Annotated in this window: 95 protein-coding genes and 3 pseudogenes (1 of these 98 running past the window's edge); 23 read left to right on the plus strand and 75 right to left on the minus strand. The window is 50.9% G+C overall.

The features are described 5' to 3' along the window. From QOX26_RS09045 to QOX26_RS09085, 9 genes are all read right to left on the minus strand, one after another. A partial coding sequence (locus tag QOX26_RS09045) for a type II glyceraldehyde-3-phosphate dehydrogenase (protein WP_283674650.1) occupies nt 1-508 on the minus strand: 508 nt, incomplete at its 3' end. Nucleotides 509-521: 13 nt separating this feature from the next. Then, nucleotides 522-1,544, minus strand: coding sequence for an NAD(P)-dependent oxidoreductase (locus tag QOX26_RS09050; RefSeq protein ID WP_283674651.1), 1,023 nt, complete (start codon nt 1,542-1,544; stop codon nt 522-524). A gap of 74 nt (nt 1,545-1,618) precedes the next feature. Beyond that, on the minus strand, nt 1,619-2,773 hold the full coding sequence (locus QOX26_RS09055; protein ID WP_283674652.1) for an iron-containing alcohol dehydrogenase: 1,155 nt from the start codon (nt 2,771-2,773) through the stop codon (nt 1,619-1,621). Between the two features lie 94 nt (nt 2,774-2,867). Further along, the gene (locus tag QOX26_RS09060) at nt 2,868-3,815 is read right to left on the minus strand and encodes a transketolase family protein (RefSeq protein ID WP_283674653.1); all 948 of its coding nucleotides are present in this window, start codon (nt 3,813-3,815) and stop codon (nt 2,868-2,870) included. Further along, nucleotides 3,816-4,679, minus strand: a complete 864-nt coding sequence (locus tag QOX26_RS09065; RefSeq protein ID WP_283674654.1) for a transketolase — start codon at nt 4,677-4,679, stop codon at nt 3,816-3,818. 21 nt (nt 4,680-4,700) lie between these two features. Beyond that, nucleotides 4,701-5,732, minus strand: coding sequence for a zinc-dependent alcohol dehydrogenase (locus tag QOX26_RS09070; RefSeq protein WP_283674655.1), 1,032 nt, complete (start codon nt 5,730-5,732; stop codon nt 4,701-4,703). Nucleotides 5,733-5,807: 75 nt separating this feature from the next. Then, nucleotides 5,808-6,944: a Gfo/Idh/MocA family protein gene (locus QOX26_RS09075; RefSeq protein ID WP_283674656.1), complete on the minus strand. Its 1,137-nt coding sequence runs from the start codon at nt 6,942-6,944 to the stop codon at nt 5,808-5,810. A 46-nt stretch (nt 6,945-6,990) separates the two neighbouring features. Then, nucleotides 6,991-7,785: a TIM barrel protein gene (locus tag QOX26_RS09080; RefSeq protein WP_283674657.1), complete on the minus strand. Its 795-nt coding sequence runs from the start codon at nt 7,783-7,785 to the stop codon at nt 6,991-6,993. A 57-nt stretch (nt 7,786-7,842) separates the two neighbouring features. Beyond that, entirely contained in the window at nt 7,843-9,228 is a 1,386-nt protein-coding gene (locus tag QOX26_RS09085; RefSeq protein ID WP_283674658.1) for an MFS transporter, read from the minus strand. 657 nt (nt 9,229-9,885) lie between these two features. Here QOX26_RS09085 and QOX26_RS09090 point away from each other — a divergent pair. Then, a complete protein-coding gene (locus tag QOX26_RS09090) occupies nt 9,886-10,773 on the plus strand; it encodes an AraC family transcriptional regulator (RefSeq protein ID WP_283674659.1) in 888 nt (295 codons plus the stop codon). Between the two features lie 121 nt (nt 10,774-10,894). On the opposite strand, the gene QOX26_RS09095 is transcribed toward QOX26_RS09090, so the two are convergent. The 17 genes and pseudogenes from QOX26_RS09095 to QOX26_RS09170 form a co-directional block, all read right to left on the minus strand. Continuing rightward, nucleotides 10,895-14,185, minus strand: a complete 3,291-nt coding sequence (locus tag QOX26_RS09095) for a response regulator (protein ID WP_283674660.1) — start codon at nt 14,183-14,185, stop codon at nt 10,895-10,897. Between the two features lie 316 nt (nt 14,186-14,501). After that, the gene (locus tag QOX26_RS09100) at nt 14,502-14,858 is read right to left on the minus strand and encodes a hypothetical protein (protein ID WP_283674661.1); all 357 of its coding nucleotides are present in this window, start codon (nt 14,856-14,858) and stop codon (nt 14,502-14,504) included. Between the two features lie 262 nt (nt 14,859-15,120). Continuing rightward, nucleotides 15,121-15,384, minus strand: a pseudogene (locus QOX26_RS14390) (PAS domain-containing protein); the annotation flags it as partial. Nucleotides 15,385-15,503: 119 nt separating this feature from the next. Continuing rightward, complete coding sequence (locus QOX26_RS09105) at nt 15,504-15,920, minus strand: Hpt domain-containing protein (protein WP_283674662.1); 417 nt, start codon at nt 15,918-15,920, stop codon at nt 15,504-15,506. A gap of 64 nt (nt 15,921-15,984) precedes the next feature. Continuing rightward, entirely contained in the window at nt 15,985-16,278 is a 294-nt protein-coding gene (locus QOX26_RS09110) for a helix-turn-helix domain-containing protein (protein WP_283674663.1), read from the minus strand. Nucleotides 16,279-16,508: 230 nt separating this feature from the next. Beyond that, a complete protein-coding gene (locus tag QOX26_RS09115; protein WP_283674664.1) occupies nt 16,509-17,747 on the minus strand; it encodes a peptidoglycan-binding protein in 1,239 nt (412 codons plus the stop codon). Nucleotides 17,748-17,763: 16 nt separating this feature from the next. Beyond that, nucleotides 17,764-19,503: a S8 family peptidase gene (locus QOX26_RS09120; protein ID WP_283674665.1), complete on the minus strand. Its 1,740-nt coding sequence runs from the start codon at nt 19,501-19,503 to the stop codon at nt 17,764-17,766. Then, entirely contained in the window at nt 19,488-21,248 is a 1,761-nt protein-coding gene (locus tag QOX26_RS09125; protein ID WP_283674666.1) for a S8 family peptidase, read from the minus strand. The genes QOX26_RS09120 and QOX26_RS09125 overlap by 16 nt, the downstream gene beginning before the upstream one ends. Nucleotides 21,249-21,919: 671 nt before the next feature. Continuing rightward, nucleotides 21,920-23,062: an acyl-CoA dehydrogenase gene (locus tag QOX26_RS09130; RefSeq protein WP_283674667.1), complete on the minus strand. Its 1,143-nt coding sequence runs from the start codon at nt 23,060-23,062 to the stop codon at nt 21,920-21,922. A 52-nt stretch (nt 23,063-23,114) separates the two neighbouring features. Next, complete coding sequence (locus QOX26_RS09135) at nt 23,115-24,119, minus strand: electron transfer flavoprotein subunit alpha/FixB family protein (protein WP_283674668.1); 1,005 nt, start codon at nt 24,117-24,119, stop codon at nt 23,115-23,117. A gap of 16 nt (nt 24,120-24,135) precedes the next feature. After that, entirely contained in the window at nt 24,136-24,939 is an 804-nt protein-coding gene (locus QOX26_RS09140) for an electron transfer flavoprotein subunit beta/FixA family protein (protein ID WP_283674669.1), read from the minus strand. Nucleotides 24,940-25,049: 110 nt separating this feature from the next. Continuing rightward, nucleotides 25,050-26,174, minus strand: coding sequence for a 2-hydroxyacyl-CoA dehydratase subunit D (locus QOX26_RS09145; protein ID WP_283674670.1), 1,125 nt, complete (start codon nt 26,172-26,174; stop codon nt 25,050-25,052). After that, nucleotides 26,174-27,448, minus strand: coding sequence for a 2-hydroxyacyl-CoA dehydratase subunit D (locus QOX26_RS09150; RefSeq protein ID WP_283674671.1), 1,275 nt, complete (start codon nt 27,446-27,448; stop codon nt 26,174-26,176). Before QOX26_RS09150 ends, QOX26_RS09145 begins: the two co-directional genes overlap by 1 nt. Nucleotides 27,449-27,478: 30 nt before the next feature. Further along, a complete protein-coding gene (locus QOX26_RS09155) occupies nt 27,479-28,267 on the minus strand; it encodes an acyl-CoA dehydratase activase (protein WP_283674672.1) in 789 nt (262 codons plus the stop codon). Further along, nucleotides 28,267-29,454 (minus strand): CaiB/BaiF CoA transferase family protein, encoded by a 1,188-nt coding sequence (locus tag QOX26_RS09160; RefSeq protein ID WP_283674673.1) that lies wholly within the window; start codon nt 29,452-29,454, stop codon nt 28,267-28,269. Before QOX26_RS09160 ends, QOX26_RS09155 begins: the two co-directional genes overlap by 1 nt. Before the next feature lie 132 nt (nt 29,455-29,586). Beyond that, entirely contained in the window at nt 29,587-30,729 is a 1,143-nt protein-coding gene (locus tag QOX26_RS09165; RefSeq protein WP_283674674.1) for an acyl-CoA dehydrogenase family protein, read from the minus strand. Between the two features lie 92 nt (nt 30,730-30,821). Next, nucleotides 30,822-32,096, minus strand: a complete 1,275-nt coding sequence (locus QOX26_RS09170) for an SLC13 family permease (protein WP_283674675.1) — start codon at nt 32,094-32,096, stop codon at nt 30,822-30,824. A 583-nt stretch (nt 32,097-32,679) separates the two neighbouring features. Between QOX26_RS09170 and QOX26_RS09175 the strand changes: the two genes are divergently transcribed. After that, on the plus strand, nt 32,680-34,014 hold the full coding sequence (locus QOX26_RS09175) for an SLC13 family permease (protein ID WP_283674676.1): 1,335 nt from the start codon (nt 32,680-32,682) through the stop codon (nt 34,012-34,014). Between the two features lie 71 nt (nt 34,015-34,085). On the opposite strand, the gene QOX26_RS09180 is transcribed toward QOX26_RS09175, so the two are convergent. From QOX26_RS09180 to QOX26_RS09195, 4 genes are all read right to left on the minus strand, one after another. Then, on the minus strand, nt 34,086-34,979 hold the full coding sequence (locus tag QOX26_RS09180; RefSeq protein ID WP_283674677.1) for a LysR family transcriptional regulator: 894 nt from the start codon (nt 34,977-34,979) through the stop codon (nt 34,086-34,088). Nucleotides 34,980-35,158: 179 nt separating this feature from the next. Next, nucleotides 35,159-36,286, minus strand: a complete 1,128-nt coding sequence (locus QOX26_RS09185; protein WP_283674678.1) for an anaerobic sulfatase maturase — start codon at nt 36,284-36,286, stop codon at nt 35,159-35,161. 180 nt (nt 36,287-36,466) lie between these two features. Beyond that, entirely contained in the window at nt 36,467-36,613 is a 147-nt protein-coding gene (locus tag QOX26_RS09190; RefSeq protein ID WP_283674679.1) for a hypothetical protein, read from the minus strand. A 1,620-nt stretch (nt 36,614-38,233) separates the two neighbouring features. Further along, nucleotides 38,234-38,692 (minus strand): LysR family transcriptional regulator, encoded by a 459-nt coding sequence (locus tag QOX26_RS09195; protein WP_442870221.1) that lies wholly within the window; start codon nt 38,690-38,692, stop codon nt 38,234-38,236. Between the two features lie 36 nt (nt 38,693-38,728). Here QOX26_RS09195 and QOX26_RS09200 point away from each other — a divergent pair. Further along, nucleotides 38,729-39,580 (plus strand): annotated as a pseudogene (locus tag QOX26_RS09200) (aldo/keto reductase). Between the two features lie 187 nt (nt 39,581-39,767). On the opposite strand, the gene QOX26_RS09205 reads toward QOX26_RS09200, so the two are convergent. The 12 genes from QOX26_RS09205 to QOX26_RS09260 form a co-directional block, all read right to left on the minus strand. Then, complete coding sequence (locus tag QOX26_RS09205) at nt 39,768-43,322, minus strand: S-layer homology domain-containing protein (RefSeq protein ID WP_283674680.1); 3,555 nt, start codon at nt 43,320-43,322, stop codon at nt 39,768-39,770. Between the two features lie 58 nt (nt 43,323-43,380). After that, nucleotides 43,381-44,460, minus strand: coding sequence for an ABC transporter substrate-binding protein (locus tag QOX26_RS09210; RefSeq protein WP_283674681.1), 1,080 nt, complete (start codon nt 44,458-44,460; stop codon nt 43,381-43,383). Between the two features lie 155 nt (nt 44,461-44,615). Continuing rightward, nucleotides 44,616-46,184 carry a response regulator gene (locus tag QOX26_RS09215; RefSeq protein WP_283674682.1) on the minus strand — a complete coding sequence of 523 codons (1,569 nt, stop codon included), beginning with the start codon at nt 46,182-46,184 and terminating at the stop codon, nt 44,616-44,618. 2 nt (nt 46,185-46,186) lie between these two features. Continuing rightward, nucleotides 46,187-47,620: a sensor histidine kinase gene (locus QOX26_RS09220; RefSeq protein WP_283674683.1), complete on the minus strand. Its 1,434-nt coding sequence runs from the start codon at nt 47,618-47,620 to the stop codon at nt 46,187-46,189. Beyond that, nucleotides 47,620-48,573: a substrate-binding domain-containing protein gene (locus tag QOX26_RS09225; protein WP_283674684.1), complete on the minus strand. Its 954-nt coding sequence runs from the start codon at nt 48,571-48,573 to the stop codon at nt 47,620-47,622. The genes QOX26_RS09220 and QOX26_RS09225 overlap by 1 nt, the downstream gene beginning before the upstream one ends. A 672-nt stretch (nt 48,574-49,245) precedes the next feature. Continuing rightward, the gene (locus QOX26_RS09230; protein ID WP_283674685.1) at nt 49,246-58,737 is read right to left on the minus strand and encodes an S-layer homology domain-containing protein; all 9,492 of its coding nucleotides are present in this window, start codon (nt 58,735-58,737) and stop codon (nt 49,246-49,248) included. A 64-nt stretch (nt 58,738-58,801) separates the two neighbouring features. Further along, nucleotides 58,802-59,059: a hypothetical protein gene (locus tag QOX26_RS09235; RefSeq protein ID WP_283674686.1), complete on the minus strand. Its 258-nt coding sequence runs from the start codon at nt 59,057-59,059 to the stop codon at nt 58,802-58,804. After that, nucleotides 59,056-59,448 (minus strand): hypothetical protein, encoded by a 393-nt coding sequence (locus QOX26_RS09240; RefSeq protein ID WP_283674687.1) that lies wholly within the window; start codon nt 59,446-59,448, stop codon nt 59,056-59,058. The genes QOX26_RS09235 and QOX26_RS09240 overlap by 4 nt, the downstream gene beginning before the upstream one ends. A gap of 3 nt (nt 59,449-59,451) precedes the next feature. Then, complete coding sequence (locus QOX26_RS09245; protein WP_283674688.1) at nt 59,452-60,756, minus strand: WG repeat-containing protein; 1,305 nt, start codon at nt 60,754-60,756, stop codon at nt 59,452-59,454. After that, nucleotides 60,734-61,438 carry a hypothetical protein gene (locus tag QOX26_RS09250; RefSeq protein ID WP_283674689.1) on the minus strand — a complete coding sequence of 235 codons (705 nt, stop codon included), beginning with the start codon at nt 61,436-61,438 and terminating at the stop codon, nt 60,734-60,736. Before QOX26_RS09250 ends, QOX26_RS09245 begins: the two co-directional genes overlap by 23 nt. Beyond that, nucleotides 61,363-62,130 (minus strand): WG repeat-containing protein, encoded by a 768-nt coding sequence (locus QOX26_RS09255; protein WP_283674690.1) that lies wholly within the window; start codon nt 62,128-62,130, stop codon nt 61,363-61,365. The genes QOX26_RS09250 and QOX26_RS09255 overlap by 76 nt, the downstream gene beginning before the upstream one ends. A 136-nt stretch (nt 62,131-62,266) precedes the next feature. Further along, complete coding sequence (locus QOX26_RS09260; RefSeq protein ID WP_283674691.1) at nt 62,267-62,635, minus strand: hypothetical protein; 369 nt, start codon at nt 62,633-62,635, stop codon at nt 62,267-62,269. A gap of 190 nt (nt 62,636-62,825) precedes the next feature. On the opposite strand from QOX26_RS09260, the gene QOX26_RS09265 reads away from it, so the two are divergent. Both QOX26_RS09265 and QOX26_RS09270 read left to right on the plus strand, forming a co-directional pair. Then, nucleotides 62,826-64,247 carry a response regulator gene (locus QOX26_RS09265; RefSeq protein WP_283674692.1) on the plus strand — a complete coding sequence of 474 codons (1,422 nt, stop codon included), beginning with the start codon at nt 62,826-62,828 and terminating at the stop codon, nt 64,245-64,247. Nucleotides 64,248-64,278: 31 nt separating this feature from the next. Then, nucleotides 64,279-66,186 (plus strand): sensor histidine kinase, encoded by a 1,908-nt coding sequence (locus tag QOX26_RS09270; protein WP_283674693.1) that lies wholly within the window; start codon nt 64,279-64,281, stop codon nt 66,184-66,186. A gap of 57 nt (nt 66,187-66,243) precedes the next feature. Here QOX26_RS09270 and QOX26_RS09275 read toward each other — a convergent pair whose 3' ends face one another. Next, nucleotides 66,244-66,621, minus strand: coding sequence for a hypothetical protein (locus tag QOX26_RS09275; protein ID WP_283674694.1), 378 nt, complete (start codon nt 66,619-66,621; stop codon nt 66,244-66,246). Nucleotides 66,622-66,747: 126 nt separating this feature from the next. Then, nucleotides 66,748-68,505: a hypothetical protein gene (locus QOX26_RS09280; RefSeq protein WP_283674695.1), complete on the minus strand. Its 1,758-nt coding sequence runs from the start codon at nt 68,503-68,505 to the stop codon at nt 66,748-66,750. 727 nt (nt 68,506-69,232) lie between these two features. On the opposite strand from QOX26_RS09280, the gene QOX26_RS09285 reads away from it, so the two are divergent. Both QOX26_RS09285 and QOX26_RS09290 read left to right on the plus strand, forming a co-directional pair. Beyond that, nucleotides 69,233-69,949, plus strand: coding sequence for a hypothetical protein (locus QOX26_RS09285; RefSeq protein ID WP_283674760.1), 717 nt, complete (start codon nt 69,233-69,235; stop codon nt 69,947-69,949). Between the two features lie 260 nt (nt 69,950-70,209). After that, the gene (locus QOX26_RS09290; protein WP_283674761.1) at nt 70,210-70,338 is read left to right on the plus strand and encodes a hypothetical protein; all 129 of its coding nucleotides are present in this window, start codon (nt 70,210-70,212) and stop codon (nt 70,336-70,338) included. Between the two features lie 136 nt (nt 70,339-70,474). Here the strand turns inward: QOX26_RS09290 and QOX26_RS09295 are convergent, their stop codons facing one another. The 12 genes from QOX26_RS09295 to QOX26_RS09350 form a co-directional block, all read right to left on the minus strand. Further along, entirely contained in the window at nt 70,475-70,615 is a 141-nt protein-coding gene (locus QOX26_RS09295; RefSeq protein WP_283674696.1) for a hypothetical protein, read from the minus strand. Between the two features lie 329 nt (nt 70,616-70,944). Continuing rightward, a complete protein-coding gene (locus tag QOX26_RS09300; protein WP_283674697.1) occupies nt 70,945-72,471 on the minus strand; it encodes a sulfatase in 1,527 nt (508 codons plus the stop codon). A 35-nt stretch (nt 72,472-72,506) separates the two neighbouring features. Next, nucleotides 72,507-73,304, minus strand: a complete 798-nt coding sequence (locus tag QOX26_RS09305) for a sulfite exporter TauE/SafE family protein (RefSeq protein WP_283674698.1) — start codon at nt 73,302-73,304, stop codon at nt 72,507-72,509. Further along, entirely contained in the window at nt 73,304-74,839 is a 1,536-nt protein-coding gene (locus QOX26_RS09310) for a sulfatase (protein WP_283674699.1), read from the minus strand. The genes QOX26_RS09305 and QOX26_RS09310 overlap by 1 nt, the downstream gene beginning before the upstream one ends. A 51-nt stretch (nt 74,840-74,890) precedes the next feature. Then, nucleotides 74,891-75,634 (minus strand): ABC transporter ATP-binding protein, encoded by a 744-nt coding sequence (locus QOX26_RS09315; RefSeq protein WP_283674700.1) that lies wholly within the window; start codon nt 75,632-75,634, stop codon nt 74,891-74,893. Nucleotides 75,635-75,646: 12 nt separating this feature from the next. After that, a complete protein-coding gene (locus tag QOX26_RS09320; RefSeq protein WP_442870222.1) occupies nt 75,647-76,402 on the minus strand; it encodes an ABC transporter ATP-binding protein in 756 nt (251 codons plus the stop codon). Then, complete coding sequence (locus QOX26_RS09325; protein ID WP_283674702.1) at nt 76,399-77,187, minus strand: ABC transporter permease; 789 nt, start codon at nt 77,185-77,187, stop codon at nt 76,399-76,401. Before QOX26_RS09325 ends, QOX26_RS09320 begins: the two co-directional genes overlap by 4 nt. Continuing rightward, entirely contained in the window at nt 77,188-77,970 is a 783-nt protein-coding gene (locus tag QOX26_RS09330) for an ABC transporter permease (protein ID WP_283674703.1), read from the minus strand. Nucleotides 77,971-78,098: 128 nt separating this feature from the next. Then, entirely contained in the window at nt 78,099-79,187 is a 1,089-nt protein-coding gene (locus QOX26_RS09335) for an ABC transporter substrate-binding protein (protein WP_283674704.1), read from the minus strand. Nucleotides 79,188-79,393: 206 nt separating this feature from the next. Beyond that, entirely contained in the window at nt 79,394-80,851 is a 1,458-nt protein-coding gene (locus QOX26_RS09340) for a response regulator (protein ID WP_283674705.1), read from the minus strand. Continuing rightward, on the minus strand, nt 80,848-82,608 hold the full coding sequence (locus QOX26_RS09345; RefSeq protein ID WP_283674706.1) for a cache domain-containing sensor histidine kinase: 1,761 nt from the start codon (nt 82,606-82,608) through the stop codon (nt 80,848-80,850). The genes QOX26_RS09340 and QOX26_RS09345 overlap by 4 nt, the downstream gene beginning before the upstream one ends. A gap of 148 nt (nt 82,609-82,756) precedes the next feature. Then, the gene (locus tag QOX26_RS09350) at nt 82,757-82,906 is read right to left on the minus strand and encodes a hypothetical protein (RefSeq protein WP_283674707.1); all 150 of its coding nucleotides are present in this window, start codon (nt 82,904-82,906) and stop codon (nt 82,757-82,759) included. Between the two features lie 158 nt (nt 82,907-83,064). Here QOX26_RS09350 and QOX26_RS09355 point away from each other — a divergent pair, with 158 nt between their 5' ends. Further along, nucleotides 83,065-83,226, plus strand: coding sequence for a hypothetical protein (locus tag QOX26_RS09355; RefSeq protein WP_283674708.1), 162 nt, complete (start codon nt 83,065-83,067; stop codon nt 83,224-83,226). Between the two features lie 506 nt (nt 83,227-83,732). Here QOX26_RS09355 and QOX26_RS09360 read toward each other — a convergent pair. Genes QOX26_RS09360 through QOX26_RS09385 form a run of 6 tightly spaced genes read right to left on the minus strand, consistent with a single transcriptional unit; the run spans nt 83,733 to nt 90,407 of the window. After that, nucleotides 83,733-85,316 carry a mannitol dehydrogenase family protein gene (locus tag QOX26_RS09360; protein ID WP_283674709.1) on the minus strand — a complete coding sequence of 528 codons (1,584 nt, stop codon included), beginning with the start codon at nt 85,314-85,316 and terminating at the stop codon, nt 83,733-83,735. Next, the gene (uxuA, locus tag QOX26_RS09365) at nt 85,313-86,383 is read right to left on the minus strand and encodes a mannonate dehydratase (RefSeq protein ID WP_283674710.1); all 1,071 of its coding nucleotides are present in this window, start codon (nt 86,381-86,383) and stop codon (nt 85,313-85,315) included. The genes QOX26_RS09360 and uxuA overlap by 4 nt, the downstream gene beginning before the upstream one ends. 23 nt (nt 86,384-86,406) lie before the next feature. Beyond that, nucleotides 86,407-87,429, minus strand: a complete 1,023-nt coding sequence (locus QOX26_RS09370) for a zinc-binding alcohol dehydrogenase family protein (RefSeq protein WP_283674711.1) — start codon at nt 87,427-87,429, stop codon at nt 86,407-86,409. A gap of 35 nt (nt 87,430-87,464) precedes the next feature. Then, nucleotides 87,465-88,766, minus strand: a complete 1,302-nt coding sequence (locus QOX26_RS09375) for a TRAP transporter large permease (RefSeq protein WP_283674758.1) — start codon at nt 88,764-88,766, stop codon at nt 87,465-87,467. Continuing rightward, on the minus strand, nt 88,766-89,335 hold the full coding sequence (locus tag QOX26_RS09380) for a TRAP transporter small permease (protein ID WP_283674712.1): 570 nt from the start codon (nt 89,333-89,335) through the stop codon (nt 88,766-88,768). The genes QOX26_RS09375 and QOX26_RS09380 overlap by 1 nt, the downstream gene beginning before the upstream one ends. Nucleotides 89,336-89,366: 31 nt before the next feature. Then, nucleotides 89,367-90,407, minus strand: a complete 1,041-nt coding sequence (locus QOX26_RS09385) for a TRAP transporter substrate-binding protein (RefSeq protein WP_283674713.1) — start codon at nt 90,405-90,407, stop codon at nt 89,367-89,369. 287 nt (nt 90,408-90,694) lie between these two features. Here QOX26_RS09385 and QOX26_RS09390 point away from each other — a divergent pair, with 287 nt between their 5' ends. Next, the gene (locus QOX26_RS09390; RefSeq protein ID WP_283674714.1) at nt 90,695-91,444 is read left to right on the plus strand and encodes a GntR family transcriptional regulator; all 750 of its coding nucleotides are present in this window, start codon (nt 90,695-90,697) and stop codon (nt 91,442-91,444) included. 486 nt (nt 91,445-91,930) lie between these two features. Then, nucleotides 91,931-92,362, plus strand: a complete 432-nt coding sequence (locus QOX26_RS09395; protein WP_283674715.1) for a hypothetical protein — start codon at nt 91,931-91,933, stop codon at nt 92,360-92,362. Between the two features lie 347 nt (nt 92,363-92,709). Here QOX26_RS09395 and QOX26_RS09400 read toward each other — a convergent pair whose 3' ends face one another. From QOX26_RS09400 to QOX26_RS09410, 3 genes are read right to left on the minus strand one after another with little or no spacing between them, the layout of a single operon-like run. Continuing rightward, on the minus strand, nt 92,710-92,940 hold the full coding sequence (locus QOX26_RS09400) for a hypothetical protein (protein ID WP_283674716.1): 231 nt from the start codon (nt 92,938-92,940) through the stop codon (nt 92,710-92,712). 8 nt (nt 92,941-92,948) lie between these two features. After that, nucleotides 92,949-93,515 (minus strand): hypothetical protein, encoded by a 567-nt coding sequence (locus QOX26_RS09405; RefSeq protein ID WP_283674717.1) that lies wholly within the window; start codon nt 93,513-93,515, stop codon nt 92,949-92,951. Between the two features lie 37 nt (nt 93,516-93,552). Beyond that, a complete protein-coding gene (locus QOX26_RS09410) occupies nt 93,553-93,759 on the minus strand; it encodes an RNA-binding domain-containing protein (protein ID WP_283674718.1) in 207 nt (68 codons plus the stop codon). Nucleotides 93,760-94,008: 249 nt separating this feature from the next. Between QOX26_RS09410 and QOX26_RS09415 the strand changes: the two genes are divergently transcribed. The 4 genes from QOX26_RS09415 (at nt 94,009) to QOX26_RS09430 (ending at nt 97,214) form a co-directional block, all read left to right on the plus strand. Next, complete coding sequence (locus tag QOX26_RS09415) at nt 94,009-95,244, plus strand: RecQ family ATP-dependent DNA helicase (RefSeq protein ID WP_283674719.1); 1,236 nt, start codon at nt 94,009-94,011, stop codon at nt 95,242-95,244. Further along, nucleotides 95,241-96,305: a hypothetical protein gene (locus QOX26_RS09420; protein ID WP_283674720.1), complete on the plus strand. Its 1,065-nt coding sequence runs from the start codon at nt 95,241-95,243 to the stop codon at nt 96,303-96,305. Before QOX26_RS09415 ends, QOX26_RS09420 begins: the two co-directional genes overlap by 4 nt. Nucleotides 96,306-96,795: 490 nt before the next feature. Beyond that, the gene (locus QOX26_RS09425) at nt 96,796-97,047 is read left to right on the plus strand and encodes a hypothetical protein (protein WP_283674721.1); all 252 of its coding nucleotides are present in this window, start codon (nt 96,796-96,798) and stop codon (nt 97,045-97,047) included. After that, a complete protein-coding gene (locus QOX26_RS09430; protein WP_283674722.1) occupies nt 97,044-97,214 on the plus strand; it encodes a helix-turn-helix domain-containing protein in 171 nt (56 codons plus the stop codon). The genes QOX26_RS09425 and QOX26_RS09430 overlap by 4 nt, the downstream gene beginning before the upstream one ends. An 87-nt stretch (nt 97,215-97,301) precedes the next feature. On the opposite strand, the pseudogene QOX26_RS09435 reads toward QOX26_RS09430, so the two are convergent. Next, nucleotides 97,302-97,514, minus strand: a pseudogene (locus QOX26_RS09435) (IS3 family transposase); the annotation flags it as partial. Between the two features lie 70 nt (nt 97,515-97,584). Between QOX26_RS09435 and QOX26_RS09440 the strand changes: the two are divergent. Further along, complete coding sequence (locus QOX26_RS09440) at nt 97,585-98,619, plus strand: IS256 family transposase (RefSeq protein ID WP_283674723.1); 1,035 nt, start codon at nt 97,585-97,587, stop codon at nt 98,617-98,619. 241 nt (nt 98,620-98,860) lie between these two features. Here QOX26_RS09440 and QOX26_RS09445 read toward each other — a convergent pair whose 3' ends face one another. The 7 genes from QOX26_RS09445 to QOX26_RS09475 form a co-directional block, all read right to left on the minus strand. Then, nucleotides 98,861-99,655 (minus strand): hypothetical protein, encoded by a 795-nt coding sequence (locus QOX26_RS09445; protein ID WP_283674724.1) that lies wholly within the window; start codon nt 99,653-99,655, stop codon nt 98,861-98,863. Nucleotides 99,656-99,682: 27 nt separating this feature from the next. Next, nucleotides 99,683-100,960: an FAD-dependent oxidoreductase gene (locus tag QOX26_RS09450; RefSeq protein WP_283674725.1), complete on the minus strand. Its 1,278-nt coding sequence runs from the start codon at nt 100,958-100,960 to the stop codon at nt 99,683-99,685. Nucleotides 100,961-100,973: 13 nt separating this feature from the next. Next, nucleotides 100,974-102,473: a tripartite tricarboxylate transporter permease gene (locus tag QOX26_RS09455; protein WP_283674726.1), complete on the minus strand. Its 1,500-nt coding sequence runs from the start codon at nt 102,471-102,473 to the stop codon at nt 100,974-100,976. Nucleotides 102,474-102,489: 16 nt separating this feature from the next. Beyond that, nucleotides 102,490-102,948 (minus strand): tripartite tricarboxylate transporter TctB family protein, encoded by a 459-nt coding sequence (locus QOX26_RS09460; RefSeq protein WP_283674727.1) that lies wholly within the window; start codon nt 102,946-102,948, stop codon nt 102,490-102,492. 39 nt (nt 102,949-102,987) lie between these two features. Next, the gene (locus QOX26_RS09465) at nt 102,988-103,983 is read right to left on the minus strand and encodes a tripartite tricarboxylate transporter substrate binding protein (RefSeq protein WP_283674728.1); all 996 of its coding nucleotides are present in this window, start codon (nt 103,981-103,983) and stop codon (nt 102,988-102,990) included. A gap of 242 nt (nt 103,984-104,225) precedes the next feature. Beyond that, entirely contained in the window at nt 104,226-105,257 is a 1,032-nt protein-coding gene (locus QOX26_RS09470; RefSeq protein ID WP_283674729.1) for a LacI family DNA-binding transcriptional regulator, read from the minus strand. A gap of 426 nt (nt 105,258-105,683) precedes the next feature. Next, nucleotides 105,684-105,866 (minus strand): hypothetical protein, encoded by a 183-nt coding sequence (locus tag QOX26_RS09475; protein ID WP_283674730.1) that lies wholly within the window; start codon nt 105,864-105,866, stop codon nt 105,684-105,686. A gap of 33 nt (nt 105,867-105,899) precedes the next feature. On the opposite strand from QOX26_RS09475, the gene QOX26_RS09480 reads away from it, so the two are divergent. From QOX26_RS09480 to QOX26_RS09495, 4 genes are all read left to right on the plus strand, one after another. Next, entirely contained in the window at nt 105,900-106,868 is a 969-nt protein-coding gene (locus tag QOX26_RS09480) for a substrate-binding domain-containing protein (RefSeq protein ID WP_283674731.1), read from the plus strand. Between the two features lie 508 nt (nt 106,869-107,376). After that, nucleotides 107,377-107,664, plus strand: coding sequence for a DUF960 family protein (locus QOX26_RS09485; RefSeq protein ID WP_283674732.1), 288 nt, complete (start codon nt 107,377-107,379; stop codon nt 107,662-107,664). 16 nt (nt 107,665-107,680) lie between these two features. Next, nucleotides 107,681-108,787, plus strand: coding sequence for an amidoligase family protein (locus tag QOX26_RS09490; protein WP_283674733.1), 1,107 nt, complete (start codon nt 107,681-107,683; stop codon nt 108,785-108,787). Continuing rightward, entirely contained in the window at nt 108,787-109,728 is a 942-nt protein-coding gene (locus QOX26_RS09495) for a class II glutamine amidotransferase (protein ID WP_283674734.1), read from the plus strand. The genes QOX26_RS09490 and QOX26_RS09495 overlap by 1 nt, the downstream gene beginning before the upstream one ends. 204 nt (nt 109,729-109,932) lie before the next feature. Here QOX26_RS09495 and QOX26_RS09500 read toward each other — a convergent pair whose 3' ends face one another. Next, nucleotides 109,933-110,457 carry a Fic/DOC family protein gene (locus QOX26_RS09500; protein ID WP_283674735.1) on the minus strand — a complete coding sequence of 175 codons (525 nt, stop codon included), beginning with the start codon at nt 110,455-110,457 and terminating at the stop codon, nt 109,933-109,935. 82 nt (nt 110,458-110,539) lie between these two features. Next, entirely contained in the window at nt 110,540-110,716 is a 177-nt protein-coding gene (locus QOX26_RS09505; protein ID WP_283674736.1) for a hypothetical protein, read from the minus strand. Nucleotides 110,717-110,791: 75 nt separating this feature from the next. Between QOX26_RS09505 and QOX26_RS09510 the strand changes: the two genes are divergently transcribed. From QOX26_RS09510 to QOX26_RS09525, 4 genes are all read left to right on the plus strand, one after another. Further along, the gene (locus QOX26_RS09510) at nt 110,792-111,391 is read left to right on the plus strand and encodes a recombinase family protein (RefSeq protein ID WP_283674737.1); all 600 of its coding nucleotides are present in this window, start codon (nt 110,792-110,794) and stop codon (nt 111,389-111,391) included. A gap of 220 nt (nt 111,392-111,611) precedes the next feature. After that, a complete protein-coding gene (locus QOX26_RS09515; RefSeq protein ID WP_283674738.1) occupies nt 111,612-113,465 on the plus strand; it encodes a PIN domain-containing protein in 1,854 nt (617 codons plus the stop codon). Between the two features lie 692 nt (nt 113,466-114,157). Beyond that, the gene (locus tag QOX26_RS09520) at nt 114,158-115,090 is read left to right on the plus strand and encodes a GIY-YIG nuclease family protein (protein ID WP_283674739.1); all 933 of its coding nucleotides are present in this window, start codon (nt 114,158-114,160) and stop codon (nt 115,088-115,090) included. Nucleotides 115,091-115,153: 63 nt separating this feature from the next. Then, nucleotides 115,154-115,343, plus strand: the beginning of a protein-coding gene (locus QOX26_RS09525) for a hypothetical protein (protein ID WP_283674740.1). The gene runs 371 nt beyond the window's last position; 190 of the gene's 561 nt are visible here — the first part of the coding sequence; the start codon lies at nt 115,154-115,156; the stop codon falls past the right edge of the window.

Genomic DNA, 115,343 nt, shown 5'->3' on the forward strand with positions numbered 1-115,343 from the left:
TGGTGATGGCAACACGCTCCACGCCGCCGCACTCGCGGTCGAGGCAGTCAACGGCACGAATCAGGCCGGTGGTGTTGCACGAGGTCAGCTTGAGAAAGTGCTTGCCCAGACCCTTTTCGTAGTTGGCGCAGCCATGGAAGAACACATCGGCAACGTCGTTCTTTTCGCCGCCCTGAAAGATGCAGGGCTTGCCGAGCTTTTCGCAGAGCTTCTTGTTCTCCGCACCGACGCCTGCGGGCGTGGCATCGAGGAGAATATCACACTTGTTGATGAGGTCTTCCATCGTGCCGGAAACCGGAACGCCGGCTTCGGCGAATGCGTCCGCATACTGCGGGTCGGCCATGTACAGATCATACGGCATGCCGCGCTCCTTGAGCGCGCGGATGCTCAGGTTCGGGGTGCGGTTGGCCACGCCAACCAGTTCCATATCGCCCATCAGGGTTACGCCGTCACACAGACGCTGTCCGATGATGCCGTAGCCGAGTACGCCTACTTTTACCTTGTTCATAACTCCCCCTGTATCACTGGCATACCGCAGTATCCTGCACTAAGTCATGGATTTGTTCATTTCTGAAATACCAATACGTCGGATTCAGAATGGCCGGTGCTTTCTCATTCTTCAAAAAATGCTCCAAGGTGCTTGCGCAGCTTTCAAATACACCGCGCACGCCCTGGGTGCTGACCGCTGCCGAATGCGGTGTCAGCACGACGTTTGAAATCTGCTTCAGTTCTGAGTTCTGATCAAACGGTTCCACTTTAAAGGTATCAAGGCCTGCGCCCGCAACCTTACCGCTGCGCAGCGCCTCTGCCAAGTCATGCTCATTTACAACCGCGCCGCGGCTTGTATTAATAATGTAAACGCCGTCTTTCATCTTTGCAAGATTCTCTTTGCGCACAAAATCCAGCATTTCCACGCAGGCAGGCAGATGCAGGCTGATAATATCCGCCCTTGCCAGTGCTTCGTCCGCACTCACCATTTCTACGCCGAGCTGCGCCGCACGTGCCAGATTGGGATATGCGTCATACGCAATCACCTTGACCGGAAAGACGCTCAGAAGGCGGGCTAACTCTTGCCCGATGTTGCCAAAGCCTAAAATTGCAACCGTCCCTTCCAACGTCTGTGACATCGACGCCGCGATGCCGCCCTGCCGCAATTCGCGGTCATACCGCGTGACCTTGCGCAATACCGCCATCATCAGCGCCAGTGTGTGCTCCGCAACGGCTTTTGCATTGGCTCCCGGTGCATTGGCAACCGCAATGCCCATATGGGTTGCACTTTCGAGGTCGACTGTGTCATACCCTGCCCCAAATCGCAGAATGAGCTTCAGATTGTCCGCGCATCCGACAAGCGTCTCAAAATCCCATGGTTCACGACCTGCCACCACATAGTCATACCCCTTGGCCGCAGCAATCACAGCACGCGGATCCTGCGTGTGATGCAGCGGGATATGGTCTATTTGCACACCGGATGCGATTGCCGCCCCAAAAATTTGATCGAAATCAAGTTCCAGTTCGTTATCGACCAAAACAGCTAGCTTCTTCACAATGCAGCCTCCCCCTTTCATGCTTTTTGAGCGTTCCATCTCTGCTGTCTTAACAGAAGAAGGATTGTCCACATTTAATATACTGTATAGGTATACTCAATATAGTCTCGAATCTCCTTCATTCCGGGAGCGCCGGGCGAATTGCCGAACGCACCATCGTGTGCAAATCGATCCGCCGCCAGCATGCAGTCTTCCAGTGAAAATCCGGAATCCCGAATGGACTTAATCTTCAGTTCTTTCATCAAATCGACCATTCGCGCAATCAAGACCTGCGCCAACTGCATCGTATCTGGGTATGCGGCAGATGCGATGTCCATTGCGTCCGCCACCGCCTCCAGATTTTTTCGTTCCCCATACTGCGCGGTGTACTGTATCACGCCCGGCAATCCCCACGCGCAGCCAAGGCCGTGCGGAATATGGTTTTGGGCTCCAAACGTCTGACTAAAGCTATGCCCAATCTGACAGCCGCAGGCCGAAATTGCCATGCCACCCAGGTTGGCCGCTAACGACATATTCTCTCTTGCCTCTGCATTTTGAGGCTCGTTCACCGCGATTGGCAGCCATTTCAGCGTCAGGCGGATGCCTTCTTTTCCAAAAATATAGCCATACGGATTATAGTTTTTATTGGCGATGGCCTCCACGCAGTGGGCAAGCACGTCCATACCGGTTGCCGCGGTAGGGCCCGCTGGCAGCGAATAGGTGAGCACCGGATCGACAATCGCCATATCAGGCTTATACACCGGCATCTCTTTTGCACCGGTCTCCACATCGCCAATGACCGCCCATTGTGAAATTTCACTGCCCGTGCCGGAGGTCGTGCTCAGCGTAATCAGCTTCATCTTATGTTCTGCTTCGCCAATCCCATAGTAATCGCGGATTGTCAACCCGTTTTGACTGATAATAATGCCGATTGCTTTCGCCGTGTCCAACGTACTGCCGCCGCCAACTGCAACAATACCGTCGATTGCGTGCTCCCTTACATAGGCTGCACCTTCGTCGCAGATGTTGCTTGGCGCGTCCGCCTTGCACTTATCAAAGACGAAAACATCCAGTCCGGTCTCCTTCAGGACATCGATGACCTGCGTCGCAACTCCGAATTCACACAAGGCCTGCTCTGTACAGACCATAATGCGGTTCATGCCGAGTTCTTTCGCCTTGTTTCCAACCTCTTTCAACGCGCCGGTTCCAAAGAGTGTCGGACAAAATGTATTCCACATATAAACTCCCATTTTACAGCCTCCCATATGCATTCATCCAGTCGGCCCGCGGAATGTGGCGCTTCAAAACGGCAGATTTACGGGCCGGCTACATTGTGTTTTATCTTTAAAACAGAGTTTTCAGATACGCCAAAACCGCCTCAAGGTCATATTGATACAGATGATACAAGTCTTCTGCACCGCCAAAACCCGGATAGACCTGCGGAATGCCGAACCGCTTAAACGATTTCAGGCTGATACCGTTGTCACACAGGACATCCGACACCGCGCTGGCCAGACCATTCTTCATCAGATGATCCTCCCAGACAATGATTCTGCCCGTTTCCGACGCGGCCTTGAGCACAATCTCCTCGTCCAGCGGCTTCACGGTAAACATGTCAATGACGCGGACTTCAATCCCCAGCTCCCGCGCCGCATCATGCAGTCTCAGCGCGTAATCGACCATTTCGCCGCAGGCAATGACGGTAATATCCTTACCGTCTCGTGCCATGTAGCCCTTTCCGATGGTAAATTCCGCATTCTGGTCGTACAGTACACGGTTTTCCTTACCCGGATCGATACGGATAGAAATCGGGCCGTCATACGAAATACTTTTTTCAATAATCTGCCGCAGCTGCACCGGATCGGAAGCCGCGCAAACCGTCATATTGACCAGCGAGGAGTAAAGCGCCATATCCTCCATTGCATAGTGGGTAGAACCGCCGTTTCCGGTGAGCCCGGAGTAATTCGCAATGATTCGCACCGGAAGATTGGGGTAGCACACATCGGTACGCACCTGCTCCAGTGCACGCATGCTCATAAAGGGCATCATACCGATGATGAACGGCATATTGCCATCGTATGCAAGCCCCGCCGCAACGCCGACCACGTCCTGCTCTGCGATGCCCGTGTCAATAAAGCGGTCCGGATAATTCACTTGGAAGTCCTTGCATCCAAAACCGATATCGGGGGTCAGCAACCATACGCGCTCGTCCTGTTCACCCAGTGCCGCGATGGTATCGCCCACCACCGAACGCGCCGAATTATATTCGTCAAGTGTATAAGACTGCTTCATTTAGAGCTCCTTTCTCTGTTTTTCCATGGCTGCGTCAAGGTCAGACAGGGCAATTGCCAAATCTGTCTCATTCAGGCTGCCGGCGTGCCACTTAATCTGGCGCTCCATGAAGGAGATGCCCTTGCCCTTGACCGTGTTTGCAATAACAGCCGTCGGCTTGCTGCCGCTGCTCGCCGGCAGCTTATCCAGCGCCTCCACAATCTGATTCATATCATTTCCGTCCGGAATTTCGATGACGTTCCAACCAAAGGCACGCCACTTATCCGCATACGGATCGAGCTTGATGGAGCCTTCGGAAAAGCTTGTCATCAGCTGCCTGTTGCGATCCACGACGGCGACCAGATTGCCCAATCCAAGGGCATGGCCCGTCATTGCGGCTTCCCATACAGAGCCTTCACAGGTTTCTCCGTCCCCCATCATGCAGAACACACGGTGCGTCTGTCCTCTCTGCCGACCGGAAGCTGCCAAACCAACGCTGATTGGCAAACCGTGGCCGAGAGAACCGGTAGAGGCATCGAGCATGGGCAGGCGGGTCTTGCACGGATGCTGTCCGAACTTACTTCCCACCTTGCCGTATGTATCACAGATCTCCTGATATTCAAAGAAACCCTTTTGTGCCATCACGACATACATGCACGCGGCACCATGTCCCTTGCTGAGGATAAAGCGGTCGCGCTCCGGGTTCTGCGCCAATTCGGGCGACACACGCATCGTATGCTGGAACAAGCAGGTCAGTACATCGATCATCGACATATCGCCTCCCATATGGATGCTGCCGCTGTACAGGCCGCACAGCTTGCAGAGATCATATTTGGCCTGATAAGCCAGTTCCTGCAAACGCATAACTTCTTTTTTATCTGTCATGTTTTGCTGTCCTTTCTCGGATCAAATATCCATCGATACGAAAACCTTACCGCACTGGCGGCTGGCTGCCAGATCGAGCGCCTCCTGATATCGGGAAGCCGGAATCACGTCCGTCACAATCTTATCCAGTGGTAAAACACCCGATTCGATGATTTGCGCGACCTTTCTCATGTAGTACTTTCCAAGGTAGCCGCCATACACTTCGATTTCATTTTTCAAAAGCTCTGCGACGGGGAATTCGGGGCGGGCGAGTTCATCATGTCCAAACTGAAGAACCTTGCCATGCGGCCGAACCAGGTACACACAATCCGCCATCATAGCAGCCACTGCTTCCACGCAGTGATCTACGCCAAGTCCATCGGTTTCTTCCTTCACGATCTTCTGAAGGTCTTCCTCATCCGGGTTCACAACACGGGTCGCTCCAATCGTTTCCGCCAGATCGCGGCGATGCGCAATCGGCTCGGAAACGATAATTTTGCGGCAGCCGCTCGCCTTCAGCAGAGCAATGAACATCAGGCCAATCGGGCCTGCGCCCAGCACGCACGCGGTGTCTCCTACATGAACATTCAGCTTTTCCAGCGCGCAGCCGCAGCCCGCGAGAGGCTCTGCTACACCCATCCACTCCGGTTTTGTCGCCGGCGACACCTTATAGCAGTACTGCTTTGGCAGCACAATATAATTCGTCAGGCCGCCGTCCGCGAAAACACCGCGCGAGCTTACATTTTGGCATGCCTCAGGCAAACCGGCGAGACAATTGCCGCACTCGCCGCACGGACCGTGCGGGTCGATGACCACCTTATCGCCCGGCTTGAGGTTCGTCACGCCCTCGCCGACCTCCGCGACCTCGCCGCAGAACTCGTGACCGAAGATGATGTCCTCTTTGCACGGATGCCGCTGCGGGGTTGCAAAAATATTCACATCCGTGCCGCAAATGGAGCAGCCGTAGCTCTTGACCTTGACGTCGTTCTTATCTTGAATTTCCGGAATCGGGCGATCTTCATAAGCAAAAGCGCCCGGCCCTTTGTAAATAATTGCTTTTTGCATCTTTGCCATCGATATAGCCTCCTGCTTCCTACTTTAGTGGAGACAGAGCCTCCTTGCCCGGCGGCTCTGTCCTCCCCGTCATTTTCAGTCTACATCAACCCACTTGGAGTTGTTTTGTGCGCTCTCGACGACCGCATAATAGAACTTTACACCGCTGACGCCGGTATCCACATCCGGGAAATCCAAGTCTTCCTCAGTGGGCACCTCACCGTTGTTGCGCTTCAAAATCGTAGTAATGATGTTGCGGTACAGGTTTGCGATGGCGATATAGTAGCCCTCCGGATGGCCGAACGGAACTCGCAGCAGTGCACCTGCCGGCACATCGATTCCGTCGCCTGCACGGCAAAGAATCTGCGCCGCTTCGCCCACGCGTGCAAAGCGCACCTCATCCGGCTTTGTCTGATGCCATTCCAGCGAACCCTTTGTGCCATAAACGCGAAGGTTGATTTCGTTCGGCGAACCGCAGGCAACCTGCGTGAACCAGTATGCGCCATGAGCGCCGTTATCGTATTCGAGGATGATATTGTCGTTCAGGTCAAGCTTCTTTCCAAACGTATCCGCCGTTGCAAGGAGTTTTTTAATCTTCAGACCGGTAACGTAGTTGACCAGATGCTCCACGTGCGTGCCGTCATCCGCGCAGGTATTGGAAATGCCGCTGTACTTGGGATCGGTGCGCCAAATTCGCGAATTAATCTGCTCCTTCTCTGAAAGCAGATCGAGGAAGCAGCCTTCCATATAATCCGCATTGACCGAAATGATATCGCCAATGTCGCCGCGCGCAATCATCTGCTTCATGACCTTGCACATGACATAGCCGGAGTAGCAGTAATCCACCGCGAAAATCAGATTCTTTTCCTTCGCAATTTTGGCCAGCTCCTCTGCTTCCTCCACCTTCAGGGTCAGCGGCTTCTCGCAGACCACGTTGATGCCGTGTTCGAGGAACGTCTTTGCAACGGAATAATGTACAAAGTTCGGCGTGCAGATGGAGACGAAGTCAATCTTGCCGGCCTCTGCCTCCGCCATTTTTTCCGCGTCGTAATACACCCGGGACGGATCGACGTGATACGCCTCCGCGCACTCGTCGTTTAATTCGTTGACGGCCGAAAAGCAGCCGCATACCAGCTTTGCGCGAGGGTCCAGTGCCAGCGCCTTGCGATGGCACTCACCGATTAGCGCTTTGAGGTCGCCGCCTACCATACCGTAAGTCAATTCCTTGGTCATTTTATAGTCCTCCTTAATAATGAATGTTGATTGATAAATTGAAACTTCACTTGATTGCTTCGCAGAGTCGCTTGATTGCCGGGAATCCGGCTTCCGTCGCTCCGGCCGGGAAATACTCGAAGCAGATTGTGCCTGCGTATCCGCTTTCCTTGAGCTTCTGAAACAGGAAATCAAAATTGATTTCTCCCGTACCGGGCTCATGCCGGTCCGGCGCATCCGCGATGTGTATGTACGGTACGATATCCATCTGCTCCGTTATATTGGAGAGCAGATTCCCGTGCATCATTTGCATATGAAACACGTCGCATAGCAGTCTTACGTGCGGAGAATGCACCGCTTTTACGATATCCGCTCCCGTAGCCGTATCTGTCACGGCCATTCCGCCGTCATTGCCCAGGTTGCAAAGCGGTTCTAACAGAACGGTAATATTGCTTTGCTCCAGCATCGGCACAAGACGGGTGAGCGTATTGGTCATGTTGGCAATCATAGCCTCGTGGCTGTATTCGCTGCGGAAATCCGCGCAGCCCGCTGCGGTGAAATGGTTGGGAAACAGAATGAGCGTATTGCAATCGAGTTCTTTCGCAGCTCCAATCGACTGCTTCACCCAATCAATGAACGCATCACTGTTCTTCCCATCACAAAGTGAGTAAGCACCCGTTCCGGAGATAGCCCGCACCGTTACGCCATGGGTTTTGCAGGTTTGCTTGATACGCGCCAGATCCTTGTCATGCCAACTCCAGAATTCTATGGCATGAAAGCCCTCCGCGCTGACCCTTTCAATCTTTTCGCAAATATCCATGTCGGGATACAGCGTTTCGATATTGATGGCAAAATCAATCATGGTAACACCTTCTTTTATTTCATATCTTTTATAGTAGTTGCAGTCTGATGAACCAGATTACAGAATACCCTGTTCGTCACGCTTTTTCAGATCTGCGATTACCTGCGGATAAAGCTTATCCAGCTTGTACATTAAGCAGAGCACCACAATAATTGCAGAGAAAACAATCGGCGCATACATACAGATTGCTTGAATCATCGCTAACGCTTCTGCGCTCTGCACAGCAGCCAGGCCATTGTATCCGACCGAAGACATTAAAAGGCCAATACCGGCCGATGCAAGACCGCCGCCCAACTTAGAACCCACCGAAGCAGCGCTGAAAATCATGCCGTCCTGCCGGACATGTGTCTTCCACTGTCCAAATTCCGCACAATCCGCAATCATCGGGAATACGCAGGCCCACAAGGGTGCTACGCCAAGGCCGCGTATTACGGCGCTCACCATGGCAACAGGAACGCTCAGCGGATTGCTCATCCACACCAACTGCGCGACGACTACCAGCAGAATACCGCCGAGCGTCAGATTGCGTTTACCGAACCGCAGAACAAAATGCGGTACAATCAGTACAAGCACGCTCTGTGCAATCAGTTCTGCTGCATAAATCGGGCTGTAAAGCGCTTCGTTTCCCAACAGATATTTGCAGTAATAGGTGGTAATCGTACCGCTGACCGTGCTCATCATGACCATGAAGCCCCACAGGCCGAGGCAGATTGCCCAATATTGGTTGGAAAATAGCGCTTTCAGATTTTGGCCAACGGAAATTTTCTGGTTCTGCGCCGCCTCGATTACCACACGCTCCTCAATGTTGAAAAAGCAGACGAGCAGCAAAATTAAAGCAGCGACGGCAAAAATGCACGATACAATAATCCAGCTGCGCTGCGTGTTGCCGAAGGCCTGCACCAGCGGAATCGTGGAAATCGTGACCACCATCTTGCCCATCGGACCACAGAAAATGCGAATTGCCTGGGTAGAAGTGCGGGACTTTTGATCGCGCGTAATCAGGGACGCCATTGTGGAGTACGGCAGGTTGAGCGCTGTATAAACCACCGTGTTCACCAAGTTATAAGTAACGAAAATGTAAATGGCCTGCACCATAACCGATGCATTTGCCGGCACAAAAAAGAGCAGAACAAAGGTGACCGCATACGGCACCGACATCCACAGAATCCACGGACGTGCTTTGCCGTACTTCGACTTCGTCCGATCCGTGATAAAGCCCATGATGATATCCGAGACACCGTCAAAGAGACGGGTAATGAGAAAAATGATGCCAACGACTGCGGCGCTGACGCCGACGTAATCCGTGTAGAAAAAGGTAAGCAGCGTACTGCACAACCCATATACCACGTTGCACGCAGAGTCTCCCAGACCGTAACAGATTTTTTCGCGCAAACTGACGCTATGATCTTCTTTACTTTTTACAACTTCTGAAACATTGTTCATGATTATTTAACCCCTTTTCTCGTCCAAACCGGAATTTGTTTGCTTTCACATCCATACAGCCGCAGCGGGCAGGCAACTGACTTGCCATTTTTGTATCGACGCGATATATGACTATGCAGGGGAAGATAGTCGCAAATTTCGGAGCAGCCGCGGCGGTGCTTTTATTCTTGCAGGCCGCAAACCCAACGCGTTTTCACGACATATGCGAGCGCCTCAATTCGTATGATGCACGCGAATGCGTTTTCATTTTTTAAGTGGAATTCCGGATTCCGCATTCCTGGATCTCCTTTCTCTTTCCTCTTTTGTTTTTTTGTTAGCTGCTTGTAAATTGTCGACAACTCTTTTATAATGAAATAATACTATCTTTGATGGACTGGTTCAGTTAATTTGGTTTCAACTTCTATCACGTTTTTCCCAAGATATTGGGATTATCGTTATATTTTTATGAACATTCTCCTTTTATTCGCGGCTCAAAAACCGCATCCCTATACATATTGCATAATTCCGTTTTTCATTTGTTAATTTTTCAGAACATTTCAGGCTCAAAACAGGCGATAAATTGAAGAAATTTCATTTTGCTTTGTGAAGTTTTTCATTTTACCGCTATCCTGTGGGCTGGGAATCCCGGACAAATACAAAGAGAGGAGCAAAAATGCTATGGAGAATTCTGTTGCGATTCACGCGATGAAAGAAGAACTGACATATCTGGATCAAATGTTCCCGATATCCGAATTTGTAGATCATTTCGATGCTTTTGCCGATCGAAGCTTCCCCAGTCACTGGCATCACGAGTTCGAATTGCAGATCATTCTGAAGGGCAGCGTGGAGTATATCGTAAACGGTACTTCCTATGTCGTCGGCGAGGGCTGTGCCATATATATTGCTCCGGAAGCCGTGCACATGATGACAGCGCTTTCCGAAGGAACCGTCGGGTATAACATCGTTTTATCGCCACAATTCCTCATCAATCTCATGCGAAGCGCCAATTGTGAAAAATACACGGTCTCTTTAACCTCCCGCCGGCCGGAGGGCGTTGTCATTACGCCGGAGCGAAAAGAAGGGCATACCATTCTGGAGCTGCTCAAAAGAATGTACTATACCGAAAGCACACACGTTACATATGAACTGTTTCTGCTGGAAAACTTAATCGGGATATGGCGGAATCTGCTGGCCATTCTGCCGAAACATTTGTCGGATTCCGAGGATAACAGCAACTTCTTGCGCGAGCAGCGCATGAAGGACATGCTCAATTACATCCGGCAAAACTATTCTCAGCCGATGACGATTCCTGAAATCTGTGCCGCTGCCAACCTCAGCAAGAGCGAGTGCTTTCGCTGCTTTTCCGAGCTGTCAAAAATGACACCCATTGAATATGTCAACCAATTCCGCCTGTTTCAGGCGTCCCAACTGCTGCTCACGACAGACAAAAGCATATCGGATATCTGCTACTCAACCGGATTTAACAATACAAGCTATTTCTCAAAAAAATTCAAAGAACAATACCGCATATCTCCCAAAGCATATCGCTCAAAAAGCCAAATTTAAAACAAATCTCAACAACAAAAGACCAGCCATTTTCCGGCTGGTCTTTCTTTTATCCCTATCCAAAGCCAAAGAAGCCTCGCAGTCACTTGACCGCGAGGCTTCTTTTGACGAAAACAGCACGTCACTGCCCCAGCACTTTCTGCAGGGTTCGATACAGAATCTCCGTATCAATCGGTTTTGAAATATGTCCATCCATGCCGCTGGCAATGGAGGTGGACACATCCTCCGCAAACGCATTGGCGGTCATTGCAAAAATGGGAATCGTGGCGGCCTCCGCGTGTTTTCCGCTGCGAATTGCCTTTGCAGCCTCATAACCGTCCATAATCGGCATTTGAATATCCATCAAAATCGCTGCATACGTGCCAGCCGGAGCTGCTTCGAAGCGCTTAACCGCCTCCTCGCCGTTGACGGCACAATCCACCTGCATGTTCACCATCTCCAGCAGCGCGCAGGCAATCTCGCGATTGATCGCATTGTCCTCTGCCAGCAGCACCTTGTGCCCGCTGAAATCATACGCACGCTTATCAGCCGTCAACTGTTTATATTTTCCGCCGGACAGCGTCATCAGAACGTTAAACACGGTGGACTGAAACAGGGGCTTGGTTACAAAAATATTGGCGCCGGCTGCTTTCGCTTCCTCCTGGACCTCAGACAGGTCATAGGCTGAAACGATGATAATGATGGCGTCTTCATCAAACATCTCCCGGATTTTCCGGGTCACATCGACGCCGTTCAGACCCGGCATTTTCCAATCCACAAAGCACACATCATAGCCGCAGCCCTTATCGTGTTGCGCTGTCAGGAGTTCAATGGCCTGTTTCCCATCCCGCGCAATATCATGGTCGATGCCAAGCCGCTTCAGTACCGCTGCGGTATAGTCGCAGGTATCCGCCTCATCGTCCACAATCAGCGCACGGATGCTCTTGAATTTATCCGGGGATGTCTCCAATTGCTCTTCCGACAGACCAAAGGGAAGCTCCACTGTAACGGTCGTTCCTACATCCTTTTGGCTTTCCACGCGGATGGAACCATGCATTAAATCCACAAGGTTTTTTGTAATGGACATACCCAGTCCCGAACCCCCGTGCTGCAGTGCGGTGCCGCTGCTTTCCTGCTCAAAGGGTCGAAACAGCCGCTGCTGCATCTCCTCTGTCATGCCGCAGCCGGTATCGGAAACCACAAAGCGCATATACACATGCTTTCCTTTGATCATGCGCTGGATGACCTGCAGCTTGACGCTTCCGCCCGGAGGGGTAAATTTATAGGCATTGGACAGCAGGTTCAGCAGGATTTGGTTGAGGCGCAGTGCATCACCCACCAGTGTTTCTACCGTCACCTCCGATAAAACCATAGAGAATCCAACGCCCTTGCTCTTGCACTGGGTATAGTACATGCCACACAGTGCCATTAAAACCTCTTTAAAATCCAACGGCACATTGGAGATGTGCAGTTTTTCGTTTTCTATGGCGGACATGTCCAAGACGTCGTTGATAATATTCAGCAGCACCTTGGACGAGGCAGAAATCTTCTCCAAGTAGTCATCCATCTGCTGTTCGTCTTTTTTATGTGCTTTTGCGAGGGTTGTAATGCCAATAATTGCGTTCATTGGTGTTCGGATTTCATGGCTCATGCGGGCGAGAAAGGTGCTTTTCGCCCTGCTGGCTGCATCTGCCTGCGCAACCGCTAGGGTGAGCTTTTTATTAACATCACTTAATCGGGTAAAGTTTTTTCTCTTATTGAGATATAAACTTACCGTTAAGAACAGGATAAACAGAACCGCCACGCTGATTGCAATTAACAATGGCTTGTATTTATAAATAAAATCCTGCACAGACAGTTCAGAGGAATAGGTGCCGATGGTATTTTTTATCACAATATTATTGACGGTTTCTTCATCAATAGAGGCGATGGCTTTATTTAGCACAGAAATCAGAAGTGGATTGTTCAGATACGGGTCAATCGCAGCATCACCGATTTCCTTGTAGGAACCATTTTTAAAAATGACAGGACTAATCATGGCAGTATCCGAGAAGGTAACACCCGGAACCACCGCCAAATTGTCGTACTGCGGCCGCAGCAGCTCCCGTTCGGCGATATACTGATTATAAATGAGCATATCCGCTTTCCCATCGCGCACGGCTTCAAAGCACTTTTCTATTGTGGCACACGGCAGCAGCGCACTGTTCGGATACCAGCTTGCAAACAGCTGCGGCAGGGTTGCAGCGCTTGCCGCATACGCAATCGTATAGGCCTTGTTTTTGCTTGGCGTAAAGCCGTTCTCTGCAATCGCCACCTTTTTCATATTGTCAAAGGCCTGCGTGAAGCGCATACCGGCTTCCTTCCTGTCGCCGTATGCGCGATTGATGGCGTTGTCATCAACAATCATCAAATCAAAGCCATTGTCGCGAAAATACTCGTAGCCGTATGTACCATCTTGCTCTTCGAGCGAGACGAGTTCCAACGGAATACCCGAGATACGTGAAATTTCATTCAGCAAATCCACACGAATCCCGCAAAGCTCACCATTTTCATCCAAATAGCTGACAGGATTGGAGTCCGAGAAAACCGCAACCTTTAGTGACGCCTTTCCGGTGGTTTTCTTCCGATTCTCCAAAAGCTGTGCAATATATTCCGTTTCCGTGCGTGTAAAATGAGGATCTTTGATTGCGCTGTGCTTGCCGTAGTATTTCGTGAACAGGTCTGCCCGAAAGTATGGATCTTCTGTGAAGATGGTGCACATTGCCGCGTCAATCTGCGTCATAAAATCATTGTCCTGATAGCTCATGAGATAGAAGGGTTGGCTGTCAAAGTTTCCGACCAGTTTTAAATTATCATGCTTGGTCATATGCTCGGTGACAACAACATCCACCTCACCGCCCAGCAATGCGGCTTCCATAGCAAGGTCGCTTTCATAAAATACGGGCTCAAACGTAAATCCGTGCGTCTTGGCATACGCGGTTACGAGGTTAATATTGAGTGATTGATCTAAGAAGGCAAACTTTTTTCCATCAAACGCCGCATAATCCTCATAGTAGATCTCTGCATTATCCGGCCGCGTATACAAGACACCCTGCACATTGCCAAAGGAGTTTTTGGAAAAGCTGAATTTCTCTAGCCGTTCCCGTGTGAGCTTTGCGGTACATACCAAATCTATCTCATGGTTTTCCAGCTTTTTCAGATTATCCGCCCACGTTCCCTGAATGTACTCGTACCGAACGTCGGCATACTTGGCAATTTCATTGAAGTATTCCACTCCATAGCCGGCTAAAACGCCATCCTGATTGAGGGAAATGAAATCCTCATACCCCATATATCCAACGCGTATCAGCTTCTTATCCTCTGCTGCAAATGCAGGTAGGCCCAAGCCGATCAGCAGGACAATTGCCAGCATCAGTGAGAATAGCTTCTTCATTGCACACGCTCCTCTATCTTTTAATTTCTCTTGGTATGTTCCCGGGATTATTCGGCCAGCAGCTGCACAAGCGTCTGGTAAAGCTTATTGGAATGAATGGGTTTGGACAAATGCGCGTTCATTCACGCCGGTTTTGAAATTTGCATATCCTCATGAAAAGCATTCGCTGTCATGGCAATAATGAGGATGGTTTCGGCATTTTCCAGGCGGTGTTCCTACTCCAACACGCTTTGCAAGGTGCTTTTTGCCACTTTCTGCTCCTCATAGATACTGTTCACATCAACCTGAGACATTAAGAAGGTTTGACGGCTGGCGTCTATTTTATAAACTGCAGCTGCTTCCTGCGAATTGCGCCGTCCGGCATGCGCATTCCAAAGCTGAACTTATAGGTATTGCCATCCTTAATCTGCGCCCAGATGTGCTTGATCTTGCAGTTTGCAATCACACGCTCCAAATCCTCTTGGCGGACGTACGCGTTGAGCCACGCCTCATTCTGCGCTTCAAAGGACAACTGCTCATCAGAGAGATGCAGCAACGCCTTCGGCGTAAAGCTTTTCTCATACTGCTCACGGTGGGCGGCGCCGGTAATGGTCATTGCGGTTTGCGCAAAATACTCTGTCGCCGTGCTGCCCGTCAGTCTCGTTACCGTTTCAAAGCTGCTGATGATTTCCAAGATGCGATTACCCCTCAAGTCCACGCTAACGGTGGACAGATTGTCGCTTTGGATGGCTTTGTGATAGGAAAGTGCCTCCTGAAATTTCTTTTCCGCATCCCGCTCCCACGTCGCATCTCTGCCGGCGCCAAATGCCCGAACGGGGCGGCCGGTATCATCATAAACGGTGGTATAGGTTGCGCGCTCACACCAACAGCCCGCTCCATCGTTGGTTTTATACCAGATATCCTCCGTTACTTCTCTGTCCCCGCGTCACAGCCGATCAAAAACGCTCAGGAAACAGGCAATCGAATCTTGCCGTATATAGCCGCGCTCCGTCCTCTTCGCTAATCACCGCGCCGTTGAGGCGCGCCCATACAAGACATCCGTTTTTGTGATAGATGCGGTAGGTCTCGTCAATGGGTTTGCCGCATTTGAAGGTGGCGATTGCGGCATCTATAAGGCGATACCTGTCCTCACGATAGACAAGGGATGTGGCATCCACACCGATTGTCTGCGCGTACTCCTCTCTGGCGTGCCCGCTGAGTTGGGCAACGCCGTCGAAAAAAACTGGGTTTCAAAGTCGCGCTCAATGCGAAGGAGCGTCGTATTGGTCTCATACAGCTCAGTCAAGTTTGCAAGCCGCTTGCGCAGAACCCGGCTTGGCTACAAAGTCCCGAGCACCGAGTCGGAGAGCCTTTTCTTCTGCATTGATGGGTCACAATGGTTTGCCCAAAAGCCTAACGCGAGATTGCACCAACTGCCAACCGATAGCTTTCTTGCACGCGCCTTGCCAACACGTCCAGTTCCGAAAGCTTGCCCGCCCCGCAAGGCCTCTACCAGCAGAATGATGCATTCATAGAGCTTGTCCATGCTGAAATTTCCGGCAATGCCTTTCAAGGTATGCGCACACTGAAAGGCTTTTCCATAATCCTTCTGCTTGATAGCCCGCATCATATCGGTATAATTGGGATCCTCCGGGAACCTGATTAAGCGTTTTTCGTAGGCTGCGGCCTTGCCCGCAAATCGCTTGACACAACCTTCATCATTGATGCCTGCGGCTAAAAGTTCTTTCGCGCTCATATCGTTGTTCCCTCCGAAATACCCTTCTTCGACAAGAATATTTCTTTTATATTTGAGGTGCGCCTCATCCTTTTAAAGCAGACATGATTATGCTCTTTCTGATAGTTTCAGGTGTCTGTTTTGGCAAGCAGCCACACACGGAGCTGCTATCCGTTTCTTCGTGGTCTGCCTCTCTATAAAATTCTACAATATCATCCAATCCGCAATCGAGCAGGATGCAGATCTTTGCCAACACATCCATCCGTGTAGGCAGGTTCTTGCTCAGCCCGGCCAAAGTTGAGGGGCTAATCCCAAGCTGTTTCATGAATGCAGTTCGTTTTATGCCCTTATCGACGCATTTTGATATAATTTGATACATACCATTATATATTGGCAATTTATGTGTGTCAAATTCGTTCTATGAAAAAGGGTAATCAAATTATGTTTTAATATCAAAGCGGCTTAATCACCCCTCCTGACAGCAAAAAACCGGATAAGGGGAACCAAGCATTTTTGCCCGTTTTCCCTTATCCGGCCGATGATGGCTATAAATGATTTTTCTTCTGCGTAAATGATAGGATTAGCAGCTCCGGACGCATCCGCAAGGCGCTAAGATAGTTTTTGAACTGCAACAAACACGTCAGAAATGCGGTACCATGTTGGGAAATTCACCTCACCCGTAATCGGAAGGCTGAAAATCTTCTGGAATTCTCGAACCGCTTCCGCTGTGCTTTCTCCATATACTCCATCCTCTACGACTTTGGGAATGAGCGGATAATTTTTCGAGATGGCATTCAGTTGCTGCTGAATGGTGCGCACCGCGTCTCCGGTTGATCCAACTTTTAGTACCCCTTGAAAAGAGAGCGGAACTCCCTCAACCTTTTTCGCTTCTTTCAGAATGATATCATACCCATAGAAGTTTTTCAGAATCTGCAGCGCAGAATACCCCTGATCCCCCATCGTCTTGGAGCCCCATTGGCTCAGCCAGCCGTCCCGCTTGACTCTTTTTCCGTCGCTGTACTGTGTGAAAAGCGGCTGAACGATATCCGGTCTGGTGATGTAGGTGGTAAACACTTCATCCACCACATCTGAAATTTCCTGAAATATATTTCTGCCAAATGTAAACGCCTGGTCAAACGCTGTCGAATTGGTAATGGTAAAGTCATACCCCTTGCCCCGATACCATTCTGTGTAAACGCGGTTCAGGGTAAAAGACAGCATAACCAGAATATTGGCTTTCAATGTTTCTTTGGGCCATGTTGCATATATCTCGCTGCTCGCTACGTTTTTGATGTAGTCAGTAAATCCAACTGTATAGTTCGGGGCTGTTTTATCTTCCGGTCTACCACCGTGAACAACAATAAAGCTGGGAATCACCGGCTCCGGCAAAACCACTTGATTGCTTGGAATAGGAAGTTTTTTCACCTCGTTTTCAGGAATTTTCGGCGGAAAGTCTCCCCACAGAACCGGATACGGAATTAACACCTCGGAAAAACTCGGCGTTAAAACTACATTTTGCAGTGCTGTACAGTCAGGAAAGAGCTGAACATTATTGATGCGTGCCTCTCGATAATCCGGATAGGTCACTTTAACATTATATTGATTAAACGGCCTGGGTAAATTTGAATTCATGGAAAACTCAAGTGGTGGAGTTGCAAGAATAAAGGGTTCTATCTGTCCCTCGGCATCTGTCCTGACTTCCTCCAGTATACTGTCACTGTTTGGATCCACAATCTGTACGAGTGCCTCTTGCGCTGGCTTTCCTATACTGTTTAAAAACGCATTAATCTGAAGTGTTCCAAATCCGCCCTCTGTATTCTTGACAGGCGCAGTATTTACTCCATTCATTCAGTCCGGCTCCTCTCTACGGCGTGTTACGTCTGTAATTGATTATTTGTTCCGTAATGACTTCAAACGTTCCATACAGATTCAACTTGCCATATCCCCATTTGGTATTTGGGTATTGCAAATTATTCTCACGCACACATCCACTAATCAACAAGCTTCGAATTAAATCCGCATCTATGGTAGGTATATTTTCATCAACAATCGCCCACTCCATCAGGAGCGCAGCAGCGCCCGCTGTCACAGCGGCAGCTACACTGGTTCCGGTCATCGTTCCATACCCCGTCGGATAAATTCCCTTTACTCTAACTCCCGGTGCTACAAAATCCGGCGCCATGCGCGGCAATCTGGTCGGCCCCCAAGAAGAAGATACAAACAGGCTGTTATCGTCACTGTTATAAGCACCGCAGGTAATTGAACGCAAAGCAGTAGCCGGAACGACTACGGTGTAGTCCGGAACCGGCTTTAAAAACTCCACCGAAGGACTTACCTGTCCTGTAATGGGCAGCCATGCCCAATACTCCCCGCTGATTGCCAAATCACCAAACAGCGTAATATCCCAAATGCCCTGGGTCGCCTCTTCAAACGCGACAATGATTTCATTATTGCCGCTTTTAAAATAGCGAATCGTTATACTGGTTTGTTCTAAAACAAGCCTTTCCGTATATTGCAGCCCGGATTTAAACGGAACTCGCGCGACCACCTCACCGGTAGGCGATGTTATTCCTATGGAAACTTTGTCAAACCCCGGCCCGAAAATGATCACCGTGAAAGACTCGCCCTGCTCACCAACTTTGATGCTGATTTGATCTGTTCCGTTGTTATATGGAATTTTTCCCTGCGTATGATGTCTTGCATTGGATTCATTCCCGGCTGCAGTAATAAAGGCAAATCCCGGACGCTGTGACAAAAAGCTAATATAGTCCTCCATTAAACTGCTGCCATCATGCGCTCCTCCATTTGTACCCATACCAACACACATCACAACCGGCATATCCAGCTCTTCTGCCCTGTCCAGCAGATGTTTCATTCCCAGCATGTAGTCGGTAGAAGCATACAGATTCGGATTGTCCTTTGTCACCAAGTACCGATCAATTAAAAAATCACTCGCTCGACGTAGTTTTACAACCATCAAATATGCCTTCGGAGCCGCGCCAATGTACTCCCCTTTTTGGTTACTTGCCGCTACAGATGCAAGAAAGGTTCCATGCCCATCGTCATCTCGCGAGGGAACGATGGAGTACGGATCTTCTGCGCGAAGGGCTTCATCGATTTTAGCTTTGTCATATGCAGCTCCAAAGTATAAGTAATCCGGCCGCGGTCCGTCAATCGTTTGATCCCATAAAAATAGTATCTTTGAAGTTCCATCCTCGAACTTAAATGCGTCTTTTGTATAATCAATACCGGTGTCTACGATACCGATTATAACGCCCCTGCCCGTAATATCGAGGAACGGCTGATTGGAAACTTGGGTAATCCCACTAACGTCATTGCTCTTGCTATCCGTAGGAGACATGATCCGCGGCAGCAGAGATAGGAAGTCACTTCCCGTATCCTCCAATAGCTTCGGTAAATTTTTTACGTTTGTATACCCTACAATATAGTCATTTGCAAATTGGGTTCCAAAGTGCAAATATGGTTTATCCTTTGCATAAGCAATAAAATGTTCCGTGTTAATGACCTGAAAATCTATTGTGGTAGGTAACTTTATAAATTCGTCCAAAGGCATGCTATCCTCATCAATCACGGTTGTATCCATCGATTGAATCCTCCCCACTGATACCGTTCTAAAAAAGTTATTGTATTGCTGAGACACAGGGTTCCGTACCCGTACATTGGATTAGGGTACTCTAATACTATTCTACGGGTTGCCCCCAGCCTCAAAAACGCCTTAATACGTTCTCCATATAAAAATGGATCGTTTTGATTGACAATCCCCCATTGCATCATGAGCGCCGCAGAACCGGTAACGAAAGGTGCGGCCATGCTGGTTCCGGTAAAAGAGTCATATCCGCCCCCCTTTTTTACTGTCAGAATGCCTACCGCCGGGGCCGCCAAGTCGGGATTGGGAAGCGACATATTTAAACTTCCTATCCCGGAAAACTCAGCAATATTTCCGATTCTATCATTATATCCGGCGACTTTAATGACTCGTTCGGCCGTTGATGGAATTGTCATCGAATTATATTGTGTCGGATTCGAAAAATGCGTTCTATCCGTTACTTCTTCAATCGTAGGCAACCACATCTGAATGCTTCCATCTACAATATTGTTGGAAATGATTTGCAGCCTCCAAACGCCGCTGAAAACAGTGCCTGTGATTGCCTTAATATCAAAGAAAATCTCTTGTCCCACTGAGTAATGCGTTGGCTGCCCATAAATAACCGTCAGCATCACATTCCTTATCCGCACATTTTTAACCTGGCTTTCAATGCCGATGACACCTGTGGAGGCTCCATCGGGAAAAATCAGCTCCACGGACAGCGTGTCGGCAAAGTTTTTCCACATGGAAATATAGAACCGCTCCAGTCCCTCTATTGTAAAAAACTCAACCGTTTTTGTGCTGTTTGATTGCAAAACATCATGATAATGGTGTCCTGCCGAGCCCTCATTTCCAGTTGGTATGATAATGGAGGTTTTCCACTCTGCACTCACATCGGATAGATAGGTTTCAAACAACGAATCGCCAAGATGAGATCCATTGTTCATTCCAAAGCTCATGTTGATTGCAATTGGCTTATTCAGTTGTCTTGCTTTGTCAATCACGTATTTCACGCCGCGCATCAGCTCTGTGGTTCGCGCAAAAGAGGCGTAGCCCTTTGTTCCTGCTTTTACGATAATTAAGTCCGCGTTAGGTGCTACGCCAATGTTTTCGCCGTTGCTTTCTCTTCCGTTGCCCGCAGCGACGCCAGCAACCGCTGTTCCATGTCCATTTAGATCGGTGCTTGGTACAATTTGCAAAGGAGTTTCGCTATTTAATGCGCTATTAATTTGTTGCTGCGTATATTCCGCTCCGGCCGAAAACCCGGCTGGAGGGGTTCCGCTCTCAGTTTGATCCCAAAGGTACAATATTCGACTGCTTCCATCCTCATTGCGAAAATCCAAATGCGTATAGTCGATGCCTGAATCGATTACCGCAACAATAACACCGCTTCCATTCAAATTGAGGTTCTTATTTTCTTGAACAGAACGAACGCATGTGGAAATCAAATTATATTGCGATGCAATATAGAGAGACTTAGGTAATTCTATGTTTTCAATTTGCGGATATGAATACAATTTAGGGATATCCGCCGGCGCAAGCGTTATGATTGCATACCCCTGCAAAAGCACTTCCACTTCCGCCTGCAAGCGTCTTGAAATCTCCAAAACATCTCCGCTAAACTTAACAATGACCTCAACCTTGTCGTTATTTTCCACCGCATAGTCTAAATCCTTAGTTTCGTTATTTGCCATAGCAGGAATCACACGCTTTTTTCGATTGAAATTGTATGGGTTTTTCAAAACACTTGCCTCCTATATGAATTAGCAGCATGACACGATTTGTGCAATTCCCACTTTCACGTATCAAATTTCCTGCTTTAATAGTATTTGTAGATTTTGCGAATCGCGACGGGCTGGTATCTCCATTGCCCATTGAACAGCATATATCCAAATAGCATATTGCCCCTTGCGTATTTGATATGGTACCAGAATCTTTGTTTCCCTGTGAGCCACAAAAAGACGATTACATCCGAATGGTTTTGCAGATTTTCCAACTCCTTCCCTCCCATACAATGCGCTTGCTTTGGAGGAGTATGTAAGACCCTTTTATGGATATCGGACGCGGGATATGTATTGATCATCAAAACTTCATCCTTTCAGCACGATCTCAAGGAGATACGTATCATCATTCAAATATAGTTCAGTGATTTGTATCTTTTTGCGTGAAAACAAGTTTGCACTTTATCATTATGTTCTAGCGCAACAGCTTATTACTATTCTTTTTCTCGGTATTCATGTCCCCTTTCAGAAGCAGACACTATTTTAAAGTATGCACGGTCTGATTATTCGTTTCCTGTACAGTACATTTGTTGGCGGATATCCTGCCAATAAGCACAGCTCCCCACGCCCCATGAACACCTTGGTGCGTCATGGAGCATGGGGAGCTGCTTTCCTTTGTTCTCTAAACCGGCCTATTTCACGCCCATCCAACCCGAAATAACCATTTTCTGCACCTCCGAGGTGCCCTCGTAGATCTCGGTAATCTTGGCGTCACGCATAAAACGCTCAAACGGATATTCGCGGGTGTAGCCATAGCCTCCCACGAGCTGCAGGCAGCGGCGTGTCACATCGCTTGCGGCCTCGGAGGCATACAGCTTTCCCATCGCCGCCAAATGACTGTATGGTTTACCATCCTGCTTGGCCTGCGCGGCACGGTAAATCAGCAAACGTGCGGCATCCACGCTGCACTGCATATCCGCAAGCTCAAACTGGGTGTTCTGGAACTGCGACAGGCGCTTGCCAAATTGCACGCGTTCCGTGACGTATTTGACACATTCGTCGATTGCACCCTGCGCAATACCGAGTGCCTGCGCGCCAATGCCGATTCGTCCGCCGTCCAGCGTCATCATGGCAACCTTAAAGCCCTTTCCGACCTCGCCCAACAGGTTTTCCTTCGGCACATGACACTCTTCAAACACCAGCTCGCAGGTGGACGAGCCGCGAATCCCCATTTTCTTCTCATGTGCTCCGATACGGAAGCCGGCAAACCCCTTTTCTACAATAAAGGCGGAAATGCCCTTTGTCCCAAGCGATTTGTCCGTCATTGCAAATATGACAAATTTATCGGCAAATCCCGCATTCGTGATGAAAACCTTAGAGCCGTTCAGCACCCAATAATCTCCCCGATCCTCGGCAACGGTCTTTTGCATCGCAGCATCCGTGCCCGCGCCCGGCTCGGTCAGTCCGAAGGCGCCAAGCTTCTCACCCGCGCACAAATCGGGCAGATATTTTTGCTTTTGCTCCTCTGTGCCAAATGCATAAATCGGCCAGGTGCAAAGCGAGGTATGCGCCGAAACCATGACCGAGGTCGTGGCACAGTATTTCGCCAGTTCCTCCGCAACGCTGATATAGGAAACATAGGATAGGCCTGCGCCGCCGTATTCCTCCGGATAGGGCACGCCCATCATACCCATTTCCGCAAGCTTATGCCAGGTTTCCTCCGGAAAACGCTCGTTTTCATCAATTTCCGCAGCAATCGGGGCAACCTCCTTGACTGCAAAATCGTGCAGCATGTTCAGAATGTCCTGCTCATCATCCGTGAAATGAAAATTCATACCCGTACCGTTCCCTTTCTTCCGTTCGACTTTGCCCCGCGCTGCCGTGGGTTCAGCCGCGTGCCTTTTGAATCTCCTCGGTCAGAATTGGAAGCACCTCGAACAGATTGCCGACAACGCCGTAGGACGCCACATCAAAAATCGGCGCATCCGGGTCTTTGTTGATGGCAACAATCACATCCGAGCCGCTCATGCCCGCCAAATGCTGAATTGCACCCGAAATGCCGCAGGCGATATACAGCTTGGGCGCAACGGTCTTGCCGGTCTGTCCCACCTGATGGGCGTGACTGATCCAACCGGAATCCACCGCCGCGCGGGAGGCGCCGACCGTTGCACCAAGCGCCTTTGCCAGCGCACGCACCGGCGCGAAGCCCTCCGGTCCGCCAACACCGCGGCCGCCGGAAACAATAATCTCCGCGCCCTCCAAGTCCACGCTTTCTTCCTCCATATCGCGCAGCAGCTCGATTACCTTGGTGCGAATGTCCGCTTCCGCAACATGAATGTCCTCGCGAATGACTTCAGCGGACGCCTCGGTCTCCTCGCACTTTTTGAATACGCCCGGACGCACCGTTCCAATCTGCGGCCGATGGTCGGGGCAGAGAATGGTCGCCATCAGATTGCCGCCGAATGCGGGGCGCGTCCATGCAACGTTGCCGCTCTCTTCGTCAATATCCAGTGCAGTGCAATCCGCAGTCAAACCGGTTCTGAGTCGGCAGGACACACGCGGGCCAAGGTCGCGGCCGTTATTGGTTGCGCCGATGAGGAGGCTGGTCGGTCCATATTTCTGCACAAGCGCACACAAAGCGGCGGCATAGGCATCCGTGCTGTAATGCGCATATTCCGAACCTTCTACCACAAGAACCTTATCTGCGCCATGAGAAGCGGCGGCGTTGACCGCCGCGGCAGCATCATTGCCAATGACGATGGCAACAAGCGCACCGCCCTGCTTATCCGCCATCATCCGGCCGGGCGTCATCAGCTCAATACCGACATTTTTAGCGGTGCCATCGCCATTGGTCTCTACAAATACCCATAAATCGTTTGTTTTTGAATCCATACTCCACTCACCTCCCTTAAATGATGCTTGCATCGCTGAGCAAGCCAAACAGCTTCACAGCCGAGTCCGCTGCGGTCTCTTCTTGAATTTTGATGCCGCCGGTTCTTTTTTGCGGCACAAAGGTCTTTTTGACCTTGGTAGGAGAACCTTTCAGGCCGGCACAGGCGAGATCGATCCCCGGCAGATCGGCAGCGGTCAGCGTCGGGATTTCCGCGCGATTGGCCGCCATTTTGCGTTTGATGGTTGGGTAACGGGGATCCCATGCAGGCTTTGTGAAGGTAACCACACAGGGCATCCTCACCTCTACCACCTCAATGCCCTCCTCGACCTCTTTCTTCACGCGGATAACGCTGCCGTCTACTTCCGCTTCCAGACCATAGGTAACCTGCGGTGCATCCAGATGCTCGGCAATCTCCGGCCCTACCTGCGCGGTATCGCCGTCAATCGCCTGTTTGCCGCAGAAAATCGCATCCAATCCACCCTCAAGCATTTCAATCTTGCGAATGGTTTCCGTCAGAATGTAGCTGGTGGCCAATGTGTCCGAGCCTCCAAAGGCGCGGTCGGATACCAGATACGCTTTATCCGCCGCAATCGCAAGGCACTCCTTCAGCGCTGCTTTGGCCTGCTCCGGCCCCATGGACAGCACAATGATTCTGACCGTCGGATCTTTGTCCTTGATGCGTGCCGCCGCCTCCAGTGCGTAACCGTCAAACGGGTTGACAATGCTTGGCACACCCTCACGAATTAATGTGTTTTTGACTGGATCAATCTTAATCTCGGTCGTGTCCGGTACTTGCTTGACACATACTAAGATGTTCATGTTGTTTCCTCCTCGTATCATGCTGTAAGCGATGCCCGAACGTATCAAAGGTTGGCGGGCTTTCCTATACTGTCCCTTTGCCGGATACTTCGGGTCCATCGCAAATCCCGTTAGTTCTCTGCAAAGGTTTGAATTTTGGTCAATGCCTGACCGCTTTCCGTGGTGCTTTGGTCGATATCAATGCTGAAACTCATCAAGCCCGCACGCGTTACTTCTTTGATAACGGAGGGCTGATCGTATTCCTCAATTTCGCAAAAACGCATCATACATAATACAACACAATCTGCGGCCTGCTCCTTTGCCAGCTGCGCCAGCATTCGTCCGCGGACGGTGTTGTTATCATCGTGTGCGACCGAGCAGCCATGCACCGCAAACCAATGCAGTGCCAGACGCTCCATCCCCGAGGCCGCCGCGGGATAGTCGCTGCGATACTGGCGGGATTCCTGTGCCAAATCATCGCCGACAACCGCAACCTTGTTATCCGCAAAATAGCCGAGAATTTCATCGGGTTCACAGGTGATGCCGGTCAGAATCACCTTTTTGCCCGTCCACCGGCAGACCGGTTCGGCACGAAGCGCTTCGGTCAGCGCGGAGACCCGCTCGATGGTTTCTTCCGGCCGCAGGAAAGTCGCAGCCTTCATGACATGATGGCGGTCAACCGGCTTTACCAAGTCCAAATGCTCGTTAGCTGTTTCGCAGAAGGTACGCATGGCGGCGTTTCGCTGATTGCAAAGCTCGATCGCCTCCTGCAGTGCCTCGTTTGTAATCTGATTTTCCGAAATTTCTTCCAGCGCACTGCGCACGGTTTTTAGCTCTTCAATCAAAAAGTCGCGCGCACCGGGGTCCTTGCGGTTCTGGGGGTAAATAAACGTAATCGGGCGAATATCCTTCACGCCGGCACGCCAGGCCGAGTTCATACCGCGAAACGTGTCACAAATGATCGGCATAATCGCAGCGGAAACGCCCTTATAGGCGCCGGTCATGCCGAATTCAAGGCAAGAGCGCAGCAGCGAGCAGGTGAATATCGGTGCATATTTTCCTGCCATATGCGCATTGCATTGACCGCCCCAGATACCCATAGGCACCATACCGGCCGCTAGCACGAGCGGCTGCGGAGTATAGATTGGGAAGCAGGCAATCACTTTTTCGTCTGCATCCAGATAGTTCTGCAGCAAGCGCTGCGGATTGCTGCTGATCTCTTCAAACTGAGCGAGCGACGTTTTTACATCGGCCATTACTGCTCCTCCTTATTCGCTTTCATGACATCTACCAGACTTTGTAGCCGGGTTTCAAATTGCGCCTCATTGAAAATGGTCGGGTCAGCCTGATCGCCATCAAAAAACACAACCGGAATACCGCACTTATCCTCTACAATTTCGCGGCCGCAGGTCATATGATACGTCATAAATTTGCAGCTGCGATTGATGTGACAGAACATCCCATCGCACTGAAAATGGTTGGCGACATCCGAACGCTTACCCATCATCGTGGTGGTATTGACCACATTGGTAGAGGACAGCATATACTGCTCTGCCATTTCGTCCAGATTGCCCGGCGTGTAATGCAGGCTCCACGCGCCAACGTAACCGTTGGTCACACAGTTTACGCCGTACTTTTTCATGGTTTTAAGGTTAAAGCCCAAATTGGGCCAGCAGGCAATGCCTTCCCAGTCCACGCGGTATTCCTGCGGCGAAGAGCCAAAGGTTGTCGTTCCGTTGTCAATATGCTCCTGAATCTCGCACTTGAGCTGCTGCAGCACCGCGGTGGTTTCACGCCGTCCGCGGGCAACCACCATGGGCGCCATGTAATTAAACAGGTCGAAACCGTTCAGCGGCGAAGGATTTCGGTCGTTCATCATGACACATTCGTCAAACAGACGCGCATTTTCAATCGAAATTTTCTGAATTTCCAAAAACTTATCCCAATCAAACCTTTTGCCGAAGAATTCCTCCATACGCCCAATGTTGTGCTCAATTTGGCTGCGGCCGTAGGCAATCCAATGCTTGTCGGGCTTTGCATCGGTGTAATTGAACAGACAATCCTGCATAAAAATTGGAATATCCAGCTCACGCGACAGGCATTCGTACCACTTCAGCAGCTCAAAGCAGCTGTTGGTAGCGCAAAGCAGAAATGTCGGACGCGGCATGCGCTGCACATCGGGCGCCTCATAGGCAGGGTCGTGCGCCATCTTGTGTGCCATGCCAATACTCAGCCGCGCATAAGAGCAGATATCGTTTGAATAGCCGAGCTCTCCCTCCGAGGTTGCGATAAAACGGGGAGAATCATGGCGCGCGGCAACACCGGCAGCATTGTTCTCCGGATACAAAACCGGCACGCCGAAGGTCGCGCATAACTCCTGCGGGAAAATAGAGGTAGACCAGCCGACAGGTTCGCCCTTTGACTCAGCGTCCCAGGCATCCTGATAGATGCTGTCAACCAACGCGTTGAGCAGAATACGCGACTGCGGAAGCGGGCGCTTCGTTTTTTTCACTTCGGTGGGTTCGCTCATAAGTAATTCATCCTTTCCTGCAACTGCAAATCATACGGTTCCGGCGGATTGCATGCTGCCCAGCGCATACAGCGCAGCGCCCAACGCACCGGCAAGCTGACAGTCCTCATGAACCTTTATGGGGCACTTGATCTCTTCCTCCAGAGACTGAACAAGCCCCTTGTTCAGCGCCACACCGCCGCTCATGGCAACTTCTAGCTGAATACCACAGCGCTGGACAAGGGACGCGACCCGGCGTGCCACGGATTTATGTATGCCGGCAACAATGTTCTCCATCCGCATATTGGCAGCCAGCTTGGAAATGACTTCGGATTCGGCAAACACGGTGCAGGTACTGCTGATTTCGGCCGGTTCGTCCGAGTGGAAGGACAGGTCACTCAGGTCGGTTACCTCTACGTCGAGGACCTTGGCCATTGTATCGAGAAAGCGTCCAGTACCTGCCGCGCATTTGTCGTTCATCACGAAGTTGAGCAGCATGCCCTTATCGTTGATGCGCATCACCTTGATGTCCTGCCCGCCGATATCCACAATCGTGCGGGTCTGCGGAAGCAGCTGCGCAATGCCCTTGGCATGACAGCTGAGCTCACTTTTCTGATCATTGATCCCTTCAAACGAGAAGCGGCCGTATCCGGTTGCAGTAATCCATTTAATATCGTCTCGCGTAATTCCCGCGCTTTTCAGCGCTTGCGCGAACACGCGCGCCGGGCCCACGGTTCCCGTTCCGATTGGCACGATTTCCTTGCCCATCACGCTGCCGTCCGCTGCCAAAACCACGGCTTTTGAGGCGGTAGAGCCAATATCAATGCCTGCTGCAAACATCAGATCACCCCATCCTCCGCGAATTTGGCAAGCTGCTCCTGCGTATAGCCGAGCAAATCGCCGAATACCGCTTGATTAAACTTGCCTAGAGGCTGTCCGGGCCAATGAATCGCTCCAGGCGTACCCAGCATCCGAGGGCAAACGTTTTGCATCTTAATCTTGCCAAACTGTTCGGTTTCAACCTCAACAATGTCATTACGGAACCGATACTGCGGATCCTGCATTATGTCTGCCACATTATAAATCGGACAGGCCGGAATGCCTTCGCCAAGGATTTCCAAGCATTCTGCGAGCGTATGCGCCCGCGCCCACCTGGCAAATTCGGCGTTTATTTCTTCCCGGTGTGCCGCGCGATCAATCGTTGTCTGGTAGTTCGGGTTTTCGATCATATCCGTACGACCCATTTGATGCATACAGTCTCGATACAGCTTATCGCCGGTGATGGACAAGGCAACATACTTATCGTCCTTGGTCAGAAAATGCCCGGACGGCACCGTAACCGTCGTGCCATTGCCGATGCGGGTGCGGATTGTACCATCATAGGAGTATTCGGCAATAATGGACTCCTGCAGGCGCAGTACCGATTCGGTCAGCGCACAGTCAATCATCTGACCCTCGCCCGAGTGGTTCACATCGCGGTCGTAAATAGCAAACATAACCGCCATGCAGCTAAACATTGCCGTATAAAAGTCCGCAACCGAGATGCCCGGCTTAACGGGCGGCGTATCCGGATAGCCGGTCACCTCCAGAAAACCGCCAAGCGCAAGTCCCATGCGATCGAACCCGGGACGCGGAGCGTACGGTCCGGTCTGGCCATAGCCGGAGGCCACGGTGTAAATCAGGCGCGGATTGCGCTGATGAATTTCCTCCCACGTGAAACCTAGCTTCTTGAAAACACCCGGACGAAAGTTCTCAATCAAAACGTCCGCATCTTCAAGCAGCTCCCAAAGCATTTTCTTGCCTTGTTCGGTTTTCAGATTCAGCGTCACATTTTGCTTATTACGTCCCTCAACGGCAAACCATAAATTCTTGATACGACCCATTCCGCGCATCAAATCGCCGGTTTTAGGCGGTTCAACCTTGATAACGCGCGCGCCGAAATCCGCCATCATGCTGCCGCACCACGGACCTGCAACGATATTCCCTATCTCAACAACTTTCAGTCCCTCTAATGCCTGCCTGGACATAATATGTGCTCCCTTCAAATAAAATGGATTGATGTGTCCCAAATCCACAGCAGCCGCTTTGCAGCATGCGCGGTTGGATTGCCTTCCGAACAACTGGCAGTGGGAAGCGTGACGGAAGGCCCACAGCTTGGACTATCGGCAGAGCTGACCGGAAATAACGACGCGCTGTATCTGATTGGTGCCCTCAAAAATCTGATAGATCTTTGCGTCCCGCATCAGCTTTTCCACCGGATATTCCCGGCAATACCCGTTGCCGCCGAGCACCTGCACGGCGTTGGTTGTTACAAATACGGCTGTATCCCCCGCGAAGCACTTGGCCGAGGCAATCAGTTTTTTATTGATAATGCCGGCGTCGCCCGCCTTGCACGCGCCCCAAACCATTTGGCGCGCAGCCTGCGTTTGAATCTCCATATCGGCCAGCAGGAACCCGATTCCTTCATGTTTCCAAATTGGTTTGCCGAACACAACGCGCTCTTTTGCATAGGGGACAGCCTCATCCAAAGCGGCCTGCGCAATGCCGACCGCCGAAGCTGCGGTGCAGGGACGGGAATTATCAAGAATTTTCATTGCAATCTGATAACCCTGCCCCTCTTCTCCCAAACGGTATTTGGAGGGGAGCACCAAATCATCAAAAAACAGCGAGTTGGTATGTACACAGCGAATTCCCATTTTATCCTCATGCTCACCGACCGTAAACCCGGGTGCGCCTTTTGGCAGCAAGAATGCGGTGATACCGCCCTTTATCCCCTTTTCCTTATCCGTCACGGCAAATATGGTGACAATATCCGCACAATCGCCGTTGGTAATGAAGGTCTTGCCGCCATTGATGACGTAGTCGTCGCCAACCTTGCGCGCCGTCGTCACCATCGCACCGGCATTCGAACCGGACACGCTTTCCGTCAGTCCAAAGGCCATTACGCCGCCGTTCACCATGATGTCGGCCGCCCACTTTTTCTGCTCCTCCGTACCGGCGATGTTGAGAGGCTCAAATCCAAAGCCAAACACACGGGAAGCAAATCCGGCATCACCGCGTGCGAGTTCCTCACGAATGACAGCATAAGTAAAGTTATTCAGACCAAGTCCGCCGTACTCCTCCGGCACTGTGACCAGATGCAGGCCCATTTCATAGGCAGCCTTCACCAAATCCTCGGGTACGATGGCGTCCTTCTCCGCAATACGGCAGGTTGGCCGCACTTCTTTTTTCGCAAATTCACGAACTAAATTCCGCAGTTCGATCTGATCCTCATTCAGCATGAAATCGTAATCGGTCATCATAATTGTGTGCCTCCTCAAGCATGTGTTTTTATTCCCAACAGGCGTCCACATCCCGTTTTGGAACAAAGGTTTCGAACAATGCGCTTATGTAATTACAGCTGGAACACAAACGGGTAGCTGGCAATCGTCAAGATGAGACAGCCAATCAGAATCAGGCTGCCGATTTTGGTGTAATCCAAGAATCGGTAACCGCCCTGCAAGGTCATTGTGACCGGCGGCGTCGCAATCGGTGTCAGGAATGCCAGGTTCAGGCTCCATATGATGGCCATGATAACCGGCTTTGCGGCATATCCCAAAGATGTACACATGGAAAGTGCAATCGGACCGAGCATGGCCATCGAGGCGGTAGACGACATCAGATTGCTCATAATCACGCTCAGTATCGTAAAGATAATCAGCAGCTTAAACATGCTGATATTTCCGCCCATCCAACCGATTACGGTGTCCGCAATCAGCTTGCCTGCACCGCTTTCCGAAATGCCTGCGGCAAAGCCGAGCGAACCTGCCAGAACCCATACCGTCGTCCAGTCGAGCCGCTCAAACACCTGTTTCATCGAGATACACCCGGTGAGGACACAGGCCAGACCCGCCACCATTGCAACTGCGCCGACCGTCCAAACTCCTGAAACAAAACCGATTACCGTGAGAAGCAGGATGCCCGAAGAAAGAATCATTTTAGCCGTGCTTCGCTTTTCCTTTGGTTGATCGGTGGGCTCTTGCGCAGCATAATCAAACTTTTCCTCAAAGTTAAAGATACGTTTCTGCAGTGCATGGCCGATTGTGGCATAAAACAGAACGATAAACAGCAGGCGCGGGATGCTGCCCCAGGTAAGATCAAAAAAGCTCATGGTTTCCAGACCGGCATCCGCCAGAATCCCCTGCCCTATAACGTTCGGGGTAGAGCCGACCAGTGTCATGCCCCCGCCGATGTTTGCCGCAAAGCCGATGGCCATAAAGCTGTTTTTCTTAGAAATCACACCGCATGAGCCGGCCGCGGTTGCCGCTACAACCGGCAGCATCATCGCAACCACTGCCGTATTGCTTAAAAAGGCGGAAAGGATTGCAGAAACCACCACACACACCACAATGAATAGCTTCTCCCGCATGCCGACCATCTTGATGATGGAGGCGCCCAGCTTTTGTGCAACACCGGTTTCAAAAAGAGCCTCTCCAATGATCATCGAGCCAATCACCATCATCGTGACATCACTGGAAAAACCGGCAAAAGCGCTGGCGAATGGGATAACCCCAAAGACGCCCATCGCAAGTGCTGCACCCACCGCTGTTATGGCAAGCGGAATTTTACCCGATGCAAACAGAATAATTGTTATGACCAAAATAATCAGTGCTATCGTTGAAGCAGCCACTGGTTTACTCCCCCTTTACCATTGCGGCAAGCCGGATTTTGCATGGTTTCTGTCTCTAACGATAGCGTATCGGGCAAGTCCTGTCTATTTCCAAAATGCATTGCTTCTGTTAATCGCACTGTTAACAATGACGCATTCTTCCAAATATCCCTCTCTTTCTATGGTGGGTTTACACAATCCGTTCTGTGTGTAATGCATGCCGCGCAGACCGAGAGCCGGTGCGGTTGACGACGCGTTTCGAATCAGTATAGCGGCATCAAATACGACTTAACAAGTGTACAATCCCGCAGAAAATCACGAACTGTTATTATTACTTATAACAAATCGAGAAATATGTTAATTAGAATTGCAAGAATGCCGCCGTTTTTAGTGCAATCCGCTTAATTTTATCTGCTTTTAGCGGCGGAAATTCAACATTTTAGCAGAAGTTCAAGTGTGAATTGGCGGTTTGACATTTGTCCTGCTTGTTGCTATTTTAAGGGCATGACATGCATGTGCACTGGGGGAGACGTCCTCACAATGAACATTTCACAGGTTCGCGCTTCCGTTTACAAAATTTAAGCGGTAGAAAGGGGAAGTCTGTATGCCCTCCAGCACAATTGCAATTATCATCACCGTCATCACCATTATTTCTTTTATTCTGGAGAAGATCCCACTTGCTATGACGGCTATGATTGCCTCTTTAGCGATGGGTATCATTCTGCCGGAAATGGAACTGAGCGATGTATATTCCGGATTTTCCAGCTCAACGGTCATGATGGTAGCCGGCATGTGCATTGTTGGTGATGCACTGTTTAAAACCGGCATGGCAAACAAAATTGGCAAAGCAATCAGCAACAGCGCCGTTGCCAAGAATGAACGGCTGTTTATGATCGTTGTCGTGATTTGCTGTACAGTAATGTCCGCATTTCTCTCCAACTCCGGCACCATTGCGATGTGGATGCCGTTGATTGCGGCATGTGCTGCAAAATCGCACGGTCTGATTCGCTCGAAAATGATTATTATGGCTGCCGGCATTGCCGCTGCAATCGGCGGCGCAGGCACGCTGGTAGGTTCCAGCTCCCAGTTGACCGCCAACGCAATACTGGTGGGCTACAAAGGCTATGAATCCGGGCTCGGCCTGTTCGACCAGACCAAGCTTATGGTGCCGCTATGCCTTATCATGATTGTTTATTTCGGCACAGTTGGCTATTCGCTTTCCAAAAAGGTACTGAAACCGGAGAGTCCGGATTTCGATAAAGGCAACTACTATGCTACGCTCGCCGAACAAACGGATGATGCCACAGCCGATCAAATCCCGGCGTGGAAAGGTAAGCTGTCCGTTATCGTATTATTTTTGTGCATCCTAGGATTCATTCTGACAAGCTTTGCGCCGTTCAAACCGTATTTGAACGTGGGCATTATCGGCCTGTTGGGCGCTACCGTTCTAATCGTTTCCGGCTGCATGCCGCTCAAACAAACGCTGGCCGAGATGGACTGGAACACCCTCGTGATTCTGGCCGCGGCGCAGGGCTTTGCAAAGGGGCTTGACGTATCCGGCGGCGGCAAGGTAATTGCAAACTTCATCCTTAATCTTGCCGGCGGCGAGCACGCTTCCACCTTCGTACTGATGGCGGCAGGCATAATTGTCACAACCGTGCTGACCAACTTCATGTCCAATACTGCCCTTGCAGCAATGATGACCCCGATTTTTATGGAGATCGCGATGCAGATGGGCGTCAGCCCCATTCCATTCGTGATTGCAATCGGCGCAATTGCAACCAACCTCGCATGTGCCACGCCTGTCGGCACCCCCGCCTGCACGCAAACTTTGCCCGCCGGCTACAAGTACATGGATTATGTCAAAATAGGTGGTCCGCTGTGTATCATATTAATGATTGTCGCAGCATTCCTTGCTCCGATTATTTACCCGTTTTAGCAATTGCAGCAATCCAAGAGCATGTCTTGTCAAAAGAAACGCAGGTCTGGCAAATGCCAAACCTGCGTTTCTTATTTCTTATATAAATCATTGTTTTGATAGACGTTAATTAAGTAATCACGAAATTGAATCACGGAATCCGAATTTGCCACGCCGGTTTTCCAAAACACCGTTTGCATTCTTGGATTCGGCGGATATTTGACACGCACCATCTTGATGAGCGGCGAGTGTATGGCCCGCGCTCCCAACACGCTGCTAAAGGCGATGCCATAGTTATGCTCGATTAACCTGGTGCGGAGAATATAGTCCACCTCTGCGACGATTTTGGGGATAAACCCGGACTGCTTACACGCATTTTCAAAATATGCACGGGAGGAATACCCCTTGCACAATGCAATGAACGGCTCTTCTTGTGCTTCGCTTAACGAAATGGTTCTGCGTTGGGCAAAGGGATGATCACGATTCACCAGAAGCGTCGGCGGATCCTCGATAATAAACTCGTGCTCCCATGATTTGTTCGCAATATCTCCCACATCCGTAATCACCAGATCATATTGATCCAGCGCTTCCGGGTTTTGAAGCTGCTGCAATGTCAAGGATGCATGCTTGATTGTCACCGCAGGGTGCATCTGCATAAAGGAGCTGATGACATCCGTCCAAAGGGACTGCGCAGAAACGACGACATATACAATATCCTTTTGCTCGGAAGTTGTTTTGGATAATTCGCGTTTGATGTTATCCAGCTCCGCAAAAATATTGCACACATGGATATAGAGGATTTTCCCGTTTTCATTCAGCTTAATCTTACGTCCGACACGGTCAAATAAATTGACCTGCAGCTCATCCTCCAGTCGCGAGATGGTGGTGCTGAGCGCCGGCGGCGAAATGTGTATCGCCTTTGCGGTATTGAGCAAATGTTCATTTTCTGCCAAAAGCTTAAAATAGTAAAGATGTAACAACTGCATCGTATATCTCCTATTAATTTGTGACATTCCAGACTCCGCCGATGGGCAGCTTCTGAAAGAAATCATTTCACGGCTGAACGCCGGGTAGACATGCAGGATACTCTTCATTTTATGAGGACAAGTCCAATATCATTACGCCCTCATACCAATTTCATTTTTACTTTTCCAGTAGTCAATTTTTAATTCCCACGCATCTGCTGTATGAGGCGAAGCGCTTCTCCGATTTGCGGGCCACGGCTTTCGAAGAACGTTTGATATGCCTGACAAAAATAGTTTTTGCCGAGAACGCCCTGCACATCGGCACAGCGGTCACGCCGACAGCCGTTGCGGCACAGACGATAATACCGGCAGCGCTTACATTCCTCCGGTACGTGCAGCGACTTTTCTATAAACGCGCACGCCTGCTCGGACTGCTGCATCTCTTCAAAGCTCTGTTCTCCTATCGTGCCGAGTCTCCACTCATCCAGCACATAAAAATCGCAGGGGTACACACCGCCGTCCCCCTCCACCACAAATTGCACGGAGCACTGCCCTGCCATGTTGCAGGCTTCCGGCCGCTCACCCATGAGCATGAAAAACCAATTATCCAAATGGCGAATGCTCACATAGGTCCCTTTTTGCAAATCTGCATACCACAAATCAAACAAGCGCACCAGAAAATCTCCATACTCCTGCTGCGACAGGTGGTATTTTTCCTTGCCGCGTTCCTGACCCAGCGGTTCTAAGCAGGGGATGAATTGCAGCCAAGAGAAGTGATTTTTCTGATAAAACTGATATATTTTTTCAATACAGCGCGCGTTCCGCCCCGTTACAACACAAAGGATATTGTATTCCACCTGATGCTTTGTCAGCAGCCCTGCCGCGCGCATGACCCGGTTAAAGGTATCCTTTCCCGCATGATCACAACGGTTTAGGTTATGTAAGTCCGCCGGGCCATCCAGCGAAAGGCCGATTAGAAAATTATTTTCATGAAAGAAGCTTGCCCAAGCTTCATCTACCAGATATCCATTCGTCTGCAAACAGTTTCGAATGGGTATTTCGTTCTTATTATGCTTCTTCTGAAGCGCAATCACAGCTTCATAAAACGCCAGACCCGCAAGGGTCGGCTCACCTCCCTGAAACGCAAAGGAACACACGCCCTCTGCATATTCCAAGGCTGCAATAATGATTTTCTCCATATCTGCCAATGAAAGCATACCTTCAAAAGACTGTTCCCGATTTTCGGAAACATCTCGATAAAAACAATAACGGCATGCCATGTTACACGCAGATGATGCCGGCTTAATCAGCACATTAACCGGTGGCATATCTTCCCTCCTCTATCTATTACAGCACATTGAATGCCAACACAGATTTTGTAATCGCAGCGTGGACATCAGTCCCTTCAGCACATAGTCGCCGACCTCTCCAGTAACTAATGCTGCATGCAGCGATAACTGCTGCAAAGGCCAATACGCGGCGTGTAAACTGCGCAAAGTCGGGACGTTTTAGCTCCCTTTCCGTGCATCGTACAACAGCGCACCTCCCGACAGAAGCAGCATCGCGACCATCAGCCGGCCGCGCCAGACTTCCGACTGCGACACATTGCGCTTGCCGAACACCAAGATGTAACGCACGCTGCAAACACAGACCATACCATATGGCCGCTTCGGATTTTTCCACAAGTATAGAATATCACAAAAAAGGCTAATAGGAGAAGTTGAATTGTAGAAATCTCTAAAATTGGCGTATTACTGTACTATGCTTATCCACCAAACAGCATGGCGCAAATCACCCGCAGCACTTTCCCGCAGGGGACGAGCGCCGAAACAATCAGCAGCACCGTAACCAGTACGCCCGGCGTAATATTGGATACAATTATGCCCCATATATCGTTCCACCTCGATACACGCGCTCTTTTTCAACAATTTCTTCCTCGATGATTGGAATGAGTGCGCTTCCTCCATCGAACCAATGCTTCTGATTTTCACAAAAGATTTTGCGTTCTTTTTATCATAAATGACCTCATTCTCTGGTTTTTACATACCAGGTACTGCCCAGCATCGCCCCTGCTGATTATGACAAAATTTAAATTGGCTCTTTCCTAAAGCTCACCAACTACCCCGTTTACAAATTCCCGTCAAAATCGTCAATTATCACCATCCCTCTCAGGAATTTTGTGCGCGCAGTCGTTTTAACCGGCAGACGCAGCTGTTTGATATCACCACCGACTACGAACAGCAGCACCCGCTCGAGGACGAAGCACACGAAGCAGAGTACATTGAAAAATTACACGCGTGCATGGCGCTGCATGACTCTCCGGAGGAGCAATACGAGCGCTTAAGCATTTAATTTATCGTATTTTTGCAGGTCAACTGCTAGCGTACGGACGAATTTTGTCATACGGGAGAGATGCGCACTCGGCAAGAGCGCAGTCTAGTGCCTCATATGCATGGATTGTCGTCACGCAATAAACAAGTACGATGAATGTAAACAAAGTGCGCTCCCCTGTCGTGGGAACGCACTTTTCAATTTCTCTTCTCTTGACGTCAATCAGGCCGTTTGCGACCGTCGTCAGTGGCGGACGGCAGCGAGAAAACACGGTATCGATACACTGCAAAAACAATACTCCTATTGATTGGAGGCGAAGACAAATCAAAAGAATACTTGGATTTTTTGACTCTGATGCTTATTCTGCCTTGCAGCGCTCAAGCCGTGCTGGCGCTTGATTTGACCGCGGATGAACCGGATTCCACATCGGAGCAAGCGCTTCCATCCGATTTTTTACGGATGTTCGGATTGGCAAAACACTTATCAACGCAGAAACCAGGGAGATGGAACCATTCGGAAACAACGTTGCGTGGAACGCTTCGTGTGCACTATAGTTTTCTTATACCATACCGGAGTATATGCCAGTGCACACCGCATACACATTCTCGGCGGCTGGAATGGCTGCCTTACGAAAAGATGCGTTGCATGCTTTCCGGTTGAAACGACTTACTCAGACACACATCCGTCCCAACGGCTTTGGCTCATCGAACACCCTCTGAGAAGGTGTTTGCGCTTTCTGCGTGCATCCCCCGCCGGCCGCTTCTTATGCCTAATTTTCATTGATGCCGGAATCCCCGCGCTGAACCATCTTGAGGGTTTCTCCGTATAAATCGGTTATCTCTAGGCATTTTTTAGACGCGAGGCGATGCTCTCTAGATACCGCTATCATCTTTTGATATCTGCCGAGCGGATAAAACTTACAAAGCGAAAGCCATGCTTTTGAATCACATACTCCAATCAAAAAAATCAAATTTCTCGCCCAGCTTTTCAATCTCTGTCAGAATTCCTGTATGGTTATCCTCAAATGGAACAAGGTGCAGTTTATAGCCAGGAAAACTTTTGTTCACGCGATACCATAAATCCATAAAGGGCTTTGCGGGATTCAGCAGTGATGTGTCCACACAGAAGGTGGTGTCGCGGGTATGCGCCGCGGCATTCGTACGCATGATTGATTTTGCCGAATCATCTACCATGTATTTCGCGTCCTGATAAATAATCTCTCCGGCGGTTGTTGACTGCACCCCCGATGGCGTTCTGTCAAGCAGCTTCAACTGCAAATGGCTTTCCAATGCGTTCATCTGTTTCATCACAGCGGTCGATGAAAGATACATACGCTCTGCCGCCTTAGTAAAACTGCCGCAGTCGGCAACGATGATCAAGGTATCCAACAACGGATTATACATAAAGCACCTCCATAAGATGGTATGGGGGAATGATTCATGGAATACATAACGTTAAGAAACGGCGTAAAGATGCCAATGGAAGGTTTTGGTGTGTTCCAAGTGGAGGCGGGCGCTGTTTGTGAGCAGACGGTAACGAATGCGTTGAACGCAGGTTACCGCCTGCTTGATACTGCGGCGGCATATTTTAACGAAGAGTCAGTTGGCGCGGCAATTCAAAAAAGCGGGATTCCTCGCGAAGAGCTGTTCATCACAACAAAGCTATAGATTCAGGATGCAGGCTATGAAAATGCGAAAAAAGCATTTCAAACATCTCTTGACAAATTGGGGCTGGACTATCTCGACCTTTATTTAATCCATCAGCCTATGGGCGACTATTACGGTTCATGGCAGGCAATGGAAGAGCTATACGAAGCCGGCAAAATACGCGCGATCGGTGTATGCAACTTTTATCCGGAACGGTTGTCCGACTTATGTGTAAACGCCAGAATTGCGCCGATGGTAAACCAAGTGGAGCTGCATCCGTTCTTCCAGCAGCAGGACGCACTCGAAAACATGAGAGAGTGTGGCGTGCTGCCGGAAGCGTGGGGGCCTTTAGCGGAAGGCAGGCATGATATTTTTAATAATGAAAATTTAACCGCCATTGCCGAAAAGCACAACAAAACCATCGCGCAGATTGTCCTTCGCTGGCATACGCAGCGTGGTGTAGTGATTATCCCAAAATCCACTCACAAAGAGCGCATTGAGGAAAACCTGAATATTTGGGATTTCTCTTTGAGCGAAGAGGATATATCCGTTATCGGCCAGCTTGACCTCGGGCACAGCGAGATTATCGACCACAATTCCGCCGCAACCGCAAAGTGGTTAAATAGTTGGGAAATCCGCGAGTAAGCTTCCTGTTTTGCCTTTATCCAGCCAAGTTTCTGCAGGCAGAATAGACTCAAACTGCAAAAGGCCAACCGCTTTCCGACCGGCCTTTTTGTGTACCAACAGCAAAGAACAGGTCCGCAAAAGCGGACCTGTTCTTTGCTGCAACGGGGATATTTTTGAGCTCCGCATGTGCGGAACAGTCGTTTTGTCAGGCAACCAGTTTGCCAATCAGGGTAAAGGTCTCCGCACGGGTAATTGGTGCGTTCACACGCAGAGTATTGTCCTCGTAGCCCGAAAGCAGGCCGTTTTCAATCATGCCGGCAATGCTTCCGCGCGCCCAGTCCGGCACCGAAGCGCCGTCCGAGAACCGATTCAGCGCCGCAGCATCCGCATCGGCAAGCCCCGCCACACGCGCGATCATCGCACTTACCTCGGCGCGGGTCGCTGTCAGCTGACCGTTCATGCGGCCCTTTTCATCGCCCTTGAGTACGCCGCGCGCCTTGGCTGTCGCCAGAATATCCTTAGCCCAAGCCGAAGACCGATCTCCTTCGGCAATGCTTGCGGTCTGGTCGGCCGGAACGCTCAACGCGCTGAGCAGAGCAGCCGCAACCTCCTCGCGGGTAATCCGCTCATCCGGGCGGACATAGCCGGTGCCTGCGTCACCGCGCACAATTCCCTTGGATGCAAGTGCCTGAATATTGCGGTACGCCCAGTGACTCTGCGCCACGTCGCCGCCGACCGTGGTCTTGGAAACGTCGGCCTTGCCCGAATAATCATCATAGTCGTTTGCGTAGTCATTAAACACATCATCGGACGCGTGACCGACCGCGCCGGTAAAACTGCCCTTGTTCCAGTCCGCCAGTGTGCTCCAAACGTTGCAGTTGCCTGCGTCCACAGTATAGGACTTCAGCACCGGCACGTCGGTCGCCGACTCGGTGACGGAGGAATGAAACGCTGTCGCAACACGCACATACTTGGCGCCGCCAAGCTCGGTCAGGTCAATCGACGCCTTGCCGTCCTGCAGCGCCGCCTTTTTGGATGCCTTGACCGTCTTGCCGTCGTCCGAGGTTTCGATGGTGGCTGCCGCAGATGCCGCGCCCTTTATTTCGGTTTCGTAGGCCAACTGCTTGAAGCTGCCCACAACCGGCCGCCACTCCGTCACATGCGTGCCGTCGGTCTGCAGGTTTTCGGGGGCAAAATCCAGCCAGACCACAAGACTGTCGCTCTGCGGTCCCTTGGCTGACGGGTTGCTGTAGATCGCCTTGTTGGAGGCTTCGCTCAGCTTTTGGGTATAGAATCGAATTTGACCGATATCGCCGGTGAGCATGGTGTGCGTCTTGCCGCGGCCGCGGTCGCTGAGCAGATGACGGTGGAAGGAGAAGCCGGAATACATGGATTTTCCTTCCCAATTTTTGATTTCGGAATCAAAGTCAGGTGCATCAATCTGCCCACTGAGCTTTGTATCCTCCCAGCTGGTGCCGCCGGTCGCGCGATCGAAGCCGCCCGTATACTGCACCCACTTGCCAAGCTTTACGCCCGCGCCGTCGATGGCCTCGTCGTCGTTCCAGAAATATTCACCGTTATCATTGTTAAAACCGATGCCGTATGTGACCATGCCTGTTTTGCGCACAGCCATGCGGAACAGGTAGTTGGTGCCGTAGCTGATGGATGCGCCCTTCATCAGCAGCGGATTGTGATCCCACTCGCTGCCCTGTGCCAGACGCTCCACATTGGCCCAAACCATGCCGGTCACGCCGTTGTCAATCACATAATTGCCGCGGTCGGGGATTTCCACATAGTCGTCCTTGCCGTCGAGCGCCAGGCCCCAGCCGCCATCATACTTGACAAGGGTCGGATTACCGCGAATGATGCCATCGTTGCCCAGACCCGATTTGTCCCGGACGATCGGTGTGCCCTGAATCGCGCCGAGCACCGCAACCGTCTGCTCGGGCGAGGAGCCGATTTGCACCTTGTAGTCGCCGCCCGCCGGGACGGTGTAGAAAAACTCGACCGAACGGGTCTGTCCGGCGGCGAGCTTTACTTGTTTGCTCTCCACGGTTTTGCCGTTGACCTTGAGAGACGCGGTCGCAGTGCCCGCTTCATTGCCGATGTTCTGCACATCAGCCTTGGCGCAAAGCAGGTCGCTTTCCGCATTGCTCACCGCGCCGTCGCCCAGCTTGACACGCAGATTGCTGTAGGTATAAGTCGCCTTTCGGAAGGTTACATCCACTGTTTTGGTGTATCCTGCAAGCTTCAGCGTGTGCCGGCCCAGCTCGGTCAGCGCGAGCGGCGCGGTCAGCTCGGCCGATTCGCCGGGATTCAGCGCGACCACGCGCTCCTTGTCCGTTTTGCCGAAGTGATACAGCCAGCTTGCCTTGCCGTTGTCGCTGACGCACATACTTGCCGCCGCAAGGCCGTTACCCACATTTGTCACCTTGGCTGATACGGTCACTTCGCCGCCGGACAGGATGCTGTCCGGGGTAATCGAGATGTTTTCATAGGAAAGCTTCGCGCCGTCCTTCGACAGCGACAGCGTTTCATAAACCTTTTCCGCGCCCTTTTCCAAACCGATGTTGGAATAGGTCATCAGACCATCCTTGACCGTAACTTCGAGCATATCACCCTTGCCGGTCGCGAGCAGCTCGGGATAGTTGTCGTCGAGACGGGTGTCGGGCTTGCCTGCGTCAATCTTGCCGTCGCCGATGCGGGCGTCGCCCTGTGTGACATACATAGTGCCGGTTCCTCGCGCGGCGTTCGGAGAGGCGTAGCGGGAATACACATGGGTATGTCCGCTGAACATAATGCTGACGTTGCCCGCTTCCGCGATTGACGGGATGTATTTGCGCGTCAGATCATCCTCATAGGGGTGGTGCATGGTCAGCACACGAAACTCTGCGTTCTTCGCTGCGCCGGACGCGAGATCCGCCTTGAGCCAGCCAAGCGATTCGTCAACCTGCGCCTTGGTGGCCGCATCCACCTCGCCGCCGGCGGCGGAGTTCAGCTCAAAAAGTGACCACGGATTGCTGTCCATCATCGTGAAATGCACCGGACCGTAATTAAAGGACACGTTGCGTCCGGTCTGGTTGGAATGGTACTGCTCCTGCTGAATCTTGGTCACGTACTCGTCAAAGTAAACCCCGAAATCATGGTTGCCGCTGTTGTAGATGACCGGCACGTTGTGCAGAAAGCTGCCGACATTGCGGAACCAGTAGGAAAACTGATCCTTCTGCGAGCCGGTGCCCTCCACCATGTCGCCGGTGTGCAGGATAAAGTCCGGGTCAAACGCCGCGATCGCGTCGGACACCTGCGTTGCCGTTTCAAAGCGATGGCTGTCGCTGACCACGACAAACCGCACCTCATCGGGGTTTTCGCTCAGCGTGCGGAAGCGCCCCTGCATGGACTGACCGTTCTCGGCCGTCACGGTATAGCTGTAGGTCACGCCGGACTTGAGCCCGGTCAGACGTGCACGGTACAGGTACATCGGTTTGCCCTGAAACGCCGCGCCCTCCTCGACCGGTACGGCGACCGTCTTGCTGTCCTGTGCCCCTGTGCCGTAGGTAATCGTCGACTTCATCGGCTTGTCCAGCTCCCAGACAACGACCATGCCGTTGGTCTTGGGGGTCATCAGATAGGGACCGTTCAGAAATGCGCCGGTGTCCTCCGCACCGACCGCAAGTGCCTGTACCGGCGCCATCGCCAGCAGCATGACCAGTGCCAGCAGCAGGCTGAGCCACCGCCGTTTCCGTGATACACATTTTCCCATTCTCTTCTGCTCCTTCTCTCATTACTTCACGGCACGGCTGCCTGCCGAACCGCCGCGTCTATGGTAAGCTCTCTTGAGCCTGCGCGCCCATGAACTGCCGTCTGAACTCCCCAACCAGACGTGCCCGGTTATTCCCCGCCCATTCGGGGTCGTATTCCACAATTTTAAGATCCTGCATCGACGGCAGACCGTCCGCCGACCGCGCGGTGCTGTTTGCAGGCAGACGGCTGCTTTTCGCTTCGATATAGCACTCCTGCCCCCGCTGTGAGGTCATCCAATCAATAAACCGTTCGGCGTTTTCCCGCTCCCGCTCCGGCCCGCCCTGCACCAGCGCACACGCACCGATCTCATAGCCGGTGCCGTCCGCGGGATAACACAGCTCAACCGGATAGCCGTCCAGTGCCGCCCGGCGGCCGTCATGTGAAAACACAACGCCGACCGCGTATTCTCCGCGCTTAACCTTCTCGGCCGGTTCGATGCCCGAATGGGTATACTCGCCCACGTTTGCATCGAGCGAGCGCAGATATTCAAACGCTTCCGCCTCGCTGCGCTGCTGCACAAGCGCCGCCAGCATGGTGTACGATGTGCCCGAGGTCTCGGGTGAAGCCAGCACGATTTGTCCTGCCAGCGCGGGAGACAGTAAATCGTCCCATCGTGTGGGATAAGGCATGTCATGCTGCGCAAACCACTCCTGATTGCACGCAAAACAGATTACGCCGATATAAATCGGATTCCACACCTGCGCTTTGTCCAAATAAGCCTCGGGCACATTCATCAGCTCCGGGCTTTGATAGGGCGCAAGCAGTCCTGCTTGATCGGCCTGCACATAGTTGTCCGCCGCCCCGCCGAGCAGTACGGATACACGGGGTGTTTCCTGCTCCCGCCGCACCCGCTCGATCATTTCACCCGCAGACAGTCGCTCACAATTGACTGTAATGCCGGTATCCTTGCGGAAGGCGCTGAGATAAACCGGAATTTCCTCCTCCGGCAGCGCACTGTAAATGGTCAAACGGTCGTAAACAGGCGCGGGCGGCTCCGGTAGCGTCTGCACCGCCGCAGGTTCTTCCCCCGCAGGCGTACAGCCGCTCAAAACCGCCGCTGCCAGGAGAAGCGCCGTCCATTTGATGTGTCTTTTCATATCCTTCACCTCAAAAGAAAGAAGGGCAAAGACTGTTCATCCCTGCCCTCTGAGTATAACAAATACCTGTCTGCCGCTCTACCGAGCGGTATCCGATAAAATTTCTTCCCTGCACCCTGCCCCTCGGCAAAGGTATGTTTTTTTACGATAATATTTTATACCGTCTGCATGCGGTAGTCCCGCGGCGTCACGCCGATATGCTTTTTGAAGAGATAACTGAAATAATGCGGCTCGCCATAGCCCACCATAAAAGCAATGTCGCTCATCTTGCTGTCGCTCTGCCGCAGCAGGTTTTTAGCCGCCTCCAGCCGCACCTGCGTCAGATATTCAACGAAGGTTTGCCCGGTCTCCTGCGAAAACACGGTCGAAAAGTGATTGGGACTGAAACCCACCTCGGCCGCCACCATATGAAGCGACAGACTGCTGTCACTGTACTGCGCGCGGATAAACTCCTTCGCCCGCTGAATTTCTCCTCCGTATCGGATGCTTTGGTGCCGAAAGGAACGCCGTGTCAGCTGTCCCAACACTTCGGACGCGTATTCCTTGGTGCTTTCCAGCGTGGCCGCGCGTTTGAGCACCGCCTGCGGGTCATCCGGCGGGACAACCTCCGCGCTGTCCAATTCGGCCGCTATGCGCGCCGCCGTCACCAGCAAATCCATCAGCAGATAGTATCGATACAGCATACTCTGCATGTCCTCTTCGGCCGCGCCGCCGAAATATGCCTCAACAAGCTGCGGTACGTCCTCATAGGAGGCATGACGCAGCTTGTCCGCAAGCGACCCGCCCGCCGTAAAGTCGAACCCGCCGCCGTGCGCCGCGCCGCCCTCAAAATCCGTGCTGCCGAACACGCCGCCCTCGGCACAGGCTGAGGCGCTCCACAGTGTTTCCTTGGCCGAGCGGTACGCTTCGGGCAGCGCACTGATGCGTGCTACCGGCATGCCAATCGCCGTCAACGTGTCCAAATTCAGAAACTGACGAATTTCATGCCGCAGGTTCTGCGCGGCCTCATAGGCACGCTCGCGCACCTCATCCTCCCGCTCGCCCTGAATGAGCAGAATCAGCCGTTCGCTGCCGCGAAAAAACCACAGCACCTCCTCCTGATCCGCGAACGCGCGTGCCGCAAGCGCCCGCACCTGTGTAATGGTCTGACCGCCGCTCCCGAGCCGCATCAGGCACACGATATACTGCCGCGCCGCAAGGGACAGCCCCCATTTTCGTCCCTGCTCGGCCGCATCTGCCGCCGTTGCGCCGCCGGACAGGAGCGCATTGAGAAAATGTTCCCGCAGCACCTCGGACTCCCGATCGCTGCGGCTGGCGTTCTGCGCCGCGCTTAAATACTGCTGCTGCTCCTGCTTGATGCGCACATCAATCTCCTCCAATGTGCACATCAGTTTGACCGAGTCGATAGGCTTGAGCAAATACGCATCCGCCTGCAGCGATACCGCCTTTTGCGCATACTCGAATTCATCATGGCCGCTGAGAAAAACAATACGCATCCACGGCATGGTGCGGCGCACCAGTCGCGCCAGCTCCAGCCCGTCCATAAATGGCATGCGAATATCGGTGATCAGCACATCCGGCTTCATCTCCATCAGCATGGGCAGCGCCAGTTCCCCATCAGGCGCCTCGCCGGCAAACAGAAAGCGGTCTGCCTCTTTTTCTATGCAGTTTCGAATGCCGTCGCGGATAATCTCCTCATCGTCGGCGATAAATATTCTCATCATAATTATGTTTCCTCCGCCATATCGCAGGGCAGGCAAAAATGTACCGTTGTTCCCACGCGGTATTCGCTCTCAATTGCAAGCCCCGTATGATAATAAAGCCGCAGTCGCTGCTCAACATTGCGCAGCCCGTATCCGCCAGGCGCGTTCGGGTCGCGCAGACTACGCCGCAGGGCTTCCAGACGCTCGTGCTTCATGCCCATGCCGTTATCCTCAACCGAAAAGCGCATCCGGTCACCCGCGCGGCGGCCAGTGACCCGAATCATACCCCGTCCCCGTTTTTGCTTTACGCCATGATAAATGGCGTTTTCAACCAACGGCTGCAGCATCAGCTTGAGCATCCGGCAGCCGGAAAGCGAAGGGTCGATGTCAATTTCATACTGCATGATGCTGCCATAGCGCACCGACTGAATCATCAGATAGCTGTAAACGTGCTGCGCCTCTTTTTCCACGGTGATATAGTCCTGCCCGCGGCTGAGCGAGATGCGCAGGAAGTCGGTAAAGGCCATCGTCATTTCAACCACCTCACGGTTGCGCCCCTCCTCCGCGAGCCAGACAACGGTCTCAAGCGTATTGTATACAAAATGCGGTGTGATTTGTGCCTGCAAAGCGCGAAGCTCCGCTTTTTTTGCGATTTGCTCCTGCTCTACCCGCTCACCGATCAGGCGGTCAATCTGCGCCGCCATCGCGTTCAGATCACCGGTCAGCCGGTACAGCTCGGCAATTTCAGCCGGCGGCACCCGCGCCGAAAGATCGCCCTGCGCGATGCGGGACGCCATGCCCTCCAACCGGAAAATCGGCTCACGAATCGAACGGTCCACCGTGCGAAGGGTGCGCACCGCCGTGCGAATCATCAGCCCAATCAGTGCAATCAGCAGTACCACAACCAGCAGCATGACCTTTTGTATGCCGGAGTTGAGCTGCCCCATGCGTACAATTTTAGCCTCAACATAGCGGTCAATCATCGAGGAGGTGAGCTGCGCCACGCTGTAAATCTCACGGTACAGATTTTCATTCCGGCTGACTGCCGCATGCTGTGTGGTCTGTCGCTCCAACTGGCCGATGTAGCCGTCCAGTGTCTCTGTCGCACGCATCGCGGCGTTCAAATACCGGCGTTCCTCCCCCTCGGAGTGCTGCTGCATCTGCGCGAGCTGGCTTTTCAGCTCACTCAGCAGCACGCCCTGCGTGCCCTCCGCAAAGGAAATGCGGCCGGAAATCACCTTCCAAATCTGATCGGGCAGCCGCTGCTCCAGTACATTACTCATTTCAGCCGCCTGCGAAGCATCCGCAATCACCGCGTCATACCGCAGCGTCAGACCGACCAGCAGTCCCGCCAACAGCACCAGTGGCACGGCCATGCAGAGGATAATTTTAAACAGCGATTGCCGCAGCATACCGCCAATGCTGCGCACGCCCTGCCGGTTTCCGTATCCCGCCATCAGCCGTTCTCCTTCTCCATGACCTGCCCCTGCGCCAAATGTACCAGATGCTCCTGCGGTGCATCCATTGCCTCGCGTGCGGCTAACACGGTATTCGCCGCTAACGCCTGATCGTCCAGCCGCACCAACACCTGAATGCGTCCGTCTTCAAACGCACGGTACGCTTCCTCGCCGCCCCCGATGGCACACAAAGCAATGTCCTGCCCCGGCACGCGCCCATGCTCCTCCAGATAATCGAGCGCGCCGAGCGCCATCGCGTCGTTATGGCAGATGACGTATCCGGTTTCATCTAAGTGAATCTGCAGGCTCTCCATAATCTCATAGCCGCGCGAGCGCATGCCGTCGCCGCACAGGCTGTATGTAATCGTTTTCCCCGCGCGATCCAGCGTCTCCCGACAGCCGCGCGCAATCTCCTTGGCATCATAAGAGTTCAGCGTACCATAAAGCTCAATCACGCCCTGCCGTGACTGCCCCTGCCGCAGCAGCGCATCGGTAGCCTGCGCGGCTAGCGTACTGTAATCATAGCCGACATAGCGGCTTTTCTGCCCCTCAATTTCCTGCTGCATCGATTTATCGACCGCGAGCAGCGGAATACCTGCCGCGTGCGCTTCACGCACCACGTTGTTCCACCCGCTTTCGACCAGCGGCGTAAAGACAATCACATCAGCCCGGTACACAATCAGTGCGCGGATGGCTTCAATCTGCGCGTCCTGCGTGCGCTCCGCCGGCATGGACAGCACGTCAAACCCATCCTGCTCCGCCGCCTGCACCAGCGTTGCCGCCTGCGCATCCCTGCGGTCATCCTCAGCCGAGGTGGATACAATGCCCATCACCGGCCGGTGCGGCGCCTGCGCCTGACGCGTCAGGTGCAGACCGAGCAATATGGCAGCGGTCAGCATGACCAGACACAGCATTCCCTTGATTCGCGACGCTTCTGCCCTCCATCCTCTCATGCTTTCACCCCTTTTCCATACAACAAGCTTAACATATTTTTCACTTGACTTCCATCCCAAGTCTGAACTAGGAAGGTGTCGGCTCACAACACACTGCCGATGAAAAAGGAATCCACTGCATGCGCAAAGAGAGTGCCGCCCCAATGGCAACCGTAAGGCAATGGGTTAATTAAACCCCGATTTTATCCTTTTTGCTTTCGCTCTTGTTCCCTGCAAGCGAAAGCAAAACCAACTTATTTGAACAAAAAACCGCAAGCAAATAGCTAAATTTCACTTTTTGTCTTTTCGGCCCTATTTAATGTACTCTTTTCCATCCTTGATTGACGGCACAGGAGTATGTTAAGAGGTATGCTTCTCTCGTGTTCTTTCGCGAAATCTATGCGAGCCAATAATCCACAGCAATTGCAGACTAACTCAGAGCGTCACATGCATTGAGCAACCATGAGCGGATTCACGGAGCGCTAAACCGAATAACTTCCGTCGCATATCTTAGTAAAAGCAATCCCACAAAGTGTTGATATTTCAAGCGAGGGCAATCGGTAGGCGTGGTGTAAAGCTGCACAGACTAAAAGCAAGCCATTTAAACGCCAAGGCTGTTGAAGGGATTCTTTCAGAGTTTTCGTGGCGTAACAAATGGGGCGGACAGAAAATCTGTCCGCCCCATTAGGGTCATTATTTTGCGATGTTCTCGCAGTACCGCATCATGATGGCGGCAACCTGTGCACGAGTGGCGCTCTGCTTAGGCATTAACTGATTGCCGCTGCCTTCGACAAGCCCCTTTTGATGCGCCCAGGCCATGGAGCCTTGGGCATAGGGAGCGATATCGCCCACATCGTCAAAGATAGTTAGACCGGGATAGTCCATCAGCACAGGGGAACCCGCCTGCCGCCAGAGCATGGTGACAAGCTGTTCGCGAGTGATTTCACCTGTTGGGTTTGTGCCGTCGGAAACACTCGTTTCAATCGCCCACGCCTGCGCCTTTTCATACCAGCTGGCACCGCCGGACACATCCTGCCCGGCCTGCCGTGCCAACACAGTCCAGAGCATGGCGCGTGTCATGGGTGCGTTGGGTGTGAATGTGTTGGCGGAGGTTCCTGAGAACAGCCCGGCTTGGCTGGCGTAACTTACGGCAGAATAGTACCATTGACCTTGCTCAACATCGATAAATGGATTGTTCCATGTAAGCTCTGCCAACTTGAAGGCGGCACGCACTGTAACGCTGGCAGCGGGCATTGTAAAGGAATAGCTGCCGTTGTCGTTCTTAGTCACGGCAACTGTGTTACCCTTTGCGTCAACAACCTGAACGGTATCCACCACATACCCCTCGTTCGGCGTGGCGGTCACAGCCACCTTGGTTCCTGCCGCAGCACTTTGCGGGTTGATGGCAATAGCGCCGTTTTGAACCGCCTCGGCCTTAACCGCATAGATGGAAGGCGAGGTGTCCTTATCGCCGGAAGGAATCGTGTTGTTACTCACCACCTTCACGGTGTAGGTCTGCGCCTTATCTCCTACCGCTGGCGTAACGGTTATGGCAATTTCCGATCCGTTTTTCAGCGTCACTTCCTTGGTTCGAATCCCTGCCACTGCGGCGTCTGCATTGATGGAAACCGTAGCATTCAAATTGGAGGGAACTGCCGTCAGATTTGCGACAGTCTGTCCGTCCGCCGCCGTTACGGTGTATGTCAGCGTATCCTTATCAAAGGTAAAGGGCACGCCCCGCAGCTCCAGCATGGATAGCGTATTGTCAGCATCCGCGCTGGACATCGTAAAGTAGTTTGCCTCTACCGATGCCCCCTGCGCTGCAAATGCAAAGGACTTTTGCACAAGCGCTTCGCTTCCCAGAGTAATGGGATCACTCGACAGCCACTGGGTCTCTATGACCTCACCCGCCGCGTTCAGAAGATTGACCGCCACATTACCGTTCTCCTGCTGTGCCATAATGGTACTGGGCAGTGTGAGATTGGCAATTGACTTTCCATCCTCCACGCTTTGAGTCAGGTTGATTTTAACAGATTTGCCTTCATTCTTGTTTTGGAGATTCTCAAACAGTACCGAGCTAACATTGTTGTTCGGATTATACTCAGACACTTCTGTACCAGAATCCTCAACCCAAGCTTTCAGGAAGAACGGCAGGCCGCCATCGGGAATTTCTTTCTGCACCCCGTCTACGGTCAAGAACTCATCGAGCTTCATGGACAAAGAAGCAGTGTACGCGCCTGCATCCAGCAGGGCAAGTTCATCTGCCGTGAGCGTAATCAGCGCCTTTTGGTATGCAGGCTCATAGCCGGAGCTGGAATACAGCCCCACCTTAACCGTTTTTCCGCTGCCGCTGAGCTTATACGCCGCACTGTTGTAGAGGGAAACTGACACTGTGCGTACACCATCCTGCTCCGTGTCGATTTGCGCCTTTGAGATACCTACATCAGGCACTGCCAGTGCCAGAGTTCCGCTGCCAATCATGTCTGCGGTTTCTCCGCCCTTGAAGTTTGCCGTGCCGCCTGCATAGGAAATATCGGTCACGGTTTCAGGCACGGTGTATATCAGGCTTACCGTTTTGCTCTGTCCGGGGTATAGGTTCAGATCGGAAACCGTCCGGTCGCTGCCAGCCAATTGAATGACTGCCTCATTGAGCACCGTCATGCCGGTATTTTTGACGGTGAAGGAAACCGGCAGATCAAAACCGGAACGGATTTCCGCGGGAACAAAGGTGGCATCCGTGATCTCCGCCGCATTGACAAACTCTTGCGTTGCGGCGTAAATATCGCTCCTTGTGCCGGGCACGGAGACTTCTTCCGTGGTGGCTGCGCCGGTCATGGGGTCCACCGCATCCACAACCACACTTGTAGCGTTTGCACTGTCATAGCAAGTTGCCAAAATCAAGGATTTCACCTGATTATTTGCAGACACATAGCTGTCCACTTGGTCATTGATAACGTGGGTGGTGTCGCTTTGCGGTAAATCCGCCAAGGGCATGGCAGCAGAGGTGTAAACCTGATCGCCGTCCACAGTGAACTGTACCGCCTTTAGCTTGTCACTGCCGACTTTCTCGTCTTCTGACTGTGACTCCGCCCAGATAACCGTAAGGTTATCCAAGGTTCTGAAGGTGCCATCCATCTCTGCGAAGGTAAAGGGAGCAGAAATGGCGGTACCGCTCATATCGTAGAGACTGTCTCCCAAGTCGTCCTTTAAATTGCCCTCGGCATCAAACACAGCCAGGCGTACGTCCGATCCCTTGGAGTCGCTGCGGTTCCAGCCCAGTACAAAGCGCCAGTCAGGGGTGGAGGTGCCGAAGTTGACCACGGTGAGCTGTGGGTTTTCATCGGTGCAGCTGTCATTGGTCAAGCGGGTGGAGGTCTTGACCGCACCATCCGCGCCCAGTACCGCACAGACAATTTCCTTGCTGCTGTCCGCGCCGCCGTTAAAGACGTAGGCAACTGCGGCGGTCCCGTCGTCCATCATGGTGGCGCTCAGTCCCACGATGCCGCCGTTTGCCTCGGCGTTGTAAAGCGTCTTTTCCTCACCCCATTTGCTTCCGTCGTAGATCCGATACATCAGCAGCTCATTTCCGTCAAACTCGGTGGGCTTTTCCGGGTTAGGGGCATAAACTGCCTTCCATGCCGCGATTGCCTTGTCACCGCTGACCGCAATAACGGGATTGGTTTCCGGCGTGGTATTGGTGGTCAAGCGCGTGGTGCTCCATGTATCATCCTTGCGGATGGAAGCATAGATTTCCGAACCGTTCATCACAGCAGACTGCTCGACCACGGTGGGGGCATTTTCGTCAGCGAAGGCTGGCTCCTCAGTCAATCTGACCCAGGCGGCTGCGGCAAAAGCCTCGTCGCCGTCAAAAGCGAGCGCGCTGTCCCCAAAGCCTTCGTCGTCAATGACAGTGCCTTCTGCATAACCGCCGCTCCTCTTCATAGAGACAGCTGCACGGGTGGCAAATACCGATGCAGAATCCTTGAGATAGACGAAGAAGCTGCCGTCGTCAGCTACCTGCGGCTGGGAATAGGGATAGGCGTTTTCCTGAATATACTTGGGTGCATCACCGTCCATATCCAGTGAGAACAGGCTGATGCCGGAGCGTTCGGTGTCGTCATGCCATACTCTCGTATACTGGCTGAGGTAGTCACGGTTCTGAAGCCCCGAACCGCCGTCATACATAGCCATTTCTCCGGTTTTCGCAGCATATGCCATGGCTGCCATACGAACACGGCTGGAATCTGCGCCGGCGCTCAAGTAAATCAGTTCTTCACCGGTGGTCTGCTCCCAATACTCGGCGATTTTGTCCCAGTTGCGGAAGGTCCACTCATTGTCAAAGCCGATGGAGGCAAACACCTTGGTATAGCTAAAGCACAGCAGCGTGGCCTCAAACTTGATGCCCACATGACCCTCCATGTTCAAATAGGTGCCGTTGAGAGCCTTTTCCGTCTGCTTGCCGGTGGTCATACCGCCGGTCTGGCCGCCCTTAAAGCCGGTGTTCCGATAGGGCGCATCGGCGTCTGCTATGTTCTGCTGTAAATAATTTCGGTTGAGAAATGTGTTTTCATTTTGCAAACCCACGCCGCCAAAGGGTCCGATTTTCAAAGCAATGACAGTGTAGTCAAAGCCGAGACCGGCAAACACCTCAATAAAGGCCGAAAGCTTCAGGTTGGTCAAGTTGTCAACCACATAATCTGATTTCTTATACGCCCAGTCGTAATCAATGGTACCGCCCATGCTGACATTTGCCGTTTCGGTGGGTGTTCCTGTACCTTGGCGCAGAATGTCGGTCGCGCTGTTGACATAGTCGGAATAGGTGACGCTCTGGGGGCTGGTGAGCATCTGCATGCGATAGCTCATGCCGACGCTTGCACCCATGTCTAAATCCACAAAGCCAACCTGAACAGGAATAACAGGTGCGAGAGTGATGGGAATGCTGACACCAAACTCGATGCCTGCGCCCAGATCGATGCCGCCGCCCACAGGTTGCACCGTCCACTGCATGTTTTCAAAGTCGTAAACAACGCGTGCCTTTAGCAGACCTGCCACCTGATACTTGAGTTCCGGTGCGTCAGCAGCATCCTCGCTAAGGCCTTCCACCATACCCTTGACCTCATTAATGGCGTTCTTCGCGTTTCTTGCCTTGGTAACGACCTCATTCTCGTACTGATGTGCCGCCTCGTCGAAGAGGACACTGGAAAATCCATCCTCGCTGACGCCGGGCAGCTCAGCGGTGGGGTCCTCACCCATGGACAGCTGAATCAGCGCATCAAATACGGTGGGATCCTCGGTGGGGGAAATCAGCATAGCGAAATTCTCACCGCTAAAGTCGATGCTGCCCGCGAACTGCAAGGCCTTGCCGATGATTTTATCATCGACGGGCACACTGCTTTCAGCAAACACGCTTTGAATCATCTCATCGCGGAAGGTTTCATTCAGTTCCGAGGTGTTTGCGATGTTGTTCACACCCATCATATTGCGCACAGCAAAGGGAGAGTTCACGCTTTTGACCACCGTGCCGGACTGATTGTAGAACCAGTTGATCAGATAGCCCTTTTCCGTGTCATTTTTCACCCAGATATTGTCCGTTGTCAGGGTGAAGCGGCTCTCGGTGACGGGTATGGTGGAGAAGGGATACTTAAAGGTTCTTGCCGTCTGACCGGGAACCTCCAGCTTGCGCTCGTTGAGGGTCTTTAGGGTCAGCTCTTCCCACTTGGCATTGGCTTCCTCTCCCCACCATAGCACAGTAGAAATCAGCTCGATTTTCGGGGTCTGCTTGCTGATGCCGATGTTGCCGCGAGAGAAGGTCACATCATCCAAATTGCCTGACGGCTTAAAGCGGTTGGTTTCCTGCTTCATGAGGAATGGCTTTGCCGCATCGGACGGGGTGCTGTTCATGGAGTTGATGGGACGGATAGCGGTTGTGGCCTCGCCCATCATCATGGCATCCTGGTAGGAGTAGTTGCCTGAGAATTTGAGGATGGCCGGCAGGTATTTCTTGCCCTGCTCCTGATCAACCTTGTCCGTTTCGCCGGTTTGCAGGTACTTGACCTCGAAAATGTACTCGATTTTATCAGAGGGCAAAAGCTCGGTAGTTGATGTTTCCCCCGCAGCCGACGACCAGAACTTAGTGGCATCAAATCCAAGCGTATACATGCCCTGCGTCCCGGCGTTTAGATCAATTGTAAGCGGCTTATCTGTTCCGTACACGGTGCCTTCACACAGATTTCCGTTTTTATATACGCCGCCGCGAAGCGTCACAGTGCCGATAAAGGGCTTCATGGAGCCGCCGTTATTCCGATAGCCCTCAAAGGCGGGCACCTGGAAGTTGAAATTGACCTCTGCCACCTTGCGCAGTTCAAAATTATTGATGGGGTACAGCTCGCCCTTCGTGGCGTCCTTTTCTCCGGAGACAAGGGCGTGATGGTACAGGGTGCCCATGTAGGTTGTGCCGCCAAACTCACTCTTAAATCCAAGGTCGCTCTTGATGCCGCTTTCCTCGTAGATGGCGAACGCACCGGTCGCATCACTAGTGACGGTTTTCGTTTCGCCCTTACCGTTTGTATAGGTGGCGGTGGTTTCCGCCTTAGGCTGCACTTGGAAGAGATAAAGTTTATCCTTCAAGGTATTGACTGTCACACCCAAGGTGTCGGTCATCTGGGAGAATTTGTGGGTGGCCGTGATGGTGGTTGTACCATCATTCAGTCCCGCCAGCTTAAAGACGGTGTTGGGTGCGTAGCTTACCTGCTCGGTGTACTTTGTGCCGTCCTCTCTGGTGTATACGTTGTCATACTCGGAAAGCTCGCGGCTGACACCGCCGCGAATATAGTTCATGGCGGCAACGGACGCACTGCTGCTCTTCCATAGCACCTGATCGCTGACAATGCCGTAAGCATAGTCCTTAAAGTTGACAGAAAGGTCATCGGTCAGGTCGATTTTTCGTGCCAAAGCGATAATATCGTCCTGTGACATTTTGGAGATGGCAGGATTGTTGTCCATGGTGTGACTGCTGCCCGCTGTTACGCCGTCAACGGCAATTTGCAGCGCGCTGGAATTGTAGATGTAAAAGACGTAGGAATCATAGCTCCAGCTCTCGTCTTCCGCATTTTTAATCTTCGCGTTGACGGTGTATACATCACGCAGGTCTGTGAGCGAGGAAACAGGAACACTGATGGAACCGCTGGTGTCAGTCACGGTTTTGATCACTTCGCCATTTTTCACCACGGTGATTTCCGCTGCGGGGTTGTCCAAATTTTCGCTTGTCCACGTGATGGTTTGATTGCCTGCGCTGTCCAGCAGGAAGTAGGTTCCGGGACGATTCAGCTTAATTGCGGCAGGCGGGCTTTTCACGATGACGTTGCCCTGCGCAATAATTCCCCCCATTTCCACCTGCACGGTGTAGGCAGGTGTGAAGCCCTTGGACAGCGCGGTCAGCTTGTCTGCCGGAATTGCAAAGGTGGTGACGGTTTTGTCAGCGACGCTTGTCTCATAGACAGGCGTGCCCTCCGCCGCCTTTCCCTCATAGATTTTCACCTTTGTATCCGTATACAAGTTTTCATCCACGATATTAGCGCTGATATTTAAGGTAAAGGCTTCTCCCTTTTTGATTTTGTGGTCAGGAATACTAACGGCGTTGTTGTTGCTGGCCTTTACAGTAAATTCACCCACCAAAATTTCGGTGTGCTTTGCGCTTTCTTCGCTGCCGTTCTTCGCCACCAAAGAGATATTCGCCTTGCCAAGACCCATTGGGATTAGCAGACCGGCCTCATCAATTTTTAAAATGGCTTCATCGGACGATTTCCAGAAGAAATCCTCCGGCTTTGTAAAGGTGGCATCGCTGCCCGGCTTCACCGTATATCCAAGCTTCAGCCCTGTCGTTTCGCCCAGAACCAAGGTCCGTGGGGAGGCAGGATAGGCAGGCTCGGCAAAGGTGATGTCCTCCGCCGCAACGGCAATAGGCTCGGAAACCGTAAAGCTTGCGCAGGCGGTGCCTCTCCAAATGGGCGCAATCTTGTTATCGGAAGATTCCAGTCCGGGGAAATAAATATACCAGTCATCTACGGTTCTGCCCGTGTCGTGGAAAAATGCCAGCCGATTTGCACCGGCGGCGGCGGGGGCGGTAAAGCTGCCGGAAAGCGCTGTGCCTTCGTCGTTGATATAAACGGGAGGCATAGTCTCTTGATACCCATCCGCAGAAGCATAAAGGCCGTTGACCGTAAACCTTCCGTCGTCAGTCGGGGTAGTGTTTTCGGTCAGCCATTTGTTTTGCTGCTGTCCCTTTGTTTCGTTGTTGGAAATAATTGTGCTGTCCTCATACAGCTCAACCTTAAAATTGACGGTTTCTCCGGGCAGGAAGGCTGTCTTTTCCACGCCCTTGCTGTCGCTTAGCGTCACGCTAACGAAGCTGTCGAAATCATTATAATCCGGGCGCGCCTTTTGGGCGGTCTTGTCCGTTACGGTGAAGTCCGCCATTTTATTGTCACCGGTGTCGATTGCGCCGGAAACCTTATCCACAGAAAAGATAGCGTTCGGGTCCGTCACCGTATAGAGGAAAGAAACACGGCTGTCCACCGCCGTTGAACTTGTGTCGGACAGCACCGTGCCGTCACTCATCGTTAGGCTTATCGTGCTCTTTCGCACAGGCTCGCTGAAGGTAACCGAGATGGGTACCTGCGCGCCAACCGGGAACACATAATCGGGGCTTTTGACCTCGGTTACTGTAGGCGCAACTAAGTCCACCAGCTTCACATAATAGGTGCTGTTGTTGCCGACTGTCAGCACGCCCCAGTTTTTGGTGTTGCAGCGCATGCTGAGGAATAGCTGTCCACCGCCGCCCACTGTTGAGCTCGTCAAAAATTTATAGTCCTCAGAGTCGCTGTTTCCGAGAATACCTGAAATCGGAATCGTCGCTTCTGAACCACCCGTGAATGTGGCACCTTTCTGCGTAAAGCCATTCTTACATAAGTAATTAATGTCCCGGCTATTGCTTACAGCAAATTGCAGCTGGTCAATATATTGTGTATCCACCTTTACAACAATGTGACTGGCAGTATTATTTAAAATAGCCTGTCTATGTACGTCTTTTATATTTAGCGGAATGACACTAGTATTGTTTGCTAACAATGCGTAATATTGATAATTTTCGCCAACATACTTTCCCTGCTGATTAACATTAAAAGACGACCCATCCAATAGGGCATTAGTAGGATCGCCAATTTGGAAAAAGCTTGTATCCTGGTATGCTTCAAAATCCGCGGTACCGCTATCGACCTTTACAGGGTAGGTTTTGCTGTCACTTCCGTCCTCAAAGACGGCGTACTGCAAGTCGTAGAGGTAAATGTAAAAGTTTCTGTCTCCAGAATACTGCACACCCGCTGGCAGTACCCAGCCCTGTGGCGGCACCTTAAAATTGGCGCTTACGGTCTGCCATGTATAGTAATACTGAATTCCTGACATTTGAGGGTCATCCGCAGGATAATACCCATGGAGTCTGTCATGTTTGTCCGGATCAAAAGAAATATAACTGCCTCTGTTGACGCGGGTGAGGTCGGCCACATTATATTCACCGTCCAATAAAACATATTGGCAGGTTACTTTTTTAAGCTGCTCTGTTGTGGCGCCCTCGGCAAACTCCAGATTTATGTCCACGCCATATCCATTCATGGTTGTTTTGACCCCGGTGACCACCGGCAGCATATCCTCCGCTGCCCGAAGGCTGACGCCATCGTTGACGAACTGAGTCACCATGGTGGACAAAGCCAGCTGCTGCTCATTGGTCAGTTCCTCGGTCTGGCGAGTGAAAAAGTCCTCCAGATAAGCCATCTCGTCCTGATAGTCCAAGAGCTTTTTGATAAAGGACAGCTCCACCGTGTCGCCGTCCACCGTGACGGTTTTGGTAAGGTCGGCCTCTTCCCCTTCCACAAAGGGTCGTATTTCTTCCAATGTATAGGACTTGCCGTCCATTTTGATTTTGTATGTCTTGGGATTGCCGTTTTGATCGATGAGACCCATGGAGAACATGGTGTCAAACATTTGCTCGGCATTTTCCTCGCCGTACTGCTCGGCGAGCGCCGCAACAGCATCCGCTCGTGCGGTATTGTCCGATGCACCAATTGCACTTGTCGGCAGCATACCAACTAGCATGACAATCGCCAACAGCAAACTAAGCACTCTTTTTCTCATTCTTTGTCACCCTCCTGTTATCGGTCACGAGGATTTCCCCGGTGACCGTATCACAATCCTTCCTTTATTTTGCAGAAACAAACTGGATTTTTGCATGCTCCGGCGCTTTGCCCGTATACTTCCAAAGCGTCACCTTAGTGCCGTTTTTATCGGAAGCTCCGCTGGCATTGACTGCCATTGCCTGATCTTTTTCATCTCGCATGGTCCAGAAGTCGGAGTATTTTGCGATACGCCACTTATGCGGGAAGTCAATTCCGCCGTCACCGATCAACTGGGCGCCATTTCCGCTTCCATAATAGTGGACGGTTTTGCCCCCTATCATGACATGATAAATATGATGTCCGGTCTCCTTGTCGATTTCCAAATGCTTGACGGTAAATGGATTGTCCGGCTTTTTGTCGGACAATCCATCCATTGTCTGTCGGCCACAGGAACAACATATTTGCCCATGAGCATCATATAATAGTCGCCGTCTTCCAGCGGGAGGTCGGCCTGCTCCACCTTTTCATAAACTGTAATGACAAAGGTGTTAAGCTTTTCGCCCTTGTAGGAGCAGTTGACTGTCTTTTTACCCGCTGTGGTGAAGACATACCCATCGTAGATTTTTGTGCCGTTTACATCCAGGACGATATCCTTTGAGATATTTGTACCGTTACCGTAAACATCCTGATATTGTACAGTAAAACCGGCAGAATCAAACGCGTCGCCCACATTTTACTCGTATTTTGTTGGTGTTGCTACGAATTTAACGACAGGCTCGTCGTAAATCTGCTTTTGCTGATACGGGTTGCCCGTTGCGGCGGTATACGCCTGCTCAAACGCTGCTTTGCGTGCCAGCGCGTCCTGCGCCAAGGTGTAGCTGTCCGCTGTGGTAATCGTTGCGGTTTGGGTTGCATTTTCATAACCCACACCAACATTAAAAATCTGCATCACGTCGCGCAACTTAAAATAGTTATTGCCGCCGATGCTATAGGCCGTTAAGGACACCTCGCCGCCGTTCAGGTATATTTTTGCCGTGGTGCGGCTTGCCGCCCTGTTCTGTCCGCCACCCTTTGTCATTTCACCGCCCACGGCAGTGTAAGGCTTTCCGCTTAGCAGGTTAATGGCGTTTTTACTGCCGTCCCATGAAACTTCAAAGCTTTTTTCGCTGCCGCTTATCATTGTTGCAAGGTCACGCAGCTTGATGTAATTGTTGCCCGCGATGGCGTATGCATCCACCGGCGTACTGCTGCCATTTACAAGCAGCTTTGTTTCCGAGGGTGTAGCTGCTGCACTTTGTGGAGCGTAGGGCTTGACACCAAAGGTGGCGTCTACATAGTTCGCCTTCACTCGATATACATTTCCGCCTTGCTGATAAACCACCATGCTTGCAATCTGGTCAGCGGCCCAATCCTTTTGGCTTACTGCAGGGATAATCAACCGTCCACAGCTGTCGATTTGACCCTCGTAGACGTTGTAGAGACCATATAACGCCTCATTTGTGAAATTGAGATGCGTCTGCGTTTTGGATATTTCGCGTTTGTACACCTCGTTGCCGTTTCTATCCACAAAATAAACATAATTTGCATCATATACCGGACAAACGCCCATTGCAAAATAGTCGGGGTTGAGCTGATAATAACCGGCAAAGCTTTGGAAGCCGTCATACTTGATGGGAAGTGTCACCTTACCGGTAGCAATATCCACCAGCCCGACCTTGCCGCCGATTCCCGCGATTGCCGCTGTGTGGTCGGAGGTTACCCGGAGGCTGTCATAGCTCGGCTGCGCCAGTACCTTGCCATACGGACTGACCAGTCCATGCTTGCCGTTTTGTGTGACAATGGCATAGGCGTTCTGCTCGCCCGTCCATGCGCCGTAGTCCACCGCATCATAGACAAAGGGGAGAATCTCTTTTCCTGAAATGTCCAGCAGGCCCCATTTCCTCTGATTGTTTTGCACCCAGAAATATCCGCCGATGCTGCAATCGCTAAACAGCTGTATTCTGTTGTCCCCAGTTTCAACCTTCGTAGACCAACCCATTTTTTGTGTCAGGTTGAGCTTTGCTCCCTTGCTGCTCAGCGCATAAATGGTGGTGGGGGGTATAGCCGCCGTCAGCTTGGATATATGTACCGTAGCCAAAGGTAAAGATGACTCCGTTATGGGCATACAGGCCGTCTGCCATATCGCCCGCACTGCCAAGCACCTTGCCGGCGGTGTTGTAGAGCGTGCCTTCTTTAAAGAGCAGCTTGCTGTCAGGGTCATAATTCAGTCCCTTTCCCTCAAACTGGTTACCAGGGGCAACTACGGTATTGCCCTTCAGATCAAGAGAAGTGTAGGCGCCGCCATATAAAATCCCTTTCATGTAGTCCATTTCTGTGACAACCAAGTTTTCCTTGGGATAGATTTGAAACGCTGCGGCATTGATAAAGATTTGAGCTTCGCCGGGACTTGCCAGCACACCTCTGGTATAGGCTGCCGGAATGACAATGCCGGAGGTGGTGGCGAGACCAGTGGCGTAATGGGTGCCGGTGAGCACGGTTTGCCAGCTTTTGTCGTCGTATTTCACCACTTTATAATTATTATCAGGAACGGACTTGACAAAAGAAAGATATGCACCCTTTTGCGGATAAGTGGAATAGCTTCCGGTTAATAGCGCAAGTGCAACAGGGTACGCTTGGGGCAGAACTTCCTTGCCCGCCTTGTCAATAATGGTGGCGGACACGGTAAAGCCGTCTGCCTTTGCCGTGGTAACAAGGGCATAGCCGTCGATAAAGTCGTGTACCTGTAACAAATCGCCCGTGGGCTTCGCGCTTGCCTTGTCATCAATTCCGCCAATAGAAGTATTGGTATAGGCGGCAATATATTTATTCGGCTTGACAATTTCACGGTTTGGGCAAGGCTCCAATAGCCGAGGTAGCAGGTACTGCCTGAACCTGTTTTGTTATAAACCGCCGCCATGCCCTCCGAGGGCATTTGCACCAAATCATACTGGCAGGGAATGACTTCCTCGCCGTTGGTGTTCATCAGTCCCATTTTGCCGTCACGCACGACTTGCACATAGCCGCCGATGAAGTAAAACGGCGTGGCAGGCGTTCGCGCTCCTTTTCCACCGTTAAGGCGATAATCTGTAGCGATGGGCTTAATTTTGTCATAGATAGGCTGTGCCACCCAGTTTCCGTCACGGTTGATGATGCCGTATTTCACGCCTAAGTCGCCGCTCGACGACTTAAAGCCAACATTGACCACTCTCAAACCGTTTTCGTCATACATAGTGTTCAGCGTACTCTGATAGTCTGACACCGTACCCAAAAGTTCGGGTTGACTAGGGTCAAAAGTGCTTGCAAACGCCGTAGTCGGCAGCATACCGACCGCTATGCACATCGTAAGAAGTGTACTAAGTAATCTCTTTTTCATCCTATTTTCTCCTTGTTTTGCAGGTTCAAAAACAATGTTCACCATAACGATATTCCGGATTAGGCGCGATTTGATATGTGTGATTCAATCAGGGCAGAGCGCCATTGGTTTCTATGCATCAACGGGGTGAGCCTGTCTATTCTTCGCGAATGAATGACTCGTTTTTTGTTTCTGTTCTTTCCTTCTTTTCCTCCGTTGGGGCGTCTCCTCGTTTCTCTCGAAAGTCCAGAAAAAATACCGGAATGGCGTTCCTCGGTTTTCGTATGGCTCGATAGTACGTGGCGATGGCGTCTTGATAGATTGTTTCGCTGACCTCAATCTGTCGCTGCCGCAGAGCCGCATCCGATTCGTTTCGTCCGTCAAGTGGCCGGCTGCGATATAGGCTAAGCTGCCGCGCCGCTGTCTCTACGTCGAATCTGCACCGGGAGATCTGGCGCAGTGAGCAAAAAAAGCACCCAGCGACGCAGAAGACGAAGATGCCTCCAACCAATACGATAAGCTCCATATCCTCCCTCCCTTGACTTTTCCCCAGTCTTTTGGTTACATAAATACATCTTAGCAGAAAAACTTTCCGCAAATCGTTACCTGCGTGAGATAGGTAGGAAACTGCATGAAATAGCAACCACAGGCGTTGAGGCCGGAGCGGTAGTGTGCTACAATGAAATTATCTAGTCATTTGATTTAGGGGGGCTTTTATGCGGCTTGCTGTCTATACCCAGAAAAAAGAAACCGCCAATCTCCTGTCGCAGCTGTTCGACCGATACAGGCAAGCTCAGGGGGGCGATTTGTCCTGCCGCTTATATGACAATGACGTGGAGCTGCTTTGCGACATGGTTCCCGGCGAATACGACGCGTTGTTTTTAGACGGAGGCTCATGGCCACGGTTGACGGAGGAGCTTCGGGAGCGGGACGGCCTGCTGCGCTTCATTGGCATCGTACCCTTACAGCAGAACGCAGCGCAGGCGGCGCGGACGCTCTGGTACTGTCTGCCCGATCCGGTCAGCGCGCTGTTTTTATTTCCCGTGTTGGACAGGCTTGCCGAAGAACTGAACTGCGCCAATGAGACGGGCATTGTGATCAAAACCAAGAGCAGCGTGCTGCATCTGCCCTTTTCGGAGATTGAATATGTGGAGGTCATGGGCAGAAGCATTCTGTTTCATTTGCTCAACGGCAAGCTAGAGGAGATCTCCGGTAAATTTTCAGACTTCGAGGCACGGCTGCTGCTATGGCCCGACTTTTTCAAGGTGCACCGGGCCTATCTTGTCAATCTTCGGCACATTGCCAAGCTGACGGCGGATGGGGTTTTAACCCGCTCCGGCAGCTGGGTGCCGGTGTCACAGCTGCTGTACCCTCAGCTCAAAAAGGACTATCTGGAAAGCTTGATGCTCCCCGAGGCCAAAAGCGATTCTCTGCCCCAACCGCCTACCAGGACGCACAGCGGCTACACCATTCTTTTGGTGGACGATGTGGCGCAGGAGCGCAGCCGTTGGGCGCAGGTGCTTATGGAGCACGGATGCGATACACGTATGGCATCAAACGGAGAAGAAGCTCTTGCTCTTGCGGAGCGGGAGCGGTTTGACTGCGTGATTTTAGACGTCAATCTTGGAAACGCCAGCGGCTTTGACCTGTGTGATGCGCTGCGACAGGCCACCGGCGCACCGGTGATATATTTAAGCACGCTGTCCGACTGTGAGCACCAGACCCAGGGGTTTCTGACCGGCGGAACAGACTACATCACCAAGGATGTGACGCCAGAGCTGTTTTGGGTGAAGGTAGAGAGCCGGATTACGGCCCACGGCACTTTGCGCTCGGAGCTTTGCTCCGGGAACCTGCGCCTGGATCTCAAGCAGCGAAGGGCTTATTTGAAAGGGTTGACCCTGACCCTGACCACGGTGGAATTTGATTTACTGCACCTACTGATGACAAACAGCGGCGCGGCCTATCCGCCGGGAAAGCTCTACGGATTGATTTGGGGTAGCCGCCAGTGGGACGATGGGCACACGGTGCAGCTGCACCTGTCCCAGTTACAGCGCAAGCTGGAAAGCGCTGAGCCAAGCCACCGCTTTATCCAGTCGGTTTGGGGTGAGGGCTATCGCTTTGTGCCGGAGGACGGATGAGGAAAGAGGTGAGCATTTGAAGCGACAACATATGAAACAACAGCTGCCGCTTGCACTCGCGGGTTTACTCCTCTGCTTTTTTATTTTGCTGTTCTACACGGACAACCAATATCAGACGCCGCCACCCTATGCGCAAGGGGGTATACTCACCCTCTCGGAGGAAAATTTGGCGGACGGCAGGACGATTTTTCTCATCGACGGTTGGCGGCTTACCGATGCGCGTACGAACGCGCTCACCACCTACATCGGCGAGTTTTCGAACCTCCAACGGGGCGACAAGACCGCATCCCCCCACGGAAGCGCCACCTATCAGCTCATCCTGCGCTACAGCGGAGAGCCGGCAGAGGCAGTAATTCGCTTTCCCGCCCTCTTTTTTCGCTATACCATCGCGCTGGACGGCGCGGTACTGGCGCGGGGAAACGGCAGCGGACTTCTTTCCTTCACGCTGACCGAAGGGGATCATCTGCTGTCGGTGGAGACCGCATCTGCCGCCGGATATTACAGCGGGATGTACCATCCGCCCATGCTGGGAACCCCGCAGGCGGTGCTCCACACGACAATTCTCCAATGTATCGCCTACAGTGCCGTATGCTTCGCCACGCTGGCTTTGACTCTGTTTACGTGGACGCTGTGGAAAAAATCGAAGGATGCCCTCGCTCTGTGGTTCGGCAGACTTTGCTGCTGCTTAGTTTTGTATCTATCCTACTATTTTGTGCGTCTTTTGGCGCTTCCCGTGGGAGAATACTGGTTTTTTGTGCAGAGTGCGGCTCTATACGGGCTCTGTATCTGTGTGCTGCAGCTCACTGCCCTATCGGGCGGCATCGCTCAAAGCAAGGCTGCGGGATGGACGAGGCGGTTGATGATTTCATTTTCCGCGCTGCTGCTCCTGCTGGCGGCGCTGGTTCCGGTATTGCCTTGGTCGGTTTGGCTCCACGGCATCCTTACAAATTGCTACTATATATTTACCCTCTGTGCCACACTGCTATTGGTGCTTTCCGGAGAGCGAGCGGCAAGCAGAGAGCGGCTTTTCGCGAAGCTCGCCTGTACGGCTTTTGGCGTTGGACTGCTTTGCAACCTCTTTGCATCCAACCTATTTGAACCGATTTTGCTTTTCTGGCAGTTTGAGTGGTGCGCACTGCTTTTGGTGGGCCTGTTCGGCGGGATGATGGCGGTGCGCAACCAGCGGCTTCTGGCCGAAAATGCAGCGTTTCAAACCCACCTGGAGGATCTGGTCGCGCAGCGAACCACAGAATTAAAACATCTCTTGCAGGAACGCAAGGCATTTTTTGCCGACATGGCCCACGATCTCAAGGCCCCTGTGTTCGCGGCAGGCTCCTTTATTGAGGCTATTCGGTCGCATAATACAGGCGTGGACGGCGAGCTGCTGCGCTATATCGATCTGGTGGAGCAAAAGCAGCAGGAGATGATGCGTCGGGTACAAGGGCTGAGTGTGTTCAATCGAATGGACGAGCTGTCGGAACCCTATGCGCGCATTTCCGTGCAAACCCTGTTGGAGAATGTTTATCACTCCCACTACATGGCAGCGGAGGTTCAGTCAATCTATTTGCTCTTAGAGCCGCCAGAGGTCGATGGCATACTCTATGCTCAACCGAAAAAGCTGGAGATCCTGTTTGAAAATCTGATTGTCAATGCCCTGAAATTCACGCCGCCGGGCGGTAAAATCACCCTGACCGCCACCGTGGACATCGAAGGCTGCCACCTGTCCGTAGCGGACACCGGCTCCGGCATTTCTCCCGACGATGTCCCCCGCCTCTTTGACCGGTTTTATGTAGGTGCAAACGGCAAGGATTCCGGCAGCGGCCTAGGACTTTATATTGTAAAGAGTATTGTGGAGGAGCTGCACGGAGAAATCTGCGTTTCCACCCGAGTTGGCCACGGCACGGTGTTTTTAATCGATTTTCCCATTATAGGGAAATAATACATACAAAAAGAACCGCCCACACTTTTTAACAGTGTGAGCGGTTCTTTGATGTTTCTATTTTGTAGACAGCCATTTTTTAAGCTTGGAAAGCAGTCTGCCCACCGCGCCCGAGGAGGCAGTCGCCCCCGTTGTTGTCAGGGCGATGCCAACCGCTGCCGCGGCGCCCACCGCCAGTAGTCCCAGCGTAACCGCCGGTGGAAACTTCGCCTGATCCGGTCGGCTTCGGTCTACGGTTTGAGCGGAGGGGATTTGCGCAGACTCCGAAGGGCTCCATGTCGGTTTAGCAGTTTCCTCCGGCGCTGTTTCCGTATGCGAAGGCGGCGCATCCGGCTCCGGCGTCAGGGCAGGCGTAGGTAATAGGGGTGACTTCGGTATCGGCGCAGGGTTCTGCGTTGGAATTGATACCGGCGGCGTTACCCAGGTTGGCTTCATTCCCTTAGCCGGCTCAGGCTCGGGGGTTGGAATTAGCCCGGGTATTGGCTCAGGCTCCGTGGGCAGCGCGGGCTCGGATGGAGGCGGAACGGTCAAGGGCGGCTCGTTTTTATCGGGGGGATTCGGTCATTGACCGCCATCCCCATTTCCGTTTCCGGCGTTGTTTTCATTGCCGCCTGAACCACCGATTTCCGGCACTCTGGGCGGTGGGTCATATTCCCCCGGCCACGGCAGCGTCACAGTTTCTCCGTCGTAAACACCGTCCTTGATGGTTAGTCCAATCAAGAAACCGGAAATTTCCCCCTGCAAATACCGCTGATAGGGTGTGTCCTCAGGCTGTAACAAATCCACATAACCGTAAAGCGGTTTGGACTGGTTAGTGTCAACGGCTCGACGCGCCAGCAGATCTCCCAGCTGCGTCCAACCCGCCTCCCCCTCCACGAAGGAGTATGCCATGATTTCGGTGGCTCCACTGGGTTTAAGCGCAAAGGCAAGGGTAAGCGGAAGCTGATTCTCCGTTTCGTTTCCCGCAAGGCTTCCCCGCAGGGAACCCGCAGCCTTTGCGTTTTCGGCGACAGGATTAAGAACGACGCGAATTTCATCATTCAAAACCGGCTTTTCCGGCAGGATATAAATTCCCCGGCTCGTTTGCACCTGCGTTCCAGCAGGGATAATTATGCTGTTGGCTGCGTTTACAATTGTGAATGGTTCGCCCGCCGTCAGACTAAGCTCCGGCAGCGTATTCCACACGACTGCCGTCTCTACATAGCCCACCAGCGGATCGTATGGTGTATCCGGCAATGTGATTTGAATCTCCACCGGCACAGTATCCGGCAGCAGGGCATAAATTCCCTGTCCATCGACATTTTCAGGCACAGTGACCTGATATTTCCCGTAAGACGGACGGCCGCTCACACGCATAGTTTCCGGAAAGATTGCGTAAATCGTCGCGTCCTCCGGCAGAGGCTGCGCCGCGCCGCGAACCAGCTGAAAGGGCGAGGCATCATAGCAGACACCATCTTGCAGCGTGATTTGCAGCTTGATATAAAAGGAATCAATCCTTCCAGCCAGATAGCTTTTCAATGGCTCTACGGTGGCATGGGCACAGGTTTGGTTATACAGCTTTCTCTGCTCCTGTTCGTCCTGCGTGCCCAGCATATCCAGATTCCAGTCATAGGGTTGTTCCGGACAAATCACCTCATAGGTTTCACCGTCCAGCGAGTACATAGGGGTGACCTTGGCAGTGCCGGTCAGCCAATCGGAAAAGTGTCCCACCAGCACATCACCCTGTCCGGAGGTTTCAATCCTTGCCGTGAACTCGGGCGGAACGGTTGGCGCTTGACCCGTCTGCTCACAGGTAAACGACACGACTTCGGTATCTGTTTGTACGATGCTCTCGCCGACTTGCCGCATGATTTGCAGCTTGGTGTAGAGTGTATGCTCCGTTTGCCCGAGATACAGCCTAAGAGGACTGTCATTTTCACTCATACACAACTGAGTTAAGGCTGCCGTTCCCTCCGTCAAACCGGTCAAGTCCCATCGGCGCACACCGCCCTCCTCAGTAGTTTCCACCGTATCGTATCGGTTTCTATCAAAGGAATACAGTACCAGAATTTCCACCGTATCGGCGGGTATATGGCTTAACGTGCCGTACAGCCCCGGCGCGTCCCCATCGTTAATCAGCTCCATTTGCAACACAGGCGGGTATTCCTCTGTATTGGATGGTAAAAGAACAGCTTCCTCATCACCTGCATCATCACCATCCCGAACCTCGGTCACGGGCTGATGTTCCGGCAATGCCTCCGTCTCGACAGCAAGCACCGGAATCGTATTCAACAGCAGCAACACTGCCAGTATTGCAGTCCATTTTTGTCGTGTTAGCATAGATCCCCGCTCTCTGCGGCAAGGCGCCGCAGCACAATCTGATTGTTATCTTCCCCCTCAAACGAAGGAGTAGTAAAACTTACCTATCATTCATTTTAAGCCATCCGCACATCGATTGCAAGTTCGAACACAGCAGTATGTGCACCAACACCTTCAAGTGCGGGAGCAAACGTCCGCTGCCCTTAGGCGCGGATTGCTTCGGTTGTTCTGCTATCTGCGGCAGTCGCCTTTTCGGCCGTTCCTTAGCAAAAGCTCAATCCAGCGGAGGGATTTGAAAACACAGTATCATTTTTGGCTTCTTAACATTTGTTTTTCTGCTTTTTTCGCTCCTCTTTTCTCCTTTTAACTCCCATTCCTTGCACTACTTTCCATACTCATTTGATAGATATCTAGTCATATATTTATCCAACAGCAACAGATCCGCATCAAGTTTATAAGGATACCGGAACAAACCGTATGTTTACTTTCGTATCTCGTTACACTTCTCCTATGCCTTTTTCACAGCATCCTGATCTTCAAGTGATGCGTTGTTAGTGACCTCATCTGTTTTTCCCATTGATCGACCGGATTGCAAATGAATTCTGATCATGCAATATGCCATATCGTTCTTCGGTAGCATAATCTTTATAATTCACGTAAAACTCCGCGGTTCATTGCGCTGAACCCACAGTAGTTTCGGGGCTGTAAATTCAGCGAAGGCGATTCGGCGTTGTGCCGTACTCAGCAAATGCTGCGCACTATTTTTGAAAACGCGGCGTACACGGAATTGTTGCCGGTTGAGGTCATTGTGCACGCGATGGATGATATCGACGTACACCATCAGCTTGCGCTGATCGATGAGCTGATTGAAATCGAGCATATTGACGGACTGGCCATCATGCCGCCGGTCGGTCGGCCGCGGCGATGCTCGGATACGTCATGCACGGACAGGGCGTGTGCTGTGCGCTATTCGGTCGGATTCCAATTGGAACGACATCTATATTTCGTCGGTCGGGCGAAGCGGTGTGTATCAGGCGATTCAAAAAGCGGCGTTGCCGATCGGATTCACGTGGTCGTGCACGATGTCACGGCGGATAACATTGCAATGGTTCAGCAGGGCGTTGTCGATTTTGCCATCGGCCAGGATACCAAGACTCAGGGAACGCTCCCGCTTCGCATCTTATACGGATACTTGTCCCGCCGCCGCATGCCTGAAAAGCGTGTGCACATTACGGAGATTGCAGTCAAATTTCGCTGCAATCTGAGCCGGAATAAGACAGTCCCGGAAGCGATGCAGCTTAAAATGGCTGACCAGTGCACAAGTTATTTTCTATTCAGTCTAGCGCAGCTATATTGCTCAAAACAAAGCATCGGAGCAATCCAGATAGCTCCGATGCTTTGTGCAATGAATTCACTTCAATGCAGGCTGTGTTTTGCCGTGCAGATACGTACCGCTGCAGCATAACCGCTACTTCCGCACGAGTTGCATTGCCGTTAGAATCGAGCTCACCGCCGGTCTTTATCCCCTTCTGTGCTGCCCGCAGCATTGCGACCGTCGCATATGCCAAAATTTCGTCTGTATAACCGAACGCACCCATGGTGAGACCGGAAACGTCGGGGGCACCAGCGTAGCGGTACAGCATCGCTACCAGCTGCTCACGGGTGATATTACCTTCCACGTCAGTACCCTCTGACAAACCTGTCGACAACGACCAGGCGCGTGCATTGGAATACCAACTCGTACCGTCCGACTTTCCGTCCACCATCACGACGTCAATCGCGTATCCGCTGTCCGGTTTAGTTGTAATCATTGCGCTGCCGCCCTTGTTAACCTTGGCACTTGACGATGCTTGATAAACTAAAGTGCATTCATTGTCACTGCCATCAGAACGGATTACCAAGCAGACTGCGTGCTTGCCTGCTACATCCGCATATTGGCTGTAACCGTGGCATACTCGCCAGCCTCGCCGGCAACTTCCAGACTGCCGATCTATTTGCCCTGCGTATTGTTCTTATCAATATAAACATCGATCGTACCGGCCGTACCAAGCGGCTTGAGCGTGAGTGCAAGCTGCATCGTATTGTCCTGTCCGGCACCCGTGCCGAAATCCAGAAACCTATATCCTGCCACGCAGCCGTTTTCAGGTTGACAATGGGGTTATAATCTACGTTCTCACGGTATCCGCTGGTAATGTACGAGCCGCCGGTTAGGTAGCAGGACAGACCCGCATCCTGCTGACGGTAAGCGTCCAACCCATTCGTGTTAGCGCCTTGTGAGGTCATCTCCACCTGCGGAATCGCAACTTTGCCGTCCTCAGTAACCGTAACGGTGATTGGTTTCGGCATGCCAACGCTGCTGCTGAAGTCCATGTCGCTGTTGAGGCAGTATAGGTGCCCGTTTTAATGGTCTTCATATCCGCTTCCAGTTCGCCTGAACCGTATTTAGAATGTTTTTGATGATTATAGTCCCAAGCGCTCGTATTGTTCGGGTGGTGCATCGTGTATTTCCAGACTGTCTCGCAGCTTTTGAACGATCGTTGCCTCCAAGGCCGTGTCACAAATGGGGTGATCTTGTGCATAGTCCTGCTGCAAATCAAATAGCAATGACGCTTCATTATAGGGCGAGCGGCAGGAAAACTCCTGTGACGCATTGCCCCAATGAATGATATCGGCCGGGAATCGGTAAACCGGATAGTCTGTCCACGAGAGGAATCGACCCATTTCGATTTTATCATAATCCGCAACATTCACCGCATCGTTTGCGCCGTAGAACTGACGCAGCACGGTCGGCATTGCGGTGTAGACATACAGCGGCCGATCCGTCTCATCCTTTGCCGCGCGGAAATAGGTGTATCTGCCGTCCGTCCAACCTACCTGCTTACCAAAATATCCGAAAATCGCACTGTCACGCACCCGTTCAGCCTCGCCGCGCAGCAGCGGCAGCAGGCTCCTTCCGTGAATGGGATATTGCAGCACGTCCTCCGATACACCGAAGAACTCCATAACGGTGGGCAGTACATCGATATTTTCTGTCACCGCGCCGCAGCGGCCGGGTGCAATGCCGGGCGCCGCAATCATCAGCGGGATATGAAACACCTCATTATAAGGCGGCATATAATTTTTCGCCATATAGCCGTGCTCGCCGAGATGAAACCCATGATCAGTCGTAAAAATGACCATGGTATCCTTCCACATATCATGCTCATCCACCACATCCAGGATTTCACCAATATGGCGGTCGGTCATCGTCAGCAACGCCTTGCAGCGGCGGCGCAGGTGATCGGTTTCCGCTTCATCGAAAATATTGGGTTGATAATCGGGATGCTTCCAGTCTGGGCCCTCATACTCACCCGGTTTTTCGTACAAATCCAGATAGTGCTTCGGCGCATCATATGGCTCATGCGGGTCAAAGGCCTCAACCCACAGCATGAAATTGTCGGCCTGATGGTTCTCTTCCAGCCATTCGGCGGCGTGCCACATCGTTTTCACGCTCGGATACTCATATTCCGTGCGGAAATGACTGCGGTTTTCGCGCTCGGCCTCCGACCAAACGCCCTTGAAGTCCGCCGGCGGCACATCCGGACGAATTCCCGCTTCGCATGGACGTGTCCAGACCGGATCGCCCTCCTGCCCGCGCACCACATCCCATGCGGTGAAGCCCTTGGTGTAATTTTCGCCGCCCGGAATCAGATAATGTGCGTGATCGGCAAACATCTGCGTATGTACATTCTTTTCTCGTAAAATATCGGGCATCGACTGGTCAAACGGCTCCATGCCACCCCACGGCTTTTCCAAAAAATTCAGTCTGCCGGTCAAAATGTCTCGTCGGGCAGGCATGCAAGGCGCCGAACCGCACCAGTGGCTGTCAAATACGACCGACCGGTGCGCTAAGCGGTTCAGATTTGGGGTCAATGCCGGATCGGACGAGCCGTAAGCCTCCAGCATGCGTCGGCTGACGGTATCGCACAGAATAAATATGGTCTTCAAGTCAGATTTCCTCCTTTGTCGTTACAGCGCGCAGCTCATCCCAGATTGCGCACGATGTTGAGCACGCAAATGCCGAGCACCACAAGCTGTACTGTGTTAAAGCCCTTTTCTACCGTCTGATCGGGCAATGCACGGTTGAGCACCGCACCAATGAAGCCGCCCAGCACTGCGCCAATTACCATGACGGGCAGCATCGAAAAGTCAAACAGCGCAAAACCTGTTGAAACAGCCGTGGAAACAAGCTTTGATACCTGTGCGGCGAGAATGGTGACGATAGAACATACGGTCGCTGTTTTAATGCCAAACGAGAACACAAACAGCAGAATGGCAACGTTGATCGGCCCGCCGCCAATGCCGAGAAAGGATGAGAAAAAACCCAGCATCACGCCGACCAGCAGCGCCGGAACTGCCCCATTCAGTCCCAGAGTAGGCAGTTTGTCCTTCATCAGCATATAGCAGAACACAATAAGGATGAGCAGTCCGAGGCAGATATTTTGATACACCAGTACACGGCTGTTCGAGCCGGCCGCGGCAATCATTCCGTCAAGCACATGCACACCAAGGCTGCCGCCGACGACCGAGCTGACCGCGAGCAGCACGGACATCCGAGCAGGAAACCGCGTCTTCTGACGAATCTGCTTGCCGACCGACACGACCGACATCACCAGCACGGTGATGCAGGACAGCATACCGATTGTCGCCACATCATAGTCTCCCAGCACATCGAGCACCGGTTTTATGATGACGCCGCCGCCCATACCGGTCATTGCACCGACAGTTGTCGCTACGAGGGATACGAAAAAATAAACCAAAGCCTGCAAAACGAGTTCCATCAGTTTAGTCCAAGGCGCTCATACTGCTCGGACGGGCAATCGTGCGCAGCCATCGCGCGGCACAGCTTTTCTACCATCTGCGCTTCCAGTACTGCGTCTTTCAGCGGATGCTCCTGCGCATAATCCCGCTGCAAATCAAACAGTTGAGATCCCGTAATATAGTTGTTGATTTTTTCAAAGTTCAGTGCGTTATTGCTCCAATGGCAGGTCTCCGCAGCGACTTTATAAACCGGATAATTTGTCCATGGCAGATAGCGCCCCATCTCAATGGTGTCGATTTCTTCGCTGCTCATGGTATCCAGTCCGATATAGTCGTTCATCATCGTCATCATCGCGCCGTACAAGTAAAGCGGCTTGTTTTCCTCCCGCGCCTTGGCGCGCATGTAAACATAACGACCGTCGTATACATTGATTGTTTTTCCAAACACCCCAAACAACAGTTCATCGCGCACACGCTCCTGCTCGCCATACAACACAGGCAGCAGGCTTTTTCCGTGAATCGGGTTGCGGCAGGCCGTGTCCGGATCGATGCCGAAATACGACAGCACGGTTGGGAACACATCAATATTCTCAACCAGTGCATCCGACCGCCCCGGCTTGACGCCCGGCACCGCCGCCATAAACGGAATATGATGCACCTCGTTGTAATCCGGCATGTAGCACTTCGCTACATAGTTGTGCTCACCCAGCATAAAGCCGTGGTCGGTTGTGAAGATGACCATGGTATCCTCCCACATGTCATGCTCATCCAGCACATTCAGCAGCTTTCCCAGATACTGGTCTGTCATGGTGACCAGCGCCTTGTAACGGCGGCGGAAATGCGCAAGCTGCTCCGGGGTATAGTGATCCGCCGTGACATAATCCGGCCAGTACGGGTCGCTCTCCCCCATCTCGGGCCCCTCGTAGAGATCCATAAACTCCTTCGGCACATCAAACGGCTCGTGCGGGTCAAAGCCCTCGACCCAGAGGAAGAAATTATCTGCATCGTGATTGCGCTCCAGCCAGTCCGCCGCTGCGGTGAATGTCCGCGGTGTGGAATATTCGTCCTTCTTGCCCGCGTATTGCCGCATGGTCTGCTCATAGCACGCACCGTACCGCCCTACATAGCCCTTCGGCGCTTTTTCTGACGGTATGCCGCCCTTATCCGGCCCCCAGTAGATGGTGTCAAACTCGGTGCCGCGATGTAGGTTCCATGAGGTGAAATGTCCCCAGTAGTTCTCTCCGCCGCGCTCGGAGTAATGGAAATGGTCGGTCTCCATATGAGAATAAACGTTCTTTTCGCTGCGCAGAATCTCCGGCAGCGTGTGGTCGAACGGCTCGATACCGCCCCACGGACGTTCCAGAAAATTCAGCCGTCCGGTCATGATGTCACGCCGTGCGGGCATGCAGGGCGCGCTGCCGCAAAACGCTTGATCAAACACCACCGAACGCCGTGCCAGACGGTTGATATGGGGTGTGATAGCGGCCTCCTGTGCACCGTAGCAGGATAAAAAGCGACGGTTTAAACTGTCGGACAAGATGAAAATTGTTTTCATATTTATGTATCCTTTCTAAAAAAGGCGGCATTGCGCCGCCTTTTCCGTTCTCTACCACCATTTAATCAGCTCGGTTACCTCGTTTCGCACCTTTACGAACGCAGGGTCAACCACGCTTCGCGGGCGCGGCAGCGTGTTTTCGAGCTTCTTTTTAATCGTCGTCGGTTTGTTGGTCAGCACCAGAATGTTTTCGCTCAGGTATACGGCCTCCTCGATGTTGTGTGTAATGAAAATAACCGTCGTGCCCGTACGCTTCCACAGGCGAATCAGCTCATCCTCAAGTTTAAAGCGTAGCTCCACATCAAGTTGACCATAGGGTTCATCCATCAACAGCAGCTCGGGCTTTGTGGCAAAGGCGCGGGCGATTACCACGCGCTGTACCATAGACGTAGACAGCTCGACCGGGTAATAATCGCGGTACGCAGTCAGGCCGACGATTTCCAGCACCTCGGCCACTTCCTTTTTGATTGTCGCCTTGTCTATCCCCTTAATTTCCAAACCGAAGGCCACGTTCTGCTCGACCGTCAGCCACGGCATAGTTGAATATTCCTGAAAGATGTAGGCGATATTATGCTTTTTCAGATTAACCGGCTCACCGCCTATAAGGATTTCACCCGCAGACGGCTCGTACAGCTTGGTGATACAGTTCAAAAAGGTCGTTTTGCCGCAGCCGGTCGGTCCGACGATGCACAGAAACTCCCCTTTCTTTACGTCGAAAGAAATATCGTCCAGCACCAGCAGATCACCGAACCGCTTGGTCATGTTCTGAACCTTGACTTTAATGTTGTCTGACATGATTTTCTCCCCTTACAGCGTTTTGTCAACGACCGCCGAAATTTCCTCGCGCAGATGCAGGAATTCGGGTGCGACGTAATCGCGCGGTCGGGGCAGGTCAATCTTGTACTCGGTTTTGACCGTCGTCGGGCAGTTGGTCATCACGACGATGCGGTCGGCCAGATACAGCGCCTCTTCAATGTTGTTGGTAACGAACACAATCGTGCGCTTCTCCTTTTCCCAGATGCGCATCAGCTCCTCCTGCATCAGGTAGCGGGTCTGCGCGTCCAGATGGCCGAACGGCTCGTCCATGAACATGACAACCGGCTCGTTGCAATAGGCGCGTGCGATGCCGACACGCTGTTTCATACCGCCCGACAGCTTGGAGGGAAAACTGTTTTCAAACCCCTGCAGGCCGACCAGATCGATATAATACTGCGCCCGCTCGCGCCGCTCCTTTTTGGAGATGCCGCGGCTCTTGGGTCCGTACTCGACATTGCCCATCACGGTAAGCCACGGGAACAACGCGGTCGTCTGGTAGACGACGCCGCGATCCGGACCGGGCTTTTCAACCTTTTTACCGCTGACCGTGACCTCGCCGCCGGTCGCGGTTTCCAACCCCGCCATCACGTTAATGAGCGTCGTTTTGCCGCATTGTCCGGGGCCAAACAATACGACCAGTTCATTTTCCTCAACGGTCAGGTCAACTTTGTCGATTACATCGACCACGCCGCGCTCGGTTTCAAACCTTTTGGAAACGTCTTTGCAGACGATGACTTCATTTTTCATTTTCCTCGTTCGCTCCATGCACACAGTTTGGCTTCGATTCCACGCATCAGGATGGCCAGCAGATAGCCAATGGCGCCGACCGCGATGATGCCGACGAGAATCTGAACCGAGTTGTTGGTATCCTGTCCGGTAATGATTACCCAGCCCACGCCTTCCGACGAGCGCACCATTTCAGCCGCCACGACCGTCGCCCAGGCCGAGCCAAGCGCGATTTGCAGTCCGGCAAAAATATGCGGCACACAGGCGGGCAGCACAATCGACGTAAACACCCGGCGATCGCTCGCACCCAGCATTTTCGCCGCGCCAATCAGCACGGGATCGACTGATTTGACGCCCGCATAGGCGTTCATTGTAACGTTGCCGAAGGCTGCCAGAAAGATGAGAAAATACTTGGTGACCTCGCCGAGGCCGAACCACAGAATGGCCAGCGGAATCCATGCAATCGGCGGAATCGGGCGAATCATCTCGTAGATTGGGCGGAAAATCGCATCGATAATGCGATACCAGCCCATCGTAACACCAAGCACAATGCCGAGTGCCGAACCGGCCAGAAAGCCGACCATGACGCGCGACAGGCTCCACAGAATATGCCCCGGAATGGTATGTGTGCCCAGCGGCTGGACAAAGCTTACAAAGAATTTACGGAATACCTCGACCGGCCCTGCCAATACAACGCCGAGATTCGTCCCGTTTGTGGCAAAAAACCAAAGCAGGATGAAGGCCGCGATGGCGAGCGCCGCACAGATTGACTTTTGCGCCTTGGATGCGTCGTTAAACCGTCCCATTTATGCCTTCACTCCCTTCACAACCTTGTGCTCAATGATGGTCAGCACCCAGGTCAGCAGTGCGCCGATGGCGCCGATGGCAATCATACCTGCGATGATGACATCCGGTCGATAGATACCGCGCGCCTGCTGAATCATAAAGCCGAGACCCTTCGTCGAAGCCAAAAGCTCCGCAGCAACAATGGTCGTCCACGATGCGCCGAGTGCAACGCGCACGCCGGTCATCACCAGCGGCAGCGAGGTCGGTACGGCGATGCGGGTAAGCATCTGCCAATTAGATGCGCCGAAGGTCTGCCCCACCCACAGGTGCACGTCCTTCGTCTGCCGGATACCGGTGTACGAATTGAGCACGCAGGGGACAAACGCGGCAAGAAACACGGTAACCACCTTGGAGGTCATGCCGATGCCAAACATGATAATCATCAGCGGAATCCATGCGATGCCCGGCACAGGGCGAAGCAGATCGAACAGCGGCCGGGCAAACAGATCAACCTTTTTATACCAAGCCATTAAAATACCGAGCGGTGTGCCGATGACAACACCCATTAAATAACCGGACATTGCTACTCTCAGAGAAGAACCGATATGCTGGAACATGGTGCCCCCGTCCGGTGCGGGGTCGGATAGCTTTTTGATAAAGGTTTTCAGTACCACATCCGGTCCGGGGAGCGTCGATTCGGTGGTCAGTCCCAGTCCGCTCGATACCAGCCACCAGACGAAAATAAACAACGCTACCGACAGTACCGATATGGCGGCGTATTTTCCGCCGTTTTTCTTTTTCATGCAATTCACCTCGTCAATTTCCATACGGCCTATCCGCACTGCGCCGATTGATGCCGTGATTTTGCTCCTGTTTGAAATTCCACGCAGAAAACTGTCGTTTCTGCGTGGAATTCGAAGAGAGAGAAGGATTAGTTAGCGAATTTTTGAACCTTTACACCGGTGGCTTCTTCAAGCAGAGAGGGATCGAAGGATTTCGCCACATTAGGCAGCTTATCCTCGGTAATCTTGCCCTGACCGGCGAGGAACTCGGAAATCGGCGCCATGGCCTTGCCCAGCTGATAATCGGACTGCTTGATGAAATCCGTGCCGACGTATTTGCGATCGGCAATTTCCTTACGCATATTTTCGTCGGTAAACTCTTGTGCATTTTCATGGTACTGTTTAATGGTGTAGTCAAAGCGTACGTTATCATCCTGCAAAGCATCCATGGCTCGGACGATGACCTTGAGGAATTTCACCACATCGTCGCGGCGGCTTTCAATGACAGCATTACGGGCAAAGCAGCCGTCCATCAGCTCAACGCCGGTTGCGTCCTCAAACGATGCAACTTCTACGTAGCCCTTATCCAAACAATCATATGAGTACGGGGGAGAAATGGAGATCAGATCGCCTTCGCCTGCGACAAACGCCTGAAAGCCCGGGCCGTATTCCATATGTACCTGCTCCACATCGGTTTCACTCAGGCCAAGCTGATTGATATATCCAATCGTTGCAAACTGAGACGAGGTGCCAAGCGGCCCTAAAATTTTAGCACCCTTTACCGTCTCTGCACTGCCCAGCATGTCCGACTTGCCGGAAACACTGCCGGATGCTTTGGCGATCGGACTATCCGGACGGGCGTAGATGCCCATGCCGCCGGTAGTATTGATTTCAGCAATCCACGAGCAATCGCCGTTTGCCATGGCATAAACCGATGCAAAGCCGGAACACGCAACGTCAAGCTGCTTGGCCGCGATTGCTTCGTTAACCGGCGCGCCGGTCGGGAAAATTACGAGATTTACATTCAGGCCTTCTTCTTCAAACCAGCCCTGATTCTGCGCATACAGGGCAGGCACGCCCACCGTCGATACGAGCAAGCCGACGTTAAGCGGTTCGCCCTCCCCGCCTTTTCCACCGGCGCTCTCATTCCCCTTGGCGCCGCAGCCAGCCGTCAGACCGGCAATCATGGTTGTTGCGAGCAGCATACCGCACAGTCGCTTCCACATTGTACGTTTCATAAACTTGCCTCTCTTTCTCATCTTTTGTTTTTCCACCGTTGTCTCTCTGCTTTGATGGTGTCATTATACGAAAACAGTCCTGCTCCCGCTATCACTTTCTTGACTCCTTTCACCAGCAGATTGACATTCCATTGTGCCTTATGCACCATTTTTACAAATCAACTAACCAATATATATGTACTTTTCACATTTTGTCTTTCCATATCTTAATGTTGTTTTCTTCTACTTTCATTCGGCGTCAATCCGAACTGTTTTTTATAAACCATAGAAAAATAGCTGACATTTCCAATACCCACGCGCTCGGCAATCTCACCGACACGTAAGTCCGTCTGTCGCAGCAAATGGTCCGCCTCATCCAGCCGCAGCTTGAGCAGATATTCGGAGAAATTTACGCCGACCTCCTTCTTAAACCGGCGGCTAAAATACTCATTATTCAGAAAAACTGACTGTGCTGCATCCTGTAAGCTGAGATTTTCGCAAAAGTGCGCGCGGATGTAGTCTACCGCCTGTTGAATATTGGCGGAATACTGCTGTGTCCCCTCATTTAAGCTGGAAACAAACGTGTTGAGCGCGGACTCAAGTTCATCCAGATGTTCCGCATCGTTAATCGCCTGCTCCGTCTGCTGCACAACCGGATGCAGCGCCAGATCGGGCACCGTATTTACAACAAAAATCAGCAGTCTGCGCAGTCTCGGCACACTGACGCACTGCGCGCGTGCAAAGGCGAAAATAGTGTCCATTTGTCGCTGCAATTCGTTGGTATTGTGCGCATGAATGCTGACGACTGCATTATTACGCATAATAAACAGCTCTTGCAGATTTTCCTCCGGCTCTGTGCGCGGCGGGATCGAGGTTGCGCCGGGACTACGATAAAACGCACCATCCATATCGGTCATTGCCTCGAACAGCGCCCGTTTCGCACTCGACATGCCCCGGTGCAGCTCACTCAGCCCGATGCGCGAGTCGGTTAGCGCCTGCAGGCCGTTGTACAGCGCAATCATTTGCTCTCGCTGTTCGCGCTCGGAATTCGTTGTGCGCGTCCCTGCAAGCAGCGCAATTCTGTGATTATGATAACTAAACAGCAGCTGCCATCCCACCCAGTTGGCAGAATGATGCGCCAGCTCATCCAACACAGCTTTATCATATTTAAACATCAGCGCGAAGCAGCCGCCATTTCGAGGCAGCCCGTATAGCTGCAGTTCCTCCTCCGGCAGCATGTCTACTTTCTCATCCTCCAGCACGCGGCACAGGTACTGCTCCGCATGCAGCTTGTCCCCTTGCCGAGATACCTTTTCCCGATTCTTGCCCAGGCGCTCGAGCAATCGGCGAAGCAGCTCAGGCGTAATTTCACTCTTTAGAATATAGTCGGCTGCACCACTCTGCATTGCCGTGCGCACATAGTCAAAATCATCATGGCAGGTCAACATGACCACCTCTACCTCAGGCCATTGCAGCTTGATTTGGCTGAGCAACTCCAATCCATTCATGCGCGGCATGGTGATGTCAGTCAGCACCACATCAATCTGTTCATGCTGAAGCCGTTCCAAAGCCAGCGTACTGCGTGAGACACTGGCGGTCAGTACATAGTCCCCGCCCAAACCGCGAATACATGCAGCAATGTAATCCTTAATCGGAGTCTCGTCATCCACTACCATAATCCTCATCTGTCGTCCTCCTCCTGATTGCGGCCTATGATAATAATTGTAATTGCCGTCCCCTTGCCAAGCGCACTCTCAATATGAATATCCGACTGAGGGCCAAATACATACTGAATGCGGCTGCGCACGTTGCGCAGGCTGATGCTGTTGATTGATCCGCGGCTGCGGCGGGTAGAATCCCACATGTGTGAAATCTGCTCCTCGGTCATGCCTTCCCCGTTATCCTCCACACGCAAAATCGTCTTGTTGCCATGCCGCGTGCCGATGATACTAATGCACCCCTCGCCATCCTCCTTGTCCGAAATTCCGTGGAAGATTGCATTTTCCACCAGCGGCTGCAAAATCAGTTGTGGGACATGGAATGAATCCATGTCCTGATCGATAAATACACTCAGCGAAAACTGCGTGCCATATCGACATTCCATCAGCGCTACATAGTGCCGAATATAGGCAATTTCATCATGCAATGCGTGATCCTTTCGATCCGCTGCAATCGGCATTTTGAGCAAGCCGATAAACGCATCCAGCATGGTGGTCGCCTGCTCCATGCGCCCAAGCGCAATCAAACTCTTGATGCTGAATAGCGTATTATGCAAGAAATGCGGATTGATTTGTGCCTGTAGAAAATCAAACTCAATGCGCCGTTTTGCACGTTCCTCGTCCTTAATCTGGGTAATTAACCGTTCGATACGGCCAATCATGGCATTAAATGTTTCCGAAAGCAGTTGCACCTCATAATACTGATGCTGAACCGGCATGGTTTCGGGATGTTCATCGGAAAACTGCTCCATGCGCTTTGCCAGCAGTGCCAACGGACGAGTGATAGTCCTTGCGATGATATAGCTTAGTCCCAACGCAAGTGTCAACGCAATCAGCAGCGACAGCAGCGCTACGGCAAACACGTCCCCATAGGTCTCCATCAGCGAACCCAGAGCCAGTTCCTCTACCACTGTCCAGCCGGCAGAGCTATCACGGTAGCTTGTGCGAAGAATCGGCCGGCCGCGCTGCAGCTGCACAGCATAGCCGTTCGACTCAATACCATCCTCCGCCGTAACATGGTACAGGGCAAAGCCAATCAATGCAGGATTGGAATGACTGACGATAATGCCCTGTTCATCAAAAATATACAACCGGTTGTCCCCGCGCAGAGTACCTGCATAATTCTTAAACACCATACTCTGCGCAGTGTTGGTGATGAGAGTGCATATCGCTCTGCCCTCGCTATCACGCAATACGCGGCCATAGGAGAGTACGGCCGAAGTGGAATCCTCGCTTTGTAAAAAGCGCATGTTCCAGCTGCGGTCGTTATGTCCGGATACCAGCGTGATGAACCAATAGGAACTGAGCAGCTGCTGCAGTGGTTCAATTTGTTCCTCTGTGGTAGAAAGCCGGGTGTTGTCATCGTGAAATACCACATCAATCGAGGTATCCATGTCATACCGCTCAAAGGTATGCTGCGCAGTTTCCATCGCTGCCTCGACCTGCCCGCGAAATTCGGTTTCTGCGCCCGCTCTTTCAAACGCTGCGCCCAGCTCGTCCAGCAAATCATCTGAAACGCTGGTGGTCACACTTTTAACGACCTGATTGTATGAGGTGATCTGCCGCAGAATGTCGAGTCGAGATGCACCAATCTGATCGATAAAATGTCCGACAAGTGAAAATACAGCGAAACCAAGTCCGAGCACAACGATTAAAATACACATGAGGATGACGCGTTTGAAGATAATAGAATACAACCGGGTGGGCTTAAAACGTCTGTGCATAGCATTCTCTCTCCCCTATGTTATTTGTGCTCTTGTACAAATGATACTGCCATAATATAGTCTAAACTGTGCTTTGTCTACAAAGAACACAACCGTATTTTATCAGTATTTTGACTTTTTGACAATGTCATTGAAACCCTGAGAAAATTTACAATATGCGCCCTCCCACCGCCTCTTCCATTTTGGCATCTGCCTTTCCCCAAGCATGAGCTTCAAAACCGGATTCAAGACTGCCGTTTCCCATGACCAGAAACTTAATCGATAAATCAGTTCTAGCTTTCTTCAACGCTTCAATCACATGGTCTATATCATAACTCGCGGATAGGCTTCCGGTATGTACCACTGTGCTCCCGTTGAATTTACGTTACTAACTCGTGTATTACATCACTGCAGCAATGCCTCCCCCCTGCTATGCGGGCATTCGGTTGCACTGGCAGATGAAACCATTCAACTTTTTTGAACCGGGCAAGACTGGATGTCTGGGTTGATTTTATCGGCGTGTGTCTCGGCTATGCACTGGTGATCCTATTTACTTACTTATTCCGTCAATACCATGCGTTGAAGGTGGACATCAGTACAGTCCAAAACCATACCGTTAGCGCAAAACCCAAAGTATAACGTGTTAGATGAAGCGGTGCCGCTATCATTACGCATCGAAATTCACCACAACTTTCCATATACAAAAAGCCCATCAGTACATCGCGTTTGAAGCGAACTATAAAGGAGAGAGTGCATTTTGAGAAACGTAGAGTAGCTGTTGCAAAACTTCGTTTAGTGGTTGCGGCGTGTGAGCAGCTCATATCAGTCGCAGATTCTATGTGCTGTGCCCACGAGTGTCTCGAAAGGGCGGAAAGCAGTACAGCTTTCCGCCCTCCTAGGCGTGGGATCCTCGAAAAACGCCCAGTCTACCCCTGCAGGGGCGGCCTTGCCGCCTAAGAGCCAGATGCAGTTGATGTTTCGTTTGCAATCCTCCTCGATGGAGCGACTTTCACATCCCGAGTAATGTGTCTAATTAGTTTCGGTCAAATTGTTTTTACATATCAATTACACGAAAAAACGAGCCGTTTTGTGCTGCGAAAGCAGCGTAAAACGGCTCGTTTTTTTTAGAATGATTTTGTCGCAGCTTATTTGCTCTGCGATTGCGACGCAAGATAAACCTGCAAAGTTTTGCGTACACTGCCTGCCCCACCAAGCTGGGAGATAAACATCGCTTCGATTTTATCCGCCAGCCCTGCCTGTTCCAAATCGGTGCCGAAGATTGCGGCATTTTTTAGAATCGTCCGAATTTGACCGGTATAGCTGTTACTGTCGTCCCAAACTATGGTTGACAGCGCGGCCTGCAGCTCCGCTTTCATGGGATCCGCGGACACCTCCATCGGCGCGCCTTGATCATCCACCGCGAGCAGATAGCGAAGCCAACCCGCAATCGCCAGCGGAATGGCGACTAGTCCGGCTGTGCCCTGACCGTTTTCCTGATACGCTTTTATCGTTTCACCAAAGCGAATGCCCACCTTTTGGCTGGTGTCAGTCGCAATACGCTGCGGTGCATCGGGCATAAACGGATTGGGGAAGCGCTCGCCCATGACCTCGTCAATAAACGCCTTGGGGTTCAAGATTTTAGGATCGGTCACCACGGGCAACGCCTCATGGTAGCCCAGCTGTGTAATGAGCGACACAATATCCGCATCCTGCATTTCTGCACTGATGAGCGTATAACCCAGCAAGCAGCCGTATACACTCATTGCCGTGTGCAGCGGATTTAAGCAGCCCGTCACCTTCATACGCTCTGTGGCATTCACCGTGTCACGCGCAGTCATGTACACCCCTACCTGCTCCAGATCTGGACGCCCGTTGGGGAAATCGTCCTCTACGACCAGATACTGCGGCTTTTCGGCGTTGACAAAGGCCGCAGTATAGGTGTTTTTCGCAGTAATAAAGGGGCTGATATCCTGCAGTCCATCCGCCTGAAGGCTTGCCTCAACCTTGGGATCGGGACGGGGCGTAATCTTGTCAATCATGCTCCACGGGAACGTGATTTTGGTGCACAAAAAGTCAAGCTCGGCATCGGTAATTTTACCGCTTTTATGCCATGCTTTGGCCACGCCCAGTACTGCGCCGCTCAGCTTTTCGCCATTATGTGAGCAGTTATCCATCGACACGAGCGCAAGTGGCTTGCCGCACGCGTGAAAGCGAGCGATACAAAGCGCGGCGAGCTGCGCCATTAGGCTTCGGCTATCGGCAGGAGCACCCTGCATATCGTTCTCAACCATTTGATTTACTGCGTAGCCCTTCTCCGTAATGGTGAAGGATACCATTTGCAGACTTGGTGCTTCAAAAATTTCACGGATGCGGCTGAAATCGTGCTGCACAGTCAGGCTTTCCGTCACCGAACCAACGATTTCTTTTTCAATACCGCCGTCCGGCAGCAGTGTCACGGCGAGCGACAGATTGTCATACGGGCGAAAACACTTTGTAATCACCTCATCGTCATAGCTTTCACAGCAGATGATGCCCGTGTCCGCACTGCCCTTTTCAAGCAGTCGCTGGCACAGCACCGCCGGGAACATGCGAAAGATGTTGCCCGCGCCAAAGTGCAGCCATGTCGGACGCGCCCTGGTGTTTTGCGCCACCTGCGCGATGTCGAACTGTGGCAAATGATAGCCAGTCCACTGCGCGGGCTGCGCAAGGGAAGCAAGATTCAGCTTCATGCCTTACCCTCCAAGCGCTCGAGCGTGTCCCAAATGCCCCAAAGGTACATGATGCCCAACGCACGGTCATACAGTCCATAGCCCGGTCGGCACTTTTCGTTCCAGATATGGCGGCCATGATCAGGCCGTATATAGCCATTGAAGCCTGCATCATGGTATGCCCGCATAATTTCCAGAATACCAACATCACCGTCGCAATCACGATGTGACACCTCGGAAAAGTCACCATTATCGTAGTGTTTGACATTCCGGACATGGCCGAAGGCAATGCGGTTGGCATGCTTACGCACAATATCCGCAACCACATTATCGCGATTGGCGCCCAAGCTGCCCGAGCACAGGGTGAGGCAGTTGTATTCATCGTCCACCATGGACACAAAGCGGTCAATGGCAGCTGCATCGGTAAGCAAGCGCGGCAAACCAAAAATATCCCACGGCGGATCATCCTGATGAATTGCCATTTTAATGTCACACTCGCGACAGACCGGCATAATCGCCTCAAGAAAATACTTTAAATTGTCCCACAGCTTTTCCTTCGTCACCGGCGCATAGGCAGCAAACAACTCATCAAGCCGTGCCATGCGCTCAGGCTCCCATCCGGGAAAGGTCAGGCCGTTTAGATTTTCTAAAATATAGTTTGCCATTTCGCGCGGATCGTCTTGAATTTTTGCTCGCTCATAGAAAAGCGCGGTCGAGCCGTCCGGCAGCGGATGGTAAAGATCCGTACGCGTCCAGTCAAAGACGGGCATAAAGTTATAGCAAATGACCTTTACGCCAAACTCTTTCAGGTTCCGAATGGTTTCTATGTAGTTTGCAATATACTGATCGCGCGAGGGCAAGCCAATTTTAATGTCATCATGAACATTTACCGACTCAACCACATCGATGTTAAAGCCGTGCGCCGCGCACTGGTCATAGACCGTACGGATTTCGTCCTTTTGCCAGACCTCACCAGCCTGCTTATTATGCAGCGCCCAGACAATGCTCGTTACGCCCGGTATCTGCTTAATATCGGATAGCGAGATGCTGTCATTGCCCTCGCCGTACCAACGAAAACCCATTTGCATGGTGTTATTCCTCCTTTTAGGTGTCACTCAGTTTCCATATCAATTAGCACCTTGCGCACCGTCGCGCCATTGGCATCCACATAGGCAAAGGCCTCTTCCATGCGGCTAATGGGATAGATTGCGGTGATAAATCCGTCAAGCTTGAGCTGATGCTGATTAAAAGCATCAATTACTGTGGGGAAGCGATTTGTTTGCAGGCGCGAGCCCCGCACATCCAGCTCTTTTTTCGTTAGCTCAAATGCGGCAATGTTGCTAGGTGTTTCGTTAAAGCTCATTTCTACCACACGCCCGGCAGCACTGGTGACCTTTACTGCATCCTCAAAGCTTTGCTTGGTGCACACCGCGTCAATCGTCACATTGGCGCCCATGCCATTGGTAATCTCCATCACGCGATCATACGTGTTTTCGTTTTTGGCATTAATGGTGTAGTCCGCGCCAATAGATGCCGCAAAGGCGAGCTTGTCATCAACTAGATCGGTGATGATCGTGATTGCGCCCGCAAGCTTTGCGTTCTGCAAAATGGTCAGACCGATTGTGCCCGCGCCGTAAATGAGCACAACGTCACCGGGCCGCACGGCACCGCGCAGACAGCTCTGTGCGCCGATTGTGAATGGCTCGATCAGGCACGCGGTATCCCACGGGATATCCGCCGCGATTTTATGCACCTGTTTGGACGGCAAAACAACAAATTGCTGACAGCCGCCATCCACATGCACCCCCAACACCTTGAGCTGCGTGCATACGTTGCCGCGTCCCTGCTTGCAGGCATAGCAGGTGCCGCAATAGGAGATTGGCTCCGCCACAACATGGTCGCCCACGGCGACGCCGGCTTCGGCGCCGGCTTCGATAACCTCGCCCACAAATTCATGCCCCCACACACGCGGGTAGGTGGCAAAGGGGTTTTTGCCGTGGAAAATATGCATATCCGAACCGCAAATGCCCACGCGTTTGACCGCGATAAGCACATCATCGGGTTTTTGAATCTTCGGGGCTTCTCGCTCCATCACCCGTAACGAGCCGGGCTTTTCTACTAGACCAACTTTCAATTTTTATTCCTCCGCTCATCGGTTTGTGTTGTCTGTTAACCGTTAAGCCACTGCAGGGGCACGGTAATCAACTGTGGGAAAAAGATAAGTACGAAAACAAGCGCCGTCTGAAAAATGTAATAGGGAATGACGGGCTTTATAATGTGCTCCATTTTGACATTGCCCGTTGCGCAGGCAACGTTAAGCACGGGTCCCACAGGGGGAGAGGTTAAGCCAAGAACGTTTGCCAAGGTAAAGACAATGCCAAAATAAACGAGGTCGATGCCCGCCGCCTTGACCAATGGTAGCATGATGGGCGTCATGATTAGAATAGTCGGCACTACATCGATACAGGTGCCCATGAGTATAATCACAATCATCAACACCAGCATTAGCAGCGTGGGATGTGCTGTTAAACCACCGAGCGACTGCGTGAGCACCTGCGGAATGCGCGAAACGGTCATAAGATAGGCCGCAACATTAGCTGTGGCCGCAAGAAACATTACCACTGCCGACATTTTTGCCGCCGCAATAAAGGCACGGAACAGCATTTTGAGCTTGAGCTCACGATACACAAAAATGCCGATAATCAGCGCATAGACCACTGCAACAACGCCCGCCTCGGTTGCGGTGAAGACACCGCCGCGCAAGCCAACCAGAATAATAATCGGCAGCAATAGCGCCCAGAGACCTGATGCAAAAATACGCAGAATTTCACGCATTGACGGCATCGGGGTGGTCACCTTAATGCCATCCTTTCGAGAAACCAGAAACCACACGATGCACATAATCGCGGTCAGATAAATAGCGGGCACGATGCCGCCAAGGAACAGCGCCTTAATCGAAACGCCGGCCGAAATACCGTAAACAATCATCGGAACAGACGGCGGCATGATTGGCGCTACGAGATTTGCCGAGGCAACTAAGCCTGCGCTTTTGGCGCGGTCGTAGCCACTTTTGACCATCATGGGAATCAGCATTGCCCCAAGCGCAGCTGTGCTGGCAACCGCCGACCCGACCAGCGAGGCGAACATGAGGCATGCAAAAATCGTCACATATCCCAAGCCACCCTTCACGCGGCCGACAAAGATGTTACAAAATCCAATGATTCGCTTGGTTAATCCACCTCGGTTCATCAACTCTCCAGCTAGCACAAAGAACGGAAGCGCCATCATGGTCACCGAGTCTGTTCCTGCCATAAGCTTTTGTGCGATGATTTGTGAATTGGCATTGGAGCCGCCCAGGCAGAGCGCAGTGCATACGCCGCAGAAAATCAGCGCCATACCAATCGGAAGGCCAATCGCAATGCCGACAATTAGAAATGTTAAAAATAAAATGAGCAATACAATCGGATCCATCACTCTGCGTCCTCCTTTTGCGGGGTAGCCTGCTCTAATTCATCCTCTTCCTCGTCGTGACGTGGCTGCAGGAGTACCATTGGATCCTCCTTGCCCACAATCAGACGCACCAAGTTGATGATGCATATCGCAATGTAGGCAACGCCAAGCACTGCCCCGGCAACGTTGATGAAAAAGACAGGAAACCGCGTAATCGGCCAAACGTCGCCCTTTTTCATAATTGCCCATTGCCAACTGCCCTGTACAAGCATTGACAAGAGCCAAATCGTGATGGCCTGAATGGCCACGTAGATTACTTTTTGTGCTTTTGCGGGCACGCGGGCAATCAGTGCATCTACCATTAGATGCGCGTTATCGCGCGCGGCAACAATGGCCCCCAGGTACACCAGATAGATGAAGCACAGGCGGCTAATTTCCTCACTCCAGGCAAAGCCTGAATTGAATACGTAGCGCAGAATAACATTTAAAAACGTAAATAATACCATCAGTGCTAGAAAAAATGCAATTAGGACTTCCACCGCATGAAAGACCAACTCAATCACACTGCGTTTCTTTTTCTGAACCGGCACGGTCAAACCTCCCTCGAACTAAATTTGTAGCTTACGAAACGGCCTGAATTTTGTCCGTCAACTCCTTCGCCCAATCATTTTCGGCATAGAGCTTGTCCAGTGTCGGCTGAATCATCTTGATCATTTGCTCACGATCAGCTTCGGTGCATTCGGTGACGGTCACGCCGGCGTTTTTCAGATATTCACGATCGTCGTCAACGCTTGCGGCATAGTCGACCCAAGCCTGCTCCGCCGCCGCCTTGGCTGCGTCACGCACGATCTGCTGCTGGTTCTCGCTCATTTGATCAAGGATATCCGCATTAATCACGATTTCGAGCGTTGCAATGATGTGGTTTGTTTCGTACAGATATTTCTGCACCGCCTCAAAGCCCTGGCTGCGCACTGTTACCATGCCATTGTCCTGGCCGTCCACGATGCCGGTTTCAAGCGCCGAAAACAATTCATTCAGCGGAATAACCTGCGCCGATGCACCCAGATTTTCTGCGATGCCGACATGAATGGGGTTGCCCGGCATACGGAATTTCTGACCTGCAAAATCAGCGACGCACGTGAGCTTTTTGTTGCTGGTGAAGGTACGCGCGGAGTTCGGACCCCAACCGAGGATATAGGTTTCCGGGAAGGCAGTATGGAACCCTTCGCTCACTTCATCCGCGATTTCGCCCGTCCAAACCTTTTGCGCGTGATCGAGATCACGATAGAGGAACGGCCAGTCCGAAATGAGCATAGTGGTATATTCCTGATTCATGGGTGTGCCCACAATGGCAACTTCAATCGAGCCATTTCGAACGCCATCCCACAATTCACCTTCTGTGCCAAGCGTGCCATTGTGGTAGGTGTCAATGGTAATTGTACCACCAGACTTCTCCTCCACCTCTTTTTTGAAAACAGTGTCCATTACCTTAGCCATAGGATGACTTTCCGACCAGTTATCTCCCACCTTTAAGGCAAACGCCTTTTCCCCAGCAGCAGCCCCCGATGCGCTGCTCGTCGGTGCGGACGAACCGCACGCGGTGCAAGAAATTGCAACAGATGCCACCAACGCGAGTAATGCAGATTTTTTCCAGCAAGCCATAATAAAACTCCTTTCAAATCCCCTTCGTGCAAACTCAATTTGTACACGACTTATTACTTTCAAATCTTAACATGTTAGCATTCTTGTTGCAATATACAATAGCACCAAGGTTATCCAATCGTTTTTAGTTGTTTGCAATAAAGGCATCTGTAAGTCGAAAGAACCTGCCTCTTATCTGTTTTAACCCTTATAAACCTGCAATTGGATTAGTTTTCTATTTCCCTCTTGCAATCACGCATCTAAAATGTTAGAATTCATTATAGTAAAACCGTGTCTTGAGGTGGGCTATGAAACTGAAGCATATGGAGAAACTGCCTGGTGAAGGCGCAACTGAATACGCTTTGCGTACGCTGCGCAGCAATATTTTGCATCTCAGCCTAGAGCCCGGAGAGCGCATCAGCGTGGCGGAAATCAGCCAGGAAATGAACATCAGCCGCACGCCTGTGCAAAATGCGTTTACCCGTCTGTCGGAAGAGGCGATGCTAAAAATAATTCCGCAAAGTGGTACCTATGTGTCGATGATTGATATGAAACGGGTGTATGAATCGGTCTGCCTTCGCAATTTGATGGACCAAACAGTGCTTTATCGTCTGTGTGAAAGTGGCATTACGCCAAAAGAATTGTATATGCTCAAGGCGAACCTAAATGAGCAGGACTTTTATTCGAGCCAGGGTGACTTCATTAAATCCTTGGCACTTGATACCCAATTTCACCAATTGTTTTATCAGCTGTGCCATATGGATAGTATCTATAACGCTATGCAGACCATCGCTGCCGATCAGTGCCGTGTGCGCATGCTCAAGCTCATGTGTAAGCTACGCAACAAGACCACAGAGCAAGAGCACCTGGAAATGCTTGAAGCCATCAAGAACCGTGATGTGGCACAAAGCCACGCCATTGCCAGCCGACATCTGGAGGGCTTCGCTGTTGATCTTGAAAGTGTGCACGCGCAGTATTCTAGCTATTTTTCAAACTGGGAGCAATACGGCCCAGAAAAGTTTTTATTTCGAAGCGAAGAATTCCGAAATCTCATTTAGCCTGTAACCCGATCGACGTACGATTTCACTTTATCTCCAGCCACGGATAAGGGGCTGCGACAAAACCAATCTAAAGAACGCGCCGTTTATGCTGCTTTCGCAGCACAAAACGGCGCGTTTCTTGGTGTCATTGAGATATAAAAACAATTTGAGCGAAACTAATTGGACACATTACTCGGGGTGTGAAGGTCGTTCCATCAAACGGCATATCACCTTACGACCCAATTCTTGGAGACTAGCGCTAATTTGTTTATACACCAATCTCTGCGCAACCACTAAACGAAGTTTTACAACAGCTACTCTACATTTCTCAAAAACACACTCCCTCCCTTATCGTTCGCTTCAAGCTTGATATACTGATTTTAAAACAATCATCACTGACCAACATGCTTCAGCCATACACGCGCTTGTGAAGCGCTAGTCGCCCATCTGCAGAAGAGTACTGCTGAAATGTATCACGCGGTGAGTCAGGCAAATTTCGCGGGGATGGCTTTGACCGATAATATAGCCAATTTGCCATTCATTATTTTTAAAAATGGGTCTGTCGATTTATCGACAGATTCTGCTGTCAGCGATTTATTTTCCTACGCCTCGGAATATACACGTATTTTACAGGAATTCCGCCAAGTGAATGTTTCAGAATTTCCAATTATATTCCGCATTATTCATCGAGATTACTTCAGCCAACTTTCCCAAGATGTGCTTCGCATACTTTGCCGTTGGATATATGATGATGGTGCAAGTTCAATCATCTTATCCAATGTTCCATATTGCATGAGTTCTTCATCCATCGGTCTCCTAACGATTACCGACGCGCTTGCCAAGGAGCTTCACCTGCCGATTTATTGCGAAACCAGAGAGAGAATACAGTTTATCAGATTATCCTCATATATCAGGTCTTGCTTTCATGTGCCTTGATAACCGCTGCAATGCAAAAGAAAGGTCCTGTTGCCGTAATCAGCAACAGGATCTTTGTATAAAACAAATTACGCACGTTAATTTACTTTTACAAAGCAAAAGCCCCGCAGTCTTCCGACTGCGAGGTTTTGATTGGCGGAGAAGGAGGGATTTGAAGACGCAGTATGCTTTTTATATTCTGAAAAGCTTTTGTTTTCTGCGCATTTCCCTTCAAATTATTCTTTTTACGGTCTGTTTTGTGCGTCTTATTGCACGGTTTTTAAATCGCTCCGGGGTATCTTTTGGGGTAGAATCTCCACCTCGAAAATCGTTCAAACCACTGTTTCACACGCGGCTTTGGCGCAGCGTCATGCAGAATGTTCGAAGAATCCACAGACAGAGTCTCTCGCCCGGCCTTCTCTGACCGCTTTTTTATGCTCAAATGTGACACGAGTGAATTCTTCAATGAAAGCTCGTTCCGTAGGCGTGGCATCTGCCCACGATATCTTGAATTTTCGGCATGCCTGAAAGAAAATCACGTAAAAATCCTCTTGTTCTCCATTGCAGGATAAAACATAATCTTTTGCGCTCGGTTTCATGAATTCATTCACTCCCCTCTCAAATATGTTGAAAATATCACCTGTGCCGCTTTTCCAGACAACAAAAACCGTGGTGCACTATTTTTATCAAAACTAGGCAGTCGGATTGCACCAAAGTCTTTTTCATAATGCTCGGCAAGCGTTGTCGTCTTGGCTTCAAAGGTAATATCACCATCAAAATCATAATCCACAGACAGCTTAATGCCAAAGGCAATCAGTGCTCGCCCAATACCAGTATATTTTCTTCTGTGCTTTTCTACCGTAATCGTAGGATTACTTTCTGGTTGACTTTCCATATAAACAATCCGAACAATAATCGAATTTTCCAGCAGTTGATATGCACCTAGTGCAACCAGTTCGCCAGTTTCTGTTTTCATGGAATAGAGAAGGAAATCCTGATTATTCAAATAATCTTCCGTCCAATCGGTCTTCCATGGCGGAATTACTTCCTGTGTTTTTAGGTCCTCGCTACAAACCGGCTGAATAGTTACTTTTATTTTACAATTATTCTGATCCAGAATGTATGGAGAAAAATACACAGAATCGCCTCCCTTTCTTTTATTGTATCCAATCATGAGCCCAATTTCAAGGTTGCATGTCATGAATCATTTGTTAATTTTCAACTTTATCTCTATCCTTTCTTTCATCCAGTCCAAACAGCAGGATACCGCCGCTGTTCTGGTTGGAAAAGCTGGAGAGCGTATCCCGCAGCTTGGTTGGGCAGCCGTCATGAGCGGCTTTTACTTCGGTTGTCTGAGATTCAGCCTGCTGAGCCTGCACGGTTTTTGCAAGTGCAATGAGTTCCTCAGTTTTCAACATTGCATGTGGATTTTATAAAATTATCAAAATGAATTGCGGGATATTCTCCTAATACGTATCACTTTTTTACACTTTCCAAGGCACAAATCCCTCAAATTCCGACCTGAACTTCTTATAGAAGCACTTTACAGAGAAATCTGCATTTGTGAATTCAATTGAGTGAAACGATTCGAAAAGTTCACCAAACAGCATTATCTTTTGACATTTCACCAACATAGAAATAATGAATTTTCAGGAGGAATTTGTCCTATGGACGTTAAAAGAATTATCAAAACAGCTCTTCAAAAGCTCCAGATTGAAAAGCTTCGGAAACATCAACAAGCTCCCATTAACTCTATTCTGGATGGTAAGGATACCTTTGTCATTTCACCAACGGGTTCGGGTAAATCCGCAATCTATCAGATTCCGGCTGTTCTTCATCCGGACAAACCAACGCTTGTCATTGAACCAACAATCTCGCTGATGCACGATCAGGTTCAGAAACTCAAATCACTCGGCATTACAGCAGAATATCTGGATTCCACGCAGACCAAGAAAGAACGTCAGAGTATCCTTGATCAGTTCCAAGACGGAAAGGTGAATATCCTTTATCTCACTCCGGAGCGATTGGTTTCGGAGTCTTTTTTATGTGCTTTGCAGGAAATCTGCTTATTTATGGTGGTCGTTGATGAATCCCATTGCGTGATGGATTGGGGCTATACATTCCGGGATGCGTATCTTCATATCGGTGACTTTGTGGATTCTCTGGAGTATCATCCTGTGATTGCAGCATTTACCGCGACGGCTTCTCCGAAAGATGCAGAGAACATTTGCACTGCCTTACATATGAAACATCCAGCGATTTTCGAGAACAATCTCTATCGCAAGAACCTGACCTATCTGAAAAAGTATGCTGATGATCGTCAGAAAAAACAGCAACTCCTGATGAAATACTTGCGCAAATATCATCGTCATTCATCCGTGATTTATTGCAATACCCGACGGGCTGTGGATGCAGTTTGCGAATTTTTGCAGGAGAAATATCCCGGGGAAGCAGTCAAATGTCATGCGGATCTATCACCGAAGAAACGCGCTGAGCATGAACTGCAATTCTTAACCGGTGAAAAGTCTATCATGGTTGCAACAACTGCTTTCGGCATGGGTGTTGATCTTGGTTCGATTGATCTGGTCATCCATTTCAATATGCCGCTGTCACTAACCGATTATATGCAGCAGACAGGCCGAGCAGGCCGTGACGGACAGAAGGCATATTGCATTCTGTTGTACAGTGATGAGGATTATTACACGAATCAAGTGATTTTATCCGGTATTTTATCGCAAAAAGCTGAAAAAAGAGCTTTAAAACAGCTGGATTTGATGAAGGAGTTCTGCGACGATACTGAACACTGCATGGCGCAACTCCTGTTGGAACATTTCGGCCAGCATCGTGCAGACACTTGCAATCATTGCACCACCTGTCAGAAGAAGCGGAGGGACACAAAATGAAACCGTTGAAAATAGAAACCGGAATCCATACCTATTCAGTTTGTATGACACTGACTGCCAAGCAATACTACAAGATCAAGAGCAAATTGAGCGATTTTCTGCACTTAAACGAGGCGGATTATTGGTCTGGACAGGAGCGTTATCAGATCGATGCCTTTGCGGATAAAGGTGTGAAACTATATTTGTCACATTTCCAGAAGCTGTACTTGATCAAGGTACGGTTAGAGCCTTGCCGCGTACTGGGACATGATAACCCAGCGGCACTGTACCAACCCACCAAAGAATCCTATCGGAAATTGGTGAAAAAGACGGACAAGCTGCTGAAGGAATACAGCATCCCAAAGTCCATTGACGAAATGAAAATCTGCCGCGAGGATATTACCTGTGATTTATATTTCGAGGAATCTGTAATCTTGGACGAATATATTCGAATCTTGCAGAAAATCTTCCTGTTACCCCATTATAAGCGAGTTTACTTCCGCGAAAAGGACAGAAAAGCGAAAAATACGAAAACAGCGAATCGTCATTCATGCCGTCAGCAATGCAAGTCCGCAGCCTTCTTTGCATATAACAAAACCGCTCAATTGCAAATGATCGAGCGGTTTCCAGATTGTCTGAGCGGAAATAACATTTTGCGTCTGGAAGCAGAACTGAAACGCGAAGCACTCAAGAAGCGTGTCGGCAAGCAGACCGACAATTATCATTATCTGAAAGCCGGAGCAAAACAGGCTTGTCAGGTGATTCGCTGGTACTTAAAGCGTCTGTTTCGCCGTGCAGATGGTTCGCATCTTCGCTATCAGGAGGCAGTTCAGCTGATTCAAAAGAAGATTTCCAAGAAAAAGACCCGCGAACGATTGGAGTATCTGCTCCGCAAGGCCAGTGACAGCCAGTCGTTGGATGCCGCTCTGTGCAAGACACAAGACAAATTTAATCTGAGCAACAGCCAAACAAATCATCTGCTGGAGCTATGCCGTAAACTGCATCTATGCCCACTCACTTTGCCGAACGCCAGTAAGATGAGCGAAATCTGTAATCTGTATGCCATAATACGGTCGGTTTAAGGGTTGAATGAATCAAAGTCGGTACACTTCGGGACGTGTTCTGAATACCAATACCGAGGGCTGACGTGAGATGAAGTAAGCAGAGATATACCGCTTGATTTGCTGGGCATGTGCTAATTTCCTAAATTACACAAGAAAGTTAAAATACGAGACCTTCTGAGACGCGCTGTATTGGCTTTTTGGATGGTGCTCTGTATGATTTCCTCCAATGCTTCAAAGGCTCTCTCATAAGCTCTGAAAGCAATTCGGAGGCATACTATATCTGGCTGATTTTGCATCGTTCAAATACCATATGCATCGAATCGGAACATCTGCCGCGGAACCATGCAATAACACCATAAAAGCGGTATCTACGTTGATAAAAGTACTCTTTTTTGACGTGAATTTACTAACATTACAATAGGTTAGCGTGAAATGCAGTGCGCAGAGATTTTAATATCCATTCACTGCAAATCCGTGACCAATTCTATTATAAAAGGAGTGCTTTTTTGTGAAATTTATTGACTACAACAACATGAAGGACTTTTACACAGTCGCTGAGGTCTGCCACCTGTTCGAAATGGACAAGAAGATGCTTAAACAATATGCGGCGAAATACAACATTCAGCCGCAGGAAGATCAGTACGGTAACTGGGGCTTTCGGAAGGTGCTGGTTCGCAAGCTGCACAACTTTATTTACAAAGAGCAGCGAACCGCAGAGCATTCGACCTCTGAGAACAGAAAGCGTGACCCATGGGCATGAACGAGATTCTGACCGTCAAGGAAACCGCGGATTTCCTGCGTACAACCTGCCAGCAGGTTCGAAAAATGATTATGAATGGCGAACTCCCGGCCGTAAAGGTTGGCCGGGAGTGGAGAATACCGCGTGCAGTGATCAAGGAGTTCTTCAATCAGGAACTATGGAAATAGACCAAATTATCCAGAAAAGCATTTTTCTGAGACAACCTGTAATTGTTTTCTAGAAGCCTAAGGTCTGCGGACAAAATCTTGGACGGATTATGCAGCGAAGCCAAGATGATGTCTATACTCAATCGGGCTCAGCCCGCCCAGAGATAGCTTGATACGCTTATGATTATACCAATGGATATAGCGGTCAATCTCCCGGCTGAAATCGGAGACCCCTGCCCAAGAGCGACCATAGAACATTTCGTTTTTGAGCCTTCCAAAGAGACCTTCGCAGGCCACATTATCGGCGGAGCCCCCCTTCTGAGGCTATCCCAAACTTTGTGTAAACCTCCGATGTGGTGTAGAATAGAAGCACCGCATTGGAGGTTTAATTATGGCCAGAAAGAAACGCGCACCAGAAGAAAATGCACGTCGGGAGAAAATCCGGGAGTTGTTGCAGATGGCGAACATTGGCAGCATGGAGGATATCCAGAGTTTATTCAAGGAGACCATTGCCGAGTTTATGGAAAACGGTTTGGAGTCAGAGTTGGATGATGAGCTGGGCTACAGCAAGTATGACTACAAAAACAAAGACACGGACAATAGCCGCAATGGTCACAGCAGCAAGTCCCTGCGGACCAGCTTCGGAGAGGTCGAGGTGTCGGTGCCCCGTGATCGAAAGGGCGAATTTGAACCCAAGCTGCTGAAGAAAAACCAGACCAGCATCAGTCAGGATATTGAGGAAAAGATCCTGTCTATGTATGCGAAGGGCATGACAACCAGCGACATCGAAGCCCATATTCAGGATATCTACGGTGTGGAGGTCTCTGATACGACTGTAAGCCGCATTACGGACAAGATCCTTCCCGTTGCAAAAGAATGGCAGCAGCGGCCTCTGGAGGCTATTTACGCGGTAGTCTTTCTAGATGCGATCCACTACCATGTGCGCAGCGAGGGACAGATCGTAAAGAAGGCTGTCTATATTGCCATTGGCATCAATCTGGACGGCAAGAAGGACGTTCTGGGTATGTGGGTTGGCGAAAATGAGAGCGCCAAATTCTGGGCGACGGTACTCAACGGCTTGAGAAACCGGGGCGTCGAGGACATTTTCATTGCCTGTACGGATAATTTGACCGGATTTTCCGCAGCGATTGAAGCAGTGTTCCCCAAGACGGAGATCCAGAACTGCATCATCCATCAGCTAAGGAATTCCAGCAAATATGTATCCTACAAGGACATAAAAGCGCTCATGGCTGATTTGAAGGCGGTCTACGCCGCAGTGGATGAGGCTGCTGCCCTAGATGCTCTGGATGCTTTCTCCGAGCGTTGGGACAAGAAATACCCCAAAATCTGGACTAGCCGGAGGCAGGACTGGAGCATGATCCACGCCCAACTGGCCGTATTCTTTGCTGATCGCATGCCGGACTGACCGGCAGATTACCGGCATGTCAAGGGTCAAGATGAACGAAGGCTGACGCCTCCGCCCTTGACATGCCCTCAAACAGTTGTTATTTTGTAGACAAGGCGGCAGCAGCTAATGCCGCTCCCGCCCTAAATTATTTTGGCTCTATTTTGCACCACTTCGCGGTGGATACACAGAATTTGGGACAGACCCATGCTGATCGCTGGAGCGGTTTCATACCTGCTGTCTCAGACAGTGTCTTCACGTATTACAGACTCGCAGCAATATTCCAAATAACCTGCAGGGCTTTCTTCACCGCGAGTAATACGTTTCGGACGTCCTCCTCTTTATCGCGATATGCCATGTCGCGACAATCCTTAATCGTTCCGTCGATGGGATCAAATCCCATCGTCCAGATGTCAGTATAAGGACTATCCACTGAAATTGACCTCTCAATGCCAACCTGATGCAGGCTGAAAAACTGATTGGGCGCCAGTGCTTTTACGCGCTCATATACACTATATCCGTTGGCACCGTTCGCTTCAGCAAATGTCAGAAGCAGTGTAGTCAGCGCATATTCCATGACCGCCATTGCGCGTTCATTGCCCGATTCACGCGCTCGCTTGTTCAAAGGCTGGATCAACGTCATATACGGCAGTGCACTGCCCAGCAGAGCACCGTTATTCTCTTTCGCGATAGCTGGCAGATATTCTGCCGCAAATTCCAGAAGGGCATAAACTGCATTCGCTTCAGCTTCCGTGCAGCCGAGCTGTTCAGCCTTTTCCAGCAGAGCTGCCAGCAGAATCACCATGGTTTTTACGCCGTTCTCCGGCAGCGCGGTTGCGGACAGCACCGCAAGCGCTTTCACTGTTTCCGTATCTTCCGTGCAGGCATTTTTGATAACCTCTCCCATGGACATCGTAAGTTGACAGGTGCCTGCGGTATCCCGGTATTGAATCCACTTTCCATTGCCATAAGCACAGGCGGCAATATCTCTCAGCTTGAACAGTCCGCTTTTCAGCGACTGCTCTGCTGTAATCGTGCGGGTCATTCGTTTCAGCATAATATAACTGTATCTCCTTTCCTGAGTTTACGGTTCTACATTCGTTCTGCGCAGTTCATCCTGCACTTCGTGAATATCTAATTCCAGCGGCTTTTTGTTCTGCGCAACACACATCGCGGCAACAATACCCATAGCATGCCCCATATTCATTACAATCGGCATTACGCGATAGCTGGAGTGTGCCTTATGCGTACCCGAAATATTGCGTCCGTTCAGCAGAATACCCTCCACCGTCTTTGGTACAAAGCAGCGCAGTGGGATCGTATACGGCTTCGGCTGCTTGAACGCCTTGTATTCACCATTGGCATCCAGCCCGGCGCCTTCTACATTGTGCAGATCAAAGAAGAAATTCGACTTGGTAACTACCCAGTCTTCAAAGGTACGAGCCTGCGCAATATCCTGCTCATTCAGCTGATAATTCGCCTCAAACCGGCAGGTTTCACGTACACCGATCACATCGGCGCTGTTGATCAGATAACAGCCCTCATATCCCGGCACATGGCGGCGCAGAAATGCAATAATCTCGGGAATCTGCTTCCTGCATACGTATTCAGCACGATTCAGATCTCTTGCATTTGTGCCGTCCACATCGGTCATATTGCTCATGTTGACTGTGACAACGCCGTGGAGCGATGAAGGATACAGCAGGATATGACCTGCCGGAGAGGGTAATTCCTGACGACCGAGTGTTTGCAGATCGCCTTCCGGCAGCTGGACCGTATCCTCAAAGCCCCAGAAGAACATGGCGCGATCCATATCTACGCCGGCAACCTTGAACATGATCGTCATCGGCTGCATACCGCCGTCCGTCGAGCGTCCCTTTTCAAACGGAACGCCCGCACGCGCGGCCACATCGCCGTCGCCGGTCGAATCGATCACCATTTTGCTCAGAATCGCTTCCCGGCCGGATTTGCTCTCTGTGATTACACCCGAAACGCGGTTTCCCTCCATAATGACATCGCTGAAGCCTGTGTACAGCTGTACATTAACGCCGGCCTCCATCAGCATATCCAGCATCAGAATACGCAGTTTTTCCGGATTGATGACCTGCTCCGCTTCACAGTCGCGTGCCTTTGCGCGCAGCTCTTCAAAGCAGCCGCCGTCCTGTCTGCCGGTCCAATGACTCATAATGCCCGTGGTTGCCACACCGCCGACCGCGCCGTATTGCTCGATCAGCATCGTTTTTCGTCCCATGCGTGCTGCGTGCAAGGCGGCGCCGAAACCTGCGGGGCCGCCGCCGACAACAAGGACTTCCGTTTCTGCCGCAACCGGGATCTCCCGGCTCGGCTCGGTATAATACTTCATCTGAAACTCCTTTTTAACTCTGTTTTTTGCTTTTTCTGTCCTTTGCTGCCTTGTAGAAGAACATTCCAATCGAAAGCGCAGCCAACGCAAGGAACAACAGGCTGAATGGCCGTGTTACGAAGATGGACAGAGAATTGCTGGACATTACCATCGAGTTGCGGAAATTCGTTTCCACCAGATCACCAAGAACTACGCCGAGGATGATCGGTACAACACTGAATCCAAGCCTGCGCAGCAGGAACGAAAACGCGCCGATGATGACCGCCAGAAGTACCTGAAAGGTGCTGGCTTCGCTCGAATAGACACCGGTAATGCAGTAAACAATGATGATTGCGCTCATCAGCTCATAAGGAATGCGTGTGATATTGGCATACAGCGGGGTAAACACACGACCGATAATCAGCATCAGGATATTGATAACGACAAGACCAATCATAATGCCGTATAGAATATCGCTGTGCTCCTTGAACATGGAGGGACCGGGCACCATGCCTTGCAGCATAAATGCACCCAGAAGAATTGCCGTGCAACCGTCACCGGGCACACCCAGTGTTGTAAGCGGAATCAATGTAGAACCGGTTGTTGCATTATTGGCTGACTCGGTTGCGGAAACGCCTTCGATCTCGCCGTGACCGAAATTATCACGGTATTTGGAGGTCTTTTTCGCCTGATCGTAGCTGATAAAAGCTGCAATGCCGCCGCCTGTACCCGGGATAGCACCCACAATCGTACCAATCAGCGAAGAGATCGTCATTGTTTTGAGGCAGCGCTTGATCTCTTCCCATGACAGCTTCTCATGGTCCAGCTTCAAATGCTGCTTACGCGTTGCATCTGTACGCGGATTATAATCCGCGCGGCTGAGCAATTCGGCAATTGCGAACAGACCGACCAGCGTAACGATCAGCGGGATACCGCCGCCCAGTCGACGGACACCAAAGGTAAACCGAAGCGTACCGCTGACCGAATCCTGTCCCATCAGTGCAATGAAAATGCCGATCAGACCGCCGAGCAGACCCTTGATGATATTGCCGTTCGAGATGCTTGCAATAATAGACAATCCAAACACTGCGATGCAGAAATACTCCGGAGGGCCAAACATCTGTGTGAAATGTGCAATGCTCGGTGCAGCAAACAGCAATGCCAGCGCACTGAACAGGCCACCGAAAAACGAGGCATACAGCGCCATCGTCAGAGCCTTCAGCGGCTTGCCCTGCTGTGTCAGTGGATAACCATCCAGCACAGTCGCTGCGCTCGAGGGCGTACCCGGTGTATTGATCAAAATTGCAGTAATGGAGCCGCCGTATGTGCCGCCGCAATACAAGCCAAGCAGCAGAAGCATCGCCGGGATCGGTTCCATACTGTATGTAATCGGCAGGCACAGGATGATCGCAATATCCGCAGTCAAACCCGGAATAGCACCGATAATGATACCTGCCAGCAGACCGATGAAAATTGCAATGAAGCTCTCTACCGAGGCCATCAGCGCCAAACCGGTCATCAAGTTGTTTAACATATGCGCTTCCTCCTTCTTATGGCAGAGTCACGCTCATTGCCTGAAATGCAAAGTACGCAACGATTACATTTGCACTGGCAATCGCATAGAACCACCATTTTCTCGTACCGAAATACAGCAGAATGCCATTGGAAAGCAGCAGCGAGGAAATGATGAATCCGATATGCGGAAGCAGCAGCGCGTATGCGATCAGCATGGCAATATAGATTACCGGTTTCAGCCGCAGCAGATTTTCTCTGGTGAAAATGGCTCCTGAAATCGTGTATTCGGTCTTTTCCTTGGACAGGATACCCTGCACCAGCATGATTACGCTGCAAAGTATCATGCCGCGGATCAGAAGCGTCGGAACTGTTGCAGCAGTCACCGTGCTGGTTTCATACGTCCGGATCTGCGATGGTATCAGAATATGCAGGGCAACAGAAACGATCAGGAACAGAACGCCTGTTATCATATTCGAATTTAGCTTTACTTTCAATCTTGTCACCTCTCACACCAGATTAAACAGACCAGCCTGTTACTGGATCAGCTCTACGTATTTGTCCATGCTGTCCATCTGATCCTCGATAAACTGCGTCACTTCGTCACCCTTGGCATCCCACAGCGGATAACCCATCTCGTCCATAAAACCGGTGAACTTGGAATCGGCATATACGTCATCGAGCATTGCATTCAGTTTGTCTACGATCTCCTGCGGAACGTCCGAGCGAACAGCCAGACAGTCCATGCCGGCAAATTCAACATCAACACCCCAGTCCTTGATGGACTTTACTTCACCGTACGGAGTTTGAACCGTTTCCGGATAGAAAGTTGCGACCGCCTGGATCGTACCCTCTTCCTGATGCGAGTAGTATGCCGGAGGCGTACCCAGACCGCAGTCTACCTGACCGGAAACCACTGCATTGATCGATTCTGCCTCGCTGCCCATAACGACCGGCTCCGCTTCGATACCAAGCGACTTGAACATTGCAGAAGAAACAACGTACTGGTCACCGCCCGGGCCGGAAGAAGTTGCATACGTGATCTTATGCGTTTTGCCGTAGTTGATCAGATCATCAAACGTCTTCATGCCGGATTTCTGCGGATTAGTGAAGATCATCAGCGAAACCTGACGCATACCGCGCAGCATAGTGAAATCAGAAAGATCATAGGATACATCGATGTACTTCGGAGTCAACGAAAATAACGGACCGTTGGTGAGGACCATAGTATAACCGTCCGCATCCGCATCCATGGCATCCATCATGCCGATGGTGCCGGAAGCACCTGTATGGTTTTCTACAACGATCGGCTGATCAAAATAATCCTTGGCCACCTCCGAGATCTTGCGGGAGATGACATCGGCACCGCCGCCGACGCCCCACGGACAAATGATTGTTACCGGTCCATTCGGGTAATCAGCCGCACCTGCCGCAGCATCGCCTCCCTTTGCAGTGGCACCGCCGCAGCCCGTCAGACCTGCCAGCAGCAAGGATCCCGCCATCAGCATAGCCATCAATTTTTTTCCTTTCATTTTCTTTTCCTTCTTTCTTTTCATAATTGAAACGCTTTTCCGCGTTTGCATACGTATTCAACTGCAGAGAACATCTACAACAATACCGCACAGTACAAGTTGCAGCGATTTGTGGAAATCTTCCTCTGATTTTGCTGTGGTTTTGCGGTAATACATCAAGTATTACCGTAAAACTACGTCTCATCAGTACGCAAAACCTGCTTGCAAATCGCTTTTGTTCAATTATGAGGTATTGTCCTGAATCATTCTTCTGTACGGGGACAGAATGTGTCTCGGATGATCAATTTGCTGTCCAGTATATACCGGTAGGTATCCGGCAGTTTGTTCGATGCCATTGCCATGACCCATTCTACTGTTAAATTGATAATCTTGTCATAATCTACTGCCACAGTGGTTAAATGCGGCGTAAACCAGCTGCCTATCGGGATATTATCCGAACCAATCAAAGCCACATCATCCGGCACCTGAATGCCCTGCCCGCGCAGTGCTTCCAGCGCGCCTAATGCCATCATATCGTTCTGCGCAAAACACGCTGTACCCGGCTGGAACAGTTCAATATGCTCCAAAACCTGCTGCGTAGCCTGCTTCAGGTTGTAATCTGCATGCAGAATGTGCGTATCTGACAGCTTATGCCCATGCTGATGCAAAACACGTGCAAAAGCTTCATGTTTATGTATAACGTCGATTCGATCCTGCGGTCCGATAATTTCCACAAATCGTGTATAGCCAGCTTCGCAAAACGCCTTGCCGACCAGACCGCCAATCTGTGAATGGCTCGGTGCGATCATATACGACTCATCCAGTGATTCATTCGTATCGTAAATATAGATAAATGGAATTTTTGTTTCATACAGTAGGCTTTTGACTCGCTCATCCACCTGCGGTCGGTTAAAGATCAGGGCATCAAACCGTCGATTGCTGATACTCTTTTCGATGGAAAAAAACTCACCGTATTTCCCCTCATCAAATACCGGCACCAGATCCAGCCCTTCCTTTACAAGCTGCATACGTATGCGATAGTAAATGTCACTTTGAATATAATGGTTTGCAAAGCCGGTAAAATCCTCTGAGAATACATATCCGATCACACCGGTACGGTTGGTTTTTAACCCCCGTGCGTTAGTGTTAAACTGAAAGGAGTATTCTTCCGCCAGCTTTTTAACTCTTGCCTTGGTTTCTTCTGAAACCAGCGGACTGTCATTCAGGCAACGGGAAACCGTTGATTGCGACACACCAGCTAATTTGGCAAGTTCGACGGAAGTAATCGTTTTCAACTGTTTTCACCTCTTTGCATACGTATGAATTGCTTGTCTTATATATAGCATATTTGCAAAATAAACACAATAGAAAAGCGAACATTTGCAATTATTTCGTTAGTATTATCCAAATTCTCATAGCTGTTTTTAGTACTCTTGCTCTTACTGAAACCCGATCGGACCCTGTTCGAGCTTCAGAAGCACTTTTCCCTTACGGCAGCAAAAATCAACTTATCTCCACACCTGCCGCCGCCCAATAAACCCGAAGCACAGACTGCTTTTTCAGTCTGTGCTCCGGGTTTTGTTTATTGAGAAGAAAAGGTGTGGTATGGTCTGACAAGCAACGGATTTGATGGTGCAAATCCGGCTTGACGTGTGGAATCCCCGTGCCCCCCGTTTTTTCAGCCGCACGGCAGTTTTACAAGAGGGACGGAAGCGGGATGCTTATTCCATCCATGGGTCGATGACGACCTTCATGCTTTCGCGGGTCATGCTGGCCTTCACGGCCTCCTCTGCCTGCGCCAGCGGGAAGTGATGGCTGAACAGACGCTCCCACGGGAAGGTATCCTTGTGGCGCAGCATCATTTCCATCACGGTTTTGTATTTATTGTGCGTGTGATTCGTCATGCCGACAATACGCAGGTTGCGCGAACAGATCTCGTGTACGTTGATGCTGGCCTCGCCGCAGTCCACGAAGTTACCCGGCTCGAGATACATGCCGGCCTTGCGGAGATACTTGAGACCCTCCGGGAATACCTCGGGACGGCCGACGCCTCCAAAAAACCGTATAAACTGGGTGTTTTGCTGCCGAACTGGCGCGGATACTTCAAAAAAGAGGTGCTGCGCGGCATCGAAGATGCCGGGACTCTGCTGCGCGACTATTCGATTGAGGTGATCGTGCAGACCTGCGAAACTGACCTGCCTGATGAGGCGGTTGAGCGCATTGACGAACTGGTTGCCCAGCACGTGGACGGCATCGCGCTCTGCGCTAAGGATCACTCCTCGATTGCGGAGAAAGTGAATGTGCTGCATGCACAGGGCATCCCGGTCGTGACCTTCAACTCCGATTTGTCCGGCTGTGAGCGGCTGTGCTTTGTTGGGCAGGATCTGATCCGCGGCGGCCGCGTCGCCGGCGAGCTGATGGCAAAATACCTGTCTCCGGACGATATTCTGCTCATCGCCATCGGCAACCCGGAATTCAACGCCCACCGTCTGCGCTTACAAGGCTTCTGTGAGCGCATATATGAGCGCGGCTTCACCGGCCGCAACCTCGAAATCATCGAAACCTACAACGATTATTCGTTGACCTATCAGAAGGTGCGGGACGCACTCGAACGCCATCCCGATATCCGCGGTATCTATATGGCCAACCACAGTGTCAGCGGCTGCGCGGAAGCGCTGCGGGATATCGGCCGCCGCTGCAAGGTGCACGTCATCAGCCACGACCTGACCGACGCGACCAAGCGCCTGCTTAAGACCGGCGAAATCGATTTTGCCATCGCACAAAACATCTACCAGCAGGGCTACCGGCCGTTGATTCTGCTCCGCGAGTATCTGCAAAAACACATCTGTCCGGAAATGGAAACCGCACCGATTGAAATTCTCTGCTCGGAGAACATCGGCGGATAACGTATCTGCGCATCTTGCTGTGTGTGTAAAAACAAACAACTTGGCTACACATATGCAATTGAGTAGGCTTACAAGAATGATCTCCTTGGGAAATAATGAATCCGAGGCAATGGTTACGAAGTGTCTGAAATCGATAAATACCGGTATGGGTTATGTGAAATAGGAACGTTGCCTAGAACCGACCGATCTGGGCTGCGGAACGAAAAGCGGCGCTCGGTTTTTATTCCCTTTATGTAGACAGTAGAAGCTGAGCGGAAACGACTGCAATATGTTCGTTTATGCAGTACAGGAGATCGAAGTGCTTGCACCGAACGCGATGGGTCTGCCACGATTGTGCAACTTGTTTGCGCTAGGGATATCAGGGGGCTTATGGCTACGTTTGCAGGGCTTGTATGCGAAAAATATGTAGTAAGGGCCGAAATCTGAGGAAAACCGAATATATATTATAACTATGAACCCGAGGGATTCGTCCCTCGGGTTCTATTTTTATTTGTCGGAGGTTTTCGCAATGAAATCAGAAAAACGTTACATCACGCGCGGGATTCAGTCAACGCTACCGGGCTGGCTGGTCAATCTGCTGTGGTTCTTGCGGGACGGCATGGAGATGGAGAAGCAGGATTACTTGCAAATCTTTCGCCTGAGCCGGACGGACAAGGGGCAGCACATTGAGCACGAACAGGAGCAGCCGCCATATCAGCGTATGCTGGATGTTCCCTGCGAGGACGCGGTCAATGCCAAGGTCTACATCATCGACGACGAAACGCACGTTACTATGCTGCTGGCAGATGAGTATTGATGAGGAGGAGAAGAAAATGAAAGAAAAATTTACATGCATCCATTGTGGCCGCGAATTTCCGGTGGAGGATGCTGTTTACTGCGGCGATGACCTGATGTGCCCAAGCTGTGCGGACGAGCTTACCGTTACCTGCCGCAACTGCGGCGAGCGGGTCTATCTCGATGATTCCTATGGTGAGGATGGTATGCGCATCTGTCCGTCATGCTTCGAGAATTATTTCGTTACCTGCGACCGCTGCGGCAGATTGGTACGGGAAGAATATGCCTGCTATGCGGACGATGACGAGGACGAATGCTACCCGCTCTGTGATGTCTGTGCCCACATCCGGAATCAAAATGCCCTACACCGTTACGACTACAAGCCCGAGCCAATCTTTTATGGCAGTGGTCTGCGGCATTTCGGGGTGGAACTGGAGATTGATGATGCCGGGCAATCGTCCAAGAATGCCAAGCAGATCATGGCGGTCGCAAACCAAGAACATGAGCACCTGTATGTCAAGACGGACGGTTCGCTCGATAACGGCCTTGAACTTGTGACCCACCCGATGACGTTGGAGTATCAAATGAATGATATGCCGTGGGCAGAAGTGCTGAGTGAAGCCCGCTCGCTTGGATACCTTAGCCATAAAGCCTGCACCTGCGGCCTTCACGTACATATTTCGCGGAAGGCGTTCGGCATCACAGACGAAGAGCAAGAAGCTGCTATTGCCCGGCTGGTGTACTTTGTGGAACACTTCTGGACGGAGATTCTGCGGTTCAGTCGCCGCACCCAAGGGCAGGCCGACCGTTGGGCGGCACGTTATGGTGCGAAATTAACTCCTTCGGATACTAAGAAACACCTGAAGGGTATGCACGCCGGTCGGTATATGGCGGTCAATCTGACAAACTACCATACCGTGGAGATCCGCATTTTCCGTGGCACGCTCAAGCTGAATACCTTGCTGGCGACCCTGCAATTCGTAAACCATCTGTGTGATGTTGCGGTGTACCTGAGCGACAGCGAGTTGGAGGAGCTATCATGGCATGACTTTTTGAATATGGTGCATGAACCGGAGCTGATTCAGTACCTGAAAGAGCGGAATCTCTACAAAAACGACCCGATTTCGGCAGAGGAGGATGTCTAATGTGCAGTTTATTTGGACTCATCGACTACAAGGGCGTGCTGAACAGCCGCGCCAAGAACCACATCTTAAACACACTTGCCCGGATTTGCGAAGCCCGTGGCACCGACGCAACCGGCATTGCATACCACTCAGGCGGTAAGCTCTGCATTTACAAGCGCCCGCTTCCCGCGCACCGCGTCAAGTTCCGGGTACCGCCAGACGTCAAGGTTGTGATGGGCCACACCCGTATGACCACTCAGGGAAATGCCAAATTCACCCAGAATAATCACCCGTTTCGCGGTCAGCTTGAGCATGCTCAGTTCGCGCTGGCACATAACGGCGTGCTCTGGAACGACCGCACCTTGCGCATCACCGAGAACCTGCCCCAAACCAGCATTGAGACCGACAGCTATATTGCCGTCCAATTGCTTGAAAAATACAAAGCCCTCGACTTCCAAAGCCTGAAAGGCATGGCAGAGAAGGTCGAGGGTTCTTTTGTGTTTACGGTGCTCGACAGCGAGGACACCGTCTGGCTGGTTAAGGGCAACAACCCGCTCGCAATCTTCTGCTATGATGGCTTCCTGCTGTATGCTTCGACCGAGGCGCTGCTGATGCAAGCCGAATACCGCTTGCGCCTGTACCACATCAGCAAAATCGGAGCGGAGGAAGGTGAGATATTGCGGATTGACCGAAAAGGTGAAGTGACGCGCGGCAGCTTCATCCCCCAAAACAGCTACCGTCACTTTTGGCGGCAGTACCCATATGGTATGCCGCTGTGGGACGAGCCGGAGCTTACCGGGCAGGATGATTTGCTGGACGCGGCCAAGGCAATAGGGGTGAGCGAAGCCGATGTACAGATTCTGCTCGATTACGGCTGCGAGCCGGAGGAAATCGAGGAGCTGTTATACGAACCCGAGCTGCTGCGCGACATCCTCGGAACGCTGCGGTACAGCTATATATAAAGGAAGGGGGTGAACCGCATGAACGTAGGCACGATCATCATGGCCGCCGGCATGATCATCAGCGAGCTGCTGGATGATGACGAGGACGGTTAGTCCACAAAGGTGTACCTTTTCGAACGGGGTAAAATCTCAGCAAAACCGTGTCTGAAAAGGTCCAAACAGAGTAAACGGAAATGTCCGAAAAGGCAACCACCTTTTCGGACATTAATCTTTGGTTAAACACTTTTTTAAGACAGGAATCAATGCACGATAATCATCGACCGACTCAATAGATGCAGATAAAATCGATTCCTTGTCAGCAAGGCCCCAGTTGATGTCATAGCTATTTTTAAGCGCGAGTTCACGAATGAATTCTCGAACGGCACGACCATTTCCCTCTCGAAAAGGATGAATGATATTAAGCTCGGCCATGACAAAGGCTAGCTGGTCTAGCAGTTGTGGGAAAGGATATCCAATAAAAAAGTGATTGGTCTTAATCGTTGCACATAGCTTATCGAGCTCGCGTTCGATTAAATTGGGTGGATAGAACCATGTAGTAGCTTTGCCAATCTGTTCTCTCCGAAAATAGCCGGCAAATGAATATATATCTTCGAACAAGAAGCGATGGATGCGGCAAAGGTGTGTTTTGCTAAAATGTCCCCGGATTGGGTAACGCAGCAATTCATATTGCTTTATCGCTGTGATTTCCTCTTCAGCTGCTTTCAGGGCAGTGTTGTCACGAATATTCAACCGATTACACAATACCGCTGTCCCGCGATAGCAATACGGCGATTCAGCTGTTGAATAAAGTTCATATTTGGAGAACATCACACTACTGCTTTCTCATGTGTCGCTGTTTAGCGGCAGCCACAAGCTGTTGGCAGTTGGCTTTGCCGGACTCCAATTGCTTCAATGCAGAATGCGTGGAAGGCGTAATCGTCATATTCTCAGCGGCAAATGTCCCTTCAAGACACTGTAGACGCTGTTCAAATGCTGATTTGGTCTTCATGAGAAATTCCCCCTTTTAATAATTTCATATTACCATATGAATCGTTTGTTTTCAATCTAAAAAGGAGATATAGATATGCCTCTCAAAACCTTTTACTATGCTCGCGTATCTAGCCGTGAGCAAAACCTTGATCGTCAACTGGAAGCATTTCGTCAGTTGGGTGCCAACGAGCGAGAAATTATCACCGATAAAGAATCCGGCAAGGATTTAAATCGACCGGGATATCAGGCACTTAAATCAGCAATGCTTCGTCCGGGTGATGTATTGGTGGTCAAGTCACTCGACCGCCTCAGCCGCAGCAAGGCTGATATCAAGAATGAGCTGCAGTGGTTCAGGGATAATGGTATCCGCCTGCGCGTCATCGATCTGCCCACCACAATGATGGAGTTGCCCGATGGTCAAGCGTGGGTGTTTGACATGGTCAACAACATTCTCATTGAGGTGTTGGGAACGATTGCTGAACAGGAGCGCGTTACCATTCGCCAGCGTCAGCGCGAGGGCATCAACGCGGCGAAGGCCAAAGGCAAACACCTTGGGCGACCATCTATCTCCAAACCAGACAACTGGGATGAAATTATCATGGGGTGGAAAAGCGGTGAGTTCACCGCTAGAGATGCTATGATGAAGCTTGGGATGAAAAAATCTACATTTTATCAAATAGTTCAGCAAGGATGAGTCTCAACCGGTAAATCAAAATTGAAATCTTAAATGGATTTCAATTTTTTATATCCGCACTTTAAGTTTTTCAAACAGGTAGACTCATATTTCCATTAATGTTATAATATTGACAATATGAGATAAAATTTGAGAATCTGATATGCCTAAAATAGCAATAATAGGAAACTGAAAGCCCATTGATAAAATATCAAAGCGAAATTGAAAGGAATGATTGAATGTGTTCAAATATCCTTTGGCAGTAACGATTGATACAAACATATTTGATGCAGCAAAATTTGACTTAGGTGATGCCAGCACCCTCAGAATACTCGGAAACTATGTTAAAAGTGGAAAAATCAAGGTTGTCCTAAGCGATATAGTCGTAAGAGAATCAAAAAAGCACATTGCAGATCAGGTTAATAAGGTATGCGGAATTGTGCGTACTGCACGAACCGATGCTTTGAATATATCTACCGAACATCTCATAGGCACTATTGGCCTAAACGAGATATTAAGAATTGTAAAAAACAAAAATGAGCTTATATCAAAAGGCGAGGAAATGTTTGATGATTTTCTCCGAACAATCAATGCTGAGATTCTTGGTGCAGATTTGATAGAGGTGTATTCGATACTAAGTGATTATTTTGAAACAAGACCTCCTTTTGAAGAAGGTGAAAAGAAAAAAAGTGAGTTTCCAGACGCATTTATTGTTCAGCAGATTAGAAAACGATTTGGTGAAACGGAAAAAGTTGTAATTGTTAGCAATGATAAAGGTTTTGTAAGGGCTTGCCAAGAAAGTGAAAATCATCTTTTCTTCAACTCCTTAGGCGCTTTATATAATGCAATAAGTAAAGAAGATGCTTCTTACGATGAAACAATAGCCGTCATCAAGGAACTGCAATTACGCATCAGCGCTTCTGTGAAAAAGTATATCGAAGACAACGAAAACATAGATTTGCATGGTCTTTCATACGACAAAGACGGGATAGAATCTGGGTACGATTACAATGAATTTTATCTGCATAGCATTTCAGAAGTGACATTTTCTGTCCATTCTGTAGATGAAATTTCCGAAAAGACTTCAATCGTTACTCTCTCGTGCAAGGCAGGTATTTCCGCTGATTGCTATTATGAGGATTATGCCAATGCCCCTTGGGATCCTGAAGAAAAAGAATATGTATTTGTTGATATGATAAAAATGCGCGAGGAACATAAAGCACGATTTGGGTGCAGAATCGAGATTGATCGAGAAGCAAAGACATTCAAAGTGTTCCCGTTTACAGTTGTTTTGGGTGGCGATTCAAGAAGCAACAGGTATGAGGTTGAAGAACACCCCTCCGAAGATGATGATGAAGAAATTCGGGATATGGATAGAGAAGCACTTGGATTCCAGCCACTCGGAAGCTATGAATCATACTTGGAGGACAATCTACCCGATTCACCCTTTTATGCAGAAATAATTGCAAAGTTTGATGTGATAAATAGTTTATATAGAAAGTATGACGATTGCTGCATTAGCTTTGATGAATTGCTATCTGAACTCAACGCTGATGCCTCCAAAGAAGCCATCAGGTTGATATATAGAAAACTGCTTGAAGTATCAGATATACCACGAATTGCCTATGTAGAAAATATCACAGATTCCGAGGTTGAAAAAATTCAAGCATGGGCAAGCGCTCAATATGAAAGGGTATCTGAGATCGCGGATACAAATACGCTGCCAGATGCAATTACTTTCGGAGAAACGATTATAATTAGAGGAGTAGACGGCAGCAACGCAGCGTTGTCCATAGGCGATAATCAAATAAACCCTGATGAGGGAAGCGAAGAAATTATTGATATTTGTTTTTCTATCGGAGATGAAAATACAGCCAGCGGATATATAAAACTGACCGTCGGCTACTTGAATTTTGATGAAGATGGCGGAGCTGCTGATGGTATAAGTGATGAAATCGAATATGAGTATGATGACCTATTAAAAGAACTGGATCGATTCATTCATGCGCAGAGTTGTATTGTTGAAAAAGACAACAAAATTGCCGAAATTATCAGCGAAGCTATAAACTTGGGCATTGACAACAAAGAAAACTAATTGCAAAGGACGCGGCAGCCGGAATGCCGCGTCTTGCTGTGCCGTTCGCCCAGCGTTTAGATACGCCATATCCACCCATTTCGTCAGATGCTGTTCTCATGCGGTTTCTCGGTATCATTGTTCACTGGATGACGGATCTACCTTATTGAATCGTGGGACGTGGCTAAAAATAAGCAATCAATTTGACTTTTCCATATGCTATTCCATTGTGGTTTGGTGTGGAATGGAAGAAATCTAGTGAACCAGTTGAAATATTTGTCATAATAAAACGGTTAAAAAGCTATTTCTTAGCTTTTGGACTGACGGTGAAAATGATGGTTATCCATTTTTAAATGAATATTATGATCACCACGTGATTTATGATGCAGAAGAAGATGATCCTGTCTACCACAAACGCGTTTTAGAAAGATAAGTGGACAGTAAATTCCTGCTGTTAGTAACTTCGTCTATAATTATATTTGAGTTCGCATTATGTTTAAACCATCTGCCTATCAACTAATCTACGGATAAGTTTATTGTCTATTGGGGTATACGCAAGTAGGCGCATGCAGTCTGTGAATATTGTCATTTTGCTTGCGTAAAGGAATAGCGACCAAGCAAGGATTTTAGCCTCCCTATTTTTAGCTTATGATATGGCATACAACACCAACCACTGCCATTAACCAAATATTTTAGCAATAGGAGCATTTCGAATGCAAGGGATTAAACTTAAGGATATACTCCGGTTCGATGAGCTGCTGCAACGCTTTCCCGGCAAGCGCATAAAGCTGAGATTTAATACGGACTGGGATGAAATCCACGAGGATGGAACAAAGCTTAGACGTAGTTTTTTGGAGATGTATGAAGACGAGAACAAAGAGCTTATTTACAGTATGCTCTCCACTGGTTCAGATAAAAAGAATCGCAACTCCAACAGAGACCTGACGTTTCTGTTTATCAGAATAAGCAATCAAGACAATCTGTGGCTACTTGTTGATGCTTATAATATTACCAACGCCAATGGTTGTCAGGTCAAGAACCCGAGGACGGACGAACGGTATAATTACGCAACAGGTGAACAACTTACTGAATATCAATCATTTTTTGGTCGCCTTGTTGTGGAGTGGAAGAATCTGCCGCAACAGTTTTACTATGTAAAGCCAGAGCTCATAGACAGTATTGAAGTGCGTGAAATTCTGCCTGTAACATACCTTGAGCAAGGGGAAGCTTTTCCTGGGTATGAGGCTGTAAGCAAAACCTACCGGGAGCTACATAGGATTATTTCCAAGAAGGATTGGCGCGATGCCTTGAGCAACATGTACGGGGTATATGTTCTGACAGACGAGCTCACCGGCAAGCTGTACGTTGGGTCAGCAACCGGCGAGGAGGGCATCTACGGAAGATGGTCTACTTATCTGGATAACGGATTTGATAAAACCGAAGAAGGCGACAAGGAGTATCCAAACAAAGGGCTGAAGGCACTTGTTGATGCGCACACAATTGAGTATATAAAGAGTAATTTCCGATACTCTATTTTAGAGTACTTTCCCAAGAATGAGTTTGGAAAGATACGAGCAAGGGAACGAGAGCAATATTGGAAAAAGGTGCTGCACTCTGCACACCCAAGCGGCTATAACTTTAACTAAGTGATGGGCTGGGAACGTAACCATCTTTAAAAGCAGGAAATACGCACGAATTGAGGAGGCCATATGCAAAACAGATATGCTGGGGATGCCGGTGACTTTGGAAAGCTGGGATTGCTCCGACAGATCGCGAAAACAGGACTGTCAGTCGGGGTGAACTGGTATCTGACAAATGACGAAACCCACAATGATGACGGCAAACACATTGGCTATTTCACAGACCCAAAATTCAAAGCGTGTGATGACGAACTTCTAG

The organism is Butyricicoccus sp. Marseille-Q5471 (genome assembly GCF_951230135.1).
Taxonomy (GTDB): domain Bacteria; phylum Bacillota; class Clostridia; order Oscillospirales; family Butyricicoccaceae; genus Agathobaculum.

Excerpts from the sequence above, each read along its gene's own strand:
- QOX26_RS09495 (WP_283674734.1), top strand. The coding sequence starts at position 108,787 with ATGTGCAGTTTATTTGGACTCATCGACTACAAGGGCGTGCTGAACAGC.
- QOX26_RS09420 (WP_283674720.1), top strand. The coding sequence starts at position 95,241 with ATGAAACCGTTGAAAATAGAAACCGGAATCCATACCTATTCAGTTTGT.
- QOX26_RS09440 (WP_283674723.1), top strand. The coding sequence starts at position 97,585 with ATGGCCAGAAAGAAACGCGCACCAGAAGAAAATGCACGTCGGGAGAAA.
- QOX26_RS09360 (WP_283674709.1), bottom strand. The coding sequence starts at position 85,316 with ATGAAGCTGAATCTTGCTTCCCTTGCGCAGCCCGCGCAGTGGACTGGC.
- QOX26_RS09070 (WP_283674655.1), bottom strand. The coding sequence starts at position 5,732 with ATGGCAAAGATGCAAAAAGCAATTATTTACAAAGGGCCGGGCGCTTTT.
- QOX26_RS09385 (WP_283674713.1), bottom strand. The coding sequence starts at position 90,407 with ATGGCTTGCTGGAAAAAATCTGCATTACTCGCGTTGGTGGCATCTGTT.
- QOX26_RS09235 (WP_283674686.1), bottom strand. The coding sequence starts at position 59,059 with ATGATAGGGGGCAAAACCGTCCACTATTATGGAAGCGGAAATGGCGCC.
- QOX26_RS09185 (WP_283674678.1), bottom strand. The coding sequence starts at position 36,286 with ATGCCACCGGTTAATGTGCTGATTAAGCCGGCATCATCTGCGTGTAAC.
- QOX26_RS09265 (WP_283674692.1), top strand. The coding sequence starts at position 62,826 with ATGCGGCTTGCTGTCTATACCCAGAAAAAAGAAACCGCCAATCTCCTG.
- QOX26_RS09220 (WP_283674683.1), bottom strand. The coding sequence starts at position 47,620 with ATGGCGGGATACGGAAACCGGCAGGGCGTGCGCAGCATTGGCGGTATG.
- QOX26_RS09310 (WP_283674699.1), bottom strand. The coding sequence starts at position 74,839 with ATGAAAACAATTTTCATCTTGTCCGACAGTTTAAACCGTCGCTTTTTA.
- QOX26_RS09510 (WP_283674737.1), top strand. The coding sequence starts at position 110,792 with ATGCCTCTCAAAACCTTTTACTATGCTCGCGTATCTAGCCGTGAGCAA.
- QOX26_RS09065 (WP_283674654.1), bottom strand. The coding sequence starts at position 4,679 with ATGACAGATAAAAAAGAAGTTATGCGTTTGCAGGAACTGGCTTATCAG.
- QOX26_RS09195 (WP_442870221.1), bottom strand. The coding sequence starts at position 38,692 with ATGTATAATCCGTTGTTGGATACCTTGATCATCGTTGCCGACTGCGGC.
- QOX26_RS09075 (WP_283674656.1), bottom strand. The coding sequence starts at position 6,944 with ATGACCAAGGAATTGACTTACGGTATGGTAGGCGGCGACCTCAAAGCG.
- QOX26_RS09280 (WP_283674695.1), bottom strand. The coding sequence starts at position 68,505 with ATGCTAACACGACAAAAATGGACTGCAATACTGGCAGTGTTGCTGCTG.
- QOX26_RS09190 (WP_283674679.1), bottom strand. The coding sequence starts at position 36,613 with ATGGTCTGTGTTTGCAGCGTGCGTTACATCTTGGTGTTCGGCAAGCGC.
- QOX26_RS09245 (WP_283674688.1), bottom strand. The coding sequence starts at position 60,756 with ATGGGTTGGTCTACGAAGGTTGAAACTGGGGACAACAGAATACAGCTG.
- QOX26_RS09315 (WP_283674700.1), bottom strand. The coding sequence starts at position 75,634 with ATGTCAGACAACATTAAAGTCAAGGTTCAGAACATGACCAAGCGGTTC.
- QOX26_RS09090 (WP_283674659.1), top strand. The coding sequence starts at position 9,886 with ATGGAGAATTCTGTTGCGATTCACGCGATGAAAGAAGAACTGACATAT.
- QOX26_RS09225 (WP_283674684.1), bottom strand. The coding sequence starts at position 48,573 with ATGAGAGGATGGAGGGCAGAAGCGTCGCGAATCAAGGGAATGCTGTGT.
- QOX26_RS09095 (WP_283674660.1), bottom strand. The coding sequence starts at position 14,185 with ATGAAGAAGCTATTCTCACTGATGCTGGCAATTGTCCTGCTGATCGGC.
- QOX26_RS09305 (WP_283674698.1), bottom strand. The coding sequence starts at position 73,304 with ATGGAACTCGTTTTGCAGGCTTTGGTTTATTTTTTCGTATCCCTCGTA.
- QOX26_RS09475 (WP_283674730.1), bottom strand. The coding sequence starts at position 105,866 with ATGACGAATCACACGCACAATAAATACAAAACCGTGATGGAAATGATG.
- QOX26_RS09130 (WP_283674667.1), bottom strand. The coding sequence starts at position 23,062 with ATGAATTTTCATTTCACGGATGATGAGCAGGACATTCTGAACATGCTG.
- QOX26_RS09155 (WP_283674672.1), bottom strand. The coding sequence starts at position 28,267 with ATGTTTGCAGCAGGCATTGATATTGGCTCTACCGCCTCAAAAGCCGTG.
- QOX26_RS09345 (WP_283674706.1), bottom strand. The coding sequence starts at position 82,608 with ATGCACAGACGTTTTAAGCCCACCCGGTTGTATTCTATTATCTTCAAA.
- QOX26_RS09335 (WP_283674704.1), bottom strand. The coding sequence starts at position 79,187 with ATGAAACGTACAATGTGGAAGCGACTGTGCGGTATGCTGCTCGCAACA.
- QOX26_RS09145 (WP_283674670.1), bottom strand. The coding sequence starts at position 26,174 with ATGGCCGATGTAAAAACGTCGCTCGCTCAGTTTGAAGAGATCAGCAGC.
- QOX26_RS09400 (WP_283674716.1), bottom strand. The coding sequence starts at position 92,940 with ATGAAACCGAGCGCAAAAGATTATGTTTTATCCTGCAATGGAGAACAA.
- QOX26_RS09110 (WP_283674663.1), bottom strand. The coding sequence starts at position 16,278 with ATGTATCAAATTATATCAAAATGCGTCGATAAGGGCATAAAACGAACT.
- QOX26_RS09270 (WP_283674693.1), top strand. The coding sequence starts at position 64,279 with ATGAAACAACAGCTGCCGCTTGCACTCGCGGGTTTACTCCTCTGCTTT.
- QOX26_RS09465 (WP_283674728.1), bottom strand. The coding sequence starts at position 103,983 with ATGAAAGGAAAAAAATTGATGGCTATGCTGATGGCGGGATCCTTGCTG.
- QOX26_RS09260 (WP_283674691.1), bottom strand. The coding sequence starts at position 62,635 with ATGGAGCTTATCGTATTGGTTGGAGGCATCTTCGTCTTCTGCGTCGCT.
- QOX26_RS09230 (WP_283674685.1), bottom strand. The coding sequence starts at position 58,737 with ATGAGAAAAAGAGTGCTTAGTTTGCTGTTGGCGATTGTCATGCTAGTT.
- QOX26_RS09135 (WP_283674668.1), bottom strand. The coding sequence starts at position 24,119 with ATGGATTCAAAAACAAACGATTTATGGGTATTTGTAGAGACCAATGGC.
- QOX26_RS09430 (WP_283674722.1), top strand. The coding sequence starts at position 97,044 with ATGAACGAGATTCTGACCGTCAAGGAAACCGCGGATTTCCTGCGTACA.
- QOX26_RS09120 (WP_283674665.1), bottom strand. The coding sequence starts at position 19,503 with ATGGATACAACCGTGATTGATGAGGATAGCATGCCTTTGGACGAATTT.
- QOX26_RS09160 (WP_283674673.1), bottom strand. The coding sequence starts at position 29,454 with ATGTCCAGGCAGGCATTAGAGGGACTGAAAGTTGTTGAGATAGGGAAT.
- QOX26_RS09455 (WP_283674726.1), bottom strand. The coding sequence starts at position 102,473 with ATGTTAAACAACTTGATGACCGGTTTGGCGCTGATGGCCTCGGTAGAG.
- QOX26_RS09450 (WP_283674725.1), bottom strand. The coding sequence starts at position 100,960 with ATGAAGTATTATACCGAGCCGAGCCGGGAGATCCCGGTTGCGGCAGAA.
- uxuA (WP_283674710.1), bottom strand. The coding sequence starts at position 86,383 with ATGCAAATGGGTTTTCGTTGGTACGGCGAGGGCAATGACAGCATCTCG.
- QOX26_RS09175 (WP_283674676.1), top strand. The coding sequence starts at position 32,680 with ATGCCCTCCAGCACAATTGCAATTATCATCACCGTCATCACCATTATT.
- QOX26_RS09410 (WP_283674718.1), bottom strand. The coding sequence starts at position 93,759 with ATGTTGAAAACTGAGGAACTCATTGCACTTGCAAAAACCGTGCAGGCT.
- QOX26_RS09405 (WP_283674717.1), bottom strand. The coding sequence starts at position 93,515 with ATGATTGGATACAATAAAAGAAAGGGAGGCGATTCTGTGTATTTTTCT.
- QOX26_RS09505 (WP_283674736.1), bottom strand. The coding sequence starts at position 110,716 with ATGAAGACCAAATCAGCATTTGAACAGCGTCTACAGTGTCTTGAAGGG.
- QOX26_RS09325 (WP_283674702.1), bottom strand. The coding sequence starts at position 77,187 with ATGGGACGGTTTAACGACGCATCCAAGGCGCAAAAGTCAATCTGTGCG.
- QOX26_RS09255 (WP_283674690.1), bottom strand. The coding sequence starts at position 62,130 with ATGAAAAAGAGATTACTTAGTACACTTCTTACGATGTGCATAGCGGTC.
- QOX26_RS09115 (WP_283674664.1), bottom strand. The coding sequence starts at position 17,747 with ATGAATGGAGTAAATACTGCGCCTGTCAAGAATACAGAGGGCGGATTT.
- QOX26_RS09340 (WP_283674705.1), bottom strand. The coding sequence starts at position 80,851 with ATGAGGATTATGGTAGTGGATGACGAGACTCCGATTAAGGATTACATT.
- QOX26_RS09485 (WP_283674732.1), top strand. The coding sequence starts at position 107,377 with ATGAAATCAGAAAAACGTTACATCACGCGCGGGATTCAGTCAACGCTA.
- QOX26_RS09205 (WP_283674680.1), bottom strand. The coding sequence starts at position 43,322 with ATGGGAAAATGTGTATCACGGAAACGGCGGTGGCTCAGCCTGCTGCTG.
- QOX26_RS09445 (WP_283674724.1), bottom strand. The coding sequence starts at position 99,655 with ATGCTGAAACGAATGACCCGCACGATTACAGCAGAGCAGTCGCTGAAA.
- QOX26_RS09060 (WP_283674653.1), bottom strand. The coding sequence starts at position 3,815 with ATGAAGCAGTCTTATACACTTGACGAATATAATTCGGCGCGTTCGGTG.
- QOX26_RS09105 (WP_283674662.1), bottom strand. The coding sequence starts at position 15,920 with ATGAGCGCGAAAGAACTTTTAGCCGCAGGCATCAATGATGAAGGTTGT.
- QOX26_RS09215 (WP_283674682.1), bottom strand. The coding sequence starts at position 46,184 with ATGATGAGAATATTTATCGCCGACGATGAGGAGATTATCCGCGACGGC.
- QOX26_RS09140 (WP_283674669.1), bottom strand. The coding sequence starts at position 24,939 with ATGAACATCTTAGTATGTGTCAAGCAAGTACCGGACACGACCGAGATT.
- QOX26_RS09165 (WP_283674674.1), bottom strand. The coding sequence starts at position 30,729 with ATGATGACCGATTACGATTTCATGCTGAATGAGGATCAGATCGAACTG.
- QOX26_RS09330 (WP_283674703.1), bottom strand. The coding sequence starts at position 77,970 with ATGAAAAAGAAAAACGGCGGAAAATACGCCGCCATATCGGTACTGTCG.
- QOX26_RS09085 (WP_283674658.1), bottom strand. The coding sequence starts at position 9,228 with ATGAACAATGTTTCAGAAGTTGTAAAAAGTAAAGAAGATCATAGCGTC.
- QOX26_RS09055 (WP_283674652.1), bottom strand. The coding sequence starts at position 2,773 with ATGGGAGTTTATATGTGGAATACATTTTGTCCGACACTCTTTGGAACC.
- QOX26_RS09180 (WP_283674677.1), bottom strand. The coding sequence starts at position 34,979 with ATGCAGTTGTTACATCTTTACTATTTTAAGCTTTTGGCAGAAAATGAA.
- QOX26_RS09395 (WP_283674715.1), top strand. The coding sequence starts at position 91,931 with ATGGCTTTGACCGATAATATAGCCAATTTGCCATTCATTATTTTTAAA.
- QOX26_RS09210 (WP_283674681.1), bottom strand. The coding sequence starts at position 44,460 with ATGAAAAGACACATCAAATGGACGGCGCTTCTCCTGGCAGCGGCGGTT.
- QOX26_RS09080 (WP_283674657.1), bottom strand. The coding sequence starts at position 7,785 with ATGATTGATTTTGCCATCAATATCGAAACGCTGTATCCCGACATGGAT.
- QOX26_RS09150 (WP_283674671.1), bottom strand. The coding sequence starts at position 27,448 with ATGAGCGAACCCACCGAAGTGAAAAAAACGAAGCGCCCGCTTCCGCAG.
- QOX26_RS09390 (WP_283674714.1), top strand. The coding sequence starts at position 90,695 with ATGAAACTGAAGCATATGGAGAAACTGCCTGGTGAAGGCGCAACTGAA.
- QOX26_RS09375 (WP_283674758.1), bottom strand. The coding sequence starts at position 88,766 with ATGGATCCGATTGTATTGCTCATTTTATTTTTAACATTTCTAATTGTC.
- QOX26_RS09275 (WP_283674694.1), bottom strand. The coding sequence starts at position 66,621 with ATGAAGCCAACCTGGGTAACGCCGCCGGTATCAATTCCAACGCAGAAC.
- QOX26_RS09415 (WP_283674719.1), top strand. The coding sequence starts at position 94,009 with ATGGACGTTAAAAGAATTATCAAAACAGCTCTTCAAAAGCTCCAGATT.
- QOX26_RS09285 (WP_283674760.1), top strand. The coding sequence starts at position 69,233 with ATGCTGCGCACTATTTTTGAAAACGCGGCGTACACGGAATTGTTGCCG.
- QOX26_RS09520 (WP_283674739.1), top strand. The coding sequence starts at position 114,158 with ATGCAAGGGATTAAACTTAAGGATATACTCCGGTTCGATGAGCTGCTG.
- QOX26_RS09490 (WP_283674733.1), top strand. The coding sequence starts at position 107,681 with ATGAAAGAAAAATTTACATGCATCCATTGTGGCCGCGAATTTCCGGTG.
- QOX26_RS09320 (WP_442870222.1), bottom strand. The coding sequence starts at position 76,402 with ATGAAAAATGAAGTCATCGTCTGCAAAGACGTTTCCAAAAGGTTTGAA.